We start from the raw sequence: 115,343 nt of genomic DNA on the forward strand, positions 1-115,343 counted from the left end.
CACTAAAGCCTTTAGTGCATTAAAATCTAGACACCATAATTACCAGAACTCATTAAAAGTAAAGCTGAATTATCGAAGTTTTGCTCAAATAAGAAAGTTTAAAATCGTCTGGATTGGTATAAATAATTAAGTCGTCGCGCTCAAAAGCCGTTGCTATTTGTTCGTGAGTTACTTCTTTTAGTTTTTTAATTTCTACTGCATGCGGCGAATAGAAAAACCACAGCGACATCAGCAGCATCTAGGGCGCCTTTGTACTCTTTTAAAAATTCAGCGTTTAAACTGCTATACGTATGCAACTCTAAACACGCTACTACTTTTCGGTTGGCGTATTGCTCTTTTACGGCGTTAGTTGTTGCCATAACCTTACTTGGAGAATGGGCGAAATCTTTATACGCTACACTTGATTGTCCTTCTGCAATTTTTTCTAAGCGTTTGCTTGCACCTTTAAATGTGGCAATAGCTTCAAAAAAATCGTCTTCATCAATCCCCATGTGTTGGCAAATCCATTTTGCACCAGCCAAATTATAAGGTTGTGCTTTCCGAAAATCTCAATAGGTAAAGCGCCTTCCGGAGTTTCTAAAAGTGTTTCTCCGTTCTCTACGGTATATTCTGGTGTTTGGTAGGCTATTTTTCTAATGGTGTTTTGGCTAGCTTCTACCACACGTTTTACTTCAGGGTCTTCTTCGTTATAGTTTATACTCCCTCGCGAACTATAGAATCTACAAATATGCTGAATTGCTCTACGTAGTTTTCATAGGTTGGAAACACATTTATATGGTCCCAAGCAATACCGCTTAACAAGGCTATATTAGGTTTATATAAATGAAACTTTGGTCGTCTATCTATTGGTGAACTTAAATATTCGTCGCCTTCGAGTACAATAAAATCGTTATCATCGGTGAGTTTTACCATAACATCAAACCCTTCGAGTTGAGCACCAACCATGTAATCGACATCTTTTTCGTGATAATGCATCACGTGTAAAATCATGGATGTTATGGTTGTTTCCCGTGGCTTCCACCAATAACTACACGCGTTTTATGTTTAGATTGCTCGTACAAAAACTCGGGATAACTGTAAATTTTAAGGTCTAATTCTTGTGCTTTTAATAACTCAGGATTATCGGCTTTGGCATGCATACCCAATACGATGGCATCCAAGTTTTCTGAAATTTTCTCTGGAAACCATCCGAAATTTTCTGGCAATAAGCCTTTGGTTTGCAGTCTGGATTTTGAAGGTTCGAAAATGGTATCGTCGCTTCCGGTAACTTGATATCCTTTATTATGAAGGGCTAATGCTAAATTGTGCATAGCCGAGCCACCAATGGCTATAAAATGTACGTTCATGTGCTGATTTTGAATACCTCAAAGATACTTTTTTGTGTTGAATTGTTGGACGCTCTCGGAGAGAAATTATCGTTTTTATGACGACGTGGTTTGACAAAAAAATCAATATTTAGGAAAAACCTATTTTAGCAAACTAGCTTGCGTGAGGGATTGCAGTGGAAAGCCCACAGCCTGACGCAGGAAGTGCGCGGACTTGTAGTGTAAAGCCCGACCCTTTTCGGGGCACGCCCAAATAATTATTTTTTGAAAATGATTTATTTTATCGGTTTCGCCAAAAGAATGGGGTAAATAAAATGAGTACGGTAAACAGCTCTAGACGCCCAATTAACATAAGGAATGAAGCCCACCATTTGGCTAACTGCGGCAGGGCTGCGTAATTGTTTACGGGACCAAAATCTCCCAAAGCAGGACCAACGTTTCCTAAACTTGATGCGGCTAAACCAATGGATGCTTCAAAGTCGATATCGAACATGGAAAACACGAGTGCGCCAATAATAAATGAGAGCATATAGAGTATGAAAAACCCCAGAATATTGAATACGATATCGCCTGAAATGGCGCGATTATTATAGCGCACAGGCAGAATGGCGTTGGGATGCAGGGTACGTTTAAACTCTAGAAATCCATTTTTTATAAGTATTAAATGGCGTACTACTTTTACACCACCCGAGGTACTTCCGGCTGAACCACCAAGAAACATGAGCCCGAAAAAGAAAACGACTAAAAAGGGTGTCCAAAGCGTATAATCTGCGGAAACAAAACCTGTTGTTGTGATTACGGATAGGACTTGAAAAAGGGAATGTCTGAAAGCGCTTTCGGCTTTACCCCAAACCATTGGATGATCGATGGTGGATAATGCAGCATCGGTTCTAAAGTAAATTATTAGTGCCGCGATGATGGTAAAAATAATGACGAACTTGGTGTATAATTTAAACTCTTCGTCTCCGAATATTTTTTGAACTTTTCCTTTAAAAGCAAAGTAACTGAGTACAAAATTGATACCTGCCAAATACATAAACACAATGATAATGTATTGAATTATAGGTTGATCGTTCCAATAGGCTACACTGGCATTTTTTGTAGAAAATCCACCTGTAGACAGTGTGCACATAGCGTGGTTGATGGCATCGAAAAAAGACATTCCTGCTAGGTTAGCAATAACGTTTCGGCAGCGGTGTAACCAAAATAGATAAGCCATAAGCGTTTTGCGGTATCGGTAATTCGAGGGTGTAATTTATCGGCACTTGGCCCTGGTGCTTCAGCTGCAAAAAGTTGCATTCCTCCAATACCTAAGAGTGGCAAAATGGCGATAGCGAGCACGATAATTCCCATACCGCCAATCCAGTGTGTTAAACTTCGCCAAAATAATACGCCTTTTGGTACGGCTTCAATATCATTTAAAATGGATGCTCCTGTAGTGGTGTAGCCCGATATGGTTTCAAAAAAAGCATTGGTAAAATTCGGGATACTATCGGTAAAAACATACGGTAATGCACCAGAAAGTGACATGATTACCCAACCGAATGACACCACAATATAGCCTTCACGCTTATTCATTTCCTTATTGTGGTCCTTGGTTAAAACCATAGCTATTACGCCACTTAAAAGCGTAGCTAAACCGGCCATTGAAATTTGAAATGTTACACCATCTTTATAGAGAAAACTAACCAATGCGGATAGCAACATAAACCCTCCGTTGAATAAAAGCAGTAAGCCTAAGAAATGAAAAATGATTTTGTAATTTAATTTCATGTCGGTTTTTCTATTGGTTTTTCAACTCTGGAAAATGTGATATTTGAGGCATTTTATTTTTTAAGACTAATACTTTTAACGGAATAGTTTTTCTACTCCTTTAATAGATTGTAATAAGCAGCAAACTACAATGCGATCGCCAGCTTGTATTTTGAAATCACCCAAAGCGATAACACCTAACCCGTCACGAATAACACCTCCAATAATGGCTGAACGCGGAAAATCTACATTTTTAATTACTTTATTACAAATAGCTGAACTTGGTTTAACTTCAAACTCTAAAAGTTCAGCATTCATGTTACTTAACTTGGTCATGGCTACCACTTCTCCTTTACGGATGTATCTAAAAATATTATTTGCAGCCAGTAACTTTTTATTGATAAGCGTTTCGATACCAATGGAATGCGATAACTCGAAATAATCCATATTCTCAACCAAAGCCACCGTTTTTTTAACACCTTTAGATTTGGCTACTAAACAAGACATGATATTGGTTTCCGAATTTTTTCCTACGGCAATAAAAGCATCCATATCGCCAATATTTTCTTCTTCTAATAAATCCACCTTTCGGCCATCGCTATGCAACACTAACACCTTTGGTAGCTCGTCTGCAATATCGAAAGCACGGTCTTTATCTTCTTCTAAAAGCTTCACATTAAATCCTTTCTCAGATAAAGATCTGGCGGTTTTAAAACCAATTTGACTTCCGCCTAAAATCATCACATTTTTAATAACCCGATTTGGTTTCCTGTAAGTCGGCATAACTCATCTTCACCACCTTTAGACGTTACAAAAACGATATGATCGCCACGTTTAAACTCCGTATCGCCACGCGGAATAATAGTAAATTGCGTACCAAAACGCTGAATTGCAATAGGCACAAAGTGTAATTCTGGAAAAATTTTAGCAGCTTGTTTTACGGTTTTCCCAACAAAGGATGCAGAACTTCTTAGAGTAAGTCCAATCATCATTAAAGCACCATTTTCAAATTCGTACGAATCATTAAATGACGATTGTTTAAGTGATAACTCAATTTCGGAAGCCGCTAAAGCTTCTGGAGAAATTAATTCATCTATTCCAAATTTTGTAAAACCAACCTCATCTTTATGATGAATAAACTCGGTATTTGAAATTCTAGCAATGGTACGTTTAGATCCTAATTGCTTAGCCAAAACACAAACTGTAATATTGGTGGTTTCGCTAGCAGTTACTGCGATAACTAAATCACTAGATTCTACTCGAGACTCTTTTAAAATAGCTATTGATGTGGCATCGCCCTTAATAACTCTAATATCTAAATGATTATCGGCATAAGCTAAACTATCTTTATCGGTATCAATTAAAGTGATTTCTTGAGACTCGTAGGAAAGGAGTTTTGCTAAATGAAACCCTACCTCACCAGCACCTGCTATAATTATTTTCATGTATAACTTCTATTGTTTTTTAACTGAAGACACATACAACTCGCTGAACCATTGGCAAACGCTTGCGGTTTCCTCGTGGCGTACTTCATTCGTGCTTCATATTAAAAAGAGATGCAAATATAAGGCAAAATTAAGACTAGTTATTTAGAATGACACTTTATAATGAACATATAATTATTTGAATACGGCGCTTTACAGCGAGATATACTTCTAAATATTGATAAATTCAATACCTTTGACAATCAAAACCAGCCGACCTCGATTTTCACTTTACGGAATATTATAAAGTCAAAATAAATTATGTAGGTTTGCCAAAAAAATAAAGATTTGTCAAAAATTAAACCATATAAAGACAGCGATTTAGGTAAGAAAGAACAAGTTACCCAAATGTTTGATACTATTTCTGGAGATTACGATGGCTTAAACCGTGTAATTTCTTTTGGAATTGATATACAATGGCGAAAAAAAGTTGTAAAAATAGTTGCAGAAAGTGCTCCAGAAAGCATTTTAGATGTAGCCACCGGAACAGGCGACTTAGCAATTAACCTAGCAGAAACAAGTGCTACCAGAATTGTTGGTTTCGATATTAGCAGTGGTATGCTAGATATTGGAAAAATAAAAGTAGCTAAGAAAAACTTAGATTCTAAAATTGAAATGATTTTAGGCGATAGTGAAAGTATGCCTTTTGAAGACAATAGTTTCGATGCCATTACAGTTGCTTTTGGTGTTCGAAATTTTGAAACTTTAGAACATGGTTTGAAAGAAATTTATAGAGTTTTAAAACCAGGAGGTACTTTCGTGATTTTAGAAACCTCAATGCCCGATAAAACACCTTATAAACAAGGCTATAATTTTTACACAAAAAATATTTTACCACTTATAGGAAAAGCCTTTTCTAAAGACAGAAGTGCTTATAAATATTTATGCGAATCGGCATCTGTTTTTCCTTATGGTGAAGCTTTGAACAATATTTTACGTAAAGTTGGGTTTATAGATGTTGAAGATTTTCCACAAACTTTTGGTGTGGCAACAATTTACAAATCGTCGAAGTAATTTATCATGAAACATATTTTATCCCTAATCGCCTTTTTATTTATAATACAAACCTCGAATGCGCAGCTATTTAAAAAAGAAAAAGTGCGTTACGATGCTAATACAGGCAGTGGCTCTACCGATTACAAATTGCTACGTTGGGGGTATTTTTTAGGATTTAACAATTACGATTTCAATTTTGACTACAACGAAAATCTAAAAGATATTAGCGTATCTACAACCACTGGTTTTAATGTAGGTTTAATTGGAAACCTTCGTATTAACGACTATTTAGATTTACGCTTAGAGCCCGGTTTACTTATAACCACAAGAGAATTAAATTACGACCCTTCGTACTTTTCTGGCACTCCAAGAAATATCGATTTGGTAAGAGAAGTGAAATCGACTTACATTCATATCCCATTATTATTAAAAATATCCACCAAGCGTATTAATAATTTTAAGCCTTTTATGTTGGTGGATTTTCAACAGCACTAAACCTGTCGAGTAATCAAGATAACCCAAACGATAATTCAAACGGACAATTTAGAACGACAAAAAATTCTCAATTTTACGAACTTGGTTTGGAATAGATTTCTATTTATACAATTTTAAATTCACCCCTTCTATTCGCGGATTATTTGGTTTAAATGATGAATTGGTTCGTGATGACGACCCAAATAGTGCATGGACCAGTAATATCAATAGCATGCAAACACGTGGTGTATTTATTAATTTTACTTTTCAGTAGAGGTTATAAAAACAGACTGATTGCATAGGGTGTATACAAGATGAAAGCCATTTTATTACTAGGCTCAAAATCCATTCTAATTCACTAATGTAAAAAAAAAAACCAAACTACAACCTCGAAAACAGTAATTCTATTGTTGTAACAGAATCATATTGTAAGTCATTCAAAAAAAACATTATATTTGGCAATAAAAAAAGAAAATGTTCTTTAACTCAATAGATTTTGCAATATTTTTACCTATAGTGTTTTTATTATATTGGTTTGTTGCAAATAACAATTTAAAACTTCAAAATTTCTTAATCGTTCTTGCTAGTTATGTGTTTTATGGTTGGTGGGATTGGAGGTTTTTATCCCTAATTTTATTTAGTACAATAATTGATTACTCAATAGGAGTTCGACTGTCAAAAGAAAAAACTTTATCTAAAAGAAAAATATTACTTTGGTTAAGTATACTTGTAAACCTTGGCTTTTAGGTTTTTTTAAATACTACAATTTCTTCCTTGACAATTTCATCTCAGCTTTTTCTTTTTTGGAACACCAATAAACACCCAAAGTTTAAATATAATATTACCAGTTGGAATAAGCTTTTACACCTTTCAAACTCTAAGTTATACAATAGATGTCTATAAAGAAAAACTTGAGCCAACAAAAGATTTTATTGCATTTACTGCATTTGTTAGTTTTTTTCCTCAACTTGTTGCTGGACCAATTGAAAGAGCTACAAATTTACTCCCTCAATTCTACAAAAAACGAACTTTTGAATACAATAAAGCTATTGATGGACTAAGACAAATACTATGGGGATTATTCAAAAAATTGTAATCGCTGATAATTCTGCAAAAATAGCAAATGAGGTATTTAATAATTCAACCGATTATTCTGGAAGCACATTATTTCTAGGAGCAATATTTTTTACATTCCAAATATATTGTGATTTCTCTGGATATTCAGATATTGCAATTGGCACATCAAGGCTTTTTGGCTTCAATTTAAAGCAAAATTTTGCTTTCCCTTATTTTTCAAGAGATCCCGCCGAATTTTGGAGACGTTGGCATATATCACTTTCAACTTGGTTTAGGGATTATCTATATATTCCTTTAGGAGGAAGTCGCGGAGGAACCTGGATGAAAATCAGAAACACATTTATAATATTTGCGGTAAGTGGGTTTTGGCATGGAGCTAACTGGACATTTATTGCCTGGGGGATCTTAAATGCTTTATATTTTATGCCATTTCTCTTATTAAACAAAAACAGGGTAAACACAAATATTATTGCACAAGGAAGGCATTTACCAAATTTCAAAGAAATCTGTCAAATGACCATTACATTCGGCTTAACAGTATTAGCCTGGGTCTTTTTTAGAGCTGAAAACATCACACATGCATGGTCTTATTTATCCGAGATTTTCTCAAAAACAATATTTTCATTACCAAAATTCTTGGATCCATTTCATGCTTTAACAACTCTAATTATAATATTTATATTTTTAACTATAGAATGGATTGGACGAGACGAACAATATGCAATTGCAAACATAAAAAAGACATCAAAAGCCATTTTTAGATATGCTTTTTACTACACCATAGTAATCGCTATATTTTGGTTTGCGGGGGAAGAACAACAATTCATATATTTCCAATTTTAATCAATTTTGAGCATGAAAAAATTTATAATAAAAATCGTATTCTTCATTTTACCCATACTCATATTTCCCGTTTTACTAAAACAGGTTGATAGTTATATTTTTAAGAAAACAACAACTAATTTAAAGGGCAACATTCTTGTTTTAGGAGATTCCCATACGCAAACAGGAATTAATGATAATTTAAACATTGCATTAGATAACTTATCACAATCAAGCGAAACATATTTTTTCTCATACTATAAATTGAAAAAAATAATTTCTCAAAGAAAACCCGCAATGATTATTCTTGGATTATCCCCACACAACTTGACCTTTTTTCAAGATGAAAAAACATACGGATTTAATGAGTCCACTCGATTTAAAGCTCTTTGGGAAAGATATTATTTCAGTTTAAATTATGAAGGAATAAAAACTTTAAACAAAAATTCGTCAACAAATGTTTACTCTATTACTACTAATATACTTAACACTAATTTTAAAGAAATATTAAGAGGAAAGAATGCCTATATTGGTGGATTTAGAAAATCCGAAGAAACTAATTTAGATTCAATATTGCTAAATAATAAAATTAAAATTCATTTTTATAATAATAAAAATAAGGTATACAAAGAAAGTCAAGTCCAAATAGAATACCTTAATAAGATATATGACTTATGTAAGGAAAACGATATAATATTCAACGTTATAAATCTACCAACTCATAAATTGTACAAATCAAAAATTCCTAATGAAGTTTTAAATACTTATGACAAAATTATTAAAAACCTTAAAAACAAAGGAGTTACAACTCTAGACTATTCTTTAATGGATTTACCAAATAATTATTTTGGGGATGGAGATCATCTAAATTATTTTGGCGCAAACAAGATAACCCAAAAGCTCATAGAAGATCTAGATTTATAAAAAACAATGTAATTCATGCTATTTACTGTTCCTTCTTTTCACTTCTCCTTTTATATAATTTGTAGATAAGCAATATTATTGTAACTGACATTAATACATAATATAGTAACTTTAAAACATCAACTACCTTCACGCCTCCATTCACTAAGTAATACAGCGGTTGCCGTAGCCACATTCAAACTCTCAGTAGCTTGTAAATCGCCAAATCTTGGGATGGTTATTTTCAGTAATTAAATTTTCAACAGCTTTAGAAACTCCATTGGCTTCATTTCCCATAACTAATACAGCATCTGTAGGCAATGCCGACTGATACACGTTTTCACCTTCCATAAATGCTCCAAAAACAGGTGCCTCCACATCCTTTAAAAAAGTTTCTAAATCTACATAACTAATATTTACACGGGTAATAGACCCCATGGTTGCTTGTATTACCTTTGGATTAAAACAATCTACGGTAGCCTTACTACACACCAACTTCTTTACACCAAACCAATCGCAGAGACGTATAATGGTTCCTAAATTCCCAGGATCGCGAACATCATCCAAAACCACAATTAAACCTTTGTTTTCTATAGTTGGCTGCTTTGGAATTTCAAAAACAGCCAAAGCTTTATTAGGTGTTTTTAAAAAACTAATGCGTTTTAAATCCGTTTCACTCACTAAAACCTCATTTTTGGCACTACTATTGAGAGTTTCTGTAGTATATAATGCGTGAAGCTTTAATGACGATGCCAACAGTTCGGTTATGGTTTTAACACCTTCAACAACAAATAAACCGTGTTCTTGTCTAAACTTTTTTTGCTTTAAACTCGTAATTAATTTTATTTGGCTTTTACTAAGCATGCCTTTTCTATTTTTTGATAAAGAAAAAGAAAAGGCATGCTTAGTAAAAGCCAAATAAATTAATTACGAGTTTAAAGCAAAAAAAAGTTTAGACAAGAACACGGTTTATTTGTTGTTGAAGGTGTTAAAAACCATAACCGAACTGTTGGCATCGTCATTAAAGCTTCACGCATTATATACTACAGAAACTCTCAATAGTAGTGCCAAAAATGAGGTTTTAGTGAGTGAAACGGATTTAAAACGCATTAGTTTTTTAAAAACACCTAATAAAGCTTGGCTGTTTTTGAAATTCCAAAGCAGCCAACTATAGAAAACAAAGGTTTAATTGTGGTTTTGGATGATGTTCGCGATCCTGGGAATTTAGGAACCATTATACGTCTCTGCGATTGGTTTGGTGTAAAGAAGTTGGTGTGTAGTAAGGCTACCGTAGATTGTTTTAATCCAAAGGTAATACAAGCAACCATGGGGTCTATTACCCGTGTAAATATTAGTTATGTAGATTTAGAAACTTTTTTAAAGGATGTGGAGGCACCTGTTTTTGGAGCATTTATGGAAGGTGAAAACGTGTATCAGTCGGCATTGCCTACAGATGCTGTATTAGTTATGGGAAATGAAGCCAATGGAGTTTCTAAAGCTGTTGAAAATTTAATTACTGAAAAAATAACCATCCCAAGATTTGGCGATTTACAAGCTACTGAGAGTTTGAATGTGGCTACGGCAACCGCTGTATTACTTAGTGAATGGAGGCGTGAAGGTAGTTGATGTTTTAAAGTTACTATATTATGTATTAATGTCAGTTACAATAATATTGCTTATCTACAAATTATATAAAAGGAGAAGTGAAAAGAAGGAACAGTAAATAGCATGAATTACATTGTTTTTTATAAATCTAGATCTTCTATGAGCTTTTGGGTTATCTTGTTTGCGCCAAAATAATTTAGATGATCTCCATCCCAAAATAATTATTTGGTAAATCCATTAAAGAATAGTCTAGAGTTGTAACTCCTTTGTTTTTAAGGTTTTTAATAATTTTGTCATAAGTATTTAAAACTTCATTAGGAATTTTTGATTTGTACAATTTATGAGTTGGTAGATTTATAACGTTGAATATTATATCGTTTTCCTTACATAAGTCATATATCTTATTAAGGTATTCTATTTGGACTTGACTTTCTTTGTATACCTTATTTTTATTATTATAAAAATGAATTTTAATTTTATTATTTAGCAATATTGAATCTAAATTAGTTTCTTCGGATTTTCTAAATCCACCAATATAGGCATTCTTTCCTCTTAATATTTCTTTAAAATTAGTGTTAAGTATATTAGTAGTAATAGAGTAAACATTTGTTGACGAATTTTTGTTTAAAGTTTTTATTCCTTCATAATTTAAACTGAAATAATATCTTTCCCAAAGAGCTTTAAATCGAGTGGACTCATTAAATCCGTATGTTTTTTCATCTTGAAAAAAGGTCAAGTTGTGTGGGGATAATCCAAGAATAATCATTGCGGGTTTTCTTTGAGAAATTATTTTTTTCAATTTATAGTATGAGAAAAAATATGTTTCGCTTGATTGTGATAAGTTATCTAATGCAATGTTTAAATTATCATTAATTCCTGTTTGCGTATGGGAATCTCCTAAAACAAGAATGTTGCCCTTTAAATTAGTTGTTGTTTTCTTAAAAATATAACTATCAACCTGTTTTAGTAAAACGGGAAATATGAGTATGGGTAAAATGAAGAATACGATTTTTATTATAAATTTTTTCATGCTCAAAATTGATTAAAATTGGAAATATATGAATTGTTGTTCTTCCCCCGCAAACCAAAATATAGCGATTACTATGGTGTAGTAAAAAGCATATCTAAAAATGGCTTTTGATGTCTTTTTTATGTTTGCAATTGCATATTGTTCGTCTCGTCCAATCCATTCTATAGTTAAAAATATAAATATTATAATTAGAGTTGTTAAAGCATGAAATGGATCCAAGAATTTTGGTAATGAAAATATTGTTTTTGAGAAAATCTCGGATAAATAAGACCATGCATGTGTGATGTTTTCAGCTCTAAAAAAGACCCAGGCTAATACTGTTAAGCCGAATGTAATGGTCATTTGACAGATTTCTTTGAAATTTGGTAAATGCCTTCCTTGTGCAATAATATTTGTGTTTACCCTGTTTTTGTTTAATAAGAGAAATGGCATAAAATATAAAGCATTTAAGATCCCCCAGGCAATAAATGTCCAGTTAGCTCCATGCCAAAACCCACTTACCGCAAATATTATAAATGTGTTTCTGATTTTCATCCAGGTTCCTCCGCGACTTCCTCCTAAAGGAATATATAGATAATCCCTAAACCAAGTTGAAAGTGATATATGCCAACGTCTCCAAAATTCGGCGGGATCTCTTGAAAAATAAGGGAAAGCAAAATTTTGCTTTAAATTGAAGCCAAAAAGCCTTGATGTGCCAATTGCAATATCTGAATATCCAGAGAAATCACAATATATTTGGAATGTAAAAAATATTGCTCCTAGAAATAATGTGCTTCCAGAATAATCGGTTGAATTATTAAATACCTCATTTGCTATTTTTGCAGAATTATCAGCGATTACAATTTTTTTGAATAATCCCCATAGTATTTGTCTTAGTCCATCAATAGCTTTATTGTATTCAAAAGTTCGTTTTTTGTAGAATTGAGGGAGTAAATTTGTAGCTCTTTCAATTGGTCCAGCAACAAGTTGAGGAAAAAAACTAACAAATGCAGTAAATGCAATAAAATCTTTTGTTGGCTCAAGTTTTTCTTTATAGACATCTATTGTATAACTTAGAGTTTGAAAGGTGTAAAAGCTTATTCCAACTGGTAATATTATATTTAAACTTTGGGTGTTTATTGGTGTTCCAAAAAAAGAAAAAGCTGAGATGAAATTGTCAAGGAAGAAATTGTAGTATTTAAAAAAACCTAAAAAGCCAAGGTTTACAAGTATACTTAACCAAAGTAATATTTTTCTTTTAGATAAAGTTTTTTCTTTTGACAGTCGAACTCCTATTGAGTAATCAATTATTGTACTAAATAAAATTAGGGATAAAAACCTCCAATCCCACCAACCATAAAACACATAACTAGCAAGAACGATTAAGAAATTTTGAAGTTTTAAATTGTTATTTGCAACAAACCAATATAATAAAAACACTATAGGTAAAAATATTGCAAAATCTATTGAGTTAAAGAACATTTTCTTTTTTTATTGCCAAATATAATGTTTTTTTTGAATGACTTACAATATGATTCTGTTACAACAATAGAATTACTGTTTTCGAGGTTGTAGTTTGGTTTTTTTTTTACATTAGTGAATTAGAATGGATTTTGAGCCTAGTAATAAAATGGCTTTCATCTTGTATACACCCTATGCAATCAGTCTGTTTTTATAACCTCTACTGAAAAGTAAAATTAATAAATACACCACGTGTTTGCATGCTATTGATATTACTGGTCCATGCACTATTTGGGTCGTCATCACGAACCAATTCATCATTTAAACCAAATAATCCGCGAATAGAAGGGGTGAATTTAAAATTGTATAAATAGAAATCTATTCCAAAACCAAGTTCGTAAAATTGAGAATTTTTTGTCGTTCTAAATTGTCCGTTTGAATTATCGTTTGGGTTATCTTGATTACTCGACAGGTTTAGTGCTGTTGAAAATCCACCAACAATAAAAGGCTTAAAATTATTAATACGCTTGGTGGATATTTTTAATAATAATGGGATATGAATGTAAGTCGATTTCACTTCTCTTACCAAATCGATATTTCTTGGAGTGCCAGAAAAGTACGAAGGGTCGTAATTTAATTCTCTTGTGGTTATAAGTAAACCGGGCTCTAAGCGTAAATCTAAATAGTCGTTAATACGAAGGTTTCCAATTAAACCTACATTAAAACCAGTGGTTGTAGATACGCTAATATCTTTTAGATTTTCGTTGTAGTCAAAATTGAAATCGTAATTGTTAAATCCTAAAAAATACCCCCAACGTAGCAATTTGTAATCGGTAGAGCCACTGCCTGTATTAGCATCGTAACGCACTTTTTCTTTTTTAAATAGCTGCGCATTCGAGGTTTGTATTATAAATAAAAAGGCGATTAGGGATAAAATATGTTTCATGATAAATTACTTCGACGATTTGTAAATTGTTGCCACACCAAAAGTTTGTGGAAAATCTTCAACATCTATAAACCCAACTTTACGTAAAATATTGTTCAAAGCTTCACCATAAGGAAAAACAGATGCCGATTCGCATAAATATTTATAAGCACTTCTGTCTTTAGAAAAGGCTTTTCCTATAAGTGGTAAAATATTTTTTGTGTAAAAATTATAGCCTTGTTTATAAGGTGTTTTATCGGGCATTGAGGTTTCTAAAATCACGAAAGTACCTCCTGGTTTTAAAACTCTATAAATTTCTTTCAAACCATGTTCTAAAGTTTCAAAATTTCGAACACCAAAAGCAACTGTAATGGCATCGAAACTATTGTCTTCAAAAGGCATACTTTCACTATCGCCTAAAATCATTTCAATTTTAGAATCTAAGTTTTTCTTAGCTACTTTTATTTTTCCAATATCTAGCATACCACTGCTAATATCGAAACCAACAATTCTGGTAGCACTTGTTTCTGCTAGGTTAATTGCTAAGTCGCCTGTTCCGGTGGCTACATCTAAAATGCTTTCTGGAGCACTTTCTGCAACTATTTTTACAACTTTTTTTCGCCATTGTATATCAATTCCAAAAGAAATTACACGGTTTAAGCCATCGTAATCTCCAGAAATAGTATCAAACATTTGGGTAACTTGTTCTTTCTTACCTAAATCGCTGTCTTTATATGGTTTAATTTTTGACAAATCTTTATTTTTTTGGCAAACCTACATAATTTATTTTGACTTTATAATATTCCGTAAAGTGAAAATCGAGGTCGGCTGGTTTTGATTGTCAAAGGTATTGAATTTATCAATATTTAGAAGTATATCTCGCTGTAAAGCGCCGTATTCAAAATAATTATAAAGTGTCATTCTAAATAACTAGTCTTAATTTTGCCTTATATTTGCATCTCTTTTTAATATGAAGCACGAATGAAGTACGCCACGAGGAAACCGCAAGCGTTTGCCAATGGTTCAGCGAGTTGTATGTGTCTTCAGTTAAAAAACAATAGAAGTTATACATGAAAATAATTATAGCAGGTGCTGGTGAGGTAGGGTTTCATTTAGCAAAACTCCTTTCCTACGAGTCTCAAGAAATCACTTTAATTGATACCGATAAAGATAGTTTAGCTTATGCCGATAATCATTTAGATATTAGAGTTATTAAGGGCGATGCCACATCAATAGCTATTTTAAAAGAGTCTCGAGTAGAATCTAGTGATTTAGTTATCGCAGTAACTGCTAGCGAAACCACCAATATTACAGTTTGTGTTTTGGCTAAGCAATTAGGATCTAAACGTACCATTGCTAGAATTTCAAATACCGAGTTTATTCATCATAAAGATGAGGTTGGTTTTACAAAATTTGGAATAGATGAATTAATTTCTCCAGAAGCTTTAGCGGCTTCCGAAATTGAGTTATCACTTAAACAATCGTCATTTAATGATTCGTACGAATTTGAAAATGGTGCTTTAATGATGATTGGACTTACTCTAAGAAGTTCTGCATCCTTTGTTGGGAAAACCGTAAAACAAGCTGCTAAAATTTTTCCAGAATTACACTTTGTGCCTATTGCAATTCAGCGTTTTGGTACGCAATTTACTATTATTCCGCGTGGCGATACGGAGTTTAAACGTGGCGATCATATCGTTTTTGTAACGTCTAAAGGTGGTGAAGATGAGTTATGCCGACTTACAGGAAAACCAAATCGGGTTATTAAAAATGTGATGATTTTAGGCGGAAGTCAAATTGGTTTTAAAACCGCCAGATCTTTATCTGAGAAAGGATTTAATGTGAAGCTTTTAGAAGAAGATAAAGACCGTGCTTTCGATATTGCAGACGAGCTACCAAAGGTGTTAGTGTTGCATAGCGATGGCCGAAAGGTGGATTTATTAGAAGAAGAAAATATTGGCGATATGGATGCTTTTATTGCCGTAGGAAAAAATTCGGAAACCAATATCATGTCTTGTTTAGTAGCCAAATCTAAAGGTGTTAAAAAAACGGTGGCTTTGGTTGAGAATATGGATTATTTCGAGTTATCGCATTCCATTGGTATCGAAACGCTTATCAATAAAAAGTTACTGGCTGCAAATAATATTTTTAGATACATCCGTAAAGGAGAAGTGGTAGCCATGACCAAGTTAAGTAACATGAATGCTGAACTTTTAGAGTTTGAAGTTAAACCAAGTTCAGCTATTTGTAATAAAGTAATTAAAAATGTAGATTTTCCGCGTTCAGCCATTATTGGAGGTGTTATTCGTGACGGGTTAGGTGTTATCGCTTTGGGTGATTTCAAAATACAAGCTGGCGATCGCATTGTAGTTTGCTGCTTATTACAATCTATTAAAGGAGTAGAAAAACTATTCCGTTAAAAGTATTAGTCTTAAAAAAATAAAATGCCTCAAATATCACATTTTCCAGAGTTGAAAAACCAATAGAAAAACCGACATGAAATTAAATTACAAAATCATTTTTCATTTCTTAGGCTTACTGCTTTTATTCAACGGAGGGTTTATGTTGCTATCCGCATTGGTTAGTTTTCTCTATAAAGATGGTGTAACATTTCAAATTTCAATGGCCGGTTTAGCTACGCTTTTAAGTGGCGTAATAGCTATGGTTTTAACCAAGGACCACAATAAGGAAATGAATAAGCGTGAAGGCTATATTGTGGTGTCATTCGGTTGGGTAATCATGTCACTTTCTGGTGCATTACCGTATGTTTTTACCGATAGTATCCCGAATTTTACCAATGCTTTTTTTGAAACCATATCGGGCTACACCACTACAGGAGCATCCATTTTAAATGATATTGAAGCCGTACCAAAAGGCGTATTATTTTGGCGAAGTTTAACACACTGGATTGGCGGTATGGGAATTATCGTGCTCGCTATCGCCATTTTGCCACTCTTAGGTATTGGAGGAATGCAACTTTTTGCAGCTGAAGCACCAGGGCCAAGTGCCGATAAATTACACCCTCGAATTACCGATACCGCAAAACGCTTATGGCTTATCTATTTTGGTTACACCGCTGCCGAAACGTTATTGCTAAACCTAGCAGGAATGTCTTTTTTCGATGCCATCAACCACGCTATGTGCACACTGTCTACAGGTGGATTTTCTACAAAAAATGCCAGTGTAGCCTATTGGAACGATCAACCTATAATTCAATACATTATCATTGTGTTTATGTATTTGGCAGGTATCAATTTTGTACTCAGTTACTTTGCTTTTAAAGGAAAAGTTCAAAAAATATTCGGAGACGAAGAGTTTAAATTATACACCAAGTTCGTCATTATTTTTACCATCATCGCGGCACTAATAATTTACTTTAGAACCGATGCTGCATTATCCACCATCGATCATCCAATGGTTTGGGGTAAAGCCGAAAGCGCTTTCAGACATTCCCTTTTTCAAGTCCTATCCGTAATCACAACAACAGGTTTTGTTTCCGCAGATTATACGCTTTGGACACCCTTTTTAGTCGTTTTCTTTTTCGGGCTCATGTTTCTTGGTGGTTCAGCCGGAAGTACCTCGGGTGGTGTAAAAGTAGTACGCCATTTAATACTTATAAAAAATGGATTTCTAGAGTTTAAACGTACCCTGCATCCCAACGCCATTCTGCCTGTGCGCTATAATAATCGCGCCATTTCAGGCGATATCGTATTCAATATTCTGGGGTTTTTCATACTCTATATGCTCTCATTTATTATTGGCGCACTCGTGTTTTCCATGTTCGATATCGACTTTGAAGCATCCATTGGTTTAGCCGCATCAAGTTTAGGAAACGTTGGTCCTGCTTTGGGAGATTTTGGTCCCGTAAACAATTACGCAGCCCTGCCGCAGTTAGCCAAATGGTGGGCTTCATTCCTTATGTTAATTGGGCGTCTAGAGCTGTTTACCGTACTCATTTTATTTACCCCATTCTTTTGGCGAAACCGATAAAATAAATCATTTTCAAAAAATAATTATTTGGGCGTGCCCCGAAAAGGGTCGGGCTTTACACTACAAGTCCGCGCACTTCCTGCGTCAGGCTGTGGGCTTTCCACTGCAATCCCTCACGCAAGCTAGTTTGCTAAAACATAGGTTTTTCCTAAATATTGATTTTTTTGTCAAACCACGTCGTCATAAAAAACGATAATTTCTCTCCGAGAGCGTCCAACAATTCAACACAAAAAAGTATCTTTGAGGTATTCAAAATCAGCACATGAACGTACATTTTATAGCCATTGGTGGCTCGGCTATGCACAATTTAGCATTAGCCCTTCATAATAAAGGATATCAAGTTACCGGAAGCGACGATACCATTTTCGAACCTTCAAAATCCAGACTGCAAACCAAAGGCTTATTGCCAGAAAATTTCGGATGGTTTCCAGAGAAAATTTCAGAAAACTTGGATGCCATCGTATTGGGTATGCATGCCAAAGCCGATAATCCTGAGTTATTAAAAGCACAAGAATTAGACCTTAAAATTTACAGTTATCCCGAGTTTTTGTACGAGCAATCTAAACATAAAACGCGTGTAGTTATTGGTGGAAGCCACGGGAAAACAACCATAACATCCATGATTTTACACGTGATGCATTATCACGAAAAAGATGTCGATTACATGGTTGGTGCTCAACTCGAAGGGTTTGATGTTATGGTAAAACTCACCGATGATAACGATTTTATTGTACTCGAAGGCGACGAATATTTAAGTTCACCAATAGATAGACGACCAAAGTTTCATTTATATAAACCTAATATAGCCTTGTTAAGCGGTATTGCTTGGGACCATATAAATGTGTTTCCAACCTATGAAAACTACGTAGAGCAATTCAGCATATTTGTAGATTCTATAGTTCGCGGAGGGAGTATAAACTATAACGAAGAAGACCCTGAAGTAAAACGTGTGGTAGAAGCTAGCCAAAACACCATTAGAAAAATAGCCTACCAAACACCAGAATATACCGTAGAGAACGGAGAAACACTTTTAGAAACTCCGGAAGGCGCTTTACCTATTGAGATTTTCGGAAAGCACAACCTTAATAATTTGGCTGGTGCAAAATGGATTTGCCAACACATGGGGATTGATGAAGACGATTTTTTTGAAGCTATTGCCACATTTAAAGGTGCAAGCAAACGCTTAGAAAAAATTGCAGAAGGACAATCAAGTGTAGCGTATAAAGATTTCGCCCATTCTCCAAGTAAGGTTATGGCAACAACTAACGCCGTAAAAGAGCAATACGCCAACCGAAAAGTAGTAGCGTGTTTAGAGTTGCATACGTATAGCAGTTTAAACGCTGAATTTTTAAAAGAGTACAAAGGCGCCCTAGATGCTGCTGATGTCGCTGTGGTTTTCTATTCGCCGCATGCAGTAGAAATTAAAAAACTAAAAGAAGTAACTCACGAACAAATAGCAACGGCTTTTGAGCGCGACGACTTAATTATTTATACCAATCCAGACGATTTTAAAACTTTCTTATTTGAGCAAAACTTCGATAATTCAGCTTTACTTTTAATGAGTTCTGGTAATTATGGTGGTCTAGATTTTAATGCACTAAAGGCTTTAGTGGAGTAGAGTTGTGGTAATGCTAGAGTGAAGTTTAAAACATAATGCTATTATCTTTTCAACCAAAGGAATAATAGTCTTTTTACATAATACTCTTACTTTTGAGGTAAGATTTTTAGTTAAAAAAATATCGTTTTTAACTAAAATGTTTTATTTAAAAAGTGATTTTTCATATTAAAAAGGTTAGAAATACGGATAGTCTGTACTGTAAGTTATTTGGTAATTTCCGACCTAAACTATGAAAATTAAGCCAATACGTTTTGTTTGTTTTTTCTAGAAAACCGCTGAATTACAGATAAAGTATTGTAAGAAAATAAATAGCTTGTAAAAGTTGATTTTTAAAATTTCGATTGATATTAGTTTTAATCGTTTGTTATTTAAGTCCCTAACACTAAAATTATAAACATGAAAGTTAATCAGATTTCCATAGACGAGAATAACTGGTCTGTGGGTTTAGATGCAATAAATATTAGGCCAAGTGTCATATTGCTTTTTGTGTCACCCGAGTTTCCGTTTAGGCAAGAGTTTTTGTCTAAAGTAAATCTATGCTACCCAGATGCCATCATCATTGGTTGTTCTACTGCCGGGGAAATTTCAGACATTACAGTAAAAGATAAAACCATTTCTTTAACGGCTATTCAATTTGAAAAAACGACCTTGAAGTTGGTTTCTCTTGATGTGAAAAATAGCGAAGCATGTAAAAATACAGGTAAGGAAATAGGAGAAATGCTTTATAATAAAGACTTAAAACATGTTTTGGTTTTAAGTGACGGGCTTCTCCAAAATGATGTTGATTTGGTTTCAGGCTTAAAAAAAACTTTAAATAACGTTAGTGCTACAGGAGGTTTTGCTGGCGACGGCACAAATTTCAAAAAAACCTTCGTCATTAAAAATAATGAAATACTAGATAACACCGTTCTTGCTCTAGGTTTTTATGGCGATAGTATTCAAGTTGGTTACGGCAGTAAAGGTGGCTGGGATAGTTTTGGTATTGAGCGTTTGGTTACTAAATCTCACAAAAATGTATTGTACGAACTTGATGGGCAGCCGGCATTAGAGCTTTATAAACGTTTATTGGGTGAAGATGCTAAAGATTTGCCAGGTTCAGGACTTTTATTTCCTTTTAAAATTAGAAGCGGGAAAAATGGCGTGCCGGTAGTTCGAGGTATTTCTGGAATCAATGAGGAAGACCAAAGTTTAACTTTTGGATCTAATATTCCGCAAGGCGCATATTTGCGTTTAATGAAAGGGAATCTAGATCGTTTAATAAATGGTGCCGAAGAAGCTGCTACAGATGCTGTGCAAGGTTTTACAGAAGCGTCGAGTTTAGCGATATTAGTAAGTTGTGTGGGCAGGCGATTGGTTTTAAGGCAACTCGTTGAAGAGGAAGTTGAGGTTGTAAAAGAGGTGGTAGGAAACGAAACAAGTATCACTGGGTTTTATTCGTATGGTGAAATTGCACCTGTGGATAAAGCAACATCTACTGAATTACATCATCAAACCATGACGGTTACAACCATTTCTGAATGTTAGAAAAAGATTACCACAGGTTGTTGAGGCGTCAACTAAAAAAAGCAGGTTTACAAGATAGTGATAACCCCGAATTAATGGTGTTTTTAAATTCGGTAAACGCTGCATATAACAGCTTTGATAGAGATGTTAGTCATTTAGAAAATATTCTAGAATTTAGTTCTAAAGAGCTTTTCGAGTCAAATAAGAAATTAACGAACGAACGTGATACGTCTATTACCAAGTTAGGCCATGTGGTAGATAATATTGGAGGCATTATTTTTGAAACCGATGTTCACGGTAATTTTACATATTTAAATATTGCATGGGAAGAGTTTACTGGGCATAAAATTAAAGACTCTTTAGGAAGAAATTTTAAAGAATTTGTATTAGAAAAGGATGTAGAAGAAACTGATGAGTACGCCGGATTTTTTGTTAAAAAACGAAGTTGTTTCATTTTTAAGGCGGTGCATAACGAGCAATTACTGTGGCTTGAATTAAATGCTAAACACTTTAGAAATATAGAGAATGAATCTTACGGATTCATAGGAAGTATAACCGATATAACCGATTTAAAAGAAGCTGAAATAAAACTGCAAAAAGCCAGTAACTCTAAAGATGAGTTTATTTCAACCATGTCTCACGAGATTAGAACGCCTTTAAATGCCGTTACGGGCTTAACTAATATTTTACTCATGGAAGATTATTTGCCTGAACAGGTAGAAAATCTTAAAGCATTAAAATATTCAGGAGAACATTTGCTGGGACTAATTAACGATTTATTAGATTTTGATAAAATAAAATCGGGCAAATTAAAAGTTCAAAAAAGAGATTTCAGCTTAACCTATTTTTTAGATAATATAAACTCGCAATTTACGCTACTCGCAGAAAAAAAGAACATCACTTTTGAAGTGGTAAAAGAAAATAAGATAAGTGATAATATTATTGGAGATAAGGTTATTCTTACTCAAATTATTAAAAATTTACTCAGCAACTCGTTTAAGTTTACCGAACAAGGTGGTGTTGCTCTTAAAGTAAAGGAAACAAGATTAAGTGAAAATAGAATTAGTCTTGGGTTTTTTATTGTTGATACTGGCATTGGAATCTCTAAAAGTAAGCAGACCAGTATTTTTGATAGTTTTGTTCAAGCCAGTTCAGAAACCGCTGTTAAATATGGCGGTACGGGATTAGGTTTAACTATTTCGAAACGCTTATTAAAACTTCAAAATAGCGATTTAAAACTCATCAGTAAATTAGGTGAAGGGTCTACTTTTTTCTTCGCACTAGAATATGATGTAGATAAAAATAGCAATCAAACTGTTTTTGTCCCAGCGCCGTTAAAAACGGACTATAAGGCATTGAATATAAATGTATTAGTCGCTGAAGATAATAAGATGAACGTGCTTATTATGAAACGTTTTTTTGCTAATTGGAAAATTAATTACACCATTGCCGAAAACGGAGAGGAAGCTTTAAAGCACTTTAAGGGTGATAATTTTAATTTCGATTTGGTGTTAATGGATTTACAAATGCCTATTATGAATGGTTATCAGGCCACTAAAATCATAAGAAGGCTTAAAGATCCAGTGAAATCCAATGTGCCTATTATTGCTTTAACGGCATTAGCTCAAATTGATATTAAAGAGAAAACTAAAACACATAAAATGAATGGATTTATGGGTAAACCTTTTGATCCTGATCAATTGTATGCGCTTATAAAATCTTACAGCAGGTAATTTATAGGATAAATAATACAAGTAAACCGTTAGTTATTTTAGACGCATTTTTTTATCATTCTGAAAAAGAAGAGTGGAAAAAAATATGTAGCTTTATCAAATGGCGGAAAAACAAAAGGCGTTTTCAATTAAAGATTGGAGTCAAGACGATCAACCTCGCGAAAAATTATTATACAAAGGAAAAGCGGCATTAAGCGATGCTGAACTTGTTGCTATATTAATAGGTTCGGGCAATCGTGAGGAAAATGCCGTGGCCTTATGTAAACGCATATTTTCGAGTGTAAATCATAATTTAAGTGCTTTAGGCAGGTTATCCATAAAGCAACTTATGGCATTTAAAGGCATTGGAGAAGCGAAAGCCATAACAATTATAGCTGCTATGGAATTAGGCCGACGCAGACGGGGAGAAGAGGCTCTGGAAAAAATGAAAATAACCTCTAGTAAATCGGTTTTCGAGCTCATGCAACCAGAAATAGGAGAACTTGAGCATGAAGAGTTTTGGATTATTTACTTAAATAACTCGAATAAAGTTATTCAGAAAAACCAATTGAGTAAAGGCGGCATTACCGGAACGCTCGTAGATGTTCGCTTAGTTTTAAAAACCGCGTTGGAAGTTGGTGCTGTAGGGCTAATTTTAGCCCATAATCATCCGTCTGGAGCTTTAAACCCGAGTGAAGCCGATAAAAATATTACGCAAAAATTAAAAATTGCAGCACAAAGTTTAGATATAAAAGTGCTAGATCACTTAATTATTACCGAAAAAGCATACTTTAGTTTTGCCGATGAAAATGTATTATAATTTAACGCTTAGAAGTTGAATATTATTAACCTTTTCTTTAGATACCATATTCGGAAAATGTACGTTTTAAACGTCAAATTTCAATAGTGTTTTAGCCATTAAAAAAAGTTATGCTACTAGTTTATACACATAAAATTTCACCACGATTAAATTATGTTTTCAAACATATTTGTACCCGTGTTTTAGGAATAGAAGTCGCCTTTACTACAAAAATCGAAAAATTTATAGCGCACGATAATATTAAAATGTCTTACACCAAACAGCAGCTTGGTAGTGAGTTTTTTATAAAAAGTAACGATTTATTATTCGAGCAAGGCCTTAATGATATCGATATTAATATCATGGAATGGGGGCAAACCAAAGGCTTTTTTTTCAATGGAGATAAAAGCGCTATGCCCTTCGATATTTTTGCAGCTTCATTTTATTTGCTCTCGCGTTACGAAGAGTATTTGCCACAGGTAAAAGATGAGTTTGGAAGGTTTGTAGCAACCGAAAGTTTAGCTTATAAGCACAAATTTTTAAAGCAACCCGTTGTCGATATTTGGGCGTATAAGTTTAAAGCAGCTTTACAAAAACAATTTCCAGATTTTCAGTTTCCAGAAAAATCATATCGTATAAAACCTATTATAGATGTGCCTAGCGCTTATCACTATAGACTAAATGGAGTTATGCGCACTGTTGGTGGTGTTTTAAAAGATGTGTTTACGCTAAGATTTAAAGGTCTTTACAATCGTTTTATGGTGCTTATGCGCTTTAAACACGATCCGTTTGATACTTTTAAATACTTTATCAATAAACAAAAACAAACCAAATTTAAGTTTGTATTTTTCTTTTTGTTAGGTGAATATTCAACCTATGATAAAGGCACAAATCCAAATAGTAAAGGGTTTATTTCTCTCATAAAACATATTGGAGATTATAGCGATGTGGGACTAAAAGTGTCGTTTTTTGCACTTGATGATGCCGCTATCCTGAAAAAGGAAAAAACGAAAATGGAAGAGATTATTAATAAGCCGTTAAAAGCGTCTAGACAATCGTTTTCTAAACTTAATTTACCAGAAACCTATCGGAATTTAATAGAACTCAACGTGCAAGAAGATTACACCATGGGATATGTTAACGAAATAGGCTTTAGAGCCGGCTCGTGTACACCATTTTTGTTTTACGACTTAGACTACGAAGTGCAAACGCCATTAAAAATTTACCCGTACCATGTTATGGATTTTGCTTTACTGAAACACAAATCGCTCCTAGATAAAAGGCGCGTGTTAAATAATATTATAAATGAAGTAAAACAGGTTAATGGCGAATTTACTCCTGTTTTTCATAATTATACATTGAGCGATAATATGAGATGGACGGGCTTTAAAGAATTATTTAATCTTATTTTAGAATCTGTTACCGATGAAAATTAAAAATATAACCGATGTGTTTTTCGATTTAGATCATACCCTTTGGGATTTCGATAAAAACTCAGCCCTCACCTTCGAAAAAATATTTGAAATAAATACCTTAGACTTTGATATTCAAGTGTTTTTGAAACATTATGTTCCTATAAATTTTAAGTATTGGAAATTGTACAGAGAAGACCAAGTAACTAAAGAAGATTTGCGATTTGGCAGGCTGAATGATACCTTTTTAGAAATGGACGTCCAAGTAGATCCAAACTTAATTAATAAACTGTCGGATGATTATATCATTCATTTAAGCAGTTTTAATCATTTATTTGAAAACACATTTGAAACTTTAGACTATTTAAAATCAAAGTATAAACTTCATATTATAACCAACGGATTTGATGAGGTTCAGCATAAAAAAATGTCGAAATCTAATATTTTACATTATTTTGAAACCGTAACAAATTCCGAAATGGTTGGAGTAAAAAAGCCAAACCCTAAAATTTTCAATTATGCCTTAGAAACCGCCAAAGTAAAGGCAGAACAAAGCATCATGATTGGCGATAGTTATGAAGCTGATATTCTTGGCGCTCAAAACATAGGCATGGAAGTTCTTTTTTTTGATATAAATAACATAACTTTAGATCGTAATATTATTCAAATAGATAATCTCGCGAGTATAAAAAATTACTTGTAAGCTCAAATTATAATAAAAACTGCATAAATAACGTTGAACATTAATGATAAAACGTATTCTTTTTAAAATATGTCTAGGCTTTACATTGAGTTCGCTGCTGTTTGCATGTACTGAAGAAATTGATTTCGATCAGGCTGAAGATTTAGTTATTAAACCTGTAGTATCTGCAAGCCTTGCTTATTTTGATGAACCCGCAACTCAGTTTTTTGTTGCAGGTACCGAAGTGACTAGTGTTCAAGATTTTGTTTCCGTAGAATTTTTTAATAACGAATTTGTAGTCGATAATGTAGAAAAAGCCGAGTTGGTTTTCGAAACTAAAAACACCATCAATAGAACTTTTGAATTACAAATCGATTTTTTAGATGCTTCAGGCCGCGTGCAACATAGTTTTATTGTAAGGGAAGATGCTTCCGGAGATAATGCGGACGAAATATCAACCCATACCGAAGTTTTTGAAAACGGGACCTTAAACGCCTTAAAACGAACAACCCAAATGGTGTTTACGCTGCGAATGTTACCTGGTGAACCGCTTACGGCAAATACCCCAGGGCGTGTTGAGTATAAATCTTACGCTGCATTTTATCTTAATTTAAACCAGGAAGGATGAAGCGTATTCAAATATTTATGCTTTTATTGGGGGTAAGTTTGTTTTCGTTTTCGCAGAACAAGCAATTACTTTATGGGTTTTCTGAAATTCCGCAAGCACTCATGCTAAACCCTGGCGGGGAAGTAACCAACGATTGGTATGTTGGTGTACCGTTGTTATCACATATTCATTTTAATTATGGCGCTACGGCAAGTACGGCTTATGATATTTTTGAGGATAATAATGTTGATTTTAATGTGAAACTTCGGAATGCGATTAGTGGTATGGAATCTACCGATTTCTATAGTATAAATCAACAATTAGAAATTTTTTCTGGCGGATTTGCCTTCGGAAATAGGTTTGAAAAAAATGAGTATATTAGTTTTGGACTATATCAAGAGCTAGATTTTATATTATATTTCCCTAAAGACTTTGCTGTTTTGGCATTGGAAGGCAATCAAAATAATATTAATAGATTATTTAAAGCAAGCGATTTAAATGTTGCTGCCGATATGGTTTCGGTTTTTCATTTAGGATACAACAAAAAAGTAAACGATAAATTCACTTTCGGAGCGCGCGGAAAAATTTATTCTAGCATTGCTAACGTGAGATCTACAAAAAACAAAGGTGGTTTTTATACCGAACCGGGACAGAATAATATTTATAATCATGTTTTCGATTTGGATATGGAGGTCAATACTTCGGGAATAGCTAGTTTGCTTGATGATGAAAACTCCGATGCTAGTAATGATATTAGCACGTTGCAGAAACGCGTATTATTTGGTGGTAACTTAGGTTTAGGGCTCGATTTAGGTTTTACCTATAAGTTAAATGATCAATGGGATTTCGATGCTAGTGTGTTAGATGTTGGTTTTATAAGTCATACGAAAGATGTAGAAAATCACGTGTTAAATGGACGCTATGAATATGAAGGACTAAACCCGCTTTTTCCGCAAGCACGAGAAGGTGAATCGGCAGATGATTATTGGAGCAATATTGAAGAAGATTTAGAAGATGTTTTTCAAGTAGATAGTACCACAACCAAATATACTACATGGCGACCTGTAAAGTTTAATGCCTCTTTAAATTATGCTTTTGGTGAAAAACAAAGCGAATCTTGTTATTGCACCGATGACGAAACAGGTTATTTAAATGCTGTTGGTTTACAACTTTTTAGCATGAGTAGACCTAAGCAACCTCAAGTGGCATTAACGGCTTATTATTACCGTCGTTTGTTTAATGGTTTGCGCTTTAAAGCCACGTACACAGTAGATTCGTATTCTTTTAATAATTTAGGACTTGGGATGTCGGCACATATTTGGGGAGCCCATTTTTATGTTATGGCCGATAATTTATTACAATATAAAAATGTATATGATGCACAAAGTGTATCTTTACAATTAGGATTTAATTATATATTTAACAAAAAATGAAAACCAGACTTTTAACCACTATTTTAGCCTGTTTCTTAGTAACAAGCGCATTCTCTCAAGCAGAATTAAACAACTACAAGTACATTATAGTTTCAAAAAAATTCGATTTTCTCAAAGAAGCTAATCAATATCAATTAAACGATTTATCTAAGTTTTTATTCAATAAATACGGTTTTGAAGCTTTTGTTGAAGGCGAAACTTATCCTGAAGATTTAATGAGAAACCGTTGTTTAGCCTTAGATGCCGATGTGAAAAAAGATCCGGGAATGTTTAAAACAAAGTTGACAGTAGAACTTTCGGACTGTAATGATCATGTAGTTTATACTTCAGGAATAGGTGAAAGCCGTGAAAAGGAATATAAAACAGCTTATACAGAAGCTGTTCGAGGTGCCTTTGAATCTTTAGAAAGTTTGGACTATAAATACACGCCGAAAGCTGGGAACTCGGAAGTTTCAGCTCCAGTAGCTGCGGTAACACCAACATCATCTAAAGAAATTGAAAAACTTAAAGAGGAAATTGAGGCGCTTAAAAAAGAAAAAGAAGCTGTTGTAGTAAAAGAAATTCCTGCGCCAGTTGAAACAATTGTAGAGGTAAAGGAAGAAGTTACAATGACTGCAACCGATGCAGCAACCGCATCGGGTGTGTTATATGCACAAGCTATAAAAAACGGATTTCAATTAGTAGATAGTACGCCAAAAGTACTTTACAAAATGCATAACACCGGTTTAGAAGGTGTGTTTTTAGTAGAAAACCAATCGGCTATTATTTTTAAAAAAGGAGATAGCTGGTTTTTAGAGCAACATGCCAACGGAACGATGAAATTATCAGCTTTAAATATTAAGTTTTAAAGGTAATACGTTAGTTAACTTTTTAGAACTTTTACATACGGTTATTAAAAACAAAATACTTGTTTTTAATAACCGTATTTGTTTTTCCAACGGGTTTTTAAAAACTCCCGATGTCCATTTTCTCGAGCATTATTTCCGGGTTCGTAAAGTTTAGTGTTCTCTATTTCTTTAGGTAGGAACTCTTGCTCGGCAAAATTATTTTCGTAGTTATGCGCATACTTGTAATCGTCGCCATAGCCGAGTTCTTTCATCAGTTTGGTAGGTGCATTTCTAATACCAATAGGTACGCTTAAATCGCCCGTTTGTTTTACCAATTGTTGTGCATTACCAATAGCCATATAAGCTGCATTGCTCTTCGGCGAGCAGGCCAAATAGGTGGCGCACTGGCTCAGTATAATTCGCGATTCTGGATGTCCAATTGTGCTCACGGCCTGGAAGGTGTTATTCGCAATAACCAAAGCGGTAGGGTTTGCATTTCCAATATCTTCCGAAGCCGAAATAAGAAGTCTACGTGCAATAAATTTCACATCTTCGCCACCCTCAATCATACGTGCTAGCCAATACACTGCCGCATTAGGGTCGCTCCCTCGAATAGATTTTATAAACGCCGAAATAATATCATAATGTTGTTCGCCCGTTTTATCGTAACGAGCCGTATTATTTTGTATTCTACTTAAAACGACCTCGTCTGTAATGGTTATTTTTTCGGTATCAAAACTATTTATAAGCAGTTCAAAAACGTTAAGTAACTTTCTAGCATCGCCACCCGAAATACGTAATAATGCATTCGTTTCCTCTAAAATAATTGTTTTTTTAGAGAAAAACTCGTCCGTTTCAATGGCGCGTTTCAGTAGTGTTTCTAAATCAACTTTATCAAAAGCATTTAAAATATATACTTGGCAACGCGATAAAAGCGCGGGAATTACCTCAAAACTTGGGTTTTCAGTGGTTGCACCAATTAAGGTAATCCAACCTTTTTCAACAGCTTGTAATAGCGAATCTTGTTGCGATTTGCTAAATCTATGAATTTCATCAATAAATAAAATCGGATTCTTAGTCGTAAATAAGCCGCCACTTTGTTTGGCTTTTTCAATCACTTCTCGAATATCCTTAACACCCGAATTTATAGCGCTCAAGGTGTAAAATGGACGTCCCGATTCCGAAGCAATAATATTAGCAAGCGTGGTTTTTCCTGTGCCTGGTGGACCCCAAAATATCATCGATGGAATTAGGCCTTGTTTAATGTGCTGCGTTAATGCTCCTGTTTTGCCCACTAAATGTGCCTGACTAACATAGTCGTCTAGTGTTGTGGGTCTTAATCGTTCTGCCAATGGTGCGTTCATAACTGTAAAATTAAAGTAAATTCCTGTGAAAACAGAACGCATTAACATTCAATTTTTTCTTTTTTAGTATTTGGGCGTGCCCCAAAAGGGTCGGGCTTTTACTACTCGCTCCCTCCCAAAAGGTCGGGGAGCTCAAACATGCCGTTCAATCCCTCACGCAAAGATAATTCTTAGCTTAGTTTACTATTGATCCATGCCATAACTAACGGCGTTTAACTCGAAAACTAAACGGATAGTAGCGTTAAAAAAAACAAAAAACCAGGACATCTACATGTCCTGGTTTTTAAATTAAATTTTATAATTAGGTTATATTGTATATACCGTTCTTATTGTTTAATGAATTTTTTAACAACAGTGTTACCTTGGTTATCGTCAATGTTTATAAAGTACAAGCCAGTATGCAGTGCTGAAACATCAACAAAGGAGGAGTTTACTTGTTTAGCCAGAATAACCTTTCCAGAAACACTATAAATGGTAATCGCTTCAATGTTTTTTCCTTGTATAAATAAGGTGTTTTTCGTTGGATTCGGGTAGATTGCAACCGAATCAATAGAAATAGCATCATCTATATTAAGTGTCTCGTCACCTTCAGCTTGAATGTTAAAGTTATATGGGTTTTCACCAGCGTCATTATTTTCAATACTAATACTTGCTGTTTTTATACCAGAACTCACGGGAGTAAAAGTGATTTCGAAAGTTGTAGAATTACCAGCTTCAATAACCGTACTAGGTTGTTGTGTAACGGTAAACTGTGCCGCATCGGTACCTGAAATTAATATGGTAGGGCTACCATCAAGCACCAGTTGTTCTGTATTGGTGTTGTGTACAGTAAATTCTTTTACAATTGAATTTCCGAGTGTGCTTTGTCCAAAATCGGTAAAGTCGGTAGTGCTCGGGGTGGTATCGCCATCTACTATAGAAATGCCATCGCCTCTAATATCAATTTCAGCAATAGGAGGTGAGTTCCATAACTGACCGAAAATTTCATCTTCACCGTCTCCTGGTATATTATCATCACCTTCCCAAACCACTAAAAAATTGTTAGCTGTTGGGTTGTATGCTTGTGTAGGATGGTTTGCCGTAAACGTGCTGTCCCCGTTAACATCTCCCATGTCACTTACTCTACTTTGTTTTTCAAGTAAAGCGTAGTTAGCAGCGTCTAAAGTGGTTGCAAAAATATCGGATGCTGCACTTCCAGGCTCTTCAGACTGAAAAGTAATTAAAATTTGATTGCTATTGCTGTTGTAATGCATTGCAGAACTTGTTCCTGTTTCTTCTACATCACCATCAGTACCTGCAAAACTCACCTGAAACGAAGATCCAGTTAATGCTCCTGCCGTACTTACGCGTTGTGCGAAAATTTCGCTCTCATTGTCTGTAACCGATTGATCAGAACTGTAGGTTACAAGGTATTCACTTAAAAGCGGATTGTAAACCACATTAGGGAAATTGGAATCTCTACTAGCATCTACATTTGTAATTTGTATCGGGGTATTAATACCACTAACTAGACTGCCATCGGAAGCCACAATTTGTGCGAAAATATTATTATCATTATTATTAGGATAATCGGCATAATAAACCACTAAATACTGATTGTTGTCAGGATTATAAACCACTTTTGGAGTTGACGGACTTTGCGTTTCACCTGCATCTATAAAAGAACTTAATTGGGTTTGGCCTCCTAAAGCATTTGCCAACGTGCCATTGCTTTGCAGGCGTGTTCCGAAAATTTCTGGTTCGGAACCGGTTAGCGTATTAGCTTGCCATACGATGTAGTAGTCGCCATTAGTGGTGTTTACTGTTAAATCTATGGTTTGGATATTAAATGTTTCATCTCCATCTATACCATGTTTCGAAATACGAATTTTACCAGTGCCTAAACCACCTACTAAGGTGCCATTCGGGTTTATTAATTGTCCGAAAACTTCTTTTTCAGTAAAATTAGTACTATCCATATCCGATTCCCAAACCACTAAATATTGATTTGAACTCGTGTTGAAAATAACCTTTGGATTAAAGGCGTCGATAGTCGTATTTCCATCCACTCCAGTTTTCGAAATAGGGAAGGTGGCGCCATCTAAACTGCCATCAGGGTTTATAAATTGTCCAAAAATTTCTTCGTCCGAGTTAACAACTTCAGTTTCATAAACTAATAAATATCTATCTAAGGTTGGGTCGTAAGCAACCGAAGGATTTTCGTTGTCTAAGCTTACCTCAGTGGCATGCGAAGTTAATTGTATATCGTTAGTGCCAGTTTCTCCGCTCGATACATTTCCTGTTCCTTTGATGGAAAACGAATAAATAGCTTCATCGCTGTCGTTCGAGTTTATAGTAATAGTTGCTGTTCTTTCTCCAAGAACACTCGGGTCGAATCTTACAGTAAAGAAAGAACTATTGGTAGCGCCAATACTAGCACTGGCATCTGTTTCTAAAGTGAAATCGGCAGCATCAGTACCTGTAATAGATACTGTAGAAGAACCAGAAAGTGTTAAATTAGAACCGCCTAAGTTTCTTATAAAATAAAAATGTTCTTTATAATTATTGTTTAAAGCAACCTTTCCAAAATCGGTGTTGTCTGTAGTTTCTGGTGTCGTATCATTATTAGCAATACTCGTATTGTTACCTTGAATATCTATTTCTTGTACACCAACAGAACTCTCGTTAAAATAAGCTAAAGCTAAACCGTAAGGATCCTCGGCTGCAGAACTTAAAACAGTAACATCCGAGCCGTCTAGATTGGCGCTTCTTAAATTATCAAAAGTAGAATCGGTATCTGTCCAAAATAATTTATTGGCAGCAACATCTATAGCTAGAGCTCTTGGGGATTTTACATGAGTTTCATCTAAAATTTTGGTTACACTACCTGTACCATCACTATTCATTTTAAAAATTCCATCTGCAGTACTGGAAGCCCAATATAACTTATTATTCGTGTCATCCACTTGTATGCCATAAATGGTGCCAAGTGTACTAGTCCCTATTTGACCACTCGGAACATACTCCGAATGTAGTGTTTCAATACCACTACCATCTAAATTAGATTTTTTAATGTAATATGTATTGGAAAAGTCGGTTGTGTTGTAAAACCGATCGGCCCAGTATAGCTTGTTGGTGCCAATGGTTAAGTTTCTTAAGGATATATCTGTGGTCAGGGGTATTATAGTCTCTACATTACTACCATCTAGATTGGCTCTTTTAAGTTCTTCATATTCGGTCCAATATATTTTGGCATTAGTTTCGTCTACGGCAATGTTATAAAGGGTACTTGTAGTAGAATAAACCTCTTGCTCTAAAGTGCCATCAAAGTTTTTTTTGAAAATGCTATAAGGATATCCCGTAGTAAAAAACAGTTCTTGAGTGGTGTTATTAACAGCCGTGTACCTGGCTGATAAAGCTTCAGTTTGTTTAAAAAATACAGCTTCGTCGGTGCCATCCGTATCAATGGTTAAAAGCGATCTGTTGTCTTCGTCAATGTATAGTAATTTTTTGTTTTGTCCTTGGACTACAAACAAAGGAATGAGTATAAAAACTAGATAAAGTAATTGTTTTTTCATGATTATAATTGGGTTGGTTAAGATCTTGTTTTTTGCGAAAGGTAAGTTTTATATTTAAAATTCTTACACTTTAATACGTTAAAAAGTGTTTTTCACACATTTAATCGAGTATTGTTAGCCGGTAACGAATCGTTGAATCAATCAGAATTTACTTTTTTTATCCTAAAAATGGAGATATAATAACTTTTTTAAATGGTGTTTTTTATTTTGGGCGTGCCCCAAAAAGGGTCGGGCTTTCACTACTCGCTCCTCCTAAGGTCGGGAGCTCAAACAAGCCATTCAATCCCTCACGCGGGCCAATCTGCCAATTTAGCACATTTTATAAAGTTGGATAACTATTTGTTATATTCATCACAATGAAACAGCACGAACATTTTAAATTCTCACCAGGAGTCATTGCATATCCAGTGTTTTTCGTGCTTACCATTTGGCTCGTATTTTGGTTCGAAGTACGTTTTGGATACAATTTAAGTAAGTATGGTGTTTATCCACAAACTTTAAAAGGACTTAGAGGTGTTGTACTCAGTCCGTTTTTACATGGTGATATTGAGCATATCTATCATAACACCATTCCGTTATTTGTGCTCTCCACGGCGCTGTTTTATTTTTATAGACCAATAGCTTGGCGCGTTATTTTATTTGGGATTTTAATTTCGGGATTTTTAACTTGGTGTATTGGTAGACCATCTTACCATATTGGGGCAAGCGGACTCATTTATGTTTTAGTAAGTTTTACTTTTTTTAAAGGTGTTTTCGCAAAACATTACAGACTTATTGCATTATCGCTTTTAGTTATTTTTTTATACGGAAGCATGATTTGGTATACATTTCCGATAAAAGAAGGTATATCTTGGGAAGGACATCTATCTGGTTTAATTACGGGCTTGGTCTTTGCTCTTTTCTTTAGAAAAGAAATAGCAAAACCTAAAAAATACGCTTGGGAACAAGAAAATTACAACGAAGAAAACGATCCGTTTTTACAACATTTCGACGAAAATGGAAACTTTATAGAAACCAAAGAAGAACCCGAAATAGAGGAGGAGCTAAAGCCCCTCTCTATAAGGTATATATTTAAAGAAAATAAGGATTAGTAGTATAAAATAAACTAATAATTACTTTATCATTCTTTGTCTTACGGCTTCATATAAAAAAGCACCACAAGCAACCGATACATTTAACGATTCAATTTCACCAAGTAAAGGTAATTTTGCTTTAGCATCAACCACTTTTAAAGTTGACGGGTTTATACCTCTACCTTCCGAGCCCATAATAATAGCACAAGGTTCTTTAAACGAAACGTCGTAAATGGTGTCGTTTGTTTTTTCGGTAGCAGCAATCACTTTAATACCTGAAGCTTGCATGTAAAACACAGCATCTTTAATGTGGTCTACTTTACAAATTGGAATTTTAAATACCGCACCAGCACTGGTTTTAATTGTGTCTCCATTTACTGGAGCACCACCTTTTTTCTGAATAATAATACCATTAACACCAGTACATTCTGCCGTTCTTATAATAGCTCCAAAATTACGCACATCACTTAATTGGTCAAGTAATAAAAACAATGGGTTTTTACCCGATTCCATAACGCTAACAATTAAAGTTTCCATATCGTGGAATTCAATTGGCGAAATTTGTGCCACAGCACCTTGGTGGTTTCCTTTGGTTAATCGGTTCAGTTTCTCTACAGGAACATAAGATTTATTAACCGATTTTTTATTTAATAAAGATTCTAACTCACTAAATAAATCACCACTTAATCCCTTTTGAAGGAATACTTTATCTATAGTTTCACCGGCATTTACCGCTTCTATAATGGCTCTAATACCAAAAATTTGTGTTTGTTCTTGCATGGTACAAAGGTATAAAAAAAGCAGTTTTAAATGGTGTATGTTTGGTAAATCATTCAGGTAAGTATAGAAAATAAGGTTTGTAAATGTTAAAGCAAGTAAAAATGATGAAATCAAATGTTGTTTTTTGTAATTTTGACAAGTGATAAAGTCAATTTTACATAAAGGATTTTCGGTACTGTTAACATGTCTTGTGTTGTTTTCAACGGTGTCTATTACTATTGAAGAACGCTTTTGTGGCGATGCTTTAGTGGATGTTTCTATGTTTTTAGAAAATGAAACTTGTGGTATCAATGCTTTAGATGTACTGTTGAACAATAGCTGCTGTAAAGATGAATTGAATGTGGTGAAAGGACAAGACGAACTAAGTTATTCTTCATTTGAAGATTTAGATCTCCTTTTTCAAACAGAAATCACAACCCAAAGCGATATTGTATCTAACCACTTCAAAGGTTTAGCACAGTACAATATTCCTCATAAAAATTATGCGCCACCGCTCTTGGTTGCAAATATTCGGGTGTTATCCCAAGTTTTCATTATTTGATGTATTCTGCTTGTTTTGTTTCCGCGAAAGCGAAAATATAATTGCGCTTTGTTTTATCGTTGTACATGATGTTCTAAATTATGTTGAGATGAAATTTAAGCACAAGTCACATTATCCATACTTTGTTTGGAATTTATATCGAAATGTATTCCATGTTTTTAAATATTATGATGCATGATTGTAATTTCAGCTATTAAAGTCGAATAATGGGGCTTGTTCAAAATGAAAAGTATCATTTAAAAAAATGAAAAGTAAAAAATGAAGAATATAATATATTTGATAATCTGGTTTCCGGTGGTTTTGTTTTCTCAAGAGCGAATATCTGGAACTATATTTGAAGCCCATCCTGAAAATGATGCCTTAGTTTTGGCTGGTGCAAATGTGTATTGGTTAAATACGTCGGTAGGAGCGGTGACTGATATGGACGGCGAATTTACGTTGGCTTATAAACCGGAATATTCCAAATTAGTAATTAGTTATGTAGGATTTAAAACAGATACGCTTACGGTGCGCTCTGCTAAACATATAACACATCGATTGAAGCCCGTTAGCGATTTAAATGCGGTTACGGTAACTTCGCGTAAGCAAGCTACAGCTAAATCTTATATGCAATCGCAAAATGTGTTTACGGTTAGTAGTGACGAGCTTTTAAAAGCGGCTTGTTGTAATTTAGCCGAAAGTTTTGAAACCAACCCATCGATTGATGTTAATTTTGCCGATGCTATTTCGGGTACACGCCAAATAAAAATGTTAGGACTTACTAGTCCGTATATTTTAATCGCAACCGAGAATATACCATCTATTCGTGGCGCTTCTCAGGCTTTTGGTTTGAGCTTTATTCCGGGAACTTGGGTGGAGAGTATTCAAATTACAAAAGGTGCCGGTTCGGTGGTTAATGGTTATGAAAGTATCGCTGGGCAAATTAATGCGGAATTGGTGAAACCTACGACCGATGATAATGTGTTTTTGAATGTTTTCGGAAATATTGCAGGGCGTTTTGAACTGAATACACACATCAATACTAAAGTGAGCGATAAGTGGAGTACAGGGCTTTATTTGCACGGAAACACACATAATGAAAAACATGACGTGAACGATGATAATTTCCTGGACATGCCTTTGTATAATCAGATTAATTTGATGAACCGTTGGCAATACACCAACCTGGAAAAAGGTTTTGTGAGTTTTATTAATGTGAAATTTCTAAATGATGAAAAACAAATGGGTGAACTTGATTTTAACCCGAAAACGGATAAACTAACCCAAAATGCTTGGGGCAGTGAAATAGATACAAAGCGTTACGAGATTTCATCTAAAATAGGCTATGTTAATCCGGAAATTCCCTATCAAAGTTTAGGCGTGCAAACGGCGTTTAGTAGGCATATTCAGGAATCTTATTTTGGGTTGAATCAATATGAAATTACACATAATAGTTTATACGCCAGTGCAACCTACAATTCTATAATTAGTGATTCTCGACATAAGATTAAAACGGGTGCAAGTTACACTTATGATGATTATGAAGAATTGGTAAACACGACGGATTACGAACGCACAGAGTATTCGGTTGGTGGTTTTTTTGAGTACAACTTTGATAATTTAGATAAGTTGAATGTTACGGCTGGCTTACGATTGGATTATCATAACCTGCTAGGTGCTTTTATTACACCTCGTTTTCATGCACGTTATACACCATGGGAAAAATCTGCAATTCGGGCCTCTTTTGGGCGAGGAAAACGGAGTGCTAATATTTTTACTGAAAATCAGCAAATGTTTGCAACCTCACGACAAATTAATATTTTAAGCTCAGGCGGTGATATTTATGGTTTGGATCCGGAAATAGCTTGGAATTACGGCCTGTCGTATTTGCAAGGTTTTAATTTGTTTGGAAGAAAAGCAGATATAACTCTGGACTATTATAAAACAGATTTTACAAATCAGGTGGTTGTAGATTATGAAAATCCGCTAGAAGTTAATTTTTATAATTTAGAAGGAAAGAGTTATGCGAGCAGTTTTCAAGCGGAAGTAAATTACAATGTGTTTGAGTCTTTTGATTTGCGTTTGGCATATAAATTTTACGATGTGAAAACCGATTATCAATCCGGTACATTAGAAAAACCGTTGGTGCCTAAAAATCGATTTTTTGCAAATGCCTCGTATGAAACACGGAAGCATGGTGAAATTATTCCGCATTGGCGTTTTGATGCTACGTTTAATTGGCTTAGTCAACAACGCCTTGCATCGACAACTTTAAACCCTGTTGCTTATCAATTAGATGAGTATACGCCAACTGTTGGCACATTAAATGCACAAATAACGCGTGTATTTTCTCCTAAATTTGAAGTATATTTAGGTGGTGAGAACATGACTAACGTGAGACAAAATAATCCTGTTCTAAGCGCAGATAATCCGTTTTCGGGTTATTTTGATTCCACTTTTGTATATGGTCCAATTTTTGGAGCTAATTATTATATGGGATTACGATTTAGAATAAATTAAATAATTTTTAAAAAATAAATAAGATGAAAAAAATAATGATGATTGCGGTGTTGCTCGTTGGAACAGCCACCTTTGCACAGAATAAAAATGAAAAGGCATCGATAGAAGTAGACGGTGTTTGTTTGATGTGTAAAAGCCGAATAGAGAAGGCGGCCATTAGAACGAAAGGCGTAAAATCTGCTGTTTGGGACGTTAAAAGTCATGAGTTAAAATTGATTTTCGATGCACGAAAAACCAACGTCGATTCAGTTGAGTCTCACGTTTTAGCCGCAGGACATGATACTAAAACCAAAAGGGCGACCGATGCTGCTTACGATACATTACACGATTGCTGCCGCTACAGAGATAGTGAGGTTATCGATGATCATAAAGATTAACTAGGAATCTAAGTTTCCTTAAATAAAAAAATAAAAAAAGCCTGTGAATTTATTTTCACAGGCTTTTTAAGTTTTATTGAAAAAGATATTAGATACCTAATTCTTTCTTTACATCGTTTAGTAAATCTTTACCATCTGTAAGGATTGTTATTCCAGTACCTGAGTCTAAAACATAGTCAAATCCTTGAGCTCTTGAAACTTTTAAGATTGCTGCTTTAGCTTTTTCTGTAATAGGTTCTAACAAAGCAATTTCTTTTTCCTGCATATCTTTTTGAGCATCTGCTTGAAATTGTTGTAAACGTTGTTGTTTTTCTTGTAACTCTAAAATACGTTCTTGGTTTTTAGCGTCTGTTTGGTTTTTAGCATCAGCTTCGTATTCTTTTTGTAAGTTTTGGAACTCTGTATAAGAGCCTTGCATATCTGTTTTGTAAGTTTTTCCCAACGCTTCTAATTCACTCTGTGCCGTTTTCATTTCTGGCATAGCTTTAATTAATTCTTGCGTGTTTATATGGGCAACTTTACTTTGAGCTTGTGTGAAACTTACAGTTCCGATACATAATGCAGTTGCTAATAATAAGGTTTTAATGTGTTTCATTTTGTAAATAAGTATTAGTGTGTTATAAATTATTAATTTCTGTTTATACTGTCTTTTGCTTTTTGCCTATCTTCTAATATTTTTTTTCTTTTCGCCTCTAAAGCTTTTTTTCTGTCTTCGCGCTCTTTTAATTTCTTTAATCTGTTTTCTTCTATAAGTTGAGCTCTTGTTTTGGTTTCAACTTCGCCTTCCTTAGCTGTGCTTTCTGTTTCACCTTCAGCAGCATTTGCTTCCGGTACAGCAGTGCCGTTTAGCTTGGCTTGTTTTGCTTTTTCACGGTCGTCAATTATTTTTTGGCGTCTGTCTTCAGCAGCTTTTACTTTGGCAGCACGAGCGTCTAATTTTTCTTGTCTCGCTTTTTCAAGTGCGCTATCACGTTCTGCTTTTTTCTCTTCTAATGCTTTTTGTCTCGCTTCTTGTTCTAAATTAACTTCAGGAACAATGTCTTCTTGTTCAGCAGCGCGGCGTTCGGCCTTAGATTGTGCTTGTGTGCGTTTTGATGTTCTGGTAATACTACGCAAAACTTGATCGCTAATATCTAAAGAATTTGCAACATATAGCATACCGCCATTGGCTTTATCTAGAACTAATTGATATTTTCTAGCGGCAACTATGGTTTGTACCGCTGCAAATATCTGATCTTGAACAGGCTGCATGAGTTGTTTCTTCTGAATAAATAAATCACCGTTAGGTCCAAATCGTTTTTGCTGATAGTCTAAAATTTCATTTTCTTCAAATGTAATATCTTCTTCACGTTCTTTAATAAGTTCTTCGGTTAAAAGCGCTTTTTCATTGCTGAGGTCTTTTCTTTTTTGCTCAACAGAAATTAATTGCGTTTGAATTTCATTTTTCCATTTATCGGCTTTTTCGTTTAATTGCGATGTGGCGTCTTGATATTCGGGAACGTTTTCTAAAATATATTCACTATCAATATAAGCAATGCTTACACCACGTTGCGCATTAACCGATAGGCTTAACATAAAAACTAGGGTCAATAAAAAAAGAACGTTGTTTTTCATCTGGTTAAATATTTTTATCATTTACGGTTTATAAACTCTAAAAACGACAGACGATAAATTTTGTTGCTGTCACTTCTATGAATTGTTTTTTATTCGATTAAAACTAATAAAGTTTATTAATTTTATGGAACTCGCAAAATAAACATTTTCGTTATTAAGAAAAATTTTTATTTACGGATTTTAAAATTAACGAATTTTAATCTTAAAAATTTCAATTCATATTCAATTTCTCAAGGTGTTTATAGAAAATATCGTGCCAAAATAATTTTAAGCATTAAAATTGTTGTCCGATAATGAAGTGTGTTTCCCATCCGTTTTTAACTCCAGTGTCTCCAATAGGGTCGAAACCATGACCAAAATCGATACCTAACAATCCGAAAGCAGGCATAAAAATACGAATACCTAAACCAGCAGAACGTTTTAAATCGAATGGATTATAGTCTCTGAAATTATCGAAAGAAGCACCACCTTCAACAAAACCTAAAGCATAGATTTTAGCCGATGCTGCTAAGGTAATTGGGTAACGAAGCTCTAATGAGAATTTGTTGTAAATAGAACCACCATCTTCACTAGAAAGCGATTGGTTAGGATAACCACGAAGTTGAACAACCTCACGACCATCTAAACTGTAATTTGCTAAACCATCACCTCCTAAGAAGTATCTTTCGAAAGGAATAACACCACGGTCTTGGTTATAGGCTCCTAAGAATCCAAATTCTACATTAGGTCTTAAAACTAAGTCTTTTGCTACTTGGGTGTACCAAGTTCCTTTAAAGTTTACTTTATAAAACTCTAACCAGTTATAACGTTGTTGATCTATTTCTCCGGCACGCTCGTAATCAGCTTGATTGGTAAGGTCTAAATCGTCATATTCTGTTTTTAAAGCCTCATAATCTACACCATTAAATAATGAGTATGGTAAAGATAGTTTTCCTGTTACCGAGAAGTTAGACCCTTCGGTTGGATAAACTGGATCTACACTGGTGTTGTTTCTTGTTAAACCAACAGAGTAAGATAGGTTGTTAGAGAAACCATCACCAAAGGTAAATAATCCCGTATTATAGTTGTTTAAATCGTAACGTTGGTAACTTACAGATTGCGATAGTACAAAGAAATCATCTGGTACTTGTAAACGTTTTGCTAAACCAAAAGTAATACCTGTAATATTGAAACTTCTACTTTTATCAGCCTCGTATGTTGTGTAATCGTATAAAAACTGTCTAGTATGTGATAATGATGTTGAAAACTGTACCGGACGTTTCCCTCCTAACCAAGGCTCAGAGAATGAAAAACTGTAGGTTTGGTAAAATTGACTCGCTTGTAAACGTAAGGCTAATTTTTGTCCGTCACCCATTGGGATAGGTTTGTATGCTTCTTTTTTGAAGATGTCTTTTATAGAAAAGTTATTAAACGATAATCCTAGAGTTCCAATAAAACCGCCACCACCGTAACCACCTTGTAATTCAATTTGGCTAGATCCGGTTTCTTTAACCACATACTCCATATCGATAGTACCTTCGTTTGGATTTGGGTTATTAAAGTTTGGTGTGATTTCTTGAGCATCGAAAAAGCCTAATTGACCAAGTTCTCTAACGGTACGTACAACGTTAGCTTTACTGTATAATTGACCTGGACGTGTACGGATTTCACGGTAAATAACGTGATCGTTTGTTTTGTCGTTTCCAACTACGGATACACTATTGAAATGTGCAGGTTTTCCTTCTGTAATTCTAATTTCCATGTCGATAACATTATTATCGGCACTTACTTCAACAGCATTTATAGATGAAAATAAATAACCACTGTTTTGGTATAGGTTGGTAATATCGTTAGCGTCGGGTTTAGTATCGTCTGCAATACGTTTGGCTAGAGTAACACCATCATAAGTGTCGCCTTTGTCAATACGAAGCATACGGCTTAATTGCTGATTGCTATATACGGTGTTTCCAATAAAGGTAATATCACCAAAAGTGTATTTTTCACCTTCTTCTAAATCTATTTTAAGAGAGATGGTTTTGTTATCGTTAATAATAACACTGTCTCCTAATACACGAGCATCTCTATATCCACTAGCTTTATAAGCATCGATTAGGCTTACTAAATCCTCTTCGTAATCTGCTTTAATGTATTTAGAACGTTTTAATAACCGAATTGGGTTTTTCTTTTTAGTGTTCTTCATGCTTTTTCTAAGCTTTTTCTCGCTTAAAACAGAATCGCCTGTAAAGATAATATCGTCGATTTTAACTTTCGGTCCTTTATCAATATTAAGAACCATATTAACTCTACTCGTTTGAATAGAATCTTTTACTTCAATGGTATTGATGTTTACTTTGGTATTGTAAAAACCATCTTTTTTATACTTACTCGTCAGGTAGTTTTTTGTTGTCGTAATCAAGTTTTCTGTAACTTTTACACCACGTTTCAACTTGTTTTCGTCAATAATGCCTTCCTTTTTACCATTTTTAACGCCGTTAATTTTTAACTCGTTAAGTTGTGGTAAATCTGAGAGATGAATTTCTAAGGTAGCTACATTGTTTTCTACATTGGTAATAAATACCTCTATATCGCTAAATAGATTTGATTTCCATAATTTTTTAATGGCATCACGAATGTCTTCACCCGGGATTTTCATGTCTTTACCTTCTCTTAAACCAGAGTAGGCAATAATGGTTTGCTCACTAAAATTTGTGTTTCCGGATACTACGACTTTTCCTAAAGTGTATGTTTTTCCGTTTTTAAAATCTAACTCTTGTGCTTGAATGTTAAAACAACCTATAAATAGGAAAAATGCTAAATAGCATTTTGAGTATGTTTTAATCGCGAGTAAATTAGCTAAGTTGTTCACTTGTTTTCCCAAATCGTCGTTCTCTTTTTTGATATTCAATAATAGCTTCATACAAATGTTCCTTTGTAAAATCCGGCCAAAGTACACTTGTAAAATACAATTCGGCATAAGCAATTTGCCATAGCAAAAAATTACTTATACGTTGCTCGCCACTGGTTCTTATTAGCAAATCTACATCGGGTAAATTTCGCGTGTAAAGATGCTCATTTATAATTGATTCTTCAATATTTTCAGGCGAAATTATATTATTTTTAACTTTAATACTAATCTCTTTAACAGTATTTAATAATTCTTCGCGAGAACCATAGCTAAGTGCCAAGGTTAAGGTCATGCGAGAGTTGCCCTTGGTTTTGTCTATAACTTCATGAAGTTCTTTGTAGGCTTTTTTAGGTAATGTGGTTAAATTACCAATAGCTTCAAGTTTAATATTATTGTCTTGTAATGTTTTAATTTCTTTACGAAGTGCAGAAACCAAAAGTTTCATAAGGGTTTGTACCTCTAATTTCGGGCGGTTCCAGTTTTCGGTAGAAAAGGCATACAAGGTTAGGTTTTCTACACCAAGTTCCGCACAAGCTTCCACTGTTGTTCTTACCGATTTTGTGCCATTTTCGTGACCAAAAGCGCGAAGCATACCTTGTTGCTTTGCCCAGCGGCCGTTGCCATCCATAATAATGGCGATGTGTTTTGGTAACCTTTGTAGGTTTATGTTTTCTTTTAAATTCATATTAGTCGTAACAGTAGCAGGGTTTAACTCCAAAGGTGTAAGTTAGTGTAATTCCTGTAAAGGTATACCAATCGTTATTATTAATATTTCCGAATTGGTATTGTTGATTGGTACTACCTTCGGGCATACTACCATCTATATTGTCTGAAAACGTATAACGGGCACCAACTTCAGCACTGAAAATTAGATTCCCTAGGACGTTTGTTTTGAAGCCTATAGCCATAGGAATACCTACGGTCCAACTTGAATTGTTTTCTGTAGTTTGCCTATTATTAGCGAAGTGATAGTTGTCAAATTTAGTAGCACTAATACCTGTAAATAAATATGGTGTGGCAACAGTTCTTCTAGCGTGAAGGTTAAAATCAACAAAGGTAAACTCCATTCCTGCCGCAATTTCTAGTAAACTGGAGTTGAAATCGAAATCTCGTTCTAATCGTCGTGGGTCTTTGGCATCGCTGTCATAAGCTTGTAAATCGGAATAGATTACGGATATTCTATACGAATGTCTCGTACTACGGTTCCATTTATAAAGTAAGCCAAGTGCGGGCGCATTGGGTGATATATATTTAGTGGCACCAATATCGCCAATTAAATTACTGCCTCCAACAAATACACCAATTTCGTTTATTTGGGAGTGGCTTATTTGGGAACAAAATAAGCTTAATGTCAATATAATTAAATATCTCATAGAGGTTTAAAAGTTTGCAAATATAATAAATAAGAATGACTGTTACAATTAGAGGGAAACCGTCTGGGGTTAAAACTGTTTTTATTCGGAATTATTGTTTTAAGGAAGAAGCGAATGGCGGTTGTTTTAGTTGAAGTTTTTTAGAATACCTGATGTTTATTGGTAGAGGTATTGTTGAAATTGAATGGAAATGTTGATGGATGGGTGCGTTAGGGATTGATGCGGCATCCTTTTTTTTTCTTTGAATTGAAGTAGGATTTTAGGAAAGAAATAGTGCGTTTTTTGAAGTTAGAACAAGTTTTAAACAAGTTTTAAACAAGTTTATAAAAAAAAGATATAGCGGAAAGCCCGACCCTTTTCGGGTAACGCAAAAAAAACAATTATTAATTGTTATATATAATAAGGTGTGAAATTGTTGGTTTTTGTTTACTGATTTCGTTTGTCTTCGCCCCAAAGTAATTTTTTACGGAGGGTGACAAGGAAACTTTCGGATAAAAGATCGATCATTTTAATTTTGAAATCGGCTTTTTTAATTTTGATAATGGTACCGTTGTCTAAGGTTGCAATTCGAGAATCGAGCGATACTAAATGTTGTTCTTCGCGGCCGTTTACTTTAAGTTGTATTTCGGTAGAATCTGGAATAATTAATGGGCGTGCACTTAAATTGTGAGGTGCAATTGGGGTAAGCGCTAAACTGTTGGCGCCTGGTGTTATTACGGGGCCACCACAACTTAATGAGTAGCCTGTAGAACCTGTTGGTGTAGATACAATAAGGCCGTCGCTCCAGTATGAGGTTAGGAATTCGCCATCTAAAAGGGTTTCTACCGTAATCATGGAAGTGGTGTTTTTCCGGCTTACAGCAATTTCGTTTAGAGCGAAATTCATGTTGGTAATATCTTTATTTTCAGGCGTGGTTTCTACGGAAAGTAGCGTGCGTTCTGAAATTTTATAATTGCCATCGATAATATTTTGCATGGCACTTTCTATTTGGTTGACTTGTATGGTGGCTAGAAAACCTAAACGTCCGGTGTTGATTCCGATAATTGGAATATCTAGATTTTGTACATAGGTAATGGCACGTAAAATGGTACCATCTCCGCCAATACTAACCAATAAGTCGAAAGAATTATCGAGTGTGTCGAAAGTTTTAAAAGATGAATAGTCGCTTTTGGTTTGCGATTCGGTTTTGATGATATTGGCAAATTCAGTTTCAATATAGGCATCAAAGTCGTTTTTCAATAAGTAATTGAAAAGGGTTTCTACAGAGGTTGTAGTCGTTTCGTTGTAAAAGCGTCCAAAAATTGCAACTTTCATAGTTATATGTCTAAATACTTATTTAAATAATCTGAGCGTTCTTTTAGGCTTTCGATATAGCTGTCTTCTTCGTGGCCAGATACAATGTTATAGCTGTAACGACGGAAGGTTTGGATAATATCGTTTAAACCTGTGTTGCCTATTTTTAGGGTTACTTGTATTAAATCGTTATTCATTTTAGAAACAAAAGCGCCTAGTAATTTACCGTTATTAGATTCTACAATTTGGCTAATTTCACTAAAAGAATAGTCTGCTATACTTTTTTCAACTACTAAAACGCCACCGGCTTCAGAGAAAAATGGCGATTCGCTAAATAGCCCAATCACGTCATTTATCTCAAAATATCCTAAATATTGATTCTCTTCGTTTAAAACAGGCATCATATTCGTGGTGTTTTTAGCAAAGGTTTCTAGCACATCTAACCAAAGGGTATTGTTACGGACGAAGAAATCTTCGAAGGTATAAACGAATTCACTAATGGGTTTTTGGGAATCGAAGCAATAGGCATCGGTTTCCGAAAAACTGCCTAAATAGGTGTTGTTTTCGTCTAAAATTGGGACATGCGAAAGCGATAACTGTTTGAATAGTAATTGTAAATCGCTGATTTTGTTAGTGGTACTCAGTGGTTTAATGTCGTTTATAATGTATTCCGAAAGTTTCATAACGCCTTTTAATAGGCATGCAAAATAATCAAAAAAATAGCAATTTTGCCTGTTCTACTTTGTATTTTTGTGTTTTAAAATGGATTTATGACAAAGTTAAGTGTTAATATTAATAAGATCGCAACGTTAAGAAACTCTAGAGGTGGCGATGTGCCTAATGTTGTGCAGTTTGCAAAGGATGTTCAACGTTTTGGTGCCGAAGGTGTTACTATTCATCCAAGGCCCGATGAACGCCATATTCGATATCAAGATGCGCGCGATTTAAAACCTGAAGTTTATACGGAATATAATATTGAAGGTAACCCTGTAGAATCGTTTCTAAAATTAGTTTTAGAAGTGAAACCTACGCAGGTCACTTTGGTGCCAGATGCCGAGGATGCAATTACTAGCAATGCGGGGTGGGATACCATAAAACATAAAGATTTTTTAGTAGACGTGATTAAAGAATTTCAGAATAATGGAATTAGAACGTCTATTTTTGTCGATCCTATTTTGGACCAAATTGAAGGTGCTAAAGCTACCGGAGCCGACCGTATTGAATTATATACCGAAGCTTTTGCGCATCAATATGGTTTAGGAAACGAAGCCGCCATAAAACCTTATATTGAAAGTGCTGAGTTGGCTAATAAACTAGGCTTGGGTATTAATGCTGGTCATGATTTATCTTTAGATAATATGGCGTTTTTTAAGCAAAACATCCCTGGATTATTAGAAGTTTCAATAGGGCATGCTTTAATTGCTGAAAGTTTGTATTTGGGCGTAGAAAACGTAATACAAATGTATTTGCGTAAGTTGAAATAGAAAAGAGAAAATAGCGCATAGAATAATGTCGTTTTATTTGCGCTTTGGAATGATTAGAAGAATATGGAAGAAAAAAGATTGTTACATTCAAATGTTTTAGGTGAAGGAAAACCTTTTGTAATTTTACATGGGTTTTTGGGAATGAGTGATAACTGGAAAACACACGGAAAGCATCTTTCTGAACAAGGTTTTGAAGTGCATTTGTTAGATCAAAGAAATCACGGACGTAGCTTTTGGGATGCTAATTTTAGTTATGAAATTCTTGCTGAAGATTTAAAAACATATTGCGAAGCACATAACCTAAAAGATATTACATTACTGGGCCATTCTATGGGAGGTAAAACGGCTATGCTTTTTGCATGCGAATATCCTGAATTGGTTTCTAAATTAGTAGTCGCCGATATTTCTCCGCGTTTTTATCCTGTGCATCATGATGGTATTTTAAATGGGTTAAGTGCTTTAAATTTTGATGTTATAAAAACAAGAGGTGAGGCAGATATGGCGTTAAGTGCTTATGTTGATGATGTTGGAACACGTCAGTTTTTATTGAAAAATCTCTATTGGATTGAAAAAGGGAAATTGGCATTACGCATAAACCTTGATGTTTTAAAAGAAGAAGTGTCCGAAGTTGGCGAAGCGTTACCAAGTTATGCATCGTTTGATAAGCCTACGTTGTTTTTACGTGGCGACCGATCGGAATATATTGGAGTGGGTGACGAATCTATAATTAAAAACCATTTTTCTAATTTTGAAATTGTTACTATTGCTAATGCTGGGCATTGGTTGCATGCCGAGAATCCAAAAGATTTTTTTGCGGCTTTACTTAATTTTATATAATCTTAAAAACAAATATTATGAATTCAATAATAAAACTTTTAATCAACGCCATTGCAGTGTTTGTATTGGCAAATGTGCTTTCGGGTGTTCAGGTCGATGGCTATGTTTCAGCTATTATTGTGGCTTTAGTACTATCTATACTTAACTTATTAGTTAAGCCGCTTTTGGTTATTTTTACATTGCCTGTAACGGTACTTACACTAGGTTTATTTTTGCTTGTTATAAATGGGTTAATCATTCTATTAGCCGACGAGTTTATCAGTGGGTTTTCTGTAGATAGTATTTGGTGGGCTATACTTTTTAGTGTGCTTTTATCTATCCTTCAATCGATATTACAATCGTTCTTTAAAACCGATAATAAGGAGCAATAAAAACTTCAGAATAAAGGGCTTTTTTTTAACCGTAAAAAGAAGTGCTATTGTATTTGGTTGGGTATTAGTATACCTGTAACCAAAGCTTGCTAAAGCCTAGTGAATTAAAAACTTTGTTAGGATGTAAAAATATTGTACTTTTGCATCCCGATTTTAGTACCAAAAAACGATGCCTTTTTAAGGTGAATTTTTTTCAACTAAAAAAGATATTTCCCTTTATATCGGGAATTGAAATAAAATAAAGGTTTGTAAACCCAATTGTTAAATGCCTTTTCAGGCTTATATCATTAAAAATGAATATTACAAGAGAAAACGTTGATGCATTAAATGCTGTAGTAAAAGTAGATATCGCTAAAGAAGATTATAGCGATAAGGTGGATAAAATCTTGGTAGATTACCGTAAAACAGCAAACATTCCTGGTTTTAGAAAAGGTCATGTACCAATGGGTATGGTGAAAAAACAATACGGAAAAGCTATTTTAGTTGATGAAGTAAACAAACTTTTACAAGGGGCGTTAAATAAATACTTGGCTGAAGAAAAAATTGATGTTCTTGGACAACCTTTACCAAAACAACAAGATGAAATAGATTGGGATGCTGAGAAATTTTCATTTGAATTTGAATTAGGTTTAGCACCAGAATTCAATGTAGAATTAAAAGGTGATAAATCAATCACACAATATAATATTGTTGCTGATGATAAAATGATTGATGAGCAAATTGAACGTATCCAAAAACAATACGGGAAATTGGTTTCTCAAGATGTTGTAGATGCAGAAAGCGAAATTAGCGGAGCTTATACAAACGAAGAAAAAGAAATTAATAACACCGTTACTTTAACTTTAGATAAGTTTAAAGGAGAGGCTACAGCAAAACAATTTATTGGTGCTAAAGCTGGAGATGTTATTGTTTTAAAAACAAAAGACCTTTTTGAAGACGATCACGATTTAATGCATGCTTTAAAATTAGGTCATGATGAAATTCACGGTTTAGATATTGAAGTATCTTTTACAATTTCTGAAATTAACCAAAGAGAATTAGCCGATTTAGATCAAGAGTTGTTTGATAAGCTTTTTGGAGAAGGTCAAGTAAAATCTGTGTCAGAAGTAAGAGCAAAAATAAAAGAAGATGCTGAGAAGCAATTTGTTCAACAAGCCGATCAAAAGTTATTGAACGATGTGACTGAGTATTTAGTAGACAATACTAAATTTGATTTACCAGCAGAATTTTTAACAAAATGGATGCAAACTGCAGGTGAAAAAGAAATGGATGCCGACCAAGCTAGAGAAGAGTACGAGAAATCGGAAAAAAGCTTACGTTACCAATTAATCGAAGGAAAGCTTATTGAAGCTAACGATGTTCAGGTAACTATGGACGATATTAAAAATCACGCCAGAGAAATGATTAAAGGACAAATGGCTCAATTTGGTCAATTAAATCCTTCAGATAAAGAGTTAGACGATATCGCTGCACGTGTATTATCTAATCAAGAAGAAGCGCGTCGTATTTCAGAACAATTAGTAAGTCAAAAACTATTATCTGTTTACAAAGAAAAAGCAAACCTAGAAGTTAAAGAATTAACTTACGAAAACTTTGTTAAAGAAGTTTACGGTGACAAATAAATAAATTTTAAATGTTTATCTTTAGGCGCTTAAATCAGTTAGATTTAAGCGCCTTTTTATTAAAATCAAACATTAAAAATAATTTTATTCACGACACTTAATTGAATGTTAAGGGTTTAAATAAAATTTAATATCAAAATTATATATGGATTACGCAAAAGAATTTGAGAAATTCGCGATAAAAGATCAAGGTATTAGCAGCACATATTACAATAAAATTATTAGTAGTATGTATCCAACCAATTTAACGCCAAACATTATTGAGGAACGCCAAATGAATATTGCCGTTTTTGATGTGTTTTCACGTTTAATGATGGATCGTATTATTTTCCTTGGAACTGGTATTAGTGATCAAGTAGCCAATATTGTGCAAGCACAATTATTATTCTTAGAAAGTACCGATGCTAATAAAGATATTCAAATTTACATAAACTCTCCAGGAGGAAGTGTTTATGCAGGTTTAGGTATTTACGATACTATGCAGTTTATAAAACCAGATGTTGCAACTATTTGTACAGGTATGGCTGCCTCAATGGGCGCAGTATTATTATGTGCAGGAGCAAAAGGTAAACGTAGTGGTTTAACGCACTCTCGTGTAATGATTCACCAACCTTTAGGTGGTGCGCAAGGTCAAGCGAGCGATATTGAAATTACAGCAAGAGAAATCTTAATTTTGAAAGAAGAGCTTTACAACATTATTAGTAAGCATTCAGGCCAGGATTACGACAAAGTATATGAAGATAGTGATAGAGATTACTGGATGAAAGCTGATAAAGCCAAGGAATACGGCATGATTGACGAAATATTAGCTCGTAATTAATAAAAAATCACTAACTTTAAATTTAGTGATATAAAGGGGGTTTGAGTACTTTAAGCCTCGAAACAAGGAAGATTAATGGCAAAAGAAGAATTAGAATGTTCGTTTTGTGGTCGTAAAAAACCAGAAACTAACTTGTTGATAGCAGGATTAGATGCTCACATCTGTGATAGGTGTATCGAGCAAGCACATGGTATTGTTATAGAGGAATCTAAGCAAACCGATAGCGGCGATTTATCGGCTGAGCTAAAGTTGCGTAAACCTTTGCAAATTAAAGAGTTTTTAGATGAATACATCATCGGTCAAGGCATGACTAAAAAAGTAATGTCTGTAGCCGTATATAATCACTATAAACGTTTATTACAGCCACCAACAAACGATGATATTGAAATTCAAAAGAGTAATATCATTATGGTCGGGCAAACCGGTACAGGTAAAACCTTAATGGCGAAAACCATTGCGAAAATGCTTAACGTACCTTTAGCTATTGTAGATGCAACTGTATTAACAGAAGCTGGTTATGTAGGTGAAGATGTAGAAAGTATTTTAACACGTTTATTACAAGCAGCCGATTATAATTTAGAAAAAGCTGAAAAAGGGATTGTTTTTATTGATGAAATTGATAAAATAGCACGTAAAAGTGACAACCCTTCAATTACTAGAGATGTCTCTGGTGAAGGTGTACAACAAGCTTTACTGAAGTTGTTAGAAGGTACAGTAGTTAATGTACCACCAAAAGGAGGGCGTAAGCATCCAGATCAGAAATTTATTGAAGTAAACACCGAGAATATTTTATTTATTGCAGGTGGTGCTTTCGATGGTATCGATCGTGTAATTTCTAAACGATTAAACATGCAAGCTGTAGGGTATAGCGCATCTATTTCTGATGATGTTGTAGATAAAGATAATTTGCTGCAATATATTATTCCTAAAGATCTAAAAGATTTTGGATTAATTCCTGAAATTATTGGTCGTTTACCAGTATTAACATACATGGATCCTTTAGATGCTAAAACATTAAGAGCTATTTTAACACAACCTAAAAATGCCATTATTAAACAGTATAAAAAATTGTTTACTATGGATGACGTAGATTTTGCTATTACAGATGGAGCTTTAGATTTTATTGTTGGTAAAGCGATTGAGTATAAATTAGGAGCTAGGGGGTTACGTTCTCTTTGTGAGGAAATTTTAACCGATGCTATGTTTGAATTACCAAGTAGCAACGATAAAAAATTAAATGTGACTAAGGCTTACGCCGAAGAAAAATTAACTAAAACAACGATAAAGAAATTGAAAGCGGTGTCGTAATCAAGTTTTAGTTACTTATATAGAATTAAAAAAAACCACGTTCTAAGCGTGGTTTTTTGTTTTTGAATAAGTTTTTTACTGGTTTTAAATCAGAGTTGATGTGGTTACACATTTAGCGCTAATAGCTCCGTGATATAATCGCGAGTGTTCGAAAGTCGTGGTACTTTATGTTGACCTCCTAACTTATTATTCTGCTTTAACCAATCGTGAAATAAATTTTTACGTGCAATATTAATTTTTGGCTTGTTTAATGTGATGTTGTTATAGCGTTTAGCTTCATAATCTGAATTTAAAGATTTGAGCGCATTATCAAACAATTCATTAAAATAATTAATATCCTTTGGCGGTGTTTTAAACTCGATTAGCCATTCGTGAGCTCCTTTTTCTTTGCCTTCCATAAAAATTGGTGCTGCAGTATAATCTACAATTTCGGCCTTGGTACGATGGCATACTTTTTTTAAAGCATCTTCTGCGTTTTCAATAATAAGTTCTTCACCAAAAACATTAATATGATGTTTTGTACGACCGGAAACTTTTATTCTATATGGACTTAAAGAGGTGAACCGAATAGTGTCTCCAATTTTATAACGCCATAAACCTGCGTTTGTGGTGATGATAACGGCGTAATTTACATGTAATTTAACTTCGCTTAACGGAATTGCTTTTTCTTCCGAAGTAGCATAAATAGTCATTGGGATGAATTCATAAAAAATACCATAATCTAGCATCAATAGTAATTCATCCGAATTGTTTCTATCTTGAATAGCGAAAAACCCTTCCGAAGCATTATAAATTTCATAATACTTAAAATCCTTTTTGGGAAGGAGCTTTTGGTATTGCTCTTTATAAGGTGAAAAACTTACGCCGCCATGGAAATAAACTTCCAAATGCGGCCAAACTTCGTGCAAACTGTGTTTTCCGGTAGTCTCTAAAACTTGATTTAAAAGCACGAGCATCCACGATGGAACACCGGCTAAGCTCGTTACTTTCTCATTTATAGTTTCGTTTACAATGGCTTGCATTTTATGCTCCCAATCGCTCATTAACGAGACTTTATTGCTTGGTGTACTACTGTATTCGGCCCAAAAAGGCATATTGTCTATTAAAATAGCCGATAAGTCTCCAAAAACAGTACCGTTTTGTTTGTAGAGCTCCTTGCTTCCGCCTAAACGTAAACTCTTTCCTGTAAATAATTGCGAATCCTCATTATTGTTTAAATACATGCACAACAAATCTTTGCTAGCTGCGTAATGGCAATCTTCTAAAGATTCTTGGCTTACAGGTATAAATTTACTTTTTGCGCGTGTGGTGCCGCTCGATTTTGCAAACCATTTTATAGGGGTTGGCCAGAATAAATTGTTTTCCCCACGTCGCGATCTATCAATCACATCTTGCCAACCATCATAATTTTTAATAGGAATGCGTTCGGCAAAAGTGCGGTAGTTTTTTATAGACTTAAAATCGTATTGTTTTCCAATTTCAGTGTCTTTAGCCATGTAAATTAGGCTTTGCAGCAATTCGTTTTGGACTTCGTTTGGGTATTTTAAAAACAATTCAATTTGATGAAATCGTTTTTTTAAAAACCAAGAAGCAATCGAATTTACTATAGGGATTGGCATAATTATTTATATCTTTAATTTTTTAAAAATAAGACTTTTTTTTATGACTTACCAAGGTGTTTTAACAAAAATGGAAACTGAATTTTCTAGCCCTATTCAATATTATTTGGTTTTTGAATCAGATTTTATAAACATGAATCAATTGTTAGGAAAAACCATTTCTATGGAGTTTGTAAAATACCAATGTTTAAATTGTGGATTAGATAAACCTATTTTCCGTCAAGGTTATGATAAACAGTGTTTTTATGATGTAGCTCAGGCTGGCGATTGGATTATGCGTCCAGAGTTGAGCACAGCGCATTTGGGCCAGGAAGATCGCGATTTAGAATACGAAAAACGCGTGCAATTACAGCCTCATATTGTTTATTTAGCAAATTCGAGTAACGTAAAAGTAGGTGTTACCAGAAAAACGCAAGTACCAACACGTTGGATTGATCAAGGTGCTCATGAAGCGTTGGAAATTGTAGAAGTGCCTAACCGGTATTTAGCGGGCGTTACAGAGGTTGCTTTAAAGTCTTTTGTGGCTGATAAAACAAACTGGCGTAAAATGCTTAAAAATGATATTGAAGACGAAAATTTAGTAGAGTGGCGTGATAAATTGATCGATTACGTTCCCGATGAAGCTAAAGCGTATATTATTGAAAGTAATTCAGAAACACATATAGATTTTCCGGTGATGCAATATCCTGAAAAACCGAAAAGTTTAAATATTAAAAAAGAACTTAATTATACTGGGAAATTAGTGGGTATAAAAGGGCAATATTTAATTTTTGAAGATCAAACGGTTTTTAATGTGCGATCTAATGAAGGGTTAGTGGTACGCATTAATGTGAATTAAATAAAATAACGCGATAGATAATTATTTCTATTTGGGTTTAAGAATTTGATTGTCCTATTTAAATAATTTTAAATTAAAAATCCCATTAGCAAAACTGCAAATGGGATTTTTATAAGTTTCAAAAAGGTTTAAGACCTAAACTTCTTCTTGGTCTCTTAAATTTTGAATGTAAGCTGCTTTTTGAACTTGTCTGCGTTTTTTAATAGATGGTTTAGTGAAAAACTGACCTTCTCTTAAGTTTTGCATTACTTTGATGTTACGGTGTTTTCTCTTGTAGCGTTTTAAGGCACGCTCTATATTTTCACCATCTTTTACAATAATCTTTAACATAGATACTCTTTATTTAATAATTGATTTTAGTTTTAGGCTTATCCTAAATACGTTCTTAGTACTTTACTTTTTGAGGTTTGTCGTAATCTACGAATCCCTTTTTCTTTTATTTGTCTTACGCGTTCTCGCGTTAAACCAAAAGAGTCACCAATTTCTTGAAGGCTCATCGGTTGTTTTTTACTGATACCATAATAATGACGAATAACTTCTGCTTCTTTTTCCGAAAGGGAATCTAAAGCACGGTTTACTTCTATGTTTAAAGCATCTTGCATTAAACCTGAATCTGGCCGTGGCGATTCGCTAGCATTAATTACGTCATATAAATTAGAAGTTTCACCTTCTTTAAACGGAGCATCCATAGAAACATGGCGTCCCGATATTTTCATTGACTGTTTTACATCCGAAATCGAAAGATCTAATTTGCTTGCAATTTCTTGCGCACTCGGCGGTCTTTCGTTCTCTTGTTCTAAAAATGAATAGGCTTTATTAATTTTATTAATCGAGCCAATTTTGTTCAAAGGTAATCTAACTATTCGAGATTGTTCAGCTAAAGCTTGAAGAATTGCTTGACGAATCCACCAAACAGCATAAGAGATGAATTTAAAACCTCTAGTTTCGTCGAAGCGTTTCGCCGCTTTCACCAGGCCAGCATTGCCTTCGTTGATTAAATCGGGCAGAGTTAGTCCTTGATTTTGATATTGTTTTGAGACTGAAACTACAAACCTTAAGTTAGCGGTTGTGAGCGTGTCTAGAGCTTTTTGGTCCCCTTTTTTGATAAGTTGGGCTAGTTCGACCTCTTCTTCGGCCGTGATTAAAGGAATTTTACTAATGTCCTGTAAGTATTTGTCTAGTGATTTCGACTCGCGGTTGGTAACTTGCTTCGTAATCTTTAATTGCCTCATGTATATGTTTTAAAATTATCCTAGTGGGTAATATAACGAAATATTCGTAATAACCTAATTATGTTTGACTTATTTTTAATTACGATGAAAAATGTAGAGGAATTCTTATTCGTGGAACGAGGTGTTTATAAATAGAAAGAGGGACATCCGAATAGGAAATCCCTCTTTAAATAATATTAACGAATACAGTAAGTCTATTTAATTGAAATCTAAATCTGTAACGTCTTCATTTATTTTAACTTCGGTACTGTTCAAAATAATTATTTGTGGACCTGAAGTTAATTTTTGGTCAAAAGGAATCTTTACCCCAGAAACTGTTTTATAATTTGATAAATCTTGAATAGAGGTTATAGATTGGCCTTGAACTTCAATGATTTTTTCAACCCTGATAAGTAAACCAGACGTGGTATCATAATACCTAAATGATTCATCATTGTTTTGTGTTACTTTAAGTTTATAGGCATCATTACCTTCAATGGCTACAATAGATTCTAATGTGGCTGTTGAAGCATCGATAAATAACTCAGGAAACAATCCTTTTTCAGCTTGTTGTGACGTAATTTCTTTTTCAGTCATAGGGATTTGTTGTCCTTGCTGTTCGGTGTATCCTGTGTTACCGTTAAATTTCCTTTTCATTATGGTTCCCATACCTTCAATATTCATTTCCATTGAAGCTTTATTAGGACGCATTGTTTTTATTACAGCTGTTGGTTTAAATGGAGCTCCAGTTATAGTAACGTTCGCTAAGGTTAGAATGGTGTTTATAGATTTTATTTTGTCTTGTCCTCCAACAGCATTTATGTAATTGTTTAAAACGCTTTGTACTGTGATGTTAGCTGGAATTTCTTTAGAGAATATTGGTTTTTCTATTAAATTAGCTTTGCTATCGTAATATTTAATAGGTACCGTTTTTTCATTATAGGTTACTTTTTCTAAATTTTCTAACACCTCGCTGCCTTTGCCAATAATTACAATTCTTGCGTTATCTGTTCCGAAGTATTTATTAGCAACTCTTTTTACATCAGCAATAGTAACGGCATTAATTTTTTCTAAATAAGTGAGGTAAAAATCTTTCGGTAAGTCGTTTACTTTAATATTTAAAGCATAGCGCGCAATAGTTTGCGGGTTTTCTAATGCTAATACAAAATCACCTACATATTTAGCTTTTGCATTAGCTAAGGCTTCTGCAGTAACAGGTGTTTCTTTAATGCGTTTTATTTCTTTTAATGTTTCTACAACAGCACTATCTGTAACGGCGTTACGTACAGATGCGCCGGCTTTAAAGCGAGAAACATATTTATCTGAACCAACCGAAGATCTAGCGCCATATGTATAAGCATGCGCTTCTCGGAGATTCATGTTTAAGTAACTATTAAAACCACCACCAAGTATTTTGTTTGCAATTAATACGGCGTGGTAATCTGGATCGCTCATTTTTAAATCCACATTGCTTGTTAATGAGATGTTAGACTGCACGGCGTTAGGCATGTCTACAAAATTAATTTGTGTGTATTGCGCATTAGGCATGGCTTCTTGTACTTTGTAACTCATGTCTAGCATAGTTTCCCAAGTCGAAAAATATTGCTTTATTTGATTTTGAATGGTTTGAAATTTAACATCTCCAACAACAACTAAGTACGCGTTTTTTGGAGTGAAATATCTTCGGTAAAAAGTTTCAACATCTTTTAATGTTACTTTTTGAACGGTTTCTTCAGTTGCAAATTCGCCATAAGGATGATGTTTTCCATAAGCTAAAGCATTTCCAATTCTCTCGGCAACGGCATCTACACTTTTTTCGCTAGATTTTAAACCTTCAATAGCTTTAGATTTTTCCTTTTGAAACTCTTCTTCGGAGAGTAATGGGTTTTTAACGGCATCAGCCATTAACTCTAATATCTTTTCAGAATATTTAGATAAGGCGCTTGCATATCCACCATTAGAGCTAAAACTTATTCTTGCACCAAGAAAGTCTATTTCTTCATTAAAATCATCTTTAGAAATACTAGTTGTTCCATTTCCTAGCATACTTCCTAATAGGGAAGATACGCCTGCAATGTCACCCTCAGCAATAGGTTTGTTATCTATAGTTAAGCTGTAAGAAACTCGAGGTAATTTGTGGTTTTCTACTACTAAAACTTTTAAACCGTTTGGTAGTTCGAAATATCCAGGCACTTCTAATGCTATTTTTGGTGCAGGTCCTGGTGTTGGTTGTTTAGATCTATCGACTTGCGCTTGTAGAGCAAGAACCATTAGAAACATGGTTAATACTGTAAATATTTTAGTTTTCATTTTGTTTTATGTCTTAAATATTATTGATCTTTTTCTTTTGGTAAATACTCTAATAGCAAGCGTTGGTTTGCGTTTAAATATTTTTTAGCTACATTCTGAATATCTTGTCGCGTTATAGATCTGTAAATGTCTATTTCTTTATTGATCAGGCTGGTGTTTCCGTAAAGCATATAATATGTAGATAATGAGCTTGCAATGCCTTCTACACCTGAATTAGAGTTAACAAATTGGTTTTCAAATTTGTTTTGAAGTTTTTGGAAATCTCGTTCCGAAATTAATTCGTTTTGAACTTTCAGTATTTCTTCATCTATTTCTGTTGTAATATCTTCAAGTTTAACATCACCAAGAGGTAAGCCATATACGATGTATGTACCATAATCTTCTTGACTATTATTAAAGGCGCCAACTTGCAAAGCCATTTTCTTTTCGTCTACAAGCTTTTTGTATAGTTTTGAGGTTTTGCCATCGCTTAAATAACTTGAAAGCATATCTAAAACATAAGCCTCCTTTTCCTTCATCGACGGCGTTCTGTACGCTGCGACAATAGCAGGTATTTGGATGTTAGAATCGTAAGCGGTGGCTTTAATTGGTGTGGTAATAGGATCTTCCTTTATAATGGTTCGGGTAATTTCTTCACCTCTAGGAATTGGTCCGAAATAATCTTGTATCATTTTTTTTACGGCAGGAACGTCAATATCTCCAGCAACAACTAAAACCGCATTGTTGGGAATATAGAATTTTTTATTGAAAGCTTGGAATTCTTCAAGAGTTGCTGCATCTAAGTGCGCCATAGTTCCAATGGTTGTCCAGCGGTATGGATGCTTTTTAAAGATGTTCTTTTTTACATTTTCAATAAACTTTCCGTAAGGTGCATTGTCTACACGTAAACGCTTTTCTTCTTTAACCACTTCGTTTTGTGTATCCACTCCAATTTGGTTGATAATGGGATGTAATAAGCGCTCAGATTCCATCCATAAGCCAAGTTCTACGTTGTTAGAAGGGAAAACTTCGTAATAATAAGTTCTATCATCGGTTGTGTTAGCGTTATTGCTTCCTCCGTTGGAGCTTACAATGGTAAACCATTCACCTCGTTCGATGTTTTCAGTACCTTCGAATAAAAGGTGTTCAAAAAAGTGAGCAAAACCCGTACGTTCTGGGTTTTCGTCTTTGGCACCTACGTGATACATTACAGAGGTTGTTACTACGGGTGCCGAGTTGTCCTGATGTAAAATAACGTGCATGCCGTTGTCTAAATCGTACTCTTCGTACTTAACTTCTTGGGCAGTGGCTGAGAAACCAACGAAGCAAAAGGACGCTAAAGCTAAAATGCGTTTTTTCATGGATAATTTATTTAGGTTTTAATGTTTGTCTAACGGTTTTCGTAAATGTTACAAAATATATGAATTTTTAAATTTAATTTATTCTAAATTTTTAAATAAATTGGATTTGTTGTAAATATTAAAAATACTGGGAAAGTAATTAAAAAACAATGCCTTAGGTTTTTATAAAAACGAGGACCTGTGGTTTTTTGATGAAGTATGATATTTAAGGCTTAACGGATGTAGTATGTTTCTGTAAGCAGGAATCTTCTAAAAGTATGTGATTCTCTTGAAGTATTAATTATTGGAGGTAATTATTATATTATAGCGCAAAAAAAAAGCGGTTAAATAAAATTATTTAACCGCTTTTAAAAAAAAATATTTTTTAGTTTGAAATTGTAAATGCTTGAGAAATTAAGTTTCCAAAATCACCAGATATATTAACTAGTTCAACGCCATTATTATATATAATAGCTGCTCCAGGTGCTGCAAAACCATCACCATAGCTATCTTTTAAAATAAAGGTATAATCTCCATTTCCTAAACAAAACGTTGATGAAATATCTGTATCTCCATCTGTGTATGGTCCACCAGAAAATAGAATGTTATCATCACTATCTGTAAGTTCCCAACTAATTTCGCTCGCATAATCGTCAAACGTTAAAGAAAGTTCAGTTTCTGGATAAGGACAAACTTGTTGTAAGTTTATCGACAATGGTTCACCAACTAATGTACCGTCATTAGACGTGATTGAAAGAACAAGAAGATCTAATCCTGAAGTGCTAATATTCTCTCCAATAGCATTAAGGGTGAACGTACCTTTAGTGCTGCCAGCTGGTATTGTTATTGAATTAGGAACAGTGTAGGCTGTTGCATCTGCTGTTGTTAGATCAGAATCAATGCTTAAAGTTAATGTGCGTTCCGAGCTTGTTGTTTTTGTTGCATAAATAGAGATTTCTTCGTCAATAGTACCTGTTGGAGCAACTCCAATGGTAAAATCAGATACAAAACCTACATAGTCTATATCTATAGAGTCTTGGTCGTCGTAATCACAACTGTTAAATAATATAATGCTAAGTGCAAGTATGGTCAATAATTTGAAATTTTTCATAATTTTAGGTGTTTATAAGTTTTAACGTACTTTGTCGTTATTCAATTATTATTTTTTTATTAGAAGTCACATTACCACTAGTGATGTTTAAAAAGTATATTCCTTTTGGTATGTTCTGAACATTTATAGATTGCTCTATTACAGATAAAGAAGATACTATCATGTCTTGATAAACGGATTGGCCTAATGCGTTGTATAACTTTATTATGTTTTTTTCTGATGAAGAATTAAACTTGATATTTAATTTTTCTTTTGTTGGGTTAGGCCAAACAACGAGACTATTTGTAAATTCATTTTTTGAAATGTCTAGTGTAGATCCTTGAGAGGTCAGTATTAGTGAAAAGTTTTGTAAACCATTGGTTAATGAGCCGGAATGAGATACGGTTAAAGTGTAATTACCAACCGTGGCTGATGAAATATCTATTCTCTCGACATTATCGACGTCATTGATACCGGTTATTGCTTTTTTAGTAACATCACTCTTGTCAAGCATCCATGGTCTATGGATATTGCTATTACTGTCTTCAAGAGTTACATTTAAATCATTTACCAAGCTTCTAGTTACTCCCGATTGAGTTGATCCAGCAGGATCTGTCCAGCAAATTGTGGCTTTTATAGGAGTATTAGAGTTTACAGAGAAACTATAAGTATATGTTGCGTTATTATTTAAAGTAAGTTCTTTTATGAGAGATGTTCCATTAGATTCATTTTGAATGAGTAGAGCAGAAGCTTCTGCATCTAATAGACCCCATCCAAAAACAGGATCTGGACCTTGTTTTACAGGATCATCAATAGCTGTGTGACAAACTAAAGCTTTTAATGTTGAAGCTCTCATGTAGTTTGAATTTAATCTATTGTAATATTCTTGTAATAGAATTAATGTACCTGCAACGTTTGGTGCAGCCATAGAGGTACCTGAAAATGTAGAGTATTCACTGTCAGATCCTGATGTTGACGAGTATACATTTGTACCGTCTCCAGTAATATCTGGTTTAACTCTGAAGTCATTTGTTGGACCTTGGCTACTGCTACTGTTAATCGGAAAATTAATTAAGTTTCCTGTACTAGGAATTACATTCGGATTTGCATTGGCTACTACCAAATTATTCTTAGCAGTTTTATTACCTGTTAATTTGTCATACCCATCAGCTAAACCTCCGTCATATGTTTGGCTACCCTCATTACCAGCTGAATTTACGGCTAAATAATATGGTGATGTATAGGCAATTTCATCCCAATTTCTAGCGTCAGAATTGTACGATCCAATATCAGCACTGGATACTTGTTGTCCTCCTGAACCATTAAATATGGGAACACCATACGAGTGATTTGAAATTAATAAACCATTTGCAGCCTCATTAAGAGCTTCATTCTCATCGTTGTTCCAATCAAAAGATCTTAACATGGCTTTAGGAGCCATTCCTTTGGCGTTTGCGTCAGCACCTTTGCCTATAAGCGTACCTGCAACGTGTGTGGCATGGTCACTGATTGGTCCAAAAACGGGAGTGTTTATAAACTCCGGGAAAACAACACGAGATTCTGGATTTTTTTGACTGTCTCCAAATTCATCATGTGTTCCTAGGACGCTTTCTTCGTCCCAAACTCCGATATTCATGTTAGTTCCGTCTAAATTTAAACTTAGACTTCCATTCGTTTGTAATCTGGCTGTTTTGGTAGATTTAGCACTATTTAAATTATGCGTAGTTCTATAAACAGGATTACCATTTACAATATCGTAAATGTTATATGTTTTACCTTTTTCTTTAATACTTCTATTAGAGGTGTTGTTATTCTTTAAGTATTCAGATATTTTTTTATCTCTTATCAGAAAGTTGATTTTTAACTTTTCTTTTAGTTGACTTATAGCATCTGTATCATAATTTTTAATGATATTTTTTCTTTCCGAATCTGATTGTCCAATAGATGATAGACTAATTAAGCTTAGTGAGAAAAAAAGGAGTATATTTTTTTTCATGTTTTATAGGTTTATGTACTATATTAATAAGCGCTTAATCCAATATGCATTTATGAAAAAAATAGGGTAGTTGCTTTATAAACTACCCTATGCTTTAATTACAACTTCAATAATTTATTAAATAAAAGTATTTTAGTTGTTAATGCTTTCATCAATGTTCGGGTTGGCATCAATTTCTGTTTGAGGTATTTTTAAGAAAAACAGTTCACTATCAGCAGGAACACTGATTGGTACTCTGTGTTCTGGTGAAGTTCTATTGATAGGTAAACTATATCTTTTTGCATCGAACCATTCAACACCTATTTCTCCGTATAACTCTTTACGTCTTTCGAATAAAATTTCATCTAATAAATCTTGACCTGTATTGCTCGATATAACGGCATTAGGATCTCTGTCTGATTGTAGAGCGAACAATGTATTTCTAGCTACATCTTCATTTCCCATATGGTATTGAGCCTCAGCATCAATTAATACCATTTCAGATTTTCTCATAAGTGGTGCGTCCGAATCAAAAGCGAAAGCGAATTTGGTAAATATGTATTGTCTGTAAGGTATTGCTGTAGGACCATAATAATCTTTAACAAATGTGTTTCTAATGTCTGAAGCAGTAAATTTTTCAGCAAACAAACGGTTTCCATAAGCTCCTTGGTATGATAAATTCAAATGGTCAGTGATTACACCTGGAGTTGTTACCCAGTAATATGCTGATTCATTTGCACCATCTTGGTATAATGCCCAAAGCCATTCATCATCTTGCATGTCGCTAAAACCAGCTCCCCAGTTTGAAGAAACTACGGCAGAAGCAGGATCGCCACCATATGCTGCTTTTGCAGCGTCTGAAGCACCTTGCCAGTCATCTTGAGTCACCAATAAAACACGTGCTAAAATCCCTTGAGCTACAGCTTTGTTAATATAACTTTTACCTAATCGAGTGGTTGGTAAATCAATAATAGCTTCTTTTAAATCTTTTAAGATAGAAGCATAGAATTCACTTAATGGAACAGGAGCGTTTCCTTCAGATGAGCCACTAGCCTTACTTGAATATAAAGGTAAACGTTCTATAGTTCTGTCGTTATTATAATTAGGAGCAAACTCTAACGCGATTTGAAAATGGTGATATGCACGTATTGTTTTTCCAATTGCAATAAATTCTTTTTTAACTGTTTCGTCAAAATTGCTTTCTTCAACACCTGTGATTAAAGTGTTAGCATAATTAACTGATTGATAGTTGAAAAACCATGAGAATATAGTTCTTCTGTACGTTGGTTCTCTATTTTCATGAGCATAATCAAAACGAAAATGTGTTGAGCCTAAACCAACGTCACTTCCTTTAATCATTCTAGCAAAATACATTGAGTATAAACCTCCACTATCTGGAGACGAATTATTTTCTCCATCTGTGATATCGTCATCCCATTGGCCTTTATAATTGGCATAAATACCAGATATAAATGCTTGAGTGATTTCTTTACTAGTGAATACGATTGATTCGTTTATTCCTGCTGTATTTGTTGGTTCTTCTAAAAAATCTTCTGAACAACTAGTAAAAACTAGTGTTAAAAGTAGCATGTATACGCCGCTTTTTAATATATTATTTTTTTTCATTTTTTCTTTTTTTAAAATTCAATATTAACCCCTATAGCAGTAGTAGACTGTAATGGTGATCTTGCATTAGTAACACCGCTAAAAGCCTGTTCTGGTTCAATGCCTTCATGTGATTGCCATGTGAATACATTATCAGCTTGTAGATATAATCTAAGTTTGCTTAAGCCTGTTTTTGCTAAAGTAGCTTGAGGTAAACTATATCCAATAGTTAAACTTTTTAATCTAACATAATCATTTTTGAATAAGTACTGAGTTGATTGTGATGCGTGGTTGTTATTAGAAGCTAATAATAGAGGAACATCTGTGATGTCTCCTGGGTTTTGCCATGCCTTAAAGTTATCAGGGTGCGCAGAGCCTCCTGGAGAACTAAAACCATTCATAAGACCAGAGTAATCTGTGTCTAATAAGTAAGCGCCAAAACTGTAGTTTAATAACATACCTAAATCAAATTGTTTGTATGTTATTGAGTTAGTAAAACCACCAATTACACTAGGTAAAGACGATTTGTCTTGTTCATATCTTGTTGCGTCAGCGTAAACTTTTGTAGTTTCTCTTCCTGTAACTTCACCTTCTGAGTCGGTAATATCTTTATACCACATACCAAAACCATCCGCAGGATCTACTCCAGCATAGTCTCTAAGGTAAAAGTCAAATAAAGAATTTCCTTCTTTCCATAATTTGGTTCCGCTAATAAATTGGTCTTGTGTAAGTTCTTTAATCTCGTTTTTGTCAAATGAGAAGTTTAATCCTGCATTCCAAGTGAAATTATCATTGCTAACAATATTTGAGTTTAAAGAGAATTCCCAACCATAATTTCTTAAAGTACCGTTGTTAGTTCTAATTTGTTTTACTCCTGTTGATGGTGAAAGAGGAACGTCGTATATTAACGCTTTTGACTCTTTATTGTAGTAATCAACACTACCATAAAGCTTTCCGTTGAATAATTCAAAATCTACACCAAAATTAGTAGAAGCTGTTTTTTCCCATGACAATAAAGGATCTACAACACCTTCTAATAAAAGTCCTGAATTTCCTTCATTAGTATAACCTGATTGAAAAATAGATTGGTAAGGGAAAAGACCAATACCCCTATTGTTTCCTAGTTCTCCATATGATGCTCTTAGTTTTAAGTCAGTTATTACGTTACTATCTTCTAAGAAAGCTTCGTTAGACACTATCCAACTACCACCAGTAGAAAAGAAGTTACCCCATCTTGTATCTGTTGCAAAACGCGTTGAACCATCTCGTCTTCCAGAGAATTCTAAATAGTAAGTTTTGTCAAAGTTATAAGCTACTCTAGCTAAATAACTATTTATTCTTTCGGTAATTTTTAATCCTCCTACACCTTCTGGTGTAGATGCATCACCAAGTTGTCCTTGTCCTGGTAAAAAACCTGTAGCTTGACTTCTTAAATCACTTGTAGTGCTTGTGTAGGCTTCGGTTATAGCGTCTATAGATATGTTGTTTTTACCAAAACTTGTTTTGTAATTTAAACTCTGAATAGCGTTTAATGTTGTTAAAATGTCTCTGTTTTGTGTTACACGACCATTTACATTTGAAGCTGCTCCAATTTTGTCATCATCAAAACTATATTGATCGAATAAATAGTTTTCATAACTTAAACTTGTTTTGAATGTTAATCCTTCAGCGATGTTCATTTCGGCATAAGCATTTCCTACATAGTTACTTCTTACAATATCTTCTTTTCCTAATAATAAAGAAGCGTGAATACTTTCTCCACTGTAAACAGGTCTAGAACTATTTATTACTTGTCCTGAAACGATCCCATTACCTGTGTCATAAATTAGACCTCCTTCGACATCTTTTACAAATGCTCCATTTGCGTCTCTAGCATATACTGGGTAAATACTAGATATACCATATATCCAAGTTATTGCTTGGGTTGTACTACCTGAGGTTTGATCTGGTGTTCCCGATTTAGATCTAGAAAAACTATTATTGATACCAACTTTTAACCAATCTTTTACTTGAGATTCTACGTTCAATCTTGTTGATACTCTTTCAAAATCTGAAGTTATAACAGGTCCATCTTCATTTAAATAATCTAAAGAGAAGAAATATGTTGTTTTGTCACCACCACCAGAAATGTTAAGGTTATGGTTTACTCTTGTAACGTTATTGTTAAATACTTGTTCCTCCCAATCTGTATCCCATAATAATGAGGCTCCTGATACTAAGTTTCCGTTAGCGTCTATTGGGTTAGATACATTGTATGGATTGTAACCTAAGTAATCTGTTAAGTTTGCAGTTGCATTCGTTGCTGCATCAGATGAAGATTGTCCTGAGATGTATTGATTAGAGTTCTTAAGAGCTTGCCATGTTAGTTTCATGTAATCTTCACTACCTACTAAATCATGAATTCCTTCAGTGTTTTTAGAAACACCAAATTGAGATCGAATACTTACTAATGGCTCTGTATTTCTTTTACCTTTTTTAGTGTTAATTAAAATAACACCGTTAGCACCTCTAGATCCGTATAATGATGTTGATGATGCATCTTTAAGAACAGATATTGATTCAATCTGATCTTGACTTATCGTATTTAAATTTCCGTTAAAAGCTGACCCATCTAATATAATAAGAGGAGCTTGATCGGCGTTTATACTAGAGAAACCTCTAATTCTGATGTCAGGGTTGTTACCCGGTTGCCCACCAGCTGTTAGTAAGTTAACACCAGGAACAGAACCTTGTAGAGCTCTTAATGGAGATGTTGCTTGCTGCGAGCTAATAGTTTCTGATGATACAACACCGACAGCTCCAACGATTGATTCTCTTGTTTGAGTCCCGTATGCTACAATTACAACTTCTTCTAAAGCAGCTGCATCTTCTTGCATTGTTACATTAACAGTGTTAGATTGTCCAACTTTAACTTCTGTACTAGCGTATCCAACAAAACTTACAACAAGAGTTCCTCCTGTATTGGCTTTTAATGAATATCTTCCGTCGAAGTCAGATGATGTACCTGTAGAAGTACCTTTTAATAAGACTGTTGCTCCAGGTAATGGTAGTCCAGAACCGTCTGAAATTACCCCTGAAATTGTCTTTTCTTGTGCGAACGTAAGTTGCACAACAAACGCTAATAATAGCGTTAGCATTCCGCTCAATTTTGTTTTCATTTTAAAATTATTTGAATTAGTCAACGCCAAAAATCACAATAAAAAGTTAATAAAACAATAAATAATGGTTAAAATTCGCTTTTTAGATGTGAATTTTAACGAAATTTCGGATAAACACTAAAAATCTGTAGTTGTTTTAGAGGTGTCTTAGAATTTCGTGCTTTAAATTATGTATTTCGTAATGTAGCGCTGTAGAGTTTGTTTAATAATGTAGTGTTTGCGCTGTAGTAACTTGTTTTTGTTAGATAGAAGGTGGTTTTATTGATTTTTTTTTGAATACCCTTTTAATTGATTTATTTAAATATTGTTCTAATGTTAATAGATAATATGCGTTCGGAATTTGTTGAATTTCAAAAATTAAAGTTTTTTATATTTTTACAGGACTTTTAGGTTGAATTAGAAGCTTTTGCCAAATAAGGAAGTTTTGGGCAAAAAAAAAGAGGCTGCCTTTTCAGGTAGCCTCTTTAAAAATGAAATTAAGGTGTTTGATATTATTTAACTTGAGCTTCGCCAAATTCAATAGCAATCTCTGTTAAAGTGGTTCCTCCATTTGTAGTGGTGATATCTCCAATTTTAATCATGCCGTATTCAGTAACGTTTATATCAGGTTCTCCTTCTTCTTGAACAAGACGGGTTATTTTATAAACGTATAAATCTCCTTTTGCAGTGCTGTCGAATCCTGTTTCTTTTGTTCCAGCATCGTAAAGTCTTTTAGCAATAAGTAAATCTTTTTCAGCATACAGTTTGTCTACAGTATTATAGTCGTCGCTTTCTCCTGATAAATCTCCAACTTTTACAAAATCAATAGCAGTTGTACCTTCTTTTTCAAATCCTGAAGGACTTTTAAATTTAATTTCAGCCGAATCAGTATTTGAGTCTGTGTAAGAAGTGGCAGTATCTAAACTTAGTTTGTTTTTAGAAAGGTCTGAGCTTAATACCACTTTATTACTTGTTTCAAAAGTTTGACTGATTATAGGTATGTATGTTTCAAGTGAGTCTGTTAAAGTTCCACTTGTTGCTATAAATCGGTAATACAGGGTGTCTTTTACTTTTAAGTTATAGCCATAAGACGCATCTGTGAAATTAGTAAAAATAATTTCGTCGCCATCAACGTTTAAAGCAGATCCAAGTGGAGTGGTAGGCGCGTAAGTTCCTTCTTTTCCATTCTTCCATTCTAAAGATATATTATCTATTATTGCAGATTTTGTAGAGGCTTCAAATATTAAAGTATCCTCTACTGCAGTGTTATAGATAATGGCATCTAAACCTTTTTCAAGAGAAAGTGCTTTAGTGATTTTTACATTAAAGTCTTTTGAATAAGGGTTTCCATTAGAAAGTGTAGAAACAACATTAATATCAATGCCGTCTTTTTCATTACCAATTAGTGTGCCTAAAAGAGAAGAGTTGAAAGTTGCTGTTTCATTAGAAATAGCTGCATTAGCCATACTTGCTCCTTTTGTCACCAGCATATCTGTTACAGTAACATTGTCTGCCGTTAGAATTGAAAATTCCATAGTGTGGTTTTCATCTAGGTTGCTTAGGCTAGATGTGTTTAATATGATATTAGCACCTAGGTCTGCGTAGCTAATTTCTCCCTCGTCTTCCGAGCAAGACATAAGTACACATATAGGTAGAATAAAAAATATTTTAAGTTTTTTCATAATTTGTATTTTTATGACTGTTTTAATTAAAGTTTATCAAAAAATAGTTTCGTTTCTAATTCGTCTCCACCAATACTTGTACTAGCAGCGTTTACATTAGCTCCATTTAAAGAAAGTTCAACCGTTGGATATGTATATCTGTAAGGCGGTTGATCGTTAGTTGTTTCAGCATCATCAGGTGCCGTTAATAATGGGTAATCTAAACGTCTCCATTCAGTCCAAGATTCAAAACCTCTATTGTATAAGGCTAACCATTTTTGAGTTCCAATTTTCTGTTTGTAATTACCGGCAGCAGAACTATAAGCTACACTTCCTTGTCCTAAGTAAGTATCAGCTTCGGCATCAGTTCCTCCCCAATATTTAATTGAAGCAGCAACAGCATTATTATAATTTGTTTCAGCAGTTCCAGTAATAAATTTTCTTTCGATAGCTTCTGCTAATAAAAATTCAACTTCAAAGTAAGTCATTAATGGGGCTTCTAATGTTGGGTCTTTCCCAATTTTATCAGACACGTGTGAGTATTGACTAAAAGAGTTTAGTTCTCCAGAAATACCACCTTTGTAAGCGCCATTGTATAACGTGAAGTAGTCATCTCTACGCGGATCGTTTAGTGCTGTCATCATGTCTACAATAGTGTTGGTAGGAACATAATCATCACGTCCAGATAATACTAATGCAGCATAAACAGGGTTTGTGTATGGGGCAGCAGATTCAAAAGCTAATTTCATATCATCATCAGCAGAAGTGAAAACGCCAGCAGTTACGGCCTCGCTAACAAGTGTTTTTGCTTTGGTAGGATCAGAATCGGCTATTAACATACCCATTTGAAGTTTCAAAGAGTTTGCGAATTTTAACCATTTTTCAATATCTCCATTATAAATGATATCTTCTGAAGCTGAAAAACCAACTTCATCGGTTATAAATTTATTGATTACATTATCATCTAAACGTTCTAGTAAATTATTGTAAACTACTTCTTGTTTATCAAAAATTGGGTTTAAAATATCGATATCTAATGCTTCGGTATATGGAATATCTCCAAATGTTGTTACTAAAACATAGTATGTGTAAATCTCATAAAGTTCTATAGTCGCTATTTTATTTGTTTGCACATCTGGCAGACCTGAAACTAAGCTTTTAGATTCTTTAAAGTTTTTTAGAACATCACGGTATAAAGTTTCCCAATGAAATTCATCAATATTCCTTGTTTTTAAATCATAATTGGCCTCATCGGTATATGTGGTTTCTGTCCAATGTTGAACAACAAGACGGAAAATATTCTCATTAACACTCGTTTCCGTCATTTGATTAAACAATTTATACTGGGCGCTTGTAAAAAGAGATGCATCGGTTGTTACAGCGAAATCTTTTTTGTTTACGTTAAGCTCTTCTAAATCTTTAGTACAAGAAAGTGCGACTAAAGCTAAAAGTGCTATTATTATATTTTTTTTCATTTTTCTATGTATTAAAATTGAAGTTTAACATTAAGTGCGTAGTTCTTCGTAGTAGGTAATGATCCAGATGAAAGACCTTGGATGTTACCAGCACCAAAACCTGTTTCAGGATCTGCATCAGGAATGTTTTTATGTATAATCCATAAGTTAGAACCTACCAATGTTACAGATAGATTATCTAATGCTAACTTGGTTGTAATATCTTTAGGGAAGTTATATGATAAACTAGCTTCACGTAATTTAACAAAAGAAGCATCGTAAACAAACTCGCTTAAAGGCAGTGTTTGGTAACCTGTGCTACCAAAACCACTAGCGTCTAATCTTGTTGTGTTTGGTGTTCCATCGGCTAAAACACCTTCGTAAACAAATCCACCACCATTAGTTAGAGTGTTTCTTACAGGGTTTCCTAAATCGTTAATAAAGTCTGAACTCGCCAAAACTCCTGTCGCTTGCCCATAACGTTGATCTAAAGAGAACATATCTCCACCGCTTCTAATATCTATAAAGAAGCTAAATGTTAAGTTTTGATAAGAAAGCGTATTTCTAATACCTCCTAACCAATCAGGATTACCGTTACCAATAATTTGATCTGAAGCAGTAGCTACAGGAATACCATCTTCATCTATTATTTTTTGGCCATTTTCATGATATGTATAGGTGTCTCCTTTTAAAGCACCGTAAGATTCACCAATTCTGGCAACAACCTGAGCGTTAAAAGAACCAAGAAGTAGTTCGTCTAATCCTTCAGCTAAAGATAGAACTGTGTTTTTATTTTTAGACCAGTTTACGTTAACTCTCCATTTAAAATCGTCAGTAATATCTAGTTCAGTGAAAGCAGATAACTCAATACCTTTATTTTCTAATTCACCTGCATTAATAATTTTACTTAAGTATCCTGTGGTTTCACTTACAGAAACTGGTACAATTTGATCTGTTGTATTTGTTTTGTAGTAAGCAATATCAAAACCAAGATTTGCTTTTTCTAAAAATTTCATTTCTAAACCAATTTCGTAAGATCTTGAAATTTCTGGTTTTAAATCTGGGTTTTTCTTAGAATTACTTACTGCAGCAGCTGCGTTTCCTTGGAAAGATGTTAAGCTGGTGTAGGTATCATTAATTTGATCGAAACCTGTAGCGTTTCCAATTTGTGCCCAGTTAGCTCTTAATTTACCAAACTTAATGGCAGGAACATCTATATTTTGAGAAAAGATGTAAGATCCTGAAACTGCAGGGTAGTAGTAGGAGTTGTTTGCAGCAGGTAATGTAGATGTTTTGTCTCTACGTAAGGTACCTTCTAAGAATAAGAAATTTTTATACCCAAGCGTTGCACCTGCAAAAAAACTTTGAACTTCTATAATTTCATCCCTTTCTTTAGGGTTAGGTAATGCATCGGTTGAGTTTTGAAGTGAATATACTCCAGGTACCTTAAGCCCACCATTTGTTGCTGCTGTAACCATGTTTAGCGTACTGCTTCTAAGGTTTCCTCCTAAGAATGCGCTAAAATCTAAATCATCAGTAATATCTTTAGAGTAATTCAATATCACGTCTAAATTTGTTTCTCTAGAATTAATATTTCTTCTTAAGTATCCTGAAGTTTGATCATTTCTATTATAACTACCGTCACTTCCTTCATTGATACCAAAAGCAGTTGGTACAGATCCAACAGCTCTTCGCTCTTCTTGTATTTCGCTATATTGATCTACAGAGGCTTTTCCTGTTATGCTCAGGTTTTCTACGATGTCGTATTTCAATTGGGCATATCCAGTAAATCTGTTTCTACCATCACTTTGGAAGTTTTCGTAACGTGTCCAATATGGGTTATCCCAATATATAGGTGTTAAATCTGTTGGTGATTTTGGATTCCATGTAATGTTTTCACCTGTTTGAAAATAAGCTTCTCTTTGTTTTTGGTAATCAACGTTATTTTGTCCCCATTGACGCATAAAACCAACAATGTTATCATTGTATCCTGTGGAGTTTCTACCTACAGTTTCAGTGTTTATGTATGTTGCATACCCTGTTGCTTCAAGTTTGTCTGTTAACTGAGCTGTTGTAGCTAAAGAGAATGTGTTTTTGTTTTGAGAACTATTAGGCAGTAAACCACTAGCATCATAATTAGAGTATGATAGTCTAAATGATCCAGCGTCGAATCTTTTTGATACCGAAACCGAGTTTGTAAAAGACGTTGGAGTTTCAAAAAAGGTTAATGGTCCATTCTTTGTTGCTTCCCAAGGTCTTGCAACACCATAAGTGTCTAATTGTGGGTAAAGTGCATCCCATTGAATTAAGTTCAAACTTGAATCGAATTTTGGTCCGTATGATGCATCATCATTTACGTTAGCATAATTATCATCAATGTTGTCTCCGTTGAAATCTGAAGGCGTAAAGTTGTAATCATTTCCACCGTAACCAGCGCCGTATCCTGTTTGGAATTCAGGAAAAGTACTTCTGTCAATACTACTAATACTTGCGTTAGAAGATATGGTTATTGAATAATCTTTTGAATTGCTCCCTTTACCTTTTTTAGTATTAATAACAATTACACCATTTGAAGCTCTAGAACCGTATAATGCTGTTGCAGCAGAACCTTTAAGGACGTTCATAGATTCGATATCATCTGGGTTAAGGTCGGAAACCGGATTTCCGTAATCGTATCCAGTTGCACCCTGTGCTTGTGTACCTGTGTTTGTGTTTCTGTTAGAAATTGGAACACCATCGATAACAAATAAAGCCTGATTAGACCCTGTTAGAGACGTTTGTCCACGAATAACAACATTGGTAGAACCACCAAGGTTGTTTGTTCTTTGAATAGAAAGACCAGCTACTTTACCAGAAAGCTGGTTAAGTACATTCGCTTCTTTCACTGTTGAAAGCTCTTCTCCTCCAATTTCTTGAGTTGCGTATCCTAAAGATTTTTTACTTCTTTTAATACCAAGAGCAGTTACAACAACTTCGTCTAAAGATTCTGCATCTTCACTTAAACTAACATTGATCTTGTTAGAGGCTGCTATTACAACTTCTTTTGTAGTGTAACCAACAAAGCTAATAACTAAGGTTGCTCCTTGGTTGGCTGTAATTGAATAGTTTCCATCGAAATCGGTCGATGTACCTTGTGTTGTTCCTTTTAATAAGACTGTGGCTCCCGGTAAAGGTAAGCCGGCAGGATCCGATACCGTACCTGAGATTGTCTTTTCTTGCGCAAACGTAAGTTGCACAACCAACGCTAGTAATAGCGTTAGCATTCCACTGAACTTTGTTTTCATTTTATAAATATTTGAGTTAGTTAGTATCAAAAATCCTAATAAAATGTTAATAAAACAACAAATTGTCGTTAAAGTTTAATTTTTGGTTGTGATATTTAAATAAAATTAAAGGTTTTCGTTTAATATTCGTAATTGATTTACGGGATAACTGTATCTTAATAGTTGATTTTTCCTACTAAGGTGTAATTGTGTCGATTTTAAATTGAAGTACTGGTGTTTTTTCTTACGGATGTGGTTATTAATTCAAACAACTAAAAAAATAATTAATTTGGAAAATTAAGGTTTTGAGGTTGTTTGAATCGACTCGTTTAAATTGTGTAATATATTGTTTTTGAAGAGGTTGTTGTGAGGTGTTTTGGTGAAGAGGTATGCTTACTACGTGTGCTGTTGTTTGTTTTTATTAGTAATATTGGCTTATAGTCTATTAAAGTCCAACGTATTTAGACTGTTTTTATTAAAAATCTGTTGTCAAACTTATATGAATTTTAGAGTTTGATAGCTCAAACTTCTCATTTTGTAATTTGCCGTTGGCATAGTTTAGCTTAAAAAGGCCAGCTTTGGTTAATAATCCAAAACCAAAGCCGTACCCATAAAGCTTTTCTTTCGTTTTTAATATTTTGTTTTCAAAGTAAGCTATGTCCGTTATAGAATGAATATAAATGGAGTTACTTAATTGATATCTATATTCAGTATTGACTAAACCATAAAGTGAGGCGTATAGACTGTTTTCTTCAAAACCTCTTATAGAATTAATACCGCCAAATCTTGATAGTTCGTTTTCTAAATAATCATCCGAAGTTAAAACAGCCCCATTAATACGTGTGTAAAAACTGTTTTTTTGATTTAAGTTGATTATTTTAAAGGCATCAATTGAGAGTTGAGATTGTTTTTGCGATGTATTTGTTTGTTTTCTGTTTCCGAAATTAGATTCAAAATACAAATTGCTGTTAATAGGGAATAACTGGTTTGTAGTTTGTGGCCTAATATATTGGTAAGCGAAAGTGTAAAAAGATGTTTTATAATCTTGAATGTTAAATGTAGACGTTTCAGAAAGTAAATTATTAGATTCTAAATAGGTAAGCCCGGCATAAACTTTATGTTTAGAATTTATTTGATAATGAAGTTTAGCAGATTGATTTACGGTAGTAAATGATGAGTCGCGTTTAAAAATGCGTAATTGAAAATCGGCTCCAATAGGTGTTTTAAATAAATAGGGCAACGTGATGTTGGCATCGAATGTTTTTTGATCGTTCTCGTCGCTTTTGTAAAGTAAACGAAACGATTCGCCAAAGTTTAAATTATTATTCAAGCTTAAATTTAAATAACCATCAAACTCAATCGCGTTGGTATCTTCGTTGGTGCCAAAACCTAAAAAACCATCAAAACTGTTACTTTGTTGTTTTTCCAAATAAAGGTATAGCGCGGTAGAATCTTTTGTAAATAGAACTTCTGGAGATTTTATCTGGCTTGCAAAGTTTAAATCGTTAAGCTGCTCGGTTTTAGTTTTAATAGTATTTAAGTCGAAAACTTGTCCTTTTTTTATTTTTAAATAATGTTTTAAATAAGAACGCGGGAATTTCTCGTAACCTTTAATAATGATGTCGCTGATATAGCGTTTCTGTTCGGGCGTATCAATATAGAGTTTGGCCGATAAATAGGTTTCGTCTTCAATAGCAATATTGGAAAGCTTCAATTTTGAAAAAGGAAATCCGTTTTCCGAGATTTTAGAATTTATGTATGTTAAAGCCGATGCTACTTCTGTAAAGGGCAATTCAAAATAAGAATCAAAAACGGAGGTGCTTATATGGTTTAATAACGATTTGTCAATAATAGCGCTATCATAATATATATGTATGGTGTTAAATTTTCTTTTTAACCGGATTGAAGTTGAAAAAGTAGAGTCATTTATTTTTGATATTTCATCCGCTTCATGTTCAATATAGCCTTGTTTAAAAAGAGCACTTTGAATAAATGCGACTTCCGAAGAAATTGAAGAGAAATCCTGATGGGTTTTAATGTAGTTTAAGGAATCGATAGTTTGTGTTGCTGCCTCGTTACTGCCGTTAATTTTTAGGTATAAGGTTTGGCAAAATATTTCCGAAGAAAAAAGAAAAAGTATAAATAGGAGTAAGGCTGTTTGTTTTTGCACAATTTAATTAATCGTTTTTAGTACTAGACGGTTTTTGTAAATATCGATTGTGATTTTTGAGAATTAATACTTTAATTGACCTTGTTTTTTACTGAATATGATAGGTCTTGGAATATTCAGTCCATATCTATTTCTAGTTGTAAAACTAACGGAAAAAGTACATAATTAATATCTGAAAGGGCTCTTTTTTTGAAAACTCTTAAAAATTAATGAATTAGGGTTTGAATAATAAATTTTAATTTCTACCTTTGCAGCCCTCTTAGAAGAGGATTTTAAAATTTATATATAATATATATGCCAACAATTTCACAATTAGTACGAAAAGGAAGAGCCAAAATAACCAAGAAGAGTAAATCGGCTGCTTTAGATTCGTGTCCACAACGACGTGGTGTGTGTACTCGTGTTTACACGACAACTCCAAAAAAACCAAACTCAGCAATGCGTAAGGTAGCAAGGGTTCGTCTAACAAACGGTAACGAGGTTAATGCATACATCGGTGGTGAAGGTCACAATTTACAAGAGCACTCGATAGTATTGGTTAGAGGTGGAAGGGTAAAAGATTTACCAGGAGTTAGATATCACATTGTACGTGGTGCCTTAGACACAGCAGGTGTAGCAGGTAGAACGCAACGTAGATCTAAGTATGGTGCAAAACGCCCTAAGAAGTAAAACAAGGTTTGACGTTTTAAGTTGAAAGTTAATGGTGGCAACACTATAACAATCAACCCATAACCAATAACTAAAAAACTCAAAAAGAAGACATGAGAAAAAGAGCAGCGAAAAAAAGACCGCTTTTACCAGATCCAAAGTTTAACGACCAGTTAGTAACTCGTTTCGTTAACATGATGATGTGGGACGGCAAAAAGTCAATAGCTTTTAAAGTATTTTATGATGCGATTGCCATTGTAGAAGAAAAAAAGACTGACGAAGAAAAAACAGCTTTAGAAGTTTGGAAAGATGCCTTATCTAACGTTATGCCTCACGTAGAAGTACGTAGTCGTAGAGTAGGTGGAGCAACATTTCAAATTCCAATGCAAATACGCCCAGACCGTAAGGTTTCTACTGCAATGAAATGGCTAATTAGCTATTCTCGTAAAAGAAACGAAAAATCTATGGCATTACGTTTAGCCTCAGAAGTTTTAGCAGCAGCTAAAGAAGAAGGAGCGGCAGTAAAGAAAAGAGTTGATACTCACAAAATGGCAGAAGCTAACAAAGCATTCTCTCACTTTAGATTCTAAGACATGGCAAGAGATTTAAGATTAACAAGAAATATAGGTATTGCTGCACACATTGATGCAGGAAAAACTACAACTACAGAGCGTATACTTTATTATACAGGAGTTTCTCATAAAATTGGTGAAGTACATGATGGTGCTGCAACAATGGACTGGATGGAGCAAGAACAAGAACGTGGTATCACGATTACTTCTGCTGCTACAACTTGTGAGTGGAAATTTCCAATGGAAAATGGTGAGCCAACTGCTGATGCACAAGATTACCACTTTAATATTATTGATACTCCTGGTCACGTAGATTTTACTGTTGAAGTAAATAGATCTTTACGTGTATTGGATGGTTTAGTATTCTTATTTAGTGCGGTAGATGGTGTTGAGCCACAATCTGAAACTAACTGGAGACTTGCAGACAACTATAAGGTGCCAAGAATTGGTTTCGTAAATAAAATGGACCGTCAAGGGTCTGATTTTTTAAGTGTTTGTCAACAAGTAAAAGATATGTTAAAATCTAACGCGGTGCCAATCGTTTTAAACATTGGTGACGAAGATGATTTTAAAGGTATTATTGATTTAGTGAAAAATCGTGCTATTGTATGGCATGATGATACTCAAGGAGCAACTTTTGATGTTATTGAGATTCCTGAAGATTTAAAAGAAGAAGCTCGTAAATACCGTGCACTACTTATTGAAGAAGTGGCTGGTTACGATGAGAACTTATTAGAAAAATTCATGGAAGATGAAGATTCTATTACTGAAGACGAAGTGCATGCTGCACTTAGAGCTGCTGTAATGGATATGGCTATCATTCCTATGATTTGTGGTTCTGCTTTCAAAAATAAAGGTGTACAATTCTTATTAGATGCCGTTTGTCGTTACTTACCTTCTCCAATGGATAAGGAAGGTATTAGAGGAATGAATCCTGATACTGAAAAAGAAGAATTACGTAAGCCTAGTGTTGATGAGCCTTTCGCTGCATTAGCATTTAAAATTGCTACCGATCCTTTTGTAGGTCGTTTAGCATTCTTTAGAGCATACTCTGGTCGTCTAGACGCTGGATCTTATGTTTTAAACAACCGTTCAGGTAAAAAAGAACGTATTTCTCGTATCTATCAAATGCACGCTAACAAGCAAAATGCAATTGATTTTATCGAAGCTGGAGATATTGGAGCTGCTGTTGGATTTAAATCTATCAAAACAGGAGATACATTATCATCACAAGAACATCCTATTGTTTTAGAATCAATGGACTTTCCAGATCCCGTAATTGGTATCGCAGTAGAGCCTAAAACTAAAGCAGATGTTGATAAATTAGGTATGGGCTTAGCTAAATTAGCTGAAGAAGATCCTACATTTACTGTACGTTCAGACGAAGCTTCAGGACAGACTATTATTTCTGGAATGGGTGAGTTACACTTAGATGTAATTGTAGATCGTTTACGTCGTGAGTTCAAGGTTGAAGTAAACCAAGGACAACCACAAGTAGAGTATAAAGAGGCTATTACACAAGCTGCTGATCATAGAGAAGTTTATAAGAAACAATCTGGTGGTCGTGGTAAATTTGCTGATATCGTGTTTACGGTAGAACCAGCTGATGAAGGTGTAGTAGGACTTCAATTTGAATCTGTAATTAAAGGTGGTAACGTTCCTAAGGAATTTATCCCTTCTATTGAAAAAGGATTCAAAATGGCTATGGTAAACGGACCATTAGCAGGTTATGAAATCGATGCTATGAAAGTAACATTGAGAGATGGATCTTACCACGATGTGGATTCGGATCAACTATCTTTCGAATTGGCTGCTAAGTTAGGATTCAAAAACTGTGCTAAGGCTGCTAAAGCTGTAATCATGGAACCAATCATGAAACTTGAGGTAATTACTCCTGAAGAAAACATGGGTGACATTGTTGGAGATTTAAACCGTCGTAGAGGTCAAATGAGCGATATGGGTGACAGAGCTGGTGCAAAAACTGTAAAAGCAACTGTGCCATTATCAGAGATGTTTGGTTATGTAACTACTTTAAGAACATTATCTTCAGGTCGTGCAACGTCAACAATGGAATTTTCACACTATGCTGAAACACCTTCTAACGTATCAGAAGAAGTGATAAAAGCTGCTAAAGGAGAACAATCTTAAAAAGTTAAGAAAATGAGTCAAAAAATTAGAATAAAATTAAAGTCTTACGATCATAACTTAGTAGACAAGTCTGCTGATAAGATTGTAAAAACCGTAAAAAGTACAGGTGCTGTAGTAACTGGTCCAATTCCATTACCAACACACAAGAAAATTTTCACTGTATTACGTTCACCTCACGTTAACAAGAAGTCTAGAGAACAATTTCAATTAAGCTCTTACAAGAGATTATTAGATATCTACTCTTCATCTTCTAAAACCATTGATGCTCTAATGAAATTAGAGTTACCTTCTGGTGTTGAAGTAGAGATTAAAGTTTAAGTATATTGCAAGGTTAACTTGTAATACATAAATAAATTAAGCATCAGGATAAGAAATTATTTTGGTGCTTTTTTTGCTTTAAAGTCATTTGAAAAACAATAATTTACTGGCGTTATCTCTAATAACATAAGCATAAGTAAGTTAAGAATTGTAGTTGTAAAACGGGGTATAGTTATTAAATATTCAAGGATAAACGGGGTAGATAACAGCTTTCTTCGGAATTAATTGAAAATCATTTTTTTAAACCGAAATTAATAACTACATTTGCACACTTAAAATGCGGAAATGAACACCGTATTTACATGTCCCACCAATGCGGTTGCGGGAAAAACGGTAAAAATACACTTCAAGGCTGAAACGTATTTCAGCCTTAAATGTTTTTAATAAATAGTAAATCATTAATAAATAATTAAATATGTCTGGGTTAATTGGAAAGAAAATCGGTATGACCAGCATTTTCGATGAAAATGGTAAAAATATGCCATGTACAGTAATCGAAGCTGGACCATGTATCGTTACCCAAGTCAGAACTGAAGAGGTTGACGGCTATAAAGCTATTCAACTTGGTTTCGATGACGCGACAGAAAAAAGCGCTACTAAAGCAGACTTAGGTCATGCTAAAAAAGCGGGTACTTCTGTAAAACGCAAAATCGTAGAATTCAAAAGTTTTGATGCGGAGTACAAATTAGGAGATGCAATCACTGTTGATCATTTCACCGAAGGTGAATTTGTTGATGTAGCAGGAACATCTAAAGGTAAAGGATTTCAAGGGGTTGTAAAACGTCATGGTTTCGGTGGTGTAGGTCAAGCTACTCACGGTCAACATAACCGTTTAAGAGCACCGGGATCTATTGGAGCTGCATCTTATCCTGCTCGTGTTTTTAAAGGCATGAAAATGGCAGGTAGAATGGGTGGAGACACAGTTAAAGTTCAAAATTTAAAAGTTTTAAAAGTAGTAGCTGAAAAGAATCTACTTGTGGTTAAAGGATGTGTTCCTGGCCATAAAAACTCTTATGTAATTATTAGAAAATAATGAAAGTAGCAGTTTTAGATATAAACGGAAAAGACACAGGTAGACAAGCAGAGCTTTCTCAAGATGTGTTCGCTATTGAGCCTAATAATCACGCTGTATACTTGGATGTTAAGCAATACTTAGCAAACCAACGTCAGGGAACTCACAAAGCTAAAGAAAGAGCTGAGATCGCTGGTAGTACACGTAAGATTAAAAAGCAAAAAGGAACTGGTACAGCTAGAGCAGGTTCTATTAAGTCTGGTGTATTTAAAGGTGGTGGTCGTATGTTCGGTCCAAGACCTAGAAATTACAGCTTCAAACTTAATAAAAGCCTTAAGCGTTTAGCGCGTAAATCAGCATTAAGTATTAAAGCAAGCGAAAAGTCAGTAGTTGTTTTAGAAGATTTCAGTTTTGAATCTCCAAAAACAAAAAACTTTACAGCAGTGCTTAAAGCCTTAGGCTTAGAGAGCAAAAAGTCATTGTTTGTGTTGGGTGAGTCGAATAAAAACGTATATTTGTCGTCACGCAATTTAAAAGGTTCTGAAGTTATAACTAGTTCAGAAATAAGCACTTACAAGATTTTAAACGCAAATCAAGTGATCCTTTTAGAAGGCGCTTTAGAAGGAATTGAATCAAACTTAAGTAAATAGAAACAATGAGTATCTTAATTAAACCTATAATCACAGAAAAAGCGACAGCAGATAGCGAGTTAAGAAACTGCTATACTTTCGCAGTGAAGACGAAGGCGAACAAGGTAGAAATCAAAAAAGCGGTGGAAGCTGCTTATGGTGTTTCTGTTGAAAAAGTTCGTACTATAAATGTCCGTCCAGATCGTAGTACCAAGTTTACTAAAACTGGTATTCAACATGGTAAAACAAATGCTGTTAAAAAAGCAATTGTACAACTGGCGGAAGGTGAAATGATTGATTTATACAGTAACATGTAATTAAAGACAGATGTCAGTAAGAAAATTAAAACCAATCACACCAGGACAGCGATTTAGAGTAGTAAACGGCTATGATGCCATTACTACTGATAAGCCGGAAAAGAGTTTACTCGTTCCGAACAAAAGGTCTGGTGGTAGAAACAGTGAAGGAAAAATGACTATGCGCTACATTGGTGGTGGTCATAAAAGAAAGTATCGTATTATCGATTTTAAAAGAGACAAAGCTGGGATTCCTGGTGAAGTAGCTTCTATTCAATACGATCCAAACAGAACAGCTTTTATTGCATTATTGAATTATCAAGATGGCGAGAAAAGATACATTATTGCACAAAATGGACTTCAGGTTGGGCAAAATGTAGTATCTGGTCAAGAAGGTATTGCTCCAGAAATTGGAAATGCAATGCCATTAAGTGAAATTCCATTAGGAACAATTATCTCATGTGTTGAGTTACGTCCAGGTCAAGGTGCTGTTATGGCGCGTAGTGCTGGTGCATTTGCTCAATTAATGGCAAGAGATGGTAAGTTTGCTACGGTAAAATTACCTTCTGGTGAAACAAGATTAATTCTTGTTAACTGTATGGCAACTATCGGTGTTGTATCTAATTCTGATCACCAATTATTAGTAGGTGGTAAAGCAGGTAGAACAAGATGGTTAGGTAGAAGACCACGTACAAGACCAGTAGTAATGAATCCGGTTGATCACCCAATGGGTGGTGGTGAAGGTAAATCTTCAGGTGGACATCCTCGTTCTAGAAACGGTATACCAGCTAAAGGTTTCAGAACCCGTTCTAAGACCAAAGCAAGTAATAAATATATTGTAGAACGTAGAAAGAAATAAGACATGGCAAGATCATTAAAAAAAGGACCTTACGTTCATTATAAATTAGAGAGAAAAGTCGCTGTAAATGTTGAAAACAATAAGAAGACAGTAATCAAAACGTGGTCTAGAGCCTCTATGATTACTCCGGATTTTGTTGGACAAACAATCGCAGTACACAATGGCCGTCAATTTGTACCAGTATATGTTACTGAGAACATGGTAGGTCATAAATTAGGAGAATTTTCACCAACACGTTCATTCCGTGGACACGCAGGTGCTAAAAATAAAGGTAAAAAGTAGTAAGCTATGGGAAGTCGTAAAAAACAAATGGCAGACGCTATTAAGGAAGCAAAAAAACACGTTGCTTTTGCTAAACTTAATAACTGTCCTACATCACCGAGAAAAATGCGCTTAGTAGCCGATTTAGTAAGAGGCGAAAAGGTAGAACATGCACTTAATATATTAAAATTCAACCAAAAGGAAGCTTCTGGTCGTTTAGAGAAATTGTTACTGTCTGCAATTGCAAACTGGCAAGCTAAAAACGAAGAAGCTAATATTGAAGAGGCTGAATTGATCGTAAAAGAGATAACTGTTGACAGCGGATCTATGTTAAAAAGATTACGTCCAGCACCTCAAGGTCGTGCACACAGAATTAGAAAACGTTCTAACCACGTAACAATCGTTGTTGGAGCAAAAAATAACACACAAAGCTAAGATAGATATGGGACAAAAAACAAATCCAATCGGGAATCGCTTAGGTATTATCAGAGGATGGGAATCTAACTGGTACGGAGGTAATGATTATGGAGATAAGCTTGCCGAAGACGATAAAATTAGAAAATACGTTCATGCACGTTTATCTAAAGCTAGTGTTAGTAGAGTAATTATCGAAAGAACTCTTAAACTTGTAACCGTTACTATCACAACGGCTCGCCCAGGTATCATTATTGGTAAAGGCGGTCAAGAGGTAGACAAGTTAAAAGAAGAACTTAAGAAAATTACTGGAAAGGAAGTTCAGATTAATATCTTTGAAATTAAAAGACCTGAACTTGATGCATTTTTAGTAGGATCAAGCATCGCTCGTCAAATTGAAAATAGAATTTCATACAGACGTGCAATTAAGATGGCTATTGCTGCTACAATGCGTATGAACGCTGAAGGAATTAAAATCCAAATTAGTGGTCGTTTAAATGGTGCTGAAATGGCACGTTCTGAACACTACAAAGAAGGACGTATTCCTTTATCAACCTTTAGAGCCGATATCGATTATGCTTTAGTTGAGGCGCACACTACTTATGGTAGATTGGGTGTTAAAGTATGGATCATGAAAGGTGAAGTATATGGTAAAAGAGAACTTTCTCCGCTTGTTGGATTATCTAAGAAGCAAGGAAAAGGTGGAGCCGGAGGACGTGGCGGAAACAGAGATAACAAACCTCGTCGCAGAAAGTAATTTTTTATAAAGTAAAGAAAAATGTTACAGCCTAAAAGAACAAAATTTCGTAAACAGCAAAAAGGACGTATGAAAGGTAATGCCGGAAGAGGGCATTTACTATCAAGCGGTACCTTTGGAATAAAATCGTTAGACTCGAATTTTTTAACATCACGTCAAATTGAAGCAGCTCGTATTGCCGCTACACGTTACATGAAAAGAGAAGGGCAACTTTGGATCAAAATTTTTCCAGACAAGCCTATCACAAAGAAACCTCTTGAAGTACGTATGGGTAAAGGTAAAGGTGCCGTTGAATATTGGGTAGCTGTTGTTAAGCCAGGAAGAGTATTATTTGAAATAGGTGGAGTGCCTTTAGACGTTGCAAAAGAAGCATTACGTTTAGCCGCACAAAAACTACCTGTAAAAACTAAGTTTTTAATCGCTAGAGATTACGAAGCATAATTTATTTGATATTATGAAACAATCAGAAATTAAAGAATTATCTGTAGCTGAGTTACAAGAGAAACTTGGTGAAACAAAAAAGAGTTATTCAGACCTAAAATTGGCTCATGCAATATCTCCTTTAGAAAATCCAATTCAATTACGTTCTATAAGAAGAACTGTAGCTAGAATTGCGACCGAATTAACTAAAAGAGAATTACAATAATTCTGCTGAAAGATGGAAACAAGAAATTTAAGAAAAGAACGTATAGGAGTTGTTACTAGTAACAAAATGCAAAAATCAATAGTTGTTGCAGAAGTTAAAAAAGTAAAACATCCTATGTATGGAAAATTCGTATTAAAAACGAAAAAGTACGTAGCACACGACGAAACAAACGACTGTAACATTGGTGATACAGTAAAGATCATGGAAACAAGACCTTTATCTAAATCTAAATGTTGGAGATTAGTAGAAATCCTAGAAAGAGCTAAATAATTATGTTACAACAAGAATCAAGATTAAAGGTAGCAGACAACACTGGAGCAAAAGAGGTTTTAGTTATCCGTGTATTAGGCGGTACTAAAAGAAGATATGCTTCTGTAGGAGACAAAATTGTTGTTTCAGTAAAGGATGCAACTCCTAATGGAAACATTAAGAAAAAAGCAGTTTCTACAGCAGTTGTTGTACGTACTAAGAAGGAAGTAAGAAGACCAGACGGATCTTATATAAGATTTGACGATAACGCTTGTGTTTTATTAAACCCAACGGGTGAGATGAGAGGAACACGTGTTTTTGGTCCTGTTGCTAGAGAGCTTCGTGATAGATCATTCATGAAGATTGTATCATTAGCACCAGAGGTGCTTTAATACAGAAAATATTAAGATGGGAAAGCTTAAAATAAAAACTGGAGATACTGTAAGAGTTATTGCTGGAGATCACAAAGGATCTGAAGGTACGGTTCAAAAAGTATTAATAGAGAAGAACAAAGCGATTGTTGAGGGTGTAAACATGGTGAAGAAACATACTAAACCAAGTGCACAAAATCCTCAAGGAGGAATCGTAGAAAAAGAAGCAGCTATTCATATTTCTAACTTATCTTTGCTAACTTCGAAAGGAGAAGCAACGAGAGTTGGTTATAGAGTAGAAGGCGACAAAAAAGTAAGATTTTCATTAAAATCTAATGAAGTAATATAGTTATGGCATATTCACCAAGACTTAAAGAAGAGTATAAAGGCAAAGTAATTGCAGCTCTTACAGACGAATTTGGGTATAAGAATGTAATGCAAGTTCCTAAACTGACTAAGATAGTAATATCTAAAGGTGTAGGTGCTGCCGTTGCAGACAAGAAGTTAATCGACTACGCAGTAGAAGAATTAACCACTATATCTGGACAAAAAGCTATTTCAACATTATCTAAAAAGGATGTTGCAACGTTTAAATTACGTAAAGGTATGCCAATTGGGGCAAAAGTTACTTTACGTGGTGAACGTATGTACGAGTTTTTAGATCGTTTAGTTACTTCTGCACTTCCACGTGTAAGAGATTTTAACGGAATTAGAGCTACAGGATTTGACGGACGTGGTAACTACAACTTAGGAGTTACTGAACAAATTATATTTCCAGAGATAAATATTGACAAAGTTAATAAAATCTCAGGTATGGATATTACATTTGTAACCACTGCCGCGACTGATAAAGAAGCAAAATCATTATTAACCGAATTAGGATTACCTTTTCAAAAGAACTAAGACATGGCTAAAGAATCAATGAAAGCCCGTGAGGTGAAAAGATCAAAAACAGTAGCTAAATATGCTGAAAAACGCAAAGCTTTGAAAGAAGCTGGTGATTATGAAGCATTACAAAAGTTACCTAAAAATGCATCTCCTATTCGTCAACATAATAGATGTAAATTAACAGGAAGACCAAAAGGATATATGAGAACCTTTGGTTTATCTCGTGTAACATTCAGAGAGATGGCCAATCAAGGTCTTATCCCAGGTGTAAGAAAAGCTAGTTGGTAATATTATATTAAATAATCAGATTTCAGGTTCGATCCCGATAAAGGTCGGGACGAAAACCAAAATCACAAAATCAATTCATTATGTACTCAGATCCAATTGCGGATTATTTGACACGAATTAGAAACGCCGTGAGAGCGAACCACAGAGTTGTGGAGATCCCTGCGTCTAATTTAAAAAAAGACATCACTAAAATATTATTCGAACAAGGATATATTTTAAGTTACAAATTTGATGACTCTTCAGTACAAGGTTCTATTAAAATAGCACTTAAGTACAACAAAGAAACAAAAGAACCAGTAATTAAAAAACTGCAACGTATTAGTACGCCAGGTTTACGTAAGTATTCAGGCTCTAATGATTTACCTAGAATCTTAAATGGTCTTGGTATTGCTATCGTTTCAACTTCTCACGGAGTAATGACAGGCAAACAAGCTAAGAGAGATAATGTAGGTGGTGAGGTTTTATGTTATGTATACTAATTTTTAAACCAGAAAGAAATGTCAAGAATAGGAAATAATCCAGTAGCCATTCCAGAAGGTGTAACAGTAGACGTTAAAGATAACGTAGTTACTGTAAAAGGAAAATTAGGCGAATTAACACAAAATTACGATTCTGTCGAAATTAAAGTAGAAGATGGTAATGTGATGGTAGCACGTTCTTCAGATTCTAAAGATCAAAAAGCCAAACACGGTTTATACAGATCTTTAATGAATAACATGGTAGAAGGTGTATCTAACGGTTGGACTAAACAATTAGAATTGGTAGGTGTAGGTTATAGAGCATCAAACCAAGGGCAAAAGTTAGATTTAGCTTTAGGATTTTCTCATAACATTGTTTTAAACATTGCTGATGAAGTAAAGGTTGAAACAGTTTCAGAAAAAGGGAAAAACCCAATTATAAAATTAACGTCATTCGATAAACAATTAGTTGGTCAAGTAGCTGCAAAGATCCGCGGATTTAGACCACCAGAGCCTTATAAAGGAAAAGGTGTGAAGTTTGTTGGTGAAGTATTAAGAAGAAAAGCTGGTAAATCAGCATAATAATTTAGTTATGGCATTGACAAAGAACGAAAGAAGACTAAGAATTAAAAACAGAATTCGTAAGGTAGTTTCTGGAACAGAAGCTAGACCTAGATTAGCTGTTTATAGAAGTAATAAAGAAATTTATGCTCAAATAGTTGATGATGTATCAGGTAAAACTGTAGCATCTTCATCTTCTAGAGATAAAGACATAAGTACTGCAAAAGGTAATAAATCTGAAATAGCTGCACTAGTTGGTAAAGCATTAGGAGAAAAAGCCATAAAAGCAGGTGTTGAAACTATTGCTTTTGATAGAGGTGGGTATTTATACCACGGAAGAATTAAATCATTAGCTGATGGCGCTAGAGCCGCAGGACTTAAATTTTAAGAAATATGTTTCAAAAATATAAAAGCGCAGAATTAGTAAAACCAGGTGGATTAGATCTTAAAGATCGTTTAGTTGGTGTGCAAAGGGTTACTAAAGTAACTAAAGGTGGTAGAGCATTTGGTTTTTCAGCAATCGTTGTGGTTGGTGATGAAGCTGGTGTTGTAGGACAAGGTTTAGGAAAATCTAAAGACGTTGCTAGTGCAATTGCAAAAGCTGTTGAAGATGCTAAGAAAAACCTAGTTAGAATTCCTATTATTAAAGGAACACTACCTCACGAACAAAAAGGTAAATACGGTGGAGCGAGAGTAAATATTATTCCTGCTGCTCCTGGTACAGGTGTAATTGCTGGTGGTGCTGTACGTACAGTACTTGAGGCCGTTGGTGTTCACGATGTATTATCTAAATCTCAAGGTTCTTCAAACCCTCACAACGTAGTTAAAGCAACTTTTGATGCTTTATTACAATTAAGAGATGCGAATGCAATTGCTAGAGATAGAGGTATTTCACTTCAACAAGTTTTTAACGCTTAATAACGACAGAGATGGCAAAAATTAAAGTAACAAAGGTTAAAAGCGCAATCAATCGTACGCAAAGACAGAAAAGAACTTTAGAAGCTCTTGGTCTTAAAAAGATTGGTCAAGTAAAAGAGCATGACGCTACACCAAATATTCTTGGTATGGTTGCTAAAGTTTCACATTTAGTTTCTGTTGAAGAAACAAAATAATATAACTGAAAATGGATTTAAGTAATTTAAAACCTGCAGAAGGTTCAGTAAAAAATCAAGGAAAAAGAATAGGTAGAGGACAAGGTTCTGGTAAAGGTGGTACTGCTACACGTGGTCACAAAGGTGCTAAATCTCGTTCTGGTTATTCTAAGAAATTAGGTTTTGAAGGTGGTCAAATGCCGCTTCAACGTCGAGTTCCTAAATTTGGTTTTACTAATATCAATCGTAAGGAGTATCAAGGTATCAATCTTGATGTTTTACAACAATTGGTTGATGAAAAGAAAATTGAAGGTACAGTTGATTTTGAAACATTATTCACAAACCGTCTAATAGATAAAAACGATTTAGTTAAAATCTTAGGACGTGGTGAATTAAAATCGAAATTAAAAGTAACTGCTCATAAGTTTACTGCTTCAGCAAAAGCTGCTATTGAAGCTGCTGGAGGAGAAGCTGTAACTTTATAAGACTTATTATAAGTATGAAATTTATAGAATCATTAAAAAATGTTTGGAAAATAGAGGAGCTAAGAAACAGAATCATGGTAACATTGGGTCTGTTATTAGCTTATCGTTTTGGAGCTCAAATTGTATTACCTGGAATTGATGCAACACTACTTGGTAGTTTAGCTGATAAAACTGATTCTGGAATATTGGGTATTTTAAACGCCTTTACGGGTGGTGCATTTGCAAATGCTTCTGTATTTGCTTTAGGTATCATGCCTTACATTTCGGCTTCTATTGTAGTACAGTTAATGGGAATAGCTATTCCTTATTTACAAAAGCTACAAAAAGAAGGTGCAAGTGGTCAAAAGAAAATCACTCAAATAACACGTTGGTTAACTATAGCGATTTGTTTACTACAAGCGCCAGGTTACTTAGCTAGTTTACCTGCATTAGGTATTCCTGAGTCGGCTTTCTTATTAGGACAAGGACCTTTATTCTATTTCTCTTCTGTAACCATTTTAGTGACTGGCTGTATATTTGCCATGTGGTTAGGTGAAAAAATTACAGATAAGGGAATTGGAAACGGTATCTCACTTTTAATTATGGTTGGTATTATTGCTAGATTACCTGAGGTATTCTTACAAAATGCAGCTACTAGATTAGAAGGAAATAACGTAATGCTTATCCTTTTCGAATTAGTAATTTGGTTTGTAATTATTCTTGGTGCTATTATGTTAGTAATGGCCGTTAGAAAGATTGCAGTACAATACGCTAGAAGAACAGCTACTGGTGGTTACGAAAAAGCAGCTATGGCAGGATCAAGACAGTATATTCCTTTAAAGCTTAATGCTTCAGGAGTTATGCCTATTATTTTTGCTCAAGCTATTATGTTCGTCCCTAGTTTAATTGGTGGTTCTTCATTCTTAAAAGAGACAGCAACAGGTATTTGGATGCAAACTAATTATACTGATATCTTTGGATTCTGGTATAACGTAACATTCGCTTTATTAATTATTGTGTTTACATATTTTTATACTGCGATTACTGTTCCAACAAACAAGATGGCTGACGATTTAAAACGTAGTGGCGGGTTTATACCGGGCATTCGTCCAGGATCGGAAACATCAGAGTATTTAGATAAAATTATGTCTCAAATAACCTTACCAGGTTCTATATTTTTAGCAGTGTTAGCTATATTTCCAGCATTCATTGTTAAACTTATGGGAGTGCAACAAGGATGGGCTTTGTTTTTCGGAGGTACATCACTGTTAATTATGGTTGGAGTTGCAATTGATACTATGCAACAAATAAATTCTTATTTGTTAAATAGACACTATGATGGTTTGATGAAGACAGGTAAAAATAGAAAAGCAGTAGCTTAATATCATACTATGGCAAAACAAGCAGCAATAGAGCAAGACGGAACAATTATAGAGGCATTATCTAATGCAATGTTTCGAGTGGAATTAGAAAACGGTCACATAGTGACAGCACACATCTCAGGTAAAATGCGTATGCATTACATTAAGTTATTACCAGGAGATAAAGTGAAATTAGAAATGAGTCCTTATGATTTAACTAAGGCTCGAATAACTTATAGATACTAATACGAATACGATGAAAGTAAGAGCATCAGTTAAAAAGAGAAGTGCAGATTGCAAGATCGTGCGCAGAAAAGGTAGACTTTATGTGATAAACAAAAAGAATCCTAGATTTAAACAAAGACAAGGGTAATTATGGCAAGAATTGCAGGTGTAGACATACCGAAAAACAAAAGAGGAGTAATTTCCTTAACTTATATCTACGGAGTAGGTAGAAGTAGATCAAAAGAGATTTTAGCTGAAGCTAAGGTTGATGAAAGTATTAAAGTTCAAGATTGGAATGATGACCAAATAGCAGCCATTCGTGATGCTGTTGGAACATTTACAATCGAAGGTGAATTACGTTCTGAAACACAATTAAACATTAAGCGATTAATGGATATTGGATGTTACAGAGGTATTCGTCATAGATCTGGTCTTCCATTAAGAGGACAACGTACTAAGAACAACTCTAGAACCAGAAAAGGTAGAAGAAAAACTGTTGCTAACAAGAAAAAGGCAACTAAATAATAATTAGTCTTTGGTATTTAGACGTTGGAAGGAATCTGTTTGAAATTATAATAGTTTAGGATTCTAGCGACTATCACTAAAACTAAAAGCTAAAAGAAAATGGCAAAAACAAGCACAAAAAAACGTAAAGTTATTGTTGATGCAGTTGGAGAAGCTCACGTTACAGCTTCTTTCAATAACATCATTATTTCACTTACCAACAAAAAAGGAGACGTAATTTCTTGGTCTTCTGCTGGTAAAATGGGATTTAGAGGTTCTAAGAAAAACACACCTTATGCAGCTCAATTAGCTGCTGAAGATGCTGCGGGAGTAGCAACTGAAGCTGGCTTAAAGAAAGTAAAGGTTTATGTTAAGGGCCCAGGAAATGGTAGAGAATCTGCTATTCGTTCTATCCACAATGCAGGTATCGAAGTAACAGAAATTATCGATGTTACACCTTTACCACATAATGGATGTCGTCCTCCTAAAAGAAGAAGAGTTTAATCACGTTTTAAATAGCGTGCTTTAGATTAAGCAAATAGAAAAAATTAATATCACCTCGTATGTAGGTGGTATTAATTTTTTGTGTAAATTTGCAAACTGAAATTATTAACAAGTATCAATAAAAGAGATCAACGATTATCGAAGGATAAGATTAAGACCTTAATTCATAATCACTCTTAAAATCAATTTATTATGGCAAGATATACTGGTCCTAAAACCAAAATAGCTCGTAAATTTGGCGAGGCAATTTTCGGAGAAGATAAATCTTTTGAAAAAAGAAATTATCCTCCTGGACAACACGGAAACGCTAGACGTCGTGGAAAAAAATCTGAATATGCAATCCAATTAATGGAAAAGCAAAAGGCAAAATATACTTATGGTATATTAGAACGTCAATTTAGAGGTTTATTTAAGAAAGCAAGAGCTGCTCAAGGTATTACAGGTGAAGTTTTATTACAACTTTGTGAGTCTAGATTAGACAACGTGGTATTTAGAATGGGAATTGCTCCAACAAGAAGTGCTGCTAGACAATTAGTATCTCACAGACACATTACAGTTAATGGTGAATTGGTAAACATACCTTCTTACTCATTAAAAGCTGGAGATGTTGTTGCTGTTAGAGAAAAATCTAAATCACTTGAAACGATCGATAGATCACTTTCAAACTCAAGTCAAGTATTCGAATGGATTACTTGGAATACGGCTACTATGCAAGGTACTTACGTTTCTGTTCCTGCTAGAATCCAAATTCCAGAAAACATCAATGAGCAATTCATCGTCGAATTATACTCTAAATAATAATTAACATATTGGTATTTAGCCAAAGGATTTATTAGTCTTCTTCATACTTTTAAATCGCGCAACTAAATAACAATTAAAACGAAGAAAAGTATGGCAGTATTTAATTTTCAAAAACCTGACAAAGTAATCATGATTGATTCTACTGATTTCGAAGGTAAATTCGAATTCAGACCATTAGAACCAGGTTACGGTCTAACAGTTGGTAATGCATTAAGAAGAGTTTTATTATCCTCTTTAGAAGGTTTTGCTATCACATCTGTTAGAATAGAAGGTGTAGATCACGAGTTTTCTGCAATTGCAGGAGTAGTGGAAGATGTTACAGAAATCATCTTAAACTTAAAACAAGCTCGTTTTAAAAGACAAATTGAGGATATTGATAACGAGTCTATCTCAATATCAATCTCTGGTCAAGATAAAATTACAGCTGGTGATTTCCAAAAGTTTATCTCTGGTTTCCAAGTATTAAATACAGAATTAGTTATCTGTAACTTAGATCCAAAAGTGAATTTCAATATGGAAATTACAATTGAAAAAGGTAGAGGATATGTTCCTGCTGAAGAAAATAAAAAAGCTTCTGCACCAATTGGAACTATTTTTACGGATTCAATTTATACACCTATTAAAAACGTTAAGTATAGTATTGAAAACTATCGTGTTGAACAAAAGACTGATTACGAAAAATTAGTTTTTGAAATCATTACTGATGGATCAATTACTCCACAAGACGCTTTAACGGAAGGCGCTAAAACATTAATTCACCACTTCATGTTATTCTCTGATGAGCGTATCACATTAGAAGCTGATGAAATAGCACAAACTGAAACTTATGATGAAGAATCTCTTCACATGCGTCAGTTACTTAAAACGAAGTTAATCGATATGGATTTATCGGTACGTGCTCTTAATTGTTTAAAAGCTGCTGAAGTTGATACTTTAGGAGACTTAGTATCTTTCAATAAAAATGATTTAATGAAATTCAGAAACTTCGGTAAGAAGTCTTTAACTGAGCTTGAAGAGCTTGTAAATGTTAAAGGTTTAAACTTCGGAATGGACTTAAGCAAATACAAATTAGATAAAGATTAATTAATCATATTTTGCTCCTCGATGTCGAGTTTAGTAGCAAGATGATAACACAAATGTCATGAGACACGGAAAAAAAATAAACCACTTAGGTAGAAAAACTGCCCACAGAAAATCAATGTTAGCTAATATGGCTTGTTCTTTAATAGAGCACAAACGTATTAACACAACAGTTGCAAAAGCAAAAGCTTTAAAACAATTTGTTGAGCCAATGATTACTAAGTCTAAAGAAGATACAACACATAACAGACGTATTGTGATGGCTCGTTTAAGACAAAAGGAAGCTGTAGCAGAATTATTCAGAGATGTGGCTGCTAAAATCGCAGACAGACCAGGTGGATATACAAGAATTATAAAACTTGGAAATCGTTTAGGTGATAACGCGGATATGGCAATGATTGAACTTGTTGATTACAACGAGATCTACAATGCTGATAAAGCGAAGAAGAAAACAACAAGAAGAAGTAGAAGAGGTGGTTCTAAGCCAGAAGCTACTGCTCCTGTTGAAACTAAAGCTTCAAACGAAGAGGAATAAATGTTAATAAGCATTTAAAATATAAAGGATAAACTATTTTAGTTTATCCTTTTTTTTGTGCAATTTTGTAAAACTTTTTTCGGGAATGGGTTGGCTTGTTTAAAAGCAAGACGATTAAACGAAATTTGAGAGGTCATATTTCAGAAACATTTCTAAAAATATATTCTTATACATGAAATATCAAAAAAGACAAAAAGCCATTATTCTGTTAGCAGATGGCACTATTTTTTACGGTAAAGCAGTTGGTAACAAGCAAGGTACTGCCTTCGGGGAGGTTTGTTTCAATACAGGAATGACAGGGTATCAGGAAATTTTTACCGATCCATCGTATTACGGTCAGTTAATGGTCGCAACCAACGCTCACATTGGAAACTACGGTACAAATGCAGAAGAGGTAGAATCAGATTCTATTAAAATTGCAGGGTTAATTGTAAAAAACTTTAGTTACGAGTATTCAAGAGTAGACTCAGAAGGGTCTTTATTAGATTTTTTAGATAAAAATAATCTATTAGCTATTTCGGATGTTGATACAAGAGCTTTAGTAAGCTATATTCGTGATAATGGAGCTATGAATGCTGTTATTTCAACCGATGTTGATAATGTTGAAGGTTTGAAAAAACAATTGGCAGAACAACCAAAGATGGAAGGTTTAGAATTAGCATCAAAAGTGTCAACTAAAGAACCTTATTTCTATGGTGATGAAAACGCAACGTATAAAGTAGCCGCTTTGGACATTGGGATTAAAAAGAATATCCTTCGTAACATTGCAAAAAGAGATGTTTACATCAAAGTATTTCCTTATAATGCTAAGTTTGAAGATTTAGAAGCTTTTAACCCTGATGGTTATTTTCTTTCTAATGGTCCTGGAGATCCAGAACCTTTAGTTGAAGCACAAGAAGTTGCTAGAGAAATTATAAAAAGAGACTTACCATTGTTCGGTATTTGTTTAGGCCATCAAGTAATTGCTTTGGCCAACGGCGTGTCAACCTATAAAATGCATAACGGGCATCGTGGTATTAATCATCCTGTAAAAAATATAAAAACAGGAAAAGGGGAAGTAACATCTCAAAATCATGGTTTTGCTGTGAACAGGGAAGAGGCTGAAGCTAATACAGATTTAGAAATTACACACGTGCACTTAAATGATAATACAGTAGCTGGTTTAGCTATGAAAAGTAAAAACTGTTTCTCGGTACAATATCACCCGGAAGCCAGTCCTGGACCACACGATTCAGACTATCTTTTCGATCAGTTTATAGAAAATATTAAAAACAAGTAAATAGTATTAACCTCAAAGAATCTATCGATTTTTTGAGGTTTTCTTTTACTAAAACGTTGTAGAGCTGTTTTTAGATAATTATTTAGAAACATCTAAAAATTTACAAGATTTAACCGTAAATTTGAATTAATTAATTGATTAAAAAAAACTAATTATGAGTATAATAATTAATATCCACGCTAGACAAATTTTAGATTCTAGAGGAAATCCTACTGTTGAAGTAGATGTTGTAACAGAAAATGATGTTTTAGGAAGAGCTGCTGTACCATCAGGTGCATCAACAGGAGAACATGAAGCCGTTGAGTTAAGAGACGGTGGAAAAGCTTACATGGGAAAAGGTGTTTTAAAAGCCGTAGATAATGTAAACTCAATTATTGCTCAAGAATTATTAGGCGTTTCAGTATTCGAACAAAATCTTATCGATAAGATAATGATTGATTTAGACGGAACACCAAACAAATCAAAATTAGGAGCCAACGCCATCTTAGGTGTATCTTTAGCAGTGGCTAAAGCAGCAGCAGGAGAGTTAGGTTTGCCATTATACCGTTACGTTGGTGGAGTTTCTGCTAACACATTACCATTACCAATGATGAATATCATTAATGGTGGTTCTCACAGTGATGCGCCTATCGCATTTCAAGAATTTATGGTGATGCCAGTAAAAGCAAAAAACTTTACACACGCTATGCAAATGGGAACTGAAATTTTCCATAACCTTAAAAAAGTATTACACGATAGAGGTTTAAGTACAGCTGTTGGTGATGAAGGTGGATTTGCGCCAAACTTAGAAGGAGGAACAGAAGATGCTTTAGAAACTATTGCAAAGGCTGTTGAAAACGCTGGATATAAATACGGTGAAGAAGTAAAAATCGCTTTAGATTGTGCTTCTGCTGAATTTTTTGAAAATGGCGTTTACGATTATAAGAAATTCGAAGGTGATTCAGGTGTTGTAAGAACGTCTAAAGAACAAGCAGAATACTTAGCAGAATTAGTTTCTAAATATCCAATTATCTCTATTGAAGATGGTATGGATGAAAACGACTGGGAAGGTTGGAAATATTTAACCGAATTAGTTGGTGATAAAGTACAATTAGTTGGTGACGATTTATTTGTAACTAACGTAGAGCGTTTATCTCGTGGTATTAAAGAAGGTATTGCAAATTCAATCTTAATTAAAGTAAACCAAATTGGAACTTTAACAGAGACTATTGCAGCTGTAAATATGGCACATAACGCTGGTTATACTTCAGTAATGTCTCACCGTTCAGGAGAAACAGAAGATAACACTATTGCAGATTTAGCAGTAGCTTTAAATACAGGACAAATTAAAACAGGATCTGCTTCACGTAGTGATCGTATGGCTAAATACAATCAATTACTTCGTATTGAAGAAGAACTTGGTGAAGTAGCTTATTTTCCACAAGAAAATGCGTTCAAAATAAAATAAACTATATTTAAGTTTATATCTAAAAAGCGATTATTTTTTAATAATCGCTTTTTTATTTCCTATCCATGTTAATAATTCTTAAAATCCTCTAAATCGTTTGCGTTATTCTAAAAGATATAAATAGATATTTCGTAAATTAGCGGAACTTAAAACTAAAATCTTTTATAAAAACTATGTCAGATAAAGCTATACTAGAAATAAACGGCGAAAAACATGAATTTCCGCTTGTAACCGGAACAGAGAATGAAGTGGCGATCGATATCAAAACGCTTAGAAGCGTTACTAAGGGTGTAACAACCATCGATCCGGGATTTAAGAATACAGGATCGTGTGAAAGTGCTATTACATTTTTAGATGGTGAAAAAGGTATTTTAAGTTACAGAGGATATTCAATTGAAGAATTAGCCGAAAAAGCAGACTTCTTAGAAGTAGCTTTTCTTTTAATTTTTGGAGAACTTCCAAACAAAGAACAACTTGATAGATTTCATAATGATATCAAGAAAAATTCTATTGTAGACGAAGACGTTAAGAAAATATTAGACGCTTTTCCTAAAGCAGCGCACCCAATGGGGGTTTTATCTTCACTAACAAGTGCATTAACAGCATTCAATCCAGAATCAGTTAATGTAGATTCAGAAGAAGATATGTACAATACGGTAGTTCGTATTTTAGGTAAATTCCCTGTGTTAGTAGCATGGACTATGCGTAAAAAGAGTGGCTTACCACTAGATTACGGAGATAAAAACTTAGGTTATGTTGAAAACATCTTAAAAATGATGTTTAAAGTGCCTAATGAAGATTATACACAAAGTCAAATTTTAGTAAATGCTTTAGATAAATTATTAATCTTGCATGCCGATCACGAGCAAAACTGTTCTACATCTACAGTTAGAATTGTAGGATCGTCCCACGCAGGTTTATTTGCATCTATTTCTGCTGGTATTTCTGCCCTTTGGGGACCACTTCACGGTGGTGCAAACCAAGCGGTTTTAGAAATGTTAGAAGCTATTAAAGCAGATGGTGGAGATACTAAGAAATACATGGCTAAAGCTAAAGATAAAGAAGATCCTTTTAGATTAATGGGCTTCGGACATCGTGTTTATAAAAACTTCGACCCACGAGCAAAAATTATTAAAGTAGCTGCCGATGAAGTTTTAGGCGATTTAGGTGTTAAAGATCCAATCTTAGATATTGCTAAAGGTTTAGAGCGTGAAGCATTAGAAGATTCTTACTTTGTTGATAGAAAATTATATCCAAACGTAGATTTCTACTCTGGAATTATCTACAGAGGGATGGGAATTCCAACAGATATGTTTACGGTAATGTTTGCCTTAGGACGTTTACCAGGATGGATCGCTCAATGGCGTGAAATGCGCTTAAAGAAAGAGCCTATTGGACGCCCAAGACAATTATACGTAGGAGAAACTAAACGTGCTTTCGTGCCTTTAGAAAAGAGATAATCACTTCTAGGTTAAAATAAAAAAAGCTTCATAACTTAATTGTTATGGAGCTTTTTTATATTTACGGCATGATACAACTAAATGTTAAGGACGAAACTTCAAGGCTTCGTGCCGTTATTTTGGGTACTGCAGAATGTAATGGACCAGTTCCGAAGGTCGAAGATTGTTACGATCCTAAAAGTATTGAACATGTTTTAGCAGGCACTTATCCGAAGGAAATCGATATGATTTCCGAACTAGAAGAAGTGGCTCAGGTGTTTAAAAAATATGGCGTTCGGGTGTATCGACCGGAGGTTATAAAAAATTGCAACCAAATCTTTTCAAGAGACATTGCTTTTGTTATTGAAGATAAAATTATTCGTGCCAATATCCTGCCTAATAGGGATGAAGAGGTCGAGGCCATTCAATACATTTGCGATCAAATTGATATCGAAAAAAGAATTATACTTCCAGAAGATTGCCACGTAGAAGGTGGCGATGTCATGCCTTGGGGCGATTATATTTTTATTGGAACTTATTCGGGAGACGATTACCCGGAACTCATTACAGCTCGTACAAACATGGATGCTGTTATTGCTATTCAAGAATTATTTCCTGAGAAAACTGTAAAATCTTTCGAACTTCGAAAATCTAATACTAATGCAAAAGATAATGCATTGCATTTGGATTGCTGTTTTCAACCTATCGGAAAAGGGAAAGCTATCATTCATAAAAATGGATTTTTAGTTGAAAAAGAATACCAATGGTTGATAGATTTCTTCGGAAAAGACAATGTATTCGAAATTTCAAAAGATGAAATGTATCAAATGAATAGTAATGTATTTTCAATTTCAGAAGATGTTATTATTTCAGAAAAGAGCTTCACACGTTTAAATACTTGGCTTAGAGGTGAAGGTTTCACGGTAGAAGAAGTTGGGTATGCCGAAATTAGTAAACAAGAAGGATTGTTGCGCTGTACCACAATGCCTTTAATTCGCGACTAAGTTTTAACTGTTTTCTTGAAAAAATTTCGGAGGTAAATTTCTAGTGAAAGAGTAAATAATTTCGTTTTTATCGCTGAAAGTGGCCTCAGTAAAACAAACTTATTTTTATCTCTTAAATAGTTCTATTTTTGCAGTTCAATATTTATTATTATGCAGCAAACTACAAATACCATTTTGATGATTCGTCCGGTAAATTTCCGAATGAATGAACAAACAGCAATCAATAATTATTATCAAAAAGATTTGGAAAATGTGTTACCACAAACGGTAAACGCAAAAGCTCAAAAGGAATTTGATAGTTATGTTGAAAAGTTGAGAGCCATTGGAGTAAATGTAATTGTTGTTAATGATACGGAAGATACAGATACGCCAGATTCTATTTTCCCGAATAACTGGGTGTCCTTTCATGAAAATGGAAATGTGGGGGTATATCCTATGTTTGCCGAAAATCGTCGTGTAGAACGCCGAGAAGATATTCTAGAAACTTTAGAAGAGAAAGGATTTGTTATCAATAATGTGATTGATTATACAAGTGCCGAGGAAGAAGAAATTTTCTTAGAAGGTACCGGAAGTGTTGTGTTAGATCGCACAAATAGAAAAGCATATTGTGCTTTATCACCGCGCGCAGACGAGGAATTATTTATTGAATTTTGTGAAGATTTTGAGTTCTTTCCTATTGTTTTTAGTGCCAATCAAACGGTTGATGGTAAACGAAAAGCCATATATCATACAAACGTGATGATGTGCATTGGAGAAACCTTTGCGGTAATTTGTTTGAGTAGTGTTGATGATAAAAAGGAGCGAAAAAACATCCTTAAACATTTAAAAGATGACGGAAAAACCATAATCGATATTACCGAAGCTCAGGTTAATAATTTTGCAGGTAACATGTTGCAGGTAAAAGGCGCTAATAATGAACCTTATTTAATTATGAGTCAAGCAGCTTTTGATTGCTTAACAAAGCAGCAAATAAATACATTAGAGCAACATACAAAAATAGTTTCAAGCTCATTAAGCACTATTGAACTTTGCGGTGGTGGAAGCGCACGTTGTATGATGGCCGAAGTATTTTTACCTAAACAGTAGGTATTACAGGTGCTGGTTGAGATTTTGGTAATTCAATATGAAATGTAGTGCCAACATCAGGCATACTTTCCACCCAAATTTTACCATGGTTGAGTTCTACCAATTCTTTACATATAGAAAGTCCTAAACCGGTGCCTTTTTCATTATTAGTTCCCGATGTGGTAAAGGAGCTGTTTGTAAATAATTTATCAATGTTTTCTTTAGATATTCCTATGCCTGTATCCGAAATACTAATAATACAATGTCCACGAGATATTTGATTGCTAATGCTTACAATATCGCCGTTGTTACAAAATTTTAAAGCATTTGCTAAGAGATTCTGAATAACAATTTCAAACATGCTACGGTCGGCAAAAATAAAACTACGAAGGGAGTTGTTAATTAAGGTTATCCCTTTGGTTTCCATACGTTGCTCAATAAGATTTACTTTATCTATAAACACCTCTTGAATATCAAATAACGTCGCCTTAGGGTCTAACGATTGCATTTGAGACTTAGACCAATTGAGCAAATTAAAAAGTAACAACGAGGCATTATTGGCATTGTCGCTTAATTCTGGAATCAAGCTATCAAACTCTTCGCGTGATAATGAGCCATCTTTTAGTAAGTCGATAAAACCATTTATGGACGATAAAGAATCTTTTAAATCGTGAGATATAATAGAGAATAATTTATCTTTTACATTGATAACATTCTCAAGATTTTTAGTTTCTTCAACAAAGGCAGCATTTTCTACTTCTAAAGTGATATTTTTTTCTTTTAAATCTTCAAGTTTTTTTAATGCTTTATTTCGTTTTGAATTGATAACGAAAAGAATGGACGTCATAATTAAGAGCGCCAATAGTAAAGCGTAAAATGAAAAAGTATTAATATTGTCAAATTTTAGTTTACTTGTTGTTTGTGGTTTATTTTCGGTTTTTGGTAAATGATTAATTTCGCTCGGACTAATTTTACTTTCCAATGCTACCGAAAAAGGCAGCTTACTTTCTTTTTTTTCTGGTGTTTTTACTTTAGATAAACTTGATTTTAATTGGTAGTATTTACTTTGCCAAATAAAGGCATTGTGGAAGTTACGTTGCGTAGAATCTACCACTTTCATTAAATAATATTGGCGTAATAATTCTGTTTTATTATCTATTTCTTTAGCAATTTCACCAGCTTCTAATAACTGTTTTTGGGCTGTTCTTAGTCTGTTTTTCTGCAGGTTTAAATCACCTAAATTGTTTAAAGCAATTAATAGATTGGGTTTATTATTGGTTTTTCTATTAATATTATAACCTTTAATAAGGTATTGTGTAGCTGGCTCGTATTGTTTTAGTGCTAAATATTCGCCTCCTAATTTGGGATAAACTGATGATTGCAGAGAGTCGGAATGGCCGTTATACTTTAAAACTTTTTCAAAATATTCAATGGCATTATAGTGATCGTGTTTTTCGTAATATAAATTGGCAAGTCTTTTACTTGTAGAATGTATTGCCGTGGTATCGCTAAGTTGTTCCTGTAAGTCTAAGGCTTTCAAGTTAAATTCAATAGCTTTATTTTCTAAACCAGTAGAAAAATACGTTTTGGCTAAATTGTTATAAGCTAAAGATAGTTCTTGCTTTTGATCGAAATATTGTAGCGTATTAATGGCTGCCAATGAATACTCTAAACCTTTTTTATAATTACCACGTTTTGTTTCTATTATACCTAAATGATTATTAACATGAGCAATACCTAAGGTGTTTTTCTGTTGATTATAAAAATCATTCGCTTTTGAAAAACTATTTATAGCGTTAATATAGTCGTCCTTTTGAACATAATATAACGCTTTGTAATAATTGGTTTCTGCAATACCTTTTTTATAGTTAAAACTTAGTGATAGTTTTTCGCTAGCTTGAATGTATTTTATAGCGCGGTCATATTTACCTATGGCATATAACGATTTTACTAAATGTAAATAGGGAAGTACTTTCGTGGAGTCTTGCTTTTGAAATGCGAGTTCTATAAACAAGCTATCTATTTCTTTAGTCTGAGAATGACCAAGAAAAAGTGAGAGAAACAGAAAAAATGAGAATGTTTTTTTCATAAAACATTGCGGCTACAACTTGATAAAGAAATATATAACCTTGAGAGTGGAGAGTGGTTATATAATTTTTAATCGAGAGTAGTCTACCCGAGAGTCGGTTTAAAAATTAATTTATTTTGTTTGTAATAGCATTACCTTACAAAATTAAACAACAAGGGGTTAAAATCTAATTTATCTGCTTTAAAACCGAATAATCGGTTGAAATTTAGCTTTTTTTTTACAAAATTATCGACAAATAGATGAAATACAACATCTTTATGCTGTATTTCATCTTTAATTTGTAAGATATAACGATATTTAAAATAGGATTTTTACTACTTTGGTGTTGAGGGGAGTCCTTTTTTTTGGCGAAATATGCCGTTTTTTTAATGTTGTTTTTTATAATTCGGCAAAAATAAAAATTTTATCTTTGCCCACTTAAAAGTCACACTACATGAATCTTCAAGATACCTTATCAAATCAAGTTAAACAAGCCGTTTTAGCTTCTTATAAAATAGAAATTGAAATTGTTGAATTTCAAGCAACCCGAAAAGACTTTGCTGGAGATATTACAGTGGTTATTTTTCCGATGCTTCGTTTTGTAAAAGGAAATCCGGTTCAAATAGGTGAAACTATCGGCCAATATTTAGTTGAAAATGTTGCTGAAGTAAAAGCTTATAATGTTGTAAAGGGCTTTCTGAACATAGAAATAAGCGATGCTAACTATATTGATTTTTTCTACGAAATTAAAGACAATAGTAATTTTGGACTGGTAGAACCTCAAATGGAAGAGAAATCTGTAATGGTGGAATATTCTTCGCCAAATACCAATAAGCCTTTACATTTAGGTCATGTTCGAAATAATTTATTAGGCTATAGTGTTGCTGAAATTTTAAAAGCTTCTGGTAAAAAAGTTTATAAAACTCAAATTATAAACGATAGAGGGATTCATATTTGTAAAAGTATGATAGCTTGGGAACGATTCGGAAACGGTGAAACTCCAGAAAGTACAGGTTTAAAAGGAGATAAATTGGTTGGGAATTACTATGTGAAATTCGACCAAGAATATAAAAAAGAAATAGCAGTTTTAATTTCCGAAGGACAACTAGAAGATGAAGCAAAAAGAAATGCACCTATTTTAATTGAAGCCCAAAACATGCTTTTAAAATGGGAAGCAGGTGATGAAGAAGTTGTTTCGCTTTGGAAAAAGATGAATGGTTGGGTTTACGAAGGTTTTGATGTTACTTATAAAAACTTAGGCGTAGATTTTGATACCTTATATTATGAAAGCAATACCTATTTATTAGGTAAAGAGTTTGTAGAGCAAGGTTTAAAATCTGGTGTCTTTGTGAAAGAAGGTGATGGATCGGTTTGGTGCGATTTAACCGAAGATGGTTTGGATAAAAAAATTGTACAACGATCAGACGGTACTGCAGTTTACATGACCCAAGATATTGGTACGGCAATACAGCGTATCAAAGATTTTCCAGATGTGGGGGGTATGGTTTATACTGTTGGTAACGAGCAAGATTATCACTTTAAAGTGTTGTTTTTAATTTTGAACAAATTAGGATTCGAATGGGCTAAAAACCTATATCATTTAAGTTATGGTATGGTAGATTTACCTAGCGGAAAAATGAAAAGTAGAGAAGGAACTGTTGTTGATGCTGATGATTTAGTTGATGAAATGGCTAAAACTGCTGGAGAGATTTCTGAAGAATTAGGAAAACTAGACGGTTACACTGAAACTGAAAAAGAAGAACTTTATAAAGTGATTGGTTTAGGAGCCTTAAAATATCATATTTTAAAAGTAGACCCGAAGAAACGTATTTTGTTCGACCCGAAAGAATCTATCGATTTTCAAGGAAACACTGGTCCGTTTATTCAATATACTTACGCACGAATTCAATCGATTTTACGCAAAGCCGATGTTAATACTGCGGGAGAAACCGTAACAGAATTACACCCAAAAGAAAAAGAACTCATCAAGCAATTACAATTGTTTCCAGAGGTCATTCAACACGCAGCCGAAAACCATAGCCCAGCATTAATTGCAAATTACACCTATGATTTGGTGAAAGAGTTTAACTCATTTTATCAAAACGTATCTATTTTAGGAGCGGATACTAACAAGGAAAAGCAGTTTAGAGTTCAACTCTCTAAAACGGTAGCAAACACTATAAAAAGTGCGTTTTCTCTTTTAGGAATTCAAGTGCCGGAACGTATGTAAAAAGAAGAAGTAAAATCATACAATATATATTTAAATAAAAAATCGGCTTTCCTATAAAGAAAGCCGATTTTTTTATTTTTGATTACTACTTATGCTTCTTCGTTGAAAAATACTTTGTAAAAGTGCATTTTCTTTTCGTCATCATAACCACGTTCTAAATATTCGGTAGACGCATCGGGTGCATCAATATCTAGTTTTATTTGTATGTTGGTATCGAGTTTGATATCGGTTTTAATTTTACGTTTTTCTTTGGTTACAACAGATTCGGCAACATCAAATTGATTTCTTATAATGTGACTTTTAGTACCTTCGTATTCCTTTTTATACTCTTCGAATTCTTTTTTATGCTTGTCTTCTTCGAATAATTCTTCTTTAAAACGTTCTACATTCACAACTTCATTTTCTTTGAAAAAGTCGATACTTTTTGCTAAAAACGAATTTTGCTCTTTGGCACCATAAGTGGGTTTTAAAATCTCTGTCGAGAATTCTTTACAAAGTTCAATATACTGCTGGGTGTGGTTGTTGGCATCATCGGCATATTTAATATTTAAAAAATGATTTAGCCAATATTGCGCGTCGTAACTGTTGTTATCCACGCTTAAAATAATGTTGCCTTCAGCATCCGATTGATTTAAAATTAAACAGCCTTTATCTACTTTTTTAGAGCTGATTCCGTTTTGTACTAAAACATCATAACTATTGTTTTCTAAATACGTTTGAAAGAAATTAACTTTACTTTCAATTTTAAAAATTCCAATAGCGCTAGTCACAATTTCTCTAAACTCGATACCTTCAAAAAGAACAATTAAAACATCGCCTGTTTTTATCTGTGCCGAACTCGATTGCTCGTACAAATGCATTACAATGTTTTTAGAAATTTCAACAAAATTCTCCTCATCGTTAAAGGCTTGTGTACTGTAACTATTAATTTCGTTTAAAGTGATATTGGCATGGTGGGCAAAACGGTAACTCTGCACAACACTTCCGAAAGGGCGTAGTAAAAAAGGAAGCATTAATTCGTAACTGGCTTCGTCAAATTCGACGGTATCATCCGAAAAGGCATTTTTAGTATCGTTAAATTTGTTTCCAACTTTATGTATAATGAACTTGGATATAGAGGCGTTTTTTCTTGAAATCATGGGTATGTTTTAAATATTGAAAAGCTTTAGGTTTTTGAGCTAAAGGAATAAATTAATTGATTTGATAGAGTAAAACCGTGTTTTTTTCACCGGTGGTGATAAACTCTAAATTTTGATCTTTATCGGCATTTGCAAGGTCTATTTCAGAGTTAGCATATACCGGAAAGTTAGGTAGTAATTTTGCTTGGCTATCAAACAAATATGTTTTCTGAGCTTGCAAATCGGTTACAGAAACATAAATTTTGTTGTTGATATAAAATAGTTTGGCTTTATCGTAATTACCATAATCTAAATTGATGGTTTTACTTCTAATAGTAAGTTTGTTTTCCGATTGATAAACCAGCGTTTTACTTGTAGAAACTAGGCTACTGTTGGGTGCTAAGTTAAGGTTCTGGCTTGTGGTGCTTCCGTTGGTATTAATGCTTATTAAATCGCCTTTATCGGTCGTGGTTGTGAATTTATTATTGTAAAACTGAATAGGATTACTCGAATATGAAATGGATGTTTTAGGTGTCACTCTCGTTTTTCCTATTCGATCTAAAATATAAAGCTTGTCTTTTGTGGTAATTGTAATAAAATCTTTGTTCCCTATTCTAAAATGTTGAGGAGGTGAAATAATGGTGTTTTTTGCTGCCTTAAACGTAAAGCCTTTTACTATTTTTCCTTTGGCATCATACATTAAAACGTTTTTGCCTTGCGTGACGAGTAAACGGTATTTTTTGTTTTTGTCGTAATCGAAAACCGATAAAGGTTGTGTAATAGCGTCGTTAAATGTTTTCGGAAATGGAGCAACATTGTTCCCTTTTCTATCTATAACATAAACACGGTGTGGCGTAGCAAATACAAGTTGCAAACGACCATTTTTATAAATATCAATTTGATTAACCTCACCTAGAATAGCGCCTTGCAATTGCTTTTTCCAAAGTATTTTACCAGCATTAGAAATTAAATACAAATTGTTTTTTATATCCTGAACCACAATCTCTTTTTGTTTCGTGATGTGGTTGGTTACAAATTGCGGAGCGTTTAATAAATCGGCATCAAGTTTTATATTTATTTCTTCGGAAACCGATTGTTCTACAGCTTTAGCTTTATTCTTTTTAATTACGGCATTTACATGAGCAAAGTTGTTGTCGTAAATAAATTGAAGGGCCGACGCTTTATAATCATCAAGTTTAAAATCGATAGATTCCGATAGGTTTTTGTTTAAAACATCACCTAAACTATTCGGGTTGGTTACCATTAAAAGGGACGACGCATCACTTAATTCGTCCATGGTATCTTTAAAATAACTTCGGGAGCTAAGTGTGGTTTTGTTTTGGTAATTGGCAATAATGTTTTGAAGCAGTTCGGTGCTTTCAGAAAACACAAAAAAGTGATCTAAAACACAATATAAGGTCATTTCCTTTGATGAAATTAAAGGACTAAAGGTTTCAGAAAATAAATTCGAATTACTGAAATCAAAAATTGAAATATCACGATAAGTTTCAGCCACATTTTGGTCGGCAAGTAAAGCATCTTTTGTGGCAATAATGTCGGTAGAATTTAACACGATAGCACGTTTGCTACCTTCGTAAATTACACCAACTTCAATAACATCATTAAATAATGGGCTAGGATTAGCTGCAGAATCTTGTTGTCTGTATTGTTCTAAATGACTTCGGAAGGTTTTAAAATTATCAAAAGTAAAACTCACAAAAGCATCACTGTTGGAGGGGGTAACATCCTGTATTTCGTTAACCTGGGGCACGGTGTTTTTAAAAACGTTAATCAGGCTTTTTGTAGAATCGTTGGCTTTGGTAATACCGTTAAAGTATAAGTTGTTTTGGTTTACTTCAACGTCTAATGCGATATAGTTTGAAAAGGTTTTTAGTTCAAATGAATCATCAACAAAAATAGACTTTAAAACTCCGGATTTGTTATTTAAAATTACGGATAAATTGCTGTTGTCTGTGCTATGGTATATTTTTTTGAACGCATCATTTACTTTGAAATCACTAAAAGCAGCTTCAATATTTTTTTTGGCAGAAGACGCTATAAAAACACTGTCAATAACGGCGCTGTAAAATATGTTTTTATTAAGTGTGCTTTTTAGAATAGCATGCTTTTTAAAAGGAATAACTTCTTTTGTGTAGCCCTTTAAAGCATCCGTTTTAAATAAACTATCGTGGTGTTTTGTTATGATGGTGTACTGTAAACTATCTAATTTATCTTCAGAAAAACAAAGTAAAACTGGAGTGTCGGATTTTAAGAGGGACAAATTCTCTAATTTACTTTCTAAGTTCTTATATATTTTTGCTTTAGAAAATTGCTGAGTTAACCCACTATTATTGATGTTACTTTGTAGACTTTCAATATTTCGTGCTTTTATGGTAATCGCGCTGTTTTCAGGAACAAAATCGATAAGTTGATTTCGTTTTTGATACGTTTTTGTACAGCTAAAGACAAGGGTAAGTAAAAGAAGTTTTAAGAAAAATCTCATGAAATGAATTGGTTTACGCAAAATTACAATTTTTCATGTTATGGCATACTTAAAAAACATGAAATGCTCACCATTTAAACGTTAAGTTAAACTAAATCGGGTAGTAGTCTAAACGTTTTTCTGTGGTATTTTGTTATACCAAATTCTTTTATTGCAGCGCGATGGGCTTTTGTAGGGTAGCCTTTGTTTTGTTTCCAGTTGTACATCGGGAATTCTTCATGAATTTTATTCATATACATATCGCGATACGTTTTTGCTAAAACCGAAGCTGCTGCAATGCTTAAATATTTGCTGTCACCTTTAATAATAGTTTCAAACGGAATATTTTTAAAAGGTTTAAACCTATTGCCATCAACAATAATGAATTCAGGCTGTGGCACAAGTTGCTCAATAGATTTTTGCATGGCTAAAATAGAGGCGTTTAAAATATTAATGTCGTCTATAGTATCTTCAAAAATATGTGTAATGCCAAAACTTAAAGCTTGTGTTTCAATAATGGGCTTTAGTAAATCACGTTTTTTTTCACTCAGTTGTTTAGAGTCGTTAAGTATGTCGTTTTTAAATGTCTTCGGAAGAATAACAGCGGCAGCAGTTACTGGTCCCGCTAAACAGCCTCGGCCAGCTTCGTCGGTGCCACATTCTAGAATGAATTTTGAGTGATTTTTTAAAAGCATGATAAATTTATGCTTTCAAAAATATAAAGTTTAATGATTTAAACGAAATTAATGCTTAAAAATATTTAAGAAGATGAAACAGAACCTATGCTTAGAGGTGTTTTGTTAAACGAAGAGTATTTGCATTTTTTATTCTAATAATATACCAAAACTTGTTACAAGAAACTACCTAAAAGATGAGATAGCCATATCAGTGAGTATTACAATAGCCATGATAACAGCTGTTTATTGGTTTTTTCAAATTAATGGTGTTCAAGTAGAACATGAATTAGTACTAGTGAGCATTGTAGTTATTTAACTTAAATGTTATAATGATTCTTATAAAAAAAGCTTTCTAAATAATTTTAAGGCGGTTTTTAAGTTTGTAGAACTTCATGTTCTTTTAGTATTCATTTTAATTGTTTTTTTACAGATTTTAAATAATTATCAGCATTTTTAAGCGTTATCATATTTTGTATTTACATTTGCAACGGTAATATTTGTAAAAGTAAAACCAAAGCAAGATTTTTGTATATATGAATAAAATAATTCTGTCATTCTTTTGTTTGCTGTTGTTTAATACGTTAAATGCACAAAATGCACCACGTGAATTACCTGAAGGCAAGGCTTCTAAATTAGAAGAACAGGATAGTTTAAAGCCTCAGAGCAAACTATCTAAAGCCGTGTTTGGAGACGATAAAGAAGCCGATAAACCTAAAATTCAGGATTACCTAATAATTTCCTACGCAAACGACACTACTTACGTCGATACCACTTTAACCATTCAAAAAGAATATAAATTTAATTACCTTAGAAAAGATAATTTTGGTTTAATCGCATTCTCAAATTTAGGGCAAACTTATAATAGCTTAACTTATGATTTTGAAAACACCAAGCACATACCAAGTTTAGGTGCTCGAGCGAGGCATTTCAATTTTATGGAAATTGAAGATATTAATTATTACCGCGTACCAACGCCGTTAACAGAGTTGATGTACAAAACAGCCTTTGAACAAGGGCAGTTGCTTGATGCATTTTTTACTGTAAATACAAGTCCGCGTTTTAACTTTTCAATTGCCTACAAAGGCATGCGTTCTATTGGTAAATATCAACACTTGGTAACAAGTACAGGAAACTTTAGGTTTACGTCCAACTACAGGTCTGAAAACAACCGTTATAACGCCAGAGGGCATATTGTAACTCAAGATTTATTTAATGAAGAAAATGGAGGGTTAGACGAAGAAAGTGTTGGGTATTTTGAAACCGGAGAAGAAGAGTTTTTAGATCGTTCTATCTTAGATGTTAATTTTGAAAACGCCGAAAGCATGCTAAAAGCGAAGCGTTTTCATTTAGAACATTCATATGCTTTAATCAATAAAAAAGATTCTTTATCACGAAATAATTTAAATATTGGTCATGTTATTTCTTTTGAAGATAAATATTTCGAATTCAGCCAATCTAGTGCCGAAACCGAAATTTTTGGAGAAGCCTTTAAGAGTTCTAGTCTAAAGGATCGTAACACATTAGAGCATTTTTACAATCAGTTTCAATTAAACTTCAGTAACCATATTATTGGCGATTTACAGTTTAATATGGGCTATGATAATTTTAATTATGGCTATAATAAAATTGTAAAGTTAGATGGCGAATCTATTATTAATAGAATAAAAGGCGATGTGTATTCGGCTGGTGGAAAATACCATAAACAATACAAAGGTTTTGATTTATTAGGCGAATTGGGCTTGAATATATCAGGTGACTTCGACGGAAATTTCTTAAAAGCACAAGCTAGTTTTAAACTAAACGACGATGTACAAGCTGTAGCATCATTAAACCACAGTTCCAAAGCTCCAAATTTTAATTTCTTACTCTATCAAAGTGATTATTTAAACTACAACTGGCGTAACAATTTTAACAATACGGAAACTCAGAAGTTAGCTTTTGAATTAAAGTCAAATAAAATATTCAATGTAACTGTTGATTATTCTACCATAAGTGATTACACTTATTTTAAAATTGATGAAACCGCTGGTTTTGTAAAGCCAGATCAATACGATGGAACCATCAATTATCTAAGAGTAAAGGCAGACAAGGAAATTAAAGTTGGGAAACTCGCTTTAAATACAACTGTAATGTATCAAAATGTTGAGAACGGAGAAGGCGTTTTAAATGTGCCAGAACTCAACCTGAGAAGTACACTCTATTATTCAAGTGAGTTGTTTAAAAAAGCATTGTTTTTACAAACAGGTTTTACAGTGAATTATTTTTCAAAGTATAATATGAATGCTTATGATCCTGTTTTGGCAGAATTCTACGTTCAGAATGATGAAGAGTTTGGAGAATTCCCGAGGGTAGATTTCTTCCTAAATGCTAAAATTCGTCAAACTAGAATCTATTTAAAGGCGGAACATTTCAACTCAGCCTTTACAGGTTATAATTATTTTTCTGCGCCTAATAATCCGTACAGAGATTTTACCATCCGTTTTGGTGTTGTATGGAATTTCTTCCTGTAGAACGTGTTATGATGGCATTTTACCCTATTCCGAAGCGGATAGCGTTTACTTATAAATGTTTACAATATAAAAGAATTTTGGGGTGTTAGCTAAAGTTCAATACTTCCAATTAAAGTCCGATAGTTTTCTGAATAGATCAAATATTAATATTCCACAAAAAGAACCTCGATTTAATGCTCTAATTAATAGTGAAAGTATATCAGTTGTTCTTTAACTATTAAGTCTGTTAGGGTTTGTGACGTTGTCAATTAAGCTTTAGAGAATAAAGATTTAAAAAACACAAAGCCAAAGCCTAAAAATAACATAAGGTGAAAAGGAAATAACCCAAAATCGCCACCTTGGTCGCCAACAATAAATGCGCTATACATACCAAAAGCGAAATAAAGCATCAAAATACCTTCAAAAATAACATTTACTGAAACTGTTTTTTTGATGTAAATGTTGGTTTTCCAGTTGTCTTTAAATTTGCTAATATTGAATTTTGGAGTTCGTACAAATTCACTTTTTTTACCCGAATGACCTTCTATTACAGCAATAGTGTTGTGCAGTGAAAAGCCCATGGCTATTGAGAAAAACACGAAAAACATACCAATATAACTCACGAAGTTTTTTATACCTCCGCCATATATGTTTTTATACATAACCCAGTAGCAAATAAAGAAAATTAAAGTACTTATTACGAAGAAACTCATCACTATAAAATACGTTTTTAAGTGCGTGTATTCATTTTTAATATAAAGCATCGGGATACTTAAAATAGCAACCAATAAGATGTTTAAAAACATGGTACTATTCAATAAATGCAATAAACCGTGCACTTTTGTTTTTGCTGAAATGTTCTTGCTTCTTAAAACACGCCACTTCATTTTTTTGAAGTTTTCGGCACCACCTTTATTCCATCTAAATTGTTGTGAACGAGCTGCACTAATCACCACAGGAAGTTCTGCAGGTGTTTCTACGTGTTCTAAATATTTGAATTTCCAATTTTTTAATTGCGCACGATAACTTAAATCTAAATCTTCGGTTAAGGTATCGCCTTCCCAGTTGCCGGCATCGAGAATACAGGTTTTACGCCATAAACCAGCCGTACCGTTAAAGTTGATAAAGTGACCTTTACTATTTCTTCCTACTTGCTCAAGTGTAAAATGCGCATCGAGAGCAAAAGCTTGAATTTTAGTAAGTATAGAGTAGTTTCTGTTAATGTGTCCCCAACGCGTTTGCACCACACCAATTTCCGCATTCTTAAAGTAAATAACGGTTTGTTTTAACCAGTCTTTCTTAGGAAGAAAATCAGAATCGAAAATGGCTATAAATTCACCTTTAGCAATTTCTAAACCTTTCTTTAAGGCACCGGCTTTAAAGCCCGTACGGTTAGTACGGGTAATATGTTTTATGTCTAAACCGGTAGCTTGTAGTTTTTCAACATGAGCTCTTGTGGTTTCTATAGTTTCATCAGTAGAATCATCTAAAACTTGAATTTCTAATTTATCATTAGGGTAATCCATTTCTGCAATGTTATCTAACAAACGATCCATCACATACATTTCATTGTAAACAGGAAGTTGTATGGTTACAAAAGGTACCTCATTTGGGTTTGATAAATCAAATTTTTCGGAAGTATCAGTCTTTTTTTTTGCAGATAAATAATTGAAAAGTAAGTTAAGTTGCGCCAATGCGTACATTAAAATAAGCAACAATGCAACGGTATAAATAATAATGGTAATGGTTTCTAAAATCATTTTTTTAAACTGTATTTAAAAATCCATCCTAGGATTTTTACTCCTGCAAATATAGCGCCTTTTACTGTGCCTGACACTTTAGAAACGCCAATTCTATTCCTGTAATTTACAGGTACTTCGGTATATGTAATTTTTTGCTTTAATACCTTGAGTTGCATTTCTACGGTCCACCCATAAGTTTTGTCTTCCATATTAAGACCTAGAAGGGTATTGTATTTAATCGCTCTAAAGGGCCCAAGATCTGTGAATTTGGCTCTAAAAAATAAGGCCATTAAAGTTGTTGCTAGCCAGTTGCCAAAAATTTGGGGTACCGTCATTGAACCCGTTTCTCGTAATTCTTTTACGCGAGAACCTATCACGAAGTCCATGTTTTCATTGATTATTGGCGCTACAATTTTTGTTAATTCCTCTGGGTAATCACTATAATCACCATCTAGAAATACGATAATGTCTGGTTTTACAGATAGGTTAGCAATATATTCCATGCCTTTTAAACAAGCGTATCCATAACCTTTGTTAGCTTCTTTTAAAACGGTTGCACCAGCATTTTTAGCATTAATTTCTGTATCGTCGGTGGAGTTATTGCTTACTACAATAATTTCATCAACAACTTCAGGAATGGCTTTTATGACATGTGCAATGGAATCTGCTTCGTTGTATGCAGGAATTATGACTTTTATTTGGGTCATCTTAAATTAAGTAGGTTGTTTTCTTTTTTAAAATCTTTTAGGTTGTACCATTCTTTAATTTTTTTACCAGCATTGTATTTGCTTGCAGAAATAATATCGCCGTTTTTATACTTTAAACAATAGCCGTTTTTCTGATTAAATTTAAGTTGACACTTATGGTTCACCTGTCCTAAATGGTCATAAAACACCCACCAATTTGTTTTTTTTCCGTTAACAAAGTGGCCTTCGCTTTCTTTTAATCCATTCGGGGCGTAAAAATACCAATATTCTATAGGATTATTGTTTGAAAAATGGCCTTCTTTTTTAATTTGACCATTATCATAATAAAATTTCCAGTAATCTTCTTTTTTATCTTGCTTTACCCAGCCTTCAGATTCTAAATTCCCATTTTGGTAAAACGTTTTTACATAGGACTCATTGTTAGAACTATTGAAAAACATAGAAACTAAAAGCAGGTAGCAGAGATATTTCATTATTTTTTATTTACTAAATCCATTAAATCAACATCATTACCAAGTAAAACATCGGTTGGATTGATACGGCCTTCTTCTGGGCCGTTTTCTAATTTTAAAACACCTCTTGGGCAAACCGCAGAACAAACCCCACAGCCTACACAACTAGAGCGTACAATATTTTCTCCTTTTTGTGCATAAGCTCTAACATCAATACCTTGCTCGCAATAAGTAGAACAGTTTCCACAAGAAATACATTGTCCTCCGTTTGTAGTAATTCTAAATCGTGATTTAAAACGTTGCACAAAACCTAAATATGCAGCTAATGGACATCCGAAACGACACCAAACACGGTTACCGAAAATAGGGTAGAAGCCCGTACCAATTACACCTGCGAAAATAGCACCAATTAAAAAGCCATATATATCTTGTATGGTCTGTGTTTTAATACCTAATACTTGGCCTTCACCAGAAAAGAAGGTGTATAATGCAAAACCTGTCATAACTAAAACAAAAATCAAAACAGAATGAATTACAATACGTTCTACTCTCCAAGATAATAACGTTTTACTAGAAAGTTGTCTGTATGGATCACCTAGTGTTTCGGCTAAACCTCCACAACCACAAACCCAAGAACAATACCATCTTTTTCCGAAGAAATAAACCATTACCGGTACCACTACAATAGTTAAAACAACACCCCAAACTAAAATGAATAACCCAAAAGCACCACTAGCAAGAAGTTCGTCTAAATTCCATCTAAAGAAAAAATCGTAATCTAAAGGGAACGCATTTTTAAAATCGTACCAAGGTTTTTCAAAACGTACTAAAATCTCTGGAATTAAGAAAGCAAATACAATTTGAAAGAATAAAACCGATGTAGTTCGTAATATTTGATATTTGTTGTGGCGGTATTTTATATACATTCTAACAGCCATTACCGACATTACAGTACAGTATAAAAAGCCATATAAAAACCATTGACTAGCAGGGTTACCACTTATAGATTTACTAATAGGGTCTACCAAATACACCCAGTTGACGATATAATCTGGAAAGAAATAAAGTAGGATATAAAAAGTAACTAAAAATACAAAAGCAAACCAGCCAATCCAGCCACGGTTTGTCGCGGCGTTTAGGAAGATACCATTGTTTTTAATGCCGGGTTTTCCTAATAAAATAATATCTGGAAGCATAAACATAAGGGCTCCAATAATGGCTAAACCAAAGGTTAGAAACCACATAAGCGCTGTGTTATCTGGAGCTGGGCCTTTACCAGCAGATTTAGCTAATGAAAAACTTAAACTATGCGGTTTACCTGAAATTTTATATTGAAATT

At 34.1% G+C, this 115,343-nt stretch carries 98 protein-coding genes and 7 pseudogenes (1 of these 105 running past the window's edge); 66 read left to right on the forward strand and 39 right to left on the reverse strand.

Going from position 1 to position 115,343, the window contains the following annotated elements; translation table 11 throughout:
- From QWY92_RS12205 to trkA (QWY92_RS12215), 3 pseudogenes are all read right to left on the reverse strand, one after another.
- Positions 1-1,346, reverse strand: a pseudogene (locus QWY92_RS12205) (UDP-N-acetylmuramate--L-alanine ligase); the annotation flags it as partial.
- Positions 1,347-1,605: 259 nt separating this feature from the next.
- A pseudogene (locus QWY92_RS12210) lies at positions 1,606-3,098 on the reverse strand (TrkH family potassium uptake protein).
- Positions 3,099-3,173: 75 nt separating this feature from the next.
- Positions 3,174-4,522 (reverse strand): annotated as a pseudogene (gene trkA, locus QWY92_RS12215) (Trk system potassium transporter TrkA).
- A 327-nt stretch (positions 4,523-4,849) separates the two neighbouring features.
- On the opposite strand from trkA (QWY92_RS12215), the gene ubiE (QWY92_RS12220) reads away from it, so the two are divergent.
- The 4 genes and pseudogenes from ubiE (QWY92_RS12220) (at position 4,850) to QWY92_RS12235 (ending at position 8,854) form a co-directional block, all read left to right on the forward strand.
- Positions 4,850-5,575, forward strand: a complete 726-nt coding sequence (gene ubiE, locus QWY92_RS12220) for a bifunctional demethylmenaquinone methyltransferase/2-methoxy-6-polyprenyl-1,4-benzoquinol methylase UbiE (RefSeq protein WP_290271670.1) — start codon at positions 4,850-4,852, stop codon at positions 5,573-5,575.
- Between the two features lie 6 nt (positions 5,576-5,581).
- Positions 5,582-6,305, forward strand: a pseudogene (porT, locus tag QWY92_RS12225) (type IX secretion/gliding motility protein PorT/SprT).
- A 200-nt stretch (positions 6,306-6,505) separates the two neighbouring features.
- A pseudogene (locus QWY92_RS12230) lies at positions 6,506-7,951 on the forward strand (MBOAT family O-acyltransferase).
- A 12-nt stretch (positions 7,952-7,963) separates the two neighbouring features.
- Positions 7,964-8,854: an LB_356 family protein gene (locus tag QWY92_RS12235; RefSeq protein WP_290271672.1), complete on the forward strand. Its 891-nt coding sequence runs from the start codon at positions 7,964-7,966 to the stop codon at positions 8,852-8,854.
- A gap of 119 nt (positions 8,855-8,973) precedes the next feature.
- Here the strand turns inward: QWY92_RS12235 and QWY92_RS12240 are convergent.
- Positions 8,974-9,697: pseudogene (locus QWY92_RS12240) on the reverse strand (TrmH family RNA methyltransferase).
- A 36-nt stretch (positions 9,698-9,733) separates the two neighbouring features.
- Here QWY92_RS12240 and QWY92_RS12245 point away from each other — a divergent pair.
- Positions 9,734-10,459 (forward strand): annotated as a pseudogene (locus QWY92_RS12245) (TrmH family RNA methyltransferase).
- Between the two features lie 175 nt (positions 10,460-10,634).
- Here QWY92_RS12245 and QWY92_RS12250 read toward each other — a convergent pair.
- From QWY92_RS12250 to ubiE (QWY92_RS12265), 4 genes are all read right to left on the reverse strand, one after another.
- A complete protein-coding gene (locus tag QWY92_RS12250; protein ID WP_290271674.1) occupies positions 10,635-11,468 on the reverse strand; it encodes an SGNH/GDSL hydrolase family protein in 834 nt (277 codons plus the stop codon).
- 12 nt (positions 11,469-11,480) lie between these two features.
- On the reverse strand, positions 11,481-12,929 hold the full coding sequence (locus QWY92_RS12255; protein WP_290271675.1) for an MBOAT family O-acyltransferase: 1,449 nt from the start codon (positions 12,927-12,929) through the stop codon (positions 11,481-11,483).
- Positions 12,930-13,128: 199 nt separating this feature from the next.
- Positions 13,129-13,854, reverse strand: coding sequence for a type IX secretion/gliding motility protein PorT/SprT (gene porT, locus QWY92_RS12260; RefSeq protein WP_290271677.1), 726 nt, complete (start codon positions 13,852-13,854; stop codon positions 13,129-13,131).
- A gap of 6 nt (positions 13,855-13,860) precedes the next feature.
- Complete coding sequence (gene ubiE / locus QWY92_RS12265) at positions 13,861-14,586, reverse strand: bifunctional demethylmenaquinone methyltransferase/2-methoxy-6-polyprenyl-1,4-benzoquinol methylase UbiE (protein WP_290271670.1); 726 nt, start codon at positions 14,584-14,586, stop codon at positions 13,861-13,863.
- A gap of 317 nt (positions 14,587-14,903) precedes the next feature.
- Between ubiE (QWY92_RS12265) and trkA (QWY92_RS12270) the strand changes: the two genes are divergently transcribed.
- The 11 genes from trkA (QWY92_RS12270) to QWY92_RS12320 all read left to right on the forward strand — a co-directional run bounded on the left by trkA (QWY92_RS12270) (position 14,904) and on the right by QWY92_RS12320 (position 28,437).
- On the forward strand, positions 14,904-16,253 hold the full coding sequence (gene trkA, locus QWY92_RS12270) for a Trk system potassium transporter TrkA (protein WP_290271679.1): 1,350 nt from the start codon (positions 14,904-14,906) through the stop codon (positions 16,251-16,253).
- Positions 16,254-16,329: 76 nt separating this feature from the next.
- Positions 16,330-17,823 carry a TrkH family potassium uptake protein gene (locus QWY92_RS12275; RefSeq protein ID WP_290271681.1) on the forward strand — a complete coding sequence of 498 codons (1,494 nt, stop codon included), beginning with the start codon at positions 16,330-16,332 and terminating at the stop codon, positions 17,821-17,823.
- Positions 17,824-18,085: 262 nt separating this feature from the next.
- Entirely contained in the window at positions 18,086-19,441 is a 1,356-nt protein-coding gene (locus QWY92_RS12280; protein ID WP_290271683.1) for a UDP-N-acetylmuramate--L-alanine ligase, read from the forward strand.
- A 396-nt stretch (positions 19,442-19,837) separates the two neighbouring features.
- Positions 19,838-20,965: an FIST signal transduction protein gene (locus tag QWY92_RS12285; protein WP_290271684.1), complete on the forward strand. Its 1,128-nt coding sequence runs from the start codon at positions 19,838-19,840 to the stop codon at positions 20,963-20,965.
- Entirely contained in the window at positions 20,959-22,677 is a 1,719-nt protein-coding gene (locus QWY92_RS12290) for a response regulator (protein WP_290271685.1), read from the forward strand. Before QWY92_RS12285 ends, QWY92_RS12290 begins: the two co-directional genes overlap by 7 nt.
- A gap of 100 nt (positions 22,678-22,777) precedes the next feature.
- Positions 22,778-23,476: a RadC family protein gene (gene radC / locus QWY92_RS12295; RefSeq protein WP_290271687.1), complete on the forward strand. Its 699-nt coding sequence runs from the start codon at positions 22,778-22,780 to the stop codon at positions 23,474-23,476.
- A gap of 110 nt (positions 23,477-23,586) precedes the next feature.
- Positions 23,587-24,891: a polysaccharide deacetylase family protein gene (locus tag QWY92_RS12300; protein ID WP_290271689.1), complete on the forward strand. Its 1,305-nt coding sequence runs from the start codon at positions 23,587-23,589 to the stop codon at positions 24,889-24,891.
- Entirely contained in the window at positions 24,881-25,570 is a 690-nt protein-coding gene (locus tag QWY92_RS12305) for a YjjG family noncanonical pyrimidine nucleotidase (RefSeq protein ID WP_290271691.1), read from the forward strand. The genes QWY92_RS12300 and QWY92_RS12305 overlap by 11 nt, the downstream gene beginning before the upstream one ends.
- Before the next feature lie 43 nt (positions 25,571-25,613).
- Complete coding sequence (locus tag QWY92_RS12310) at positions 25,614-26,177, forward strand: hypothetical protein (RefSeq protein ID WP_290271692.1); 564 nt, start codon at positions 25,614-25,616, stop codon at positions 26,175-26,177.
- Entirely contained in the window at positions 26,174-27,589 is a 1,416-nt protein-coding gene (locus QWY92_RS12315; RefSeq protein ID WP_290271694.1) for a DUF5723 family protein, read from the forward strand. Before QWY92_RS12310 ends, QWY92_RS12315 begins: the two co-directional genes overlap by 4 nt.
- Entirely contained in the window at positions 27,586-28,437 is an 852-nt protein-coding gene (locus QWY92_RS12320; RefSeq protein WP_290271696.1) for a hypothetical protein, read from the forward strand. The genes QWY92_RS12315 and QWY92_RS12320 overlap by 4 nt, the downstream gene beginning before the upstream one ends.
- A 65-nt stretch (positions 28,438-28,502) precedes the next feature.
- On the opposite strand, the gene QWY92_RS12325 is transcribed toward QWY92_RS12320, so the two are convergent.
- Both QWY92_RS12325 and QWY92_RS12330 read right to left on the reverse strand, forming a co-directional pair.
- A complete protein-coding gene (locus tag QWY92_RS12325; protein ID WP_290274087.1) occupies positions 28,503-29,780 on the reverse strand; it encodes a replication-associated recombination protein A in 1,278 nt (425 codons plus the stop codon).
- Positions 29,781-30,106: 326 nt separating this feature from the next.
- Complete coding sequence (locus QWY92_RS12330) at positions 30,107-33,337, reverse strand: choice-of-anchor D domain-containing protein (RefSeq protein ID WP_290271699.1); 3,231 nt, start codon at positions 33,335-33,337, stop codon at positions 30,107-30,109.
- A gap of 356 nt (positions 33,338-33,693) precedes the next feature.
- Between QWY92_RS12330 and QWY92_RS12335 the strand changes: the two genes are divergently transcribed.
- Positions 33,694-34,428: a rhomboid family intramembrane serine protease gene (locus QWY92_RS12335; RefSeq protein WP_290271701.1), complete on the forward strand. Its 735-nt coding sequence runs from the start codon at positions 33,694-33,696 to the stop codon at positions 34,426-34,428.
- Between the two features lie 21 nt (positions 34,429-34,449).
- Here QWY92_RS12335 and rlmB read toward each other — a convergent pair whose 3' ends face one another.
- The gene (gene rlmB, locus QWY92_RS12340; protein ID WP_290271704.1) at positions 34,450-35,190 is read right to left on the reverse strand and encodes a 23S rRNA (guanosine(2251)-2'-O)-methyltransferase RlmB; all 741 of its coding nucleotides are present in this window, start codon (positions 35,188-35,190) and stop codon (positions 34,450-34,452) included.
- A 139-nt stretch (positions 35,191-35,329) separates the two neighbouring features.
- Here rlmB and QWY92_RS12345 point away from each other — a divergent pair, with 139 nt between their 5' ends.
- The 3 genes from QWY92_RS12345 (at position 35,330) to QWY92_RS12355 (ending at position 38,607) form a co-directional block, all read left to right on the forward strand.
- Positions 35,330-35,731, forward strand: coding sequence for an HYC_CC_PP family protein (locus QWY92_RS12345; protein ID WP_290271706.1), 402 nt, complete (start codon positions 35,330-35,332; stop codon positions 35,729-35,731).
- 258 nt (positions 35,732-35,989) lie between these two features.
- Positions 35,990-38,230, forward strand: coding sequence for a TonB-dependent receptor (locus tag QWY92_RS12350; protein ID WP_290271709.1), 2,241 nt, complete (start codon positions 35,990-35,992; stop codon positions 38,228-38,230).
- 23 nt (positions 38,231-38,253) lie between these two features.
- Positions 38,254-38,607 (forward strand): heavy-metal-associated domain-containing protein, encoded by a 354-nt coding sequence (locus tag QWY92_RS12355; RefSeq protein WP_290271711.1) that lies wholly within the window; start codon positions 38,254-38,256, stop codon positions 38,605-38,607.
- 88 nt (positions 38,608-38,695) lie between these two features.
- On the opposite strand, the gene QWY92_RS12360 is transcribed toward QWY92_RS12355, so the two are convergent.
- The 7 genes from QWY92_RS12360 to QWY92_RS12390 form a co-directional block, all read right to left on the reverse strand.
- Positions 38,696-39,202: an OmpH/Skp family outer membrane protein gene (locus QWY92_RS12360; RefSeq protein WP_290271713.1), complete on the reverse strand. Its 507-nt coding sequence runs from the start codon at positions 39,200-39,202 to the stop codon at positions 38,696-38,698.
- Between the two features lie 32 nt (positions 39,203-39,234).
- Positions 39,235-40,221: an OmpH/Skp family outer membrane protein gene (locus QWY92_RS12365; protein WP_290271715.1), complete on the reverse strand. Its 987-nt coding sequence runs from the start codon at positions 40,219-40,221 to the stop codon at positions 39,235-39,237.
- A gap of 274 nt (positions 40,222-40,495) precedes the next feature.
- Positions 40,496-43,117: an outer membrane protein assembly factor BamA gene (gene bamA / locus QWY92_RS12370; protein WP_290271717.1), complete on the reverse strand. Its 2,622-nt coding sequence runs from the start codon at positions 43,115-43,117 to the stop codon at positions 40,496-40,498.
- Complete coding sequence (locus QWY92_RS12375; RefSeq protein ID WP_290271719.1) at positions 43,050-43,790, reverse strand: undecaprenyl pyrophosphate synthase; 741 nt, start codon at positions 43,788-43,790, stop codon at positions 43,050-43,052. Before QWY92_RS12375 ends, bamA begins: the two co-directional genes overlap by 68 nt.
- A gap of 1 nt (position 43,791) precedes the next feature.
- Entirely contained in the window at positions 43,792-44,478 is a 687-nt protein-coding gene (porG, locus tag QWY92_RS12380; RefSeq protein ID WP_290271721.1) for a type IX secretion system protein PorG, read from the reverse strand.
- Between the two features lie 426 nt (positions 44,479-44,904).
- Positions 44,905-45,792: an NAD kinase gene (locus QWY92_RS12385; RefSeq protein WP_290271724.1), complete on the reverse strand. Its 888-nt coding sequence runs from the start codon at positions 45,790-45,792 to the stop codon at positions 44,905-44,907.
- Positions 45,793-45,794: 2 nt separating this feature from the next.
- Positions 45,795-46,454: a CBS domain-containing protein gene (locus QWY92_RS12390; RefSeq protein WP_290271726.1), complete on the reverse strand. Its 660-nt coding sequence runs from the start codon at positions 46,452-46,454 to the stop codon at positions 45,795-45,797.
- Positions 46,455-46,541: 87 nt separating this feature from the next.
- Here QWY92_RS12390 and QWY92_RS12395 point away from each other — a divergent pair, with 87 nt between their 5' ends.
- The 6 genes from QWY92_RS12395 (at position 46,542) to clpX (ending at position 52,213) form a co-directional block, all read left to right on the forward strand.
- Complete coding sequence (locus QWY92_RS12395; RefSeq protein ID WP_290271728.1) at positions 46,542-47,255, forward strand: pyridoxine 5'-phosphate synthase; 714 nt, start codon at positions 46,542-46,544, stop codon at positions 47,253-47,255.
- Positions 47,256-47,318: 63 nt separating this feature from the next.
- Positions 47,319-48,092, forward strand: a complete 774-nt coding sequence (locus QWY92_RS12400; protein ID WP_290271729.1) for an alpha/beta fold hydrolase — start codon at positions 47,319-47,321, stop codon at positions 48,090-48,092.
- Positions 48,093-48,109: 17 nt separating this feature from the next.
- Positions 48,110-48,463, forward strand: a complete 354-nt coding sequence (locus QWY92_RS12405; RefSeq protein ID WP_290271731.1) for a phage holin family protein — start codon at positions 48,110-48,112, stop codon at positions 48,461-48,463.
- 293 nt (positions 48,464-48,756) lie between these two features.
- On the forward strand, positions 48,757-50,085 hold the full coding sequence (tig, locus tag QWY92_RS12410) for a trigger factor (protein ID WP_290271734.1): 1,329 nt from the start codon (positions 48,757-48,759) through the stop codon (positions 50,083-50,085).
- 145 nt (positions 50,086-50,230) lie between these two features.
- The gene (gene clpP / locus QWY92_RS12415) at positions 50,231-50,905 is read left to right on the forward strand and encodes an ATP-dependent Clp endopeptidase proteolytic subunit ClpP (RefSeq protein WP_290271736.1); all 675 of its coding nucleotides are present in this window, start codon (positions 50,231-50,233) and stop codon (positions 50,903-50,905) included.
- Positions 50,906-50,980: 75 nt separating this feature from the next.
- Complete coding sequence (gene clpX, locus QWY92_RS12420) at positions 50,981-52,213, forward strand: ATP-dependent Clp protease ATP-binding subunit ClpX (protein WP_290271739.1); 1,233 nt, start codon at positions 50,981-50,983, stop codon at positions 52,211-52,213.
- 104 nt (positions 52,214-52,317) lie between these two features.
- On the opposite strand, the gene QWY92_RS12425 is transcribed toward clpX, so the two are convergent.
- Entirely contained in the window at positions 52,318-53,832 is a 1,515-nt protein-coding gene (locus QWY92_RS12425; protein ID WP_290271741.1) for a GH3 auxin-responsive promoter family protein, read from the reverse strand.
- 43 nt (positions 53,833-53,875) lie between these two features.
- Here QWY92_RS12425 and QWY92_RS12430 point away from each other — a divergent pair, with 43 nt between their 5' ends.
- Positions 53,876-54,670: a DUF2797 domain-containing protein gene (locus QWY92_RS12430; protein ID WP_290271743.1), complete on the forward strand. Its 795-nt coding sequence runs from the start codon at positions 53,876-53,878 to the stop codon at positions 54,668-54,670.
- Positions 54,671-54,805: 135 nt separating this feature from the next.
- Here the strand turns inward: QWY92_RS12430 and rpsU are convergent, their stop codons facing one another.
- The 12 genes from rpsU to QWY92_RS12490 all read right to left on the reverse strand — a co-directional run bounded on the left by rpsU (position 54,806) and on the right by QWY92_RS12490 (position 75,865).
- A complete protein-coding gene (gene rpsU / locus QWY92_RS12435) occupies positions 54,806-55,000 on the reverse strand; it encodes a 30S ribosomal protein S21 (protein WP_290271745.1) in 195 nt (64 codons plus the stop codon).
- Positions 55,001-55,038: 38 nt separating this feature from the next.
- Positions 55,039-55,902 (reverse strand): sigma-70 family RNA polymerase sigma factor, encoded by an 864-nt coding sequence (locus tag QWY92_RS12440; protein ID WP_290271747.1) that lies wholly within the window; start codon positions 55,900-55,902, stop codon positions 55,039-55,041.
- 198 nt (positions 55,903-56,100) lie between these two features.
- Positions 56,101-58,191 (reverse strand): M16 family metallopeptidase, encoded by a 2,091-nt coding sequence (locus tag QWY92_RS12445; RefSeq protein WP_290271750.1) that lies wholly within the window; start codon positions 58,189-58,191, stop codon positions 56,101-56,103.
- Between the two features lie 20 nt (positions 58,192-58,211).
- Entirely contained in the window at positions 58,212-59,531 is a 1,320-nt protein-coding gene (locus tag QWY92_RS12450; protein ID WP_290271752.1) for a M16 family metallopeptidase, read from the reverse strand.
- A 364-nt stretch (positions 59,532-59,895) separates the two neighbouring features.
- Complete coding sequence (locus tag QWY92_RS12455) at positions 59,896-60,621, reverse strand: hypothetical protein (RefSeq protein ID WP_290271754.1); 726 nt, start codon at positions 60,619-60,621, stop codon at positions 59,896-59,898.
- Positions 60,622-60,658: 37 nt separating this feature from the next.
- Complete coding sequence (locus tag QWY92_RS12460; RefSeq protein ID WP_290271757.1) at positions 60,659-62,596, reverse strand: S8 family serine peptidase; 1,938 nt, start codon at positions 62,594-62,596, stop codon at positions 60,659-60,661.
- 132 nt (positions 62,597-62,728) lie between these two features.
- Positions 62,729-64,201 carry a RagB/SusD family nutrient uptake outer membrane protein gene (locus QWY92_RS12465; protein WP_290271759.1) on the reverse strand — a complete coding sequence of 491 codons (1,473 nt, stop codon included), beginning with the start codon at positions 64,199-64,201 and terminating at the stop codon, positions 62,729-62,731.
- Positions 64,202-64,212: 11 nt separating this feature from the next.
- On the reverse strand, positions 64,213-67,317 hold the full coding sequence (locus QWY92_RS12470) for a SusC/RagA family TonB-linked outer membrane protein (protein WP_290271761.1): 3,105 nt from the start codon (positions 67,315-67,317) through the stop codon (positions 64,213-64,215).
- Between the two features lie 512 nt (positions 67,318-67,829).
- Positions 67,830-68,999, reverse strand: coding sequence for a hypothetical protein (locus QWY92_RS12475; RefSeq protein ID WP_290271763.1), 1,170 nt, complete (start codon positions 68,997-68,999; stop codon positions 67,830-67,832).
- Positions 69,000-69,025: 26 nt separating this feature from the next.
- Positions 69,026-70,453, reverse strand: a complete 1,428-nt coding sequence (locus QWY92_RS12480) for a SusD/RagB family nutrient-binding outer membrane lipoprotein (RefSeq protein ID WP_290271765.1) — start codon at positions 70,451-70,453, stop codon at positions 69,026-69,028.
- An 11-nt stretch (positions 70,454-70,464) separates the two neighbouring features.
- Positions 70,465-73,716: a SusC/RagA family TonB-linked outer membrane protein gene (locus QWY92_RS12485; protein WP_290271767.1), complete on the reverse strand. Its 3,252-nt coding sequence runs from the start codon at positions 73,714-73,716 to the stop codon at positions 70,465-70,467.
- 454 nt (positions 73,717-74,170) lie between these two features.
- Complete coding sequence (locus QWY92_RS12490; protein WP_290271770.1) at positions 74,171-75,865, reverse strand: POTRA domain-containing protein; 1,695 nt, start codon at positions 75,863-75,865, stop codon at positions 74,171-74,173.
- Between the two features lie 294 nt (positions 75,866-76,159).
- Here QWY92_RS12490 and rpsL point away from each other — a divergent pair, with 294 nt between their 5' ends.
- The 37 genes from rpsL to ctlX all read left to right on the forward strand — a co-directional run bounded on the left by rpsL (position 76,160) and on the right by ctlX (position 100,060).
- On the forward strand, positions 76,160-76,534 hold the full coding sequence (gene rpsL / locus QWY92_RS12495) for a 30S ribosomal protein S12 (protein WP_008269190.1): 375 nt from the start codon (positions 76,160-76,162) through the stop codon (positions 76,532-76,534).
- A gap of 92 nt (positions 76,535-76,626) precedes the next feature.
- Complete coding sequence (gene rpsG / locus QWY92_RS12500) at positions 76,627-77,103, forward strand: 30S ribosomal protein S7 (protein ID WP_290271772.1); 477 nt, start codon at positions 76,627-76,629, stop codon at positions 77,101-77,103.
- Between the two features lie 3 nt (positions 77,104-77,106).
- Complete coding sequence (gene fusA, locus QWY92_RS12505; protein WP_290271775.1) at positions 77,107-79,233, forward strand: elongation factor G; 2,127 nt, start codon at positions 77,107-77,109, stop codon at positions 79,231-79,233.
- Positions 79,234-79,245: 12 nt separating this feature from the next.
- On the forward strand, positions 79,246-79,551 hold the full coding sequence (gene rpsJ, locus QWY92_RS12510; RefSeq protein ID WP_007650482.1) for a 30S ribosomal protein S10: 306 nt from the start codon (positions 79,246-79,248) through the stop codon (positions 79,549-79,551).
- Positions 79,552-79,966: 415 nt separating this feature from the next.
- The gene (gene rplC / locus QWY92_RS12515) at positions 79,967-80,584 is read left to right on the forward strand and encodes a 50S ribosomal protein L3 (RefSeq protein WP_290271777.1); all 618 of its coding nucleotides are present in this window, start codon (positions 79,967-79,969) and stop codon (positions 80,582-80,584) included.
- Positions 80,584-81,213: a 50S ribosomal protein L4 gene (rplD, locus tag QWY92_RS12520; protein WP_290271779.1), complete on the forward strand. Its 630-nt coding sequence runs from the start codon at positions 80,584-80,586 to the stop codon at positions 81,211-81,213. The genes rplC and rplD overlap by 1 nt, the downstream gene beginning before the upstream one ends.
- A gap of 5 nt (positions 81,214-81,218) precedes the next feature.
- On the forward strand, positions 81,219-81,509 hold the full coding sequence (rplW, locus tag QWY92_RS12525; protein WP_290271780.1) for a 50S ribosomal protein L23: 291 nt from the start codon (positions 81,219-81,221) through the stop codon (positions 81,507-81,509).
- Positions 81,510-81,519: 10 nt separating this feature from the next.
- Positions 81,520-82,347 (forward strand): 50S ribosomal protein L2, encoded by an 828-nt coding sequence (rplB, locus tag QWY92_RS12530; RefSeq protein ID WP_290271782.1) that lies wholly within the window; start codon positions 81,520-81,522, stop codon positions 82,345-82,347.
- A gap of 3 nt (positions 82,348-82,350) precedes the next feature.
- On the forward strand, positions 82,351-82,629 hold the full coding sequence (gene rpsS / locus QWY92_RS12535; protein WP_290271784.1) for a 30S ribosomal protein S19: 279 nt from the start codon (positions 82,351-82,353) through the stop codon (positions 82,627-82,629).
- Between the two features lie 6 nt (positions 82,630-82,635).
- Positions 82,636-83,043: a 50S ribosomal protein L22 gene (gene rplV / locus QWY92_RS12540; RefSeq protein WP_158844918.1), complete on the forward strand. Its 408-nt coding sequence runs from the start codon at positions 82,636-82,638 to the stop codon at positions 83,041-83,043.
- A 7-nt stretch (positions 83,044-83,050) separates the two neighbouring features.
- Complete coding sequence (rpsC, locus tag QWY92_RS12545) at positions 83,051-83,779, forward strand: 30S ribosomal protein S3 (RefSeq protein ID WP_067147346.1); 729 nt, start codon at positions 83,051-83,053, stop codon at positions 83,777-83,779.
- A gap of 21 nt (positions 83,780-83,800) precedes the next feature.
- Entirely contained in the window at positions 83,801-84,220 is a 420-nt protein-coding gene (gene rplP / locus QWY92_RS12550; protein ID WP_290271792.1) for a 50S ribosomal protein L16, read from the forward strand.
- 13 nt (positions 84,221-84,233) lie between these two features.
- Positions 84,234-84,425, forward strand: coding sequence for a 50S ribosomal protein L29 (gene rpmC / locus QWY92_RS12555; protein WP_034043309.1), 192 nt, complete (start codon positions 84,234-84,236; stop codon positions 84,423-84,425).
- 12 nt (positions 84,426-84,437) lie between these two features.
- Entirely contained in the window at positions 84,438-84,695 is a 258-nt protein-coding gene (gene rpsQ, locus QWY92_RS12560; RefSeq protein WP_019386276.1) for a 30S ribosomal protein S17, read from the forward strand.
- A gap of 2 nt (positions 84,696-84,697) precedes the next feature.
- Positions 84,698-85,066, forward strand: coding sequence for a 50S ribosomal protein L14 (gene rplN, locus QWY92_RS12565; protein WP_290271799.1), 369 nt, complete (start codon positions 84,698-84,700; stop codon positions 85,064-85,066).
- Positions 85,067-85,082: 16 nt separating this feature from the next.
- Positions 85,083-85,394, forward strand: a complete 312-nt coding sequence (rplX, locus tag QWY92_RS12570; protein ID WP_042499137.1) for a 50S ribosomal protein L24 — start codon at positions 85,083-85,085, stop codon at positions 85,392-85,394.
- A gap of 2 nt (positions 85,395-85,396) precedes the next feature.
- Positions 85,397-85,948: a 50S ribosomal protein L5 gene (rplE, locus tag QWY92_RS12575; protein ID WP_290271803.1), complete on the forward strand. Its 552-nt coding sequence runs from the start codon at positions 85,397-85,399 to the stop codon at positions 85,946-85,948.
- 3 nt (positions 85,949-85,951) lie between these two features.
- A complete protein-coding gene (gene rpsN / locus QWY92_RS12580; RefSeq protein ID WP_290271804.1) occupies positions 85,952-86,221 on the forward strand; it encodes a 30S ribosomal protein S14 in 270 nt (89 codons plus the stop codon).
- Between the two features lie 80 nt (positions 86,222-86,301).
- On the forward strand, positions 86,302-86,700 hold the full coding sequence (rpsH, locus tag QWY92_RS12585; protein ID WP_290271806.1) for a 30S ribosomal protein S8: 399 nt from the start codon (positions 86,302-86,304) through the stop codon (positions 86,698-86,700).
- A gap of 18 nt (positions 86,701-86,718) precedes the next feature.
- Positions 86,719-87,261 (forward strand): 50S ribosomal protein L6, encoded by a 543-nt coding sequence (gene rplF / locus QWY92_RS12590; protein ID WP_290271810.1) that lies wholly within the window; start codon positions 86,719-86,721, stop codon positions 87,259-87,261.
- A gap of 10 nt (positions 87,262-87,271) precedes the next feature.
- Positions 87,272-87,628 carry a 50S ribosomal protein L18 gene (gene rplR / locus QWY92_RS12595; RefSeq protein ID WP_290271813.1) on the forward strand — a complete coding sequence of 119 codons (357 nt, stop codon included), beginning with the start codon at positions 87,272-87,274 and terminating at the stop codon, positions 87,626-87,628.
- A 5-nt stretch (positions 87,629-87,633) separates the two neighbouring features.
- The gene (gene rpsE, locus QWY92_RS12600) at positions 87,634-88,158 is read left to right on the forward strand and encodes a 30S ribosomal protein S5 (protein WP_290271815.1); all 525 of its coding nucleotides are present in this window, start codon (positions 87,634-87,636) and stop codon (positions 88,156-88,158) included.
- Between the two features lie 11 nt (positions 88,159-88,169).
- The gene (gene rpmD, locus QWY92_RS12605; RefSeq protein ID WP_290271817.1) at positions 88,170-88,352 is read left to right on the forward strand and encodes a 50S ribosomal protein L30; all 183 of its coding nucleotides are present in this window, start codon (positions 88,170-88,172) and stop codon (positions 88,350-88,352) included.
- Positions 88,353-88,363: 11 nt separating this feature from the next.
- A complete protein-coding gene (rplO, locus tag QWY92_RS12610; RefSeq protein ID WP_290271820.1) occupies positions 88,364-88,816 on the forward strand; it encodes a 50S ribosomal protein L15 in 453 nt (150 codons plus the stop codon).
- A 14-nt stretch (positions 88,817-88,830) separates the two neighbouring features.
- Positions 88,831-90,177, forward strand: a complete 1,347-nt coding sequence (gene secY / locus QWY92_RS12615) for a preprotein translocase subunit SecY (protein WP_290271822.1) — start codon at positions 88,831-88,833, stop codon at positions 90,175-90,177.
- A 9-nt stretch (positions 90,178-90,186) separates the two neighbouring features.
- On the forward strand, positions 90,187-90,402 hold the full coding sequence (gene infA / locus QWY92_RS12620) for a translation initiation factor IF-1 (protein WP_007094967.1): 216 nt from the start codon (positions 90,187-90,189) through the stop codon (positions 90,400-90,402).
- 10 nt (positions 90,403-90,412) lie between these two features.
- Positions 90,413-90,529, forward strand: a complete 117-nt coding sequence (gene ykgO / locus QWY92_RS12625; protein ID WP_013305171.1) for a type B 50S ribosomal protein L36 — start codon at positions 90,413-90,415, stop codon at positions 90,527-90,529.
- A gap of 2 nt (positions 90,530-90,531) precedes the next feature.
- On the forward strand, positions 90,532-90,906 hold the full coding sequence (gene rpsM / locus QWY92_RS12630) for a 30S ribosomal protein S13 (protein WP_042499155.1): 375 nt from the start codon (positions 90,532-90,534) through the stop codon (positions 90,904-90,906).
- Between the two features lie 99 nt (positions 90,907-91,005).
- The gene (rpsK, locus tag QWY92_RS12635; protein ID WP_042499157.1) at positions 91,006-91,389 is read left to right on the forward strand and encodes a 30S ribosomal protein S11; all 384 of its coding nucleotides are present in this window, start codon (positions 91,006-91,008) and stop codon (positions 91,387-91,389) included.
- A 192-nt stretch (positions 91,390-91,581) separates the two neighbouring features.
- Positions 91,582-92,187 carry a 30S ribosomal protein S4 gene (gene rpsD, locus QWY92_RS12640; protein WP_290271824.1) on the forward strand — a complete coding sequence of 202 codons (606 nt, stop codon included), beginning with the start codon at positions 91,582-91,584 and terminating at the stop codon, positions 92,185-92,187.
- Positions 92,188-92,280: 93 nt separating this feature from the next.
- Positions 92,281-93,273 (forward strand): DNA-directed RNA polymerase subunit alpha, encoded by a 993-nt coding sequence (locus QWY92_RS12645; RefSeq protein WP_042505212.1) that lies wholly within the window; start codon positions 92,281-92,283, stop codon positions 93,271-93,273.
- A gap of 58 nt (positions 93,274-93,331) precedes the next feature.
- Positions 93,332-93,805, forward strand: a complete 474-nt coding sequence (gene rplQ / locus QWY92_RS12650; RefSeq protein WP_290271828.1) for a 50S ribosomal protein L17 — start codon at positions 93,332-93,334, stop codon at positions 93,803-93,805.
- 172 nt (positions 93,806-93,977) lie between these two features.
- Positions 93,978-95,084 (forward strand): glutamine-hydrolyzing carbamoyl-phosphate synthase small subunit, encoded by a 1,107-nt coding sequence (gene carA / locus QWY92_RS12655; RefSeq protein ID WP_290271830.1) that lies wholly within the window; start codon positions 93,978-93,980, stop codon positions 95,082-95,084.
- 154 nt (positions 95,085-95,238) lie between these two features.
- Positions 95,239-96,531 (forward strand): phosphopyruvate hydratase, encoded by a 1,293-nt coding sequence (gene eno / locus QWY92_RS12660; protein ID WP_290271832.1) that lies wholly within the window; start codon positions 95,239-95,241, stop codon positions 96,529-96,531.
- Between the two features lie 173 nt (positions 96,532-96,704).
- Positions 96,705-97,991: a citrate synthase gene (locus QWY92_RS12665; protein ID WP_290271834.1), complete on the forward strand. Its 1,287-nt coding sequence runs from the start codon at positions 96,705-96,707 to the stop codon at positions 97,989-97,991.
- 68 nt (positions 97,992-98,059) lie between these two features.
- Positions 98,060-98,974: a dimethylarginine dimethylaminohydrolase family protein gene (locus QWY92_RS12670; RefSeq protein ID WP_290271837.1), complete on the forward strand. Its 915-nt coding sequence runs from the start codon at positions 98,060-98,062 to the stop codon at positions 98,972-98,974.
- A 150-nt stretch (positions 98,975-99,124) separates the two neighbouring features.
- The gene (gene ctlX, locus QWY92_RS12675; RefSeq protein WP_290271840.1) at positions 99,125-100,060 is read left to right on the forward strand and encodes a citrulline utilization hydrolase CtlX; all 936 of its coding nucleotides are present in this window, start codon (positions 99,125-99,127) and stop codon (positions 100,058-100,060) included.
- Here ctlX and QWY92_RS12680 read toward each other — a convergent pair.
- Positions 100,050-102,128, reverse strand: a complete 2,079-nt coding sequence (locus QWY92_RS12680) for a tetratricopeptide repeat-containing sensor histidine kinase (protein ID WP_290271842.1) — start codon at positions 102,126-102,128, stop codon at positions 100,050-100,052. The genes ctlX and QWY92_RS12680 overlap by 11 nt on opposite strands.
- Positions 102,129-102,561: 433 nt before the next feature.
- Between QWY92_RS12680 and argS the strand changes: the two genes are divergently transcribed.
- Positions 102,562-104,337 carry an arginine--tRNA ligase gene (argS, locus tag QWY92_RS12685; protein WP_290271844.1) on the forward strand — a complete coding sequence of 592 codons (1,776 nt, stop codon included), beginning with the start codon at positions 102,562-102,564 and terminating at the stop codon, positions 104,335-104,337.
- An 89-nt stretch (positions 104,338-104,426) separates the two neighbouring features.
- Here the strand turns inward: argS and QWY92_RS12690 are convergent, their stop codons facing one another.
- The 3 genes from QWY92_RS12690 to QWY92_RS12700 form a co-directional block, all read right to left on the reverse strand.
- Complete coding sequence (locus QWY92_RS12690; protein ID WP_290271846.1) at positions 104,427-105,476, reverse strand: nucleoid-associated protein; 1,050 nt, start codon at positions 105,474-105,476, stop codon at positions 104,427-104,429.
- Positions 105,477-105,528: 52 nt separating this feature from the next.
- The gene (locus QWY92_RS12695) at positions 105,529-107,958 is read right to left on the reverse strand and encodes a DNA ligase-like domain-containing protein (RefSeq protein WP_290271848.1); all 2,430 of its coding nucleotides are present in this window, start codon (positions 107,956-107,958) and stop codon (positions 105,529-105,531) included.
- Between the two features lie 86 nt (positions 107,959-108,044).
- The gene (locus QWY92_RS12700) at positions 108,045-108,632 is read right to left on the reverse strand and encodes a ribonuclease HII (protein ID WP_290271850.1); all 588 of its coding nucleotides are present in this window, start codon (positions 108,630-108,632) and stop codon (positions 108,045-108,047) included.
- Positions 108,633-109,147: 515 nt separating this feature from the next.
- Here QWY92_RS12700 and QWY92_RS12705 point away from each other — a divergent pair.
- Positions 109,148-111,124, forward strand: a complete 1,977-nt coding sequence (locus tag QWY92_RS12705; RefSeq protein ID WP_290271852.1) for a putative porin — start codon at positions 109,148-109,150, stop codon at positions 111,122-111,124.
- Positions 111,125-111,372: 248 nt separating this feature from the next.
- On the opposite strand, the gene QWY92_RS12710 is transcribed toward QWY92_RS12705, so the two are convergent.
- The 4 genes in view from QWY92_RS12710 to QWY92_RS12725 are tightly spaced (each overlapping or abutting the next) and all read right to left on the reverse strand, a layout consistent with a single transcriptional unit that may run on beyond the window.
- Positions 111,373-112,863 (reverse strand): cellulose synthase family protein, encoded by a 1,491-nt coding sequence (locus QWY92_RS12710; protein WP_290271854.1) that lies wholly within the window; start codon positions 112,861-112,863, stop codon positions 111,373-111,375.
- The gene (locus tag QWY92_RS12715; RefSeq protein WP_290271856.1) at positions 112,860-113,552 is read right to left on the reverse strand and encodes a glycosyltransferase family 2 protein; all 693 of its coding nucleotides are present in this window, start codon (positions 113,550-113,552) and stop codon (positions 112,860-112,862) included. Before QWY92_RS12715 ends, QWY92_RS12710 begins: the two co-directional genes overlap by 4 nt.
- Positions 113,549-114,025: a toxin-antitoxin system YwqK family antitoxin gene (locus QWY92_RS12720; protein ID WP_290271859.1), complete on the reverse strand. Its 477-nt coding sequence runs from the start codon at positions 114,023-114,025 to the stop codon at positions 113,549-113,551. Before QWY92_RS12720 ends, QWY92_RS12715 begins: the two co-directional genes overlap by 4 nt.
- A protein-coding gene (locus QWY92_RS12725; protein ID WP_290271861.1) for a 4Fe-4S binding protein crosses the window boundary here: on the reverse strand, positions 114,025-115,343 show its 3' portion. 304 nt of this gene lie beyond the right edge of the window; only the last 1,319 of its 1,623 coding nucleotides appear in the window; its start codon lies off the right edge, out of view; its stop codon occupies positions 114,025-114,027. The genes QWY92_RS12720 and QWY92_RS12725 overlap by 1 nt, the downstream gene beginning before the upstream one ends.

Origin of the sequence: Algibacter miyuki (assembly GCF_030409805.1) — a bacterium.
GTDB classification, from domain to species: Bacteria; Bacteroidota; Bacteroidia; order Flavobacteriales; family Flavobacteriaceae; genus Algibacter; species Algibacter miyuki.

What these genes read in the sequence shown, in the direction of transcription:
- rpsE (WP_290271815.1), top strand. Translation starts at nt 87,634, where the DNA reads ATGTTTCAAAAATATAAAAGCGCAGAATTAGTAAAACCAGGTGGATTA.
- QWY92_RS12710 (WP_290271854.1), bottom strand. Translation starts at nt 112,863, where the DNA reads ATGATTTTAGAAACCATTACCATTATTATTTATACCGTTGCATTGTTG.
- carA (WP_290271830.1), top strand. Translation starts at nt 93,978, where the DNA reads ATGAAATATCAAAAAAGACAAAAAGCCATTATTCTGTTAGCAGATGGC.
- QWY92_RS12300 (WP_290271689.1), top strand. Translation starts at nt 23,587, where the DNA reads ATGCTACTAGTTTATACACATAAAATTTCACCACGATTAAATTATGTT.
- rpsQ (WP_019386276.1), top strand. Translation starts at nt 84,438, where the DNA reads ATGGAAACAAGAAATTTAAGAAAAGAACGTATAGGAGTTGTTACTAGT.
- rpsJ (WP_007650482.1), top strand. Translation starts at nt 79,246, where the DNA reads ATGAGTCAAAAAATTAGAATAAAATTAAAGTCTTACGATCATAACTTA.
- rplO (WP_290271820.1), top strand. Translation starts at nt 88,364, where the DNA reads ATGGATTTAAGTAATTTAAAACCTGCAGAAGGTTCAGTAAAAAATCAA.
- QWY92_RS12455 (WP_290271754.1), bottom strand. Translation starts at nt 60,621, where the DNA reads ATGAAAAATTTCAAATTATTGACCATACTTGCACTTAGCATTATATTA.
- radC (WP_290271687.1), top strand. Translation starts at nt 22,778, where the DNA reads ATGGCGGAAAAACAAAAGGCGTTTTCAATTAAAGATTGGAGTCAAGAC.
- rpsD (WP_290271824.1), top strand. Translation starts at nt 91,582, where the DNA reads ATGGCAAGATATACTGGTCCTAAAACCAAAATAGCTCGTAAATTTGGC.
- QWY92_RS12475 (WP_290271763.1), bottom strand. Translation starts at nt 68,999, where the DNA reads ATGAAAAAACTTAAAATATTTTTTATTCTACCTATATGTGTACTTATG.
- rplF (WP_290271810.1), top strand. Translation starts at nt 86,719, where the DNA reads ATGTCAAGAATAGGAAATAATCCAGTAGCCATTCCAGAAGGTGTAACA.
- QWY92_RS12330 (WP_290271699.1), bottom strand. Translation starts at nt 33,337, where the DNA reads ATGAAAAAACAATTACTTTATCTAGTTTTTATACTCATTCCTTTGTTT.
- rplW (WP_290271780.1), top strand. Translation starts at nt 81,219, where the DNA reads ATGAGTATCTTAATTAAACCTATAATCACAGAAAAAGCGACAGCAGAT.
- QWY92_RS12310 (WP_290271692.1), top strand. Translation starts at nt 25,614, where the DNA reads ATGATAAAACGTATTCTTTTTAAAATATGTCTAGGCTTTACATTGAGT.
- QWY92_RS12465 (WP_290271759.1), bottom strand. Translation starts at nt 64,201, where the DNA reads ATGAAAAAAAATAATATATTAAAAAGCGGCGTATACATGCTACTTTTA.
- QWY92_RS12335 (WP_290271701.1), top strand. Translation starts at nt 33,694, where the DNA reads ATGAAACAGCACGAACATTTTAAATTCTCACCAGGAGTCATTGCATAT.
- trkA (WP_290271679.1), top strand. Translation starts at nt 14,904, where the DNA reads ATGAAAATAATTATAGCAGGTGCTGGTGAGGTAGGGTTTCATTTAGCA.
- QWY92_RS12275 (WP_290271681.1), top strand. Translation starts at nt 16,330, where the DNA reads ATGAAATTAAATTACAAAATCATTTTTCATTTCTTAGGCTTACTGCTT.
- fusA (WP_290271775.1), top strand. Translation starts at nt 77,107, where the DNA reads ATGGCAAGAGATTTAAGATTAACAAGAAATATAGGTATTGCTGCACAC.
- QWY92_RS12350 (WP_290271709.1), top strand. Translation starts at nt 35,990, where the DNA reads ATGAAGAATATAATATATTTGATAATCTGGTTTCCGGTGGTTTTGTTT.
- rlmB (WP_290271704.1), bottom strand. Translation starts at nt 35,190, where the DNA reads ATGCAAGAACAAACACAAATTTTTGGTATTAGAGCCATTATAGAAGCG.
- QWY92_RS12400 (WP_290271729.1), top strand. Translation starts at nt 47,319, where the DNA reads ATGGAAGAAAAAAGATTGTTACATTCAAATGTTTTAGGTGAAGGAAAA.
- rpsM (WP_042499155.1), top strand. Translation starts at nt 90,532, where the DNA reads ATGGCAAGAATTGCAGGTGTAGACATACCGAAAAACAAAAGAGGAGTA.
- QWY92_RS12665 (WP_290271834.1), top strand. Translation starts at nt 96,705, where the DNA reads ATGTCAGATAAAGCTATACTAGAAATAAACGGCGAAAAACATGAATTT.
- QWY92_RS12480 (WP_290271765.1), bottom strand. Translation starts at nt 70,453, where the DNA reads ATGAAAAAAAATATAATAATAGCACTTTTAGCTTTAGTCGCACTTTCT.
- rpmD (WP_290271817.1), top strand. Translation starts at nt 88,170, where the DNA reads ATGGCAAAAATTAAAGTAACAAAGGTTAAAAGCGCAATCAATCGTACG.
- rplN (WP_290271799.1), top strand. Translation starts at nt 84,698, where the DNA reads ATGTTACAACAAGAATCAAGATTAAAGGTAGCAGACAACACTGGAGCA.
- porT (WP_290271677.1), bottom strand. Translation starts at nt 13,854, where the DNA reads ATGAAACATATTTTATCCCTAATCGCCTTTTTATTTATAATACAAACC.
- QWY92_RS12255 (WP_290271675.1), bottom strand. Translation starts at nt 12,929, where the DNA reads ATGTTCTTTAACTCAATAGATTTTGCAATATTTTTACCTATAGTGTTT.
- QWY92_RS12375 (WP_290271719.1), bottom strand. Translation starts at nt 43,790, where the DNA reads ATGAATTTAAAAGAAAACATAAACCTACAAAGGTTACCAAAACACATC.
- rpsN (WP_290271804.1), top strand. Translation starts at nt 85,952, where the DNA reads ATGGCTAAAGAATCAATGAAAGCCCGTGAGGTGAAAAGATCAAAAACA.
- QWY92_RS12395 (WP_290271728.1), top strand. Translation starts at nt 46,542, where the DNA reads ATGACAAAGTTAAGTGTTAATATTAATAAGATCGCAACGTTAAGAAAC.
- rplQ (WP_290271828.1), top strand. Translation starts at nt 93,332, where the DNA reads ATGAGACACGGAAAAAAAATAAACCACTTAGGTAGAAAAACTGCCCAC.
- rpmC (WP_034043309.1), top strand. Translation starts at nt 84,234, where the DNA reads ATGAAACAATCAGAAATTAAAGAATTATCTGTAGCTGAGTTACAAGAG.
- rpsH (WP_290271806.1), top strand. Translation starts at nt 86,302, where the DNA reads ATGTACTCAGATCCAATTGCGGATTATTTGACACGAATTAGAAACGCC.
- rpsU (WP_290271745.1), bottom strand. Translation starts at nt 55,000, where the DNA reads ATGTTAAAGATTATTGTAAAAGATGGTGAAAATATAGAGCGTGCCTTA.
- QWY92_RS12430 (WP_290271743.1), top strand. Translation starts at nt 53,876, where the DNA reads ATGACTTACCAAGGTGTTTTAACAAAAATGGAAACTGAATTTTCTAGC.
- QWY92_RS12290 (WP_290271685.1), top strand. Translation starts at nt 20,959, where the DNA reads ATGTTAGAAAAAGATTACCACAGGTTGTTGAGGCGTCAACTAAAAAAA.
- QWY92_RS12690 (WP_290271846.1), bottom strand. Translation starts at nt 105,476, where the DNA reads ATGATTTCAAGAAAAAACGCCTCTATATCCAAGTTCATTATACATAAA.
- tig (WP_290271734.1), top strand. Translation starts at nt 48,757, where the DNA reads ATGAATATTACAAGAGAAAACGTTGATGCATTAAATGCTGTAGTAAAA.
- ctlX (WP_290271840.1), top strand. Translation starts at nt 99,125, where the DNA reads ATGCAGCAAACTACAAATACCATTTTGATGATTCGTCCGGTAAATTTC.
- rplC (WP_290271777.1), top strand. Translation starts at nt 79,967, where the DNA reads ATGTCTGGGTTAATTGGAAAGAAAATCGGTATGACCAGCATTTTCGAT.
- rplB (WP_290271782.1), top strand. Translation starts at nt 81,520, where the DNA reads ATGTCAGTAAGAAAATTAAAACCAATCACACCAGGACAGCGATTTAGA.
- rpsK (WP_042499157.1), top strand. Translation starts at nt 91,006, where the DNA reads ATGGCAAAAACAAGCACAAAAAAACGTAAAGTTATTGTTGATGCAGTT.
- secY (WP_290271822.1), top strand. Translation starts at nt 88,831, where the DNA reads ATGAAATTTATAGAATCATTAAAAAATGTTTGGAAAATAGAGGAGCTA.
- QWY92_RS12250 (WP_290271674.1), bottom strand. Translation starts at nt 11,468, where the DNA reads ATGAAAAAATTTATAATAAAAATCGTATTCTTCATTTTACCCATACTC.
- QWY92_RS12305 (WP_290271691.1), top strand. Translation starts at nt 24,881, where the DNA reads ATGAAAATTAAAAATATAACCGATGTGTTTTTCGATTTAGATCATACC.
- QWY92_RS12405 (WP_290271731.1), top strand. Translation starts at nt 48,110, where the DNA reads ATGAATTCAATAATAAAACTTTTAATCAACGCCATTGCAGTGTTTGTA.
- QWY92_RS12360 (WP_290271713.1), bottom strand. Translation starts at nt 39,202, where the DNA reads ATGAAACACATTAAAACCTTATTATTAGCAACTGCATTATGTATCGGA.
- eno (WP_290271832.1), top strand. Translation starts at nt 95,239, where the DNA reads ATGAGTATAATAATTAATATCCACGCTAGACAAATTTTAGATTCTAGA.
- QWY92_RS12425 (WP_290271741.1), bottom strand. Translation starts at nt 53,832, where the DNA reads ATGCCAATCCCTATAGTAAATTCGATTGCTTCTTGGTTTTTAAAAAAA.
- QWY92_RS12325 (WP_290274087.1), bottom strand. Translation starts at nt 29,780, where the DNA reads ATGAACGCACCATTGGCAGAACGATTAAGACCCACAACACTAGACGAC.
- QWY92_RS12460 (WP_290271757.1), bottom strand. Translation starts at nt 62,596, where the DNA reads ATGAAAAAAAATATACTCCTTTTTTTCTCACTAAGCTTAATTAGTCTA.
- bamA (WP_290271717.1), bottom strand. Translation starts at nt 43,117, where the DNA reads ATGAAGCTATTATTGAATATCAAAAAAGAGAACGACGATTTGGGAAAA.
- QWY92_RS12385 (WP_290271724.1), bottom strand. Translation starts at nt 45,792, where the DNA reads ATGAAAGTTGCAATTTTTGGACGCTTTTACAACGAAACGACTACAACC.
- rpsG (WP_290271772.1), top strand. Translation starts at nt 76,627, where the DNA reads ATGAGAAAAAGAGCAGCGAAAAAAAGACCGCTTTTACCAGATCCAAAG.
- rplV (WP_158844918.1), top strand. Translation starts at nt 82,636, where the DNA reads ATGGGAAGTCGTAAAAAACAAATGGCAGACGCTATTAAGGAAGCAAAA.
- QWY92_RS12705 (WP_290271852.1), top strand. Translation starts at nt 109,148, where the DNA reads ATGAATAAAATAATTCTGTCATTCTTTTGTTTGCTGTTGTTTAATACG.
- QWY92_RS12485 (WP_290271767.1), bottom strand. Translation starts at nt 73,716, where the DNA reads ATGAAAACAAAGTTCAGTGGAATGCTAACGCTATTACTAGCGTTGGTT.
- argS (WP_290271844.1), top strand. Translation starts at nt 102,562, where the DNA reads ATGAATCTTCAAGATACCTTATCAAATCAAGTTAAACAAGCCGTTTTA.
- rpsC (WP_067147346.1), top strand. Translation starts at nt 83,051, where the DNA reads ATGGGACAAAAAACAAATCCAATCGGGAATCGCTTAGGTATTATCAGA.
- QWY92_RS12470 (WP_290271761.1), bottom strand. Translation starts at nt 67,317, where the DNA reads ATGCTAACGCTATTATTAGCGTTTGTTGTGCAACTTACGTTCGCACAA.
- QWY92_RS12235 (WP_290271672.1), top strand. Translation starts at nt 7,964, where the DNA reads ATGAAAAAATTTATAATAAAAATCGTATTCTTCATTTTACCCATACTC.
- porG (WP_290271721.1), bottom strand. Translation starts at nt 44,478, where the DNA reads ATGAGATATTTAATTATATTGACATTAAGCTTATTTTGTTCCCAAATA.
- rplR (WP_290271813.1), top strand. Translation starts at nt 87,272, where the DNA reads ATGGCATTGACAAAGAACGAAAGAAGACTAAGAATTAAAAACAGAATT.
- QWY92_RS12670 (WP_290271837.1), top strand. Translation starts at nt 98,060, where the DNA reads ATGATACAACTAAATGTTAAGGACGAAACTTCAAGGCTTCGTGCCGTT.
- QWY92_RS12280 (WP_290271683.1), top strand. Translation starts at nt 18,086, where the DNA reads ATGAACGTACATTTTATAGCCATTGGTGGCTCGGCTATGCACAATTTA.
- QWY92_RS12320 (WP_290271696.1), top strand. Translation starts at nt 27,586, where the DNA reads ATGAAAACCAGACTTTTAACCACTATTTTAGCCTGTTTCTTAGTAACA.
- rplX (WP_042499137.1), top strand. Translation starts at nt 85,083, where the DNA reads ATGGGAAAGCTTAAAATAAAAACTGGAGATACTGTAAGAGTTATTGCT.
- QWY92_RS12695 (WP_290271848.1), bottom strand. Translation starts at nt 107,958, where the DNA reads ATGAGATTTTTCTTAAAACTTCTTTTACTTACCCTTGTCTTTAGCTGT.
- QWY92_RS12700 (WP_290271850.1), bottom strand. Translation starts at nt 108,632, where the DNA reads ATGCTTTTAAAAAATCACTCAAAATTCATTCTAGAATGTGGCACCGAC.
- QWY92_RS12715 (WP_290271856.1), bottom strand. Translation starts at nt 113,552, where the DNA reads ATGACCCAAATAAAAGTCATAATTCCTGCATACAACGAAGCAGATTCC.
- rpsL (WP_008269190.1), top strand. Translation starts at nt 76,160, where the DNA reads ATGCCAACAATTTCACAATTAGTACGAAAAGGAAGAGCCAAAATAACC.
- QWY92_RS12355 (WP_290271711.1), top strand. Translation starts at nt 38,254, where the DNA reads ATGAAAAAAATAATGATGATTGCGGTGTTGCTCGTTGGAACAGCCACC.
- QWY92_RS12450 (WP_290271752.1), bottom strand. Translation starts at nt 59,531, where the DNA reads ATGAAAAAACGCATTTTAGCTTTAGCGTCCTTTTGCTTCGTTGGTTTC.
- rplD (WP_290271779.1), top strand. Translation starts at nt 80,584, where the DNA reads ATGAAAGTAGCAGTTTTAGATATAAACGGAAAAGACACAGGTAGACAA.
- ykgO (WP_013305171.1), top strand. Translation starts at nt 90,413, where the DNA reads ATGAAAGTAAGAGCATCAGTTAAAAAGAGAAGTGCAGATTGCAAGATC.
- rplP (WP_290271792.1), top strand. Translation starts at nt 83,801, where the DNA reads ATGTTACAGCCTAAAAGAACAAAATTTCGTAAACAGCAAAAAGGACGT.
- QWY92_RS12285 (WP_290271684.1), top strand. Translation starts at nt 19,838, where the DNA reads ATGAAAGTTAATCAGATTTCCATAGACGAGAATAACTGGTCTGTGGGT.
- QWY92_RS12680 (WP_290271842.1), bottom strand. Translation starts at nt 102,128, where the DNA reads ATGAAAAAAACATTCTCATTTTTTCTGTTTCTCTCACTTTTTCTTGGT.
- clpX (WP_290271739.1), top strand. Translation starts at nt 50,981, where the DNA reads ATGGCAAAAGAAGAATTAGAATGTTCGTTTTGTGGTCGTAAAAAACCA.
- rplE (WP_290271803.1), top strand. Translation starts at nt 85,397, where the DNA reads ATGGCATATTCACCAAGACTTAAAGAAGAGTATAAAGGCAAAGTAATT.
- clpP (WP_290271736.1), top strand. Translation starts at nt 50,231, where the DNA reads ATGGATTACGCAAAAGAATTTGAGAAATTCGCGATAAAAGATCAAGGT.
- infA (WP_007094967.1), top strand. Translation starts at nt 90,187, where the DNA reads ATGGCAAAACAAGCAGCAATAGAGCAAGACGGAACAATTATAGAGGCA.
- QWY92_RS12365 (WP_290271715.1), bottom strand. Translation starts at nt 40,221, where the DNA reads ATGAAAAACAACGTTCTTTTTTTATTGACCCTAGTTTTTATGTTAAGC.
- QWY92_RS12720 (WP_290271859.1), bottom strand. Translation starts at nt 114,025, where the DNA reads ATGAAATATCTCTGCTACCTGCTTTTAGTTTCTATGTTTTTCAATAGT.
- QWY92_RS12645 (WP_042505212.1), top strand. Translation starts at nt 92,281, where the DNA reads ATGGCAGTATTTAATTTTCAAAAACCTGACAAAGTAATCATGATTGAT.
- QWY92_RS12390 (WP_290271726.1), bottom strand. Translation starts at nt 46,454, where the DNA reads ATGAAACTTTCGGAATACATTATAAACGACATTAAACCACTGAGTACC.
- rpsS (WP_290271784.1), top strand. Translation starts at nt 82,351, where the DNA reads ATGGCAAGATCATTAAAAAAAGGACCTTACGTTCATTATAAATTAGAG.
- QWY92_RS12315 (WP_290271694.1), top strand. Translation starts at nt 26,174, where the DNA reads ATGAAGCGTATTCAAATATTTATGCTTTTATTGGGGGTAAGTTTGTTT.
- QWY92_RS12445 (WP_290271750.1), bottom strand. Translation starts at nt 58,191, where the DNA reads ATGAAAACTAAAATATTTACAGTATTAACCATGTTTCTAATGGTTCTT.
- QWY92_RS12440 (WP_290271747.1), bottom strand. Translation starts at nt 55,902, where the DNA reads ATGAGGCAATTAAAGATTACGAAGCAAGTTACCAACCGCGAGTCGAAA.